General features: G+C 63.1%; 88 protein-coding genes and 1 riboswitch. Of the genes, 63 read left to right on the top strand and 25 right to left on the bottom strand.

What is annotated here, in order from left to right; translation table 11 throughout:
- Positions 1-61: 61 nt before the first annotated feature.
- Genes NKJ37_RS24300 through NKJ37_RS24290 form a run of 3 tightly spaced genes read right to left on the bottom strand, consistent with a single transcriptional unit; the run spans position 62 to position 2,339 of the window.
- Positions 62-1,162 carry a hypothetical protein gene (locus NKJ37_RS24300; protein WP_352775307.1) on the bottom strand — a complete coding sequence of 367 codons (1,101 nt, stop codon included), beginning with the start codon at positions 1,160-1,162 and terminating at the stop codon, positions 62-64.
- Between the two features lie 4 nt (positions 1,163-1,166).
- On the bottom strand, positions 1,167-1,604 hold the full coding sequence (locus NKJ37_RS24295; RefSeq protein ID WP_352674275.1) for a hypothetical protein: 438 nt from the start codon (positions 1,602-1,604) through the stop codon (positions 1,167-1,169).
- A 24-nt stretch (positions 1,605-1,628) separates the two neighbouring features.
- Positions 1,629-2,339, bottom strand: a complete 711-nt coding sequence (locus NKJ37_RS24290; protein WP_164892974.1) for an FkbM family methyltransferase — start codon at positions 2,337-2,339, stop codon at positions 1,629-1,631.
- Positions 2,340-2,574: 235 nt separating this feature from the next.
- Between NKJ37_RS24290 and NKJ37_RS24285 the strand changes: the two genes are divergently transcribed.
- The 6 genes from NKJ37_RS24285 to NKJ37_RS24260 all read left to right on the top strand — a co-directional run bounded on the left by NKJ37_RS24285 (position 2,575) and on the right by NKJ37_RS24260 (position 4,839).
- On the top strand, positions 2,575-3,285 hold the full coding sequence (locus NKJ37_RS24285; RefSeq protein ID WP_352674276.1) for a glycoside hydrolase family 108 protein: 711 nt from the start codon (positions 2,575-2,577) through the stop codon (positions 3,283-3,285).
- Positions 3,282-3,500, top strand: a complete 219-nt coding sequence (locus NKJ37_RS24280; protein WP_023814076.1) for a hypothetical protein — start codon at positions 3,282-3,284, stop codon at positions 3,498-3,500. Before NKJ37_RS24285 ends, NKJ37_RS24280 begins: the two co-directional genes overlap by 4 nt.
- A 1-nt stretch (position 3,501) precedes the next feature.
- Positions 3,502-3,735 (top strand): hypothetical protein, encoded by a 234-nt coding sequence (locus tag NKJ37_RS24275; RefSeq protein ID WP_023814075.1) that lies wholly within the window; start codon positions 3,502-3,504, stop codon positions 3,733-3,735.
- Complete coding sequence (locus NKJ37_RS24270) at positions 3,720-3,905, top strand: hypothetical protein (RefSeq protein WP_032909564.1); 186 nt, start codon at positions 3,720-3,722, stop codon at positions 3,903-3,905. The genes NKJ37_RS24275 and NKJ37_RS24270 overlap by 16 nt, the downstream gene beginning before the upstream one ends.
- Entirely contained in the window at positions 3,905-4,228 is a 324-nt protein-coding gene (locus NKJ37_RS24265) for a hypothetical protein (RefSeq protein ID WP_013530789.1), read from the top strand. Before NKJ37_RS24270 ends, NKJ37_RS24265 begins: the two co-directional genes overlap by 1 nt.
- A gap of 359 nt (positions 4,229-4,587) precedes the next feature.
- Complete coding sequence (locus NKJ37_RS24260; RefSeq protein WP_352752324.1) at positions 4,588-4,839, top strand: hypothetical protein; 252 nt, start codon at positions 4,588-4,590, stop codon at positions 4,837-4,839.
- Positions 4,840-4,925: 86 nt separating this feature from the next.
- On the opposite strand, the gene NKJ37_RS24255 is transcribed toward NKJ37_RS24260, so the two are convergent.
- Positions 4,926-5,633, bottom strand: coding sequence for a hypothetical protein (locus NKJ37_RS24255; RefSeq protein WP_023814072.1), 708 nt, complete (start codon positions 5,631-5,633; stop codon positions 4,926-4,928).
- A 299-nt stretch (positions 5,634-5,932) separates the two neighbouring features.
- On the opposite strand from NKJ37_RS24255, the gene NKJ37_RS24250 reads away from it, so the two are divergent.
- The 4 genes from NKJ37_RS24250 (at position 5,933) to NKJ37_RS24235 (ending at position 9,549) form a co-directional block, all read left to right on the top strand.
- Entirely contained in the window at positions 5,933-7,477 is a 1,545-nt protein-coding gene (locus NKJ37_RS24250) for an ArnT family glycosyltransferase (protein ID WP_031213867.1), read from the top strand.
- Positions 7,478-7,609: 132 nt separating this feature from the next.
- Positions 7,610-8,128, top strand: a complete 519-nt coding sequence (msrA, locus tag NKJ37_RS24245) for a peptide-methionine (S)-S-oxide reductase MsrA (protein WP_023814070.1) — start codon at positions 7,610-7,612, stop codon at positions 8,126-8,128.
- A 25-nt stretch (positions 8,129-8,153) separates the two neighbouring features.
- Positions 8,154-8,387, top strand: coding sequence for a hypothetical protein (locus NKJ37_RS24240; RefSeq protein WP_155930624.1), 234 nt, complete (start codon positions 8,154-8,156; stop codon positions 8,385-8,387).
- 130 nt (positions 8,388-8,517) lie between these two features.
- Positions 8,518-9,549, top strand: a complete 1,032-nt coding sequence (locus NKJ37_RS24235; protein WP_023814069.1) for a formyltransferase family protein — start codon at positions 8,518-8,520, stop codon at positions 9,547-9,549.
- A 44-nt stretch (positions 9,550-9,593) separates the two neighbouring features.
- Here the strand turns inward: NKJ37_RS24235 and NKJ37_RS24230 are convergent, their stop codons facing one another.
- Complete coding sequence (locus tag NKJ37_RS24230; RefSeq protein ID WP_023814068.1) at positions 9,594-9,914, bottom strand: RodZ family helix-turn-helix domain-containing protein; 321 nt, start codon at positions 9,912-9,914, stop codon at positions 9,594-9,596.
- 195 nt (positions 9,915-10,109) lie between these two features.
- Positions 10,110-10,223: riboswitch (TPP riboswitch) on the top strand.
- Here NKJ37_RS24230 and NKJ37_RS24225 point away from each other — a divergent pair.
- The 7 genes from NKJ37_RS24225 (at position 10,214) to NKJ37_RS24195 (ending at position 15,716) form a co-directional block, all read left to right on the top strand.
- Positions 10,214-10,822 carry a YkoF family thiamine/hydroxymethylpyrimidine-binding protein gene (locus tag NKJ37_RS24225; RefSeq protein ID WP_031213866.1) on the top strand — a complete coding sequence of 203 codons (609 nt, stop codon included), beginning with the start codon at positions 10,214-10,216 and terminating at the stop codon, positions 10,820-10,822. (Overlaps the previous riboswitch by 10 nt.)
- A 95-nt stretch (positions 10,823-10,917) precedes the next feature.
- Positions 10,918-11,679, top strand: a complete 762-nt coding sequence (locus NKJ37_RS24220; RefSeq protein WP_023814066.1) for an ABC transporter permease — start codon at positions 10,918-10,920, stop codon at positions 11,677-11,679.
- Complete coding sequence (locus NKJ37_RS24215) at positions 11,676-12,443, top strand: ABC transporter ATP-binding protein (RefSeq protein ID WP_023814065.1); 768 nt, start codon at positions 11,676-11,678, stop codon at positions 12,441-12,443. The genes NKJ37_RS24220 and NKJ37_RS24215 overlap by 4 nt, the downstream gene beginning before the upstream one ends.
- Positions 12,436-13,455 (top strand): ABC transporter substrate-binding protein, encoded by a 1,020-nt coding sequence (locus NKJ37_RS24210; RefSeq protein ID WP_352441204.1) that lies wholly within the window; start codon positions 12,436-12,438, stop codon positions 13,453-13,455. The genes NKJ37_RS24215 and NKJ37_RS24210 overlap by 8 nt, the downstream gene beginning before the upstream one ends.
- A gap of 176 nt (positions 13,456-13,631) precedes the next feature.
- Entirely contained in the window at positions 13,632-14,327 is a 696-nt protein-coding gene (locus tag NKJ37_RS24205; protein ID WP_352441203.1) for a methyltransferase family protein, read from the top strand.
- 376 nt (positions 14,328-14,703) lie between these two features.
- Positions 14,704-15,309, top strand: a complete 606-nt coding sequence (locus tag NKJ37_RS24200; protein WP_031213861.1) for a hypothetical protein — start codon at positions 14,704-14,706, stop codon at positions 15,307-15,309.
- A gap of 251 nt (positions 15,310-15,560) precedes the next feature.
- Complete coding sequence (locus NKJ37_RS24195; protein ID WP_023814061.1) at positions 15,561-15,716, top strand: DUF3309 family protein; 156 nt, start codon at positions 15,561-15,563, stop codon at positions 15,714-15,716.
- Between the two features lie 282 nt (positions 15,717-15,998).
- Here the strand turns inward: NKJ37_RS24195 and NKJ37_RS24190 are convergent, their stop codons facing one another.
- Entirely contained in the window at positions 15,999-16,256 is a 258-nt protein-coding gene (locus tag NKJ37_RS24190) for a hypothetical protein (protein WP_023814060.1), read from the bottom strand.
- Positions 16,257-16,340: 84 nt separating this feature from the next.
- Here NKJ37_RS24190 and NKJ37_RS24185 point away from each other — a divergent pair, with 84 nt between their 5' ends.
- The 10 genes from NKJ37_RS24185 (at position 16,341) to NKJ37_RS24140 (ending at position 25,409) form a co-directional block, all read left to right on the top strand.
- Positions 16,341-16,610: a DUF982 domain-containing protein gene (locus tag NKJ37_RS24185; protein ID WP_352775299.1), complete on the top strand. Its 270-nt coding sequence runs from the start codon at positions 16,341-16,343 to the stop codon at positions 16,608-16,610.
- A gap of 217 nt (positions 16,611-16,827) precedes the next feature.
- A complete protein-coding gene (locus NKJ37_RS24180; RefSeq protein ID WP_023814058.1) occupies positions 16,828-17,553 on the top strand; it encodes a GntR family transcriptional regulator in 726 nt (241 codons plus the stop codon).
- Positions 17,554-17,556: 3 nt separating this feature from the next.
- Positions 17,557-18,597, top strand: a complete 1,041-nt coding sequence (locus tag NKJ37_RS24175; RefSeq protein WP_023814057.1) for an ADP-ribosylglycohydrolase family protein — start codon at positions 17,557-17,559, stop codon at positions 18,595-18,597.
- Positions 18,594-19,565 (top strand): PfkB family carbohydrate kinase, encoded by a 972-nt coding sequence (locus tag NKJ37_RS24170; RefSeq protein ID WP_128304630.1) that lies wholly within the window; start codon positions 18,594-18,596, stop codon positions 19,563-19,565. The genes NKJ37_RS24175 and NKJ37_RS24170 overlap by 4 nt, the downstream gene beginning before the upstream one ends.
- Positions 19,566-19,622: 57 nt before the next feature.
- Complete coding sequence (locus tag NKJ37_RS24165; RefSeq protein WP_128304631.1) at positions 19,623-20,684, top strand: ABC transporter substrate-binding protein; 1,062 nt, start codon at positions 19,623-19,625, stop codon at positions 20,682-20,684.
- 65 nt (positions 20,685-20,749) lie between these two features.
- Complete coding sequence (locus NKJ37_RS24160; protein WP_127317861.1) at positions 20,750-21,613, top strand: ABC transporter permease; 864 nt, start codon at positions 20,750-20,752, stop codon at positions 21,611-21,613.
- On the top strand, positions 21,613-22,401 hold the full coding sequence (locus NKJ37_RS24155; RefSeq protein ID WP_352775313.1) for an ABC transporter permease: 789 nt from the start codon (positions 21,613-21,615) through the stop codon (positions 22,399-22,401). The genes NKJ37_RS24160 and NKJ37_RS24155 overlap by 1 nt, the downstream gene beginning before the upstream one ends.
- Complete coding sequence (locus NKJ37_RS24150; protein ID WP_352630452.1) at positions 22,401-23,465, top strand: ABC transporter ATP-binding protein; 1,065 nt, start codon at positions 22,401-22,403, stop codon at positions 23,463-23,465. The genes NKJ37_RS24155 and NKJ37_RS24150 overlap by 1 nt, the downstream gene beginning before the upstream one ends.
- 238 nt (positions 23,466-23,703) lie before the next feature.
- The gene (locus tag NKJ37_RS24145) at positions 23,704-24,954 is read left to right on the top strand and encodes an aconitase X (RefSeq protein ID WP_352630454.1); all 1,251 of its coding nucleotides are present in this window, start codon (positions 23,704-23,706) and stop codon (positions 24,952-24,954) included.
- Positions 24,951-25,409, top strand: a complete 459-nt coding sequence (locus tag NKJ37_RS24140) for an aconitase X swivel domain-containing protein (protein WP_352441197.1) — start codon at positions 24,951-24,953, stop codon at positions 25,407-25,409. The genes NKJ37_RS24145 and NKJ37_RS24140 overlap by 4 nt, the downstream gene beginning before the upstream one ends.
- Here the strand turns inward: NKJ37_RS24140 and NKJ37_RS24135 are convergent.
- Together NKJ37_RS24135 and NKJ37_RS24130 are read right to left on the bottom strand one after the other, a co-directional pair.
- Positions 25,370-26,455, bottom strand: coding sequence for a siderophore-interacting protein (locus tag NKJ37_RS24135; RefSeq protein ID WP_128303399.1), 1,086 nt, complete (start codon positions 26,453-26,455; stop codon positions 25,370-25,372). The genes NKJ37_RS24140 and NKJ37_RS24135 overlap by 40 nt on opposite strands.
- Before the next feature lie 2 nt (positions 26,456-26,457).
- Positions 26,458-28,584: a TonB-dependent hemoglobin/transferrin/lactoferrin family receptor gene (locus tag NKJ37_RS24130; RefSeq protein WP_352721965.1), complete on the bottom strand. Its 2,127-nt coding sequence runs from the start codon at positions 28,582-28,584 to the stop codon at positions 26,458-26,460.
- A 186-nt stretch (positions 28,585-28,770) separates the two neighbouring features.
- On the opposite strand from NKJ37_RS24130, the gene NKJ37_RS24125 reads away from it, so the two are divergent.
- The 7 genes from NKJ37_RS24125 to NKJ37_RS24095 all read left to right on the top strand — a co-directional run bounded on the left by NKJ37_RS24125 (position 28,771) and on the right by NKJ37_RS24095 (position 35,402).
- Positions 28,771-29,715: a heme/hemin ABC transporter substrate-binding protein gene (locus NKJ37_RS24125; protein WP_352554747.1), complete on the top strand. Its 945-nt coding sequence runs from the start codon at positions 28,771-28,773 to the stop codon at positions 29,713-29,715.
- A gap of 278 nt (positions 29,716-29,993) precedes the next feature.
- On the top strand, positions 29,994-30,590 hold the full coding sequence (locus tag NKJ37_RS24120; protein WP_023814046.1) for a thioredoxin family protein: 597 nt from the start codon (positions 29,994-29,996) through the stop codon (positions 30,588-30,590).
- 30 nt (positions 30,591-30,620) lie between these two features.
- On the top strand, positions 30,621-32,246 hold the full coding sequence (locus tag NKJ37_RS24115; protein ID WP_352775295.1) for an FAD-binding protein: 1,626 nt from the start codon (positions 30,621-30,623) through the stop codon (positions 32,244-32,246).
- Positions 32,243-32,569 (top strand): 4Fe-4S dicluster domain-containing protein, encoded by a 327-nt coding sequence (locus tag NKJ37_RS24110; protein WP_023814043.1) that lies wholly within the window; start codon positions 32,243-32,245, stop codon positions 32,567-32,569. Before NKJ37_RS24115 ends, NKJ37_RS24110 begins: the two co-directional genes overlap by 4 nt.
- Positions 32,570-32,601: 32 nt before the next feature.
- Entirely contained in the window at positions 32,602-33,438 is an 837-nt protein-coding gene (locus tag NKJ37_RS24105; RefSeq protein WP_352775310.1) for an ABC transporter ATP-binding protein, read from the top strand.
- Between the two features lie 12 nt (positions 33,439-33,450).
- Positions 33,451-34,347, top strand: a complete 897-nt coding sequence (locus tag NKJ37_RS24100) for an ABC transporter permease (protein ID WP_352554749.1) — start codon at positions 33,451-33,453, stop codon at positions 34,345-34,347.
- Between the two features lie 35 nt (positions 34,348-34,382).
- On the top strand, positions 34,383-35,402 hold the full coding sequence (locus NKJ37_RS24095) for an aliphatic sulfonate ABC transporter substrate-binding protein (RefSeq protein WP_352554750.1): 1,020 nt from the start codon (positions 34,383-34,385) through the stop codon (positions 35,400-35,402).
- A gap of 49 nt (positions 35,403-35,451) precedes the next feature.
- On the opposite strand, the gene NKJ37_RS24090 is transcribed toward NKJ37_RS24095, so the two are convergent.
- Complete coding sequence (locus NKJ37_RS24090) at positions 35,452-36,480, bottom strand: LacI family DNA-binding transcriptional regulator (protein ID WP_352554751.1); 1,029 nt, start codon at positions 36,478-36,480, stop codon at positions 35,452-35,454.
- Positions 36,481-36,816: 336 nt separating this feature from the next.
- Here NKJ37_RS24090 and NKJ37_RS24085 point away from each other — a divergent pair, with 336 nt between their 5' ends.
- From NKJ37_RS24085 to purU, 15 genes are all read left to right on the top strand, one after another.
- The gene (locus NKJ37_RS24085) at positions 36,817-38,430 is read left to right on the top strand and encodes an extracellular solute-binding protein (protein ID WP_023814038.1); all 1,614 of its coding nucleotides are present in this window, start codon (positions 36,817-36,819) and stop codon (positions 38,428-38,430) included.
- Between the two features lie 81 nt (positions 38,431-38,511).
- Positions 38,512-39,372, top strand: a complete 861-nt coding sequence (locus NKJ37_RS24080) for a carbohydrate ABC transporter permease (protein ID WP_013530821.1) — start codon at positions 38,512-38,514, stop codon at positions 39,370-39,372.
- A complete protein-coding gene (locus NKJ37_RS24075; protein WP_352441189.1) occupies positions 39,369-40,328 on the top strand; it encodes a carbohydrate ABC transporter permease in 960 nt (319 codons plus the stop codon). Before NKJ37_RS24080 ends, NKJ37_RS24075 begins: the two co-directional genes overlap by 4 nt.
- Positions 40,325-41,416, top strand: a complete 1,092-nt coding sequence (locus NKJ37_RS24070; protein ID WP_352441188.1) for an ABC transporter ATP-binding protein — start codon at positions 40,325-40,327, stop codon at positions 41,414-41,416. The genes NKJ37_RS24075 and NKJ37_RS24070 overlap by 4 nt, the downstream gene beginning before the upstream one ends.
- 1 nt (position 41,417) lies before the next feature.
- Positions 41,418-42,479 (top strand): ABC transporter ATP-binding protein, encoded by a 1,062-nt coding sequence (locus tag NKJ37_RS24065; RefSeq protein WP_352775290.1) that lies wholly within the window; start codon positions 41,418-41,420, stop codon positions 42,477-42,479.
- A 35-nt stretch (positions 42,480-42,514) separates the two neighbouring features.
- Positions 42,515-43,600: a Gfo/Idh/MocA family protein gene (locus NKJ37_RS24060; RefSeq protein ID WP_352775288.1), complete on the top strand. Its 1,086-nt coding sequence runs from the start codon at positions 42,515-42,517 to the stop codon at positions 43,598-43,600.
- A gap of 55 nt (positions 43,601-43,655) precedes the next feature.
- Complete coding sequence (locus tag NKJ37_RS24055) at positions 43,656-44,570, top strand: sugar phosphate isomerase/epimerase family protein (RefSeq protein WP_352775285.1); 915 nt, start codon at positions 43,656-43,658, stop codon at positions 44,568-44,570.
- 57 nt (positions 44,571-44,627) lie between these two features.
- Positions 44,628-45,572 carry a sugar ABC transporter substrate-binding protein gene (locus NKJ37_RS24050; RefSeq protein ID WP_352775282.1) on the top strand — a complete coding sequence of 315 codons (945 nt, stop codon included), beginning with the start codon at positions 44,628-44,630 and terminating at the stop codon, positions 45,570-45,572.
- A gap of 82 nt (positions 45,573-45,654) precedes the next feature.
- A complete protein-coding gene (locus NKJ37_RS24045; protein WP_352674316.1) occupies positions 45,655-46,635 on the top strand; it encodes an ABC transporter permease in 981 nt (326 codons plus the stop codon).
- Complete coding sequence (locus NKJ37_RS24040; protein ID WP_164892899.1) at positions 46,632-47,414, top strand: ATP-binding cassette domain-containing protein; 783 nt, start codon at positions 46,632-46,634, stop codon at positions 47,412-47,414. Before NKJ37_RS24045 ends, NKJ37_RS24040 begins: the two co-directional genes overlap by 4 nt.
- 16 nt (positions 47,415-47,430) lie before the next feature.
- Entirely contained in the window at positions 47,431-48,612 is a 1,182-nt protein-coding gene (locus NKJ37_RS24035; protein WP_128303414.1) for an aldose 1-epimerase family protein, read from the top strand.
- Between the two features lie 49 nt (positions 48,613-48,661).
- Positions 48,662-49,744: a fatty acid desaturase family protein gene (locus tag NKJ37_RS24030; protein ID WP_164892896.1), complete on the top strand. Its 1,083-nt coding sequence runs from the start codon at positions 48,662-48,664 to the stop codon at positions 49,742-49,744.
- An 11-nt stretch (positions 49,745-49,755) separates the two neighbouring features.
- Entirely contained in the window at positions 49,756-50,070 is a 315-nt protein-coding gene (locus NKJ37_RS24025) for a MocE family 2Fe-2S type ferredoxin (protein WP_013530832.1), read from the top strand.
- Positions 50,071-50,104: 34 nt separating this feature from the next.
- Positions 50,105-50,905: a 3-methyl-2-oxobutanoate hydroxymethyltransferase gene (locus NKJ37_RS24020; protein WP_031213845.1), complete on the top strand. Its 801-nt coding sequence runs from the start codon at positions 50,105-50,107 to the stop codon at positions 50,903-50,905.
- The gene (purU, locus tag NKJ37_RS24015) at positions 50,902-51,783 is read left to right on the top strand and encodes a formyltetrahydrofolate deformylase (RefSeq protein ID WP_128303416.1); all 882 of its coding nucleotides are present in this window, start codon (positions 50,902-50,904) and stop codon (positions 51,781-51,783) included. The genes NKJ37_RS24020 and purU overlap by 4 nt, the downstream gene beginning before the upstream one ends.
- An 11-nt stretch (positions 51,784-51,794) precedes the next feature.
- Here purU and NKJ37_RS24010 read toward each other — a convergent pair whose 3' ends face one another.
- Together NKJ37_RS24010 and NKJ37_RS24005 are read right to left on the bottom strand one after the other, a co-directional pair.
- Positions 51,795-53,276 carry an HAL/PAL/TAL family ammonia-lyase gene (locus NKJ37_RS24010; RefSeq protein ID WP_352775278.1) on the bottom strand — a complete coding sequence of 494 codons (1,482 nt, stop codon included), beginning with the start codon at positions 53,274-53,276 and terminating at the stop codon, positions 51,795-51,797.
- Entirely contained in the window at positions 53,273-54,274 is a 1,002-nt protein-coding gene (locus NKJ37_RS24005; protein WP_352775276.1) for an ornithine cyclodeaminase family protein, read from the bottom strand. Before NKJ37_RS24005 ends, NKJ37_RS24010 begins: the two co-directional genes overlap by 4 nt.
- Positions 54,275-54,395: 121 nt before the next feature.
- Between NKJ37_RS24005 and NKJ37_RS24000 the strand changes: the two genes are divergently transcribed.
- The 7 genes from NKJ37_RS24000 (at position 54,396) to NKJ37_RS23970 (ending at position 63,680) form a co-directional block, all read left to right on the top strand.
- Positions 54,396-55,829 (top strand): DHA2 family efflux MFS transporter permease subunit, encoded by a 1,434-nt coding sequence (locus tag NKJ37_RS24000; RefSeq protein WP_352775273.1) that lies wholly within the window; start codon positions 54,396-54,398, stop codon positions 55,827-55,829.
- A 270-nt stretch (positions 55,830-56,099) separates the two neighbouring features.
- The gene (locus NKJ37_RS23995; protein ID WP_352775270.1) at positions 56,100-57,086 is read left to right on the top strand and encodes an ABC transporter permease; all 987 of its coding nucleotides are present in this window, start codon (positions 56,100-56,102) and stop codon (positions 57,084-57,086) included.
- A gap of 65 nt (positions 57,087-57,151) precedes the next feature.
- Positions 57,152-58,177: a sugar ABC transporter substrate-binding protein gene (locus NKJ37_RS23990; protein ID WP_352775268.1), complete on the top strand. Its 1,026-nt coding sequence runs from the start codon at positions 57,152-57,154 to the stop codon at positions 58,175-58,177.
- A 77-nt stretch (positions 58,178-58,254) separates the two neighbouring features.
- A complete protein-coding gene (locus NKJ37_RS23985) occupies positions 58,255-60,378 on the top strand; it encodes an ABC transporter permease (protein WP_352775266.1) in 2,124 nt (707 codons plus the stop codon).
- The gene (locus tag NKJ37_RS23980; protein ID WP_352775264.1) at positions 60,375-61,421 is read left to right on the top strand and encodes an SMP-30/gluconolactonase/LRE family protein; all 1,047 of its coding nucleotides are present in this window, start codon (positions 60,375-60,377) and stop codon (positions 61,419-61,421) included. Before NKJ37_RS23985 ends, NKJ37_RS23980 begins: the two co-directional genes overlap by 4 nt.
- Entirely contained in the window at positions 61,421-62,917 is a 1,497-nt protein-coding gene (locus NKJ37_RS23975) for a sugar ABC transporter ATP-binding protein (protein WP_352775261.1), read from the top strand. The genes NKJ37_RS23980 and NKJ37_RS23975 overlap by 1 nt, the downstream gene beginning before the upstream one ends.
- Before the next feature lie 355 nt (positions 62,918-63,272).
- Positions 63,273-63,680, top strand: a complete 408-nt coding sequence (locus NKJ37_RS23970) for a carboxymuconolactone decarboxylase family protein (protein ID WP_352775258.1) — start codon at positions 63,273-63,275, stop codon at positions 63,678-63,680.
- Between the two features lie 4 nt (positions 63,681-63,684).
- On the opposite strand, the gene NKJ37_RS23965 is transcribed toward NKJ37_RS23970, so the two are convergent.
- The 12 genes from NKJ37_RS23965 to NKJ37_RS23910 all read right to left on the bottom strand — a co-directional run bounded on the left by NKJ37_RS23965 (position 63,685) and on the right by NKJ37_RS23910 (position 74,748).
- A complete protein-coding gene (locus NKJ37_RS23965) occupies positions 63,685-64,572 on the bottom strand; it encodes an amidohydrolase family protein (RefSeq protein ID WP_352775257.1) in 888 nt (295 codons plus the stop codon).
- Positions 64,572-65,708, bottom strand: coding sequence for a vWA domain-containing protein (locus NKJ37_RS23960; protein WP_352775255.1), 1,137 nt, complete (start codon positions 65,706-65,708; stop codon positions 64,572-64,574). The genes NKJ37_RS23965 and NKJ37_RS23960 overlap by 1 nt, the downstream gene beginning before the upstream one ends.
- 220 nt (positions 65,709-65,928) lie before the next feature.
- The gene (locus tag NKJ37_RS23955) at positions 65,929-66,810 is read right to left on the bottom strand and encodes an AAA family ATPase (protein ID WP_127295448.1); all 882 of its coding nucleotides are present in this window, start codon (positions 66,808-66,810) and stop codon (positions 65,929-65,931) included.
- Between the two features lie 8 nt (positions 66,811-66,818).
- On the bottom strand, positions 66,819-67,823 hold the full coding sequence (locus tag NKJ37_RS23950; RefSeq protein ID WP_023813252.1) for a xanthine dehydrogenase family protein molybdopterin-binding subunit: 1,005 nt from the start codon (positions 67,821-67,823) through the stop codon (positions 66,819-66,821).
- 1 nt (position 67,824) lies between these two features.
- On the bottom strand, positions 67,825-69,192 hold the full coding sequence (locus NKJ37_RS23945; RefSeq protein ID WP_127295452.1) for a xanthine dehydrogenase family protein molybdopterin-binding subunit: 1,368 nt from the start codon (positions 69,190-69,192) through the stop codon (positions 67,825-67,827).
- Positions 69,193-69,205: 13 nt separating this feature from the next.
- On the bottom strand, positions 69,206-69,688 hold the full coding sequence (locus tag NKJ37_RS23940; protein WP_127295454.1) for a (2Fe-2S)-binding protein: 483 nt from the start codon (positions 69,686-69,688) through the stop codon (positions 69,206-69,208).
- Between the two features lie 60 nt (positions 69,689-69,748).
- Complete coding sequence (locus NKJ37_RS23935) at positions 69,749-70,543, bottom strand: FAD binding domain-containing protein (protein WP_127295456.1); 795 nt, start codon at positions 70,541-70,543, stop codon at positions 69,749-69,751.
- Positions 70,544-70,556: 13 nt separating this feature from the next.
- A complete protein-coding gene (locus tag NKJ37_RS23930) occupies positions 70,557-71,000 on the bottom strand; it encodes an SRPBCC family protein (RefSeq protein ID WP_127295458.1) in 444 nt (147 codons plus the stop codon).
- 130 nt (positions 71,001-71,130) lie between these two features.
- Entirely contained in the window at positions 71,131-71,958 is an 828-nt protein-coding gene (locus NKJ37_RS23925; protein WP_127266791.1) for an AraC family transcriptional regulator, read from the bottom strand.
- Between the two features lie 175 nt (positions 71,959-72,133).
- Positions 72,134-72,901 carry an SDR family oxidoreductase gene (locus NKJ37_RS23920; protein WP_023813246.1) on the bottom strand — a complete coding sequence of 256 codons (768 nt, stop codon included), beginning with the start codon at positions 72,899-72,901 and terminating at the stop codon, positions 72,134-72,136.
- Positions 72,902-72,967: 66 nt separating this feature from the next.
- Positions 72,968-73,966, bottom strand: a complete 999-nt coding sequence (locus NKJ37_RS23915) for an ABC transporter permease (protein WP_023813245.1) — start codon at positions 73,964-73,966, stop codon at positions 72,968-72,970.
- A 41-nt stretch (positions 73,967-74,007) separates the two neighbouring features.
- The gene (locus NKJ37_RS23910; RefSeq protein WP_013530854.1) at positions 74,008-74,748 is read right to left on the bottom strand and encodes an ATP-binding cassette domain-containing protein; all 741 of its coding nucleotides are present in this window, start codon (positions 74,746-74,748) and stop codon (positions 74,008-74,010) included.
- Positions 74,749-75,213: 465 nt separating this feature from the next.
- Here NKJ37_RS23910 and NKJ37_RS23905 point away from each other — a divergent pair, with 465 nt between their 5' ends.
- Positions 75,214-76,203, top strand: coding sequence for a sugar-binding protein (locus NKJ37_RS23905; protein ID WP_023813244.1), 990 nt, complete (start codon positions 75,214-75,216; stop codon positions 76,201-76,203).
- 198 nt (positions 76,204-76,401) lie between these two features.
- Positions 76,402-77,184 (top strand): FadR/GntR family transcriptional regulator, encoded by a 783-nt coding sequence (locus NKJ37_RS23900; RefSeq protein ID WP_023813243.1) that lies wholly within the window; start codon positions 76,402-76,404, stop codon positions 77,182-77,184.
- A 24-nt stretch (positions 77,185-77,208) separates the two neighbouring features.
- Here NKJ37_RS23900 and NKJ37_RS23895 read toward each other — a convergent pair whose 3' ends face one another.
- Positions 77,209-78,147 (bottom strand): NAD(P)-dependent oxidoreductase, encoded by a 939-nt coding sequence (locus NKJ37_RS23895; RefSeq protein ID WP_023813242.1) that lies wholly within the window; start codon positions 78,145-78,147, stop codon positions 77,209-77,211.
- A 119-nt stretch (positions 78,148-78,266) separates the two neighbouring features.
- On the opposite strand from NKJ37_RS23895, the gene NKJ37_RS23890 reads away from it, so the two are divergent.
- The gene (locus NKJ37_RS23890; protein WP_023813241.1) at positions 78,267-79,163 is read left to right on the top strand and encodes an NAD-dependent epimerase/dehydratase family protein; all 897 of its coding nucleotides are present in this window, start codon (positions 78,267-78,269) and stop codon (positions 79,161-79,163) included.
- A gap of 101 nt (positions 79,164-79,264) precedes the next feature.
- A complete protein-coding gene (locus tag NKJ37_RS23885; RefSeq protein WP_023813240.1) occupies positions 79,265-80,041 on the top strand; it encodes a FadR/GntR family transcriptional regulator in 777 nt (258 codons plus the stop codon).
- Positions 80,042-80,053: 12 nt separating this feature from the next.
- On the opposite strand, the gene NKJ37_RS23880 is transcribed toward NKJ37_RS23885, so the two are convergent.
- Complete coding sequence (locus NKJ37_RS23880; protein WP_031213606.1) at positions 80,054-80,344, bottom strand: DUF3175 domain-containing protein; 291 nt, start codon at positions 80,342-80,344, stop codon at positions 80,054-80,056.
- 170 nt (positions 80,345-80,514) lie between these two features.
- Here NKJ37_RS23880 and NKJ37_RS23875 point away from each other — a divergent pair, with 170 nt between their 5' ends.
- The 3 genes from NKJ37_RS23875 to NKJ37_RS23865 all read left to right on the top strand — a co-directional run bounded on the left by NKJ37_RS23875 (position 80,515) and on the right by NKJ37_RS23865 (position 84,379).
- Positions 80,515-81,744: an MFS transporter gene (locus NKJ37_RS23875; RefSeq protein ID WP_352551682.1), complete on the top strand. Its 1,230-nt coding sequence runs from the start codon at positions 80,515-80,517 to the stop codon at positions 81,742-81,744.
- A gap of 177 nt (positions 81,745-81,921) precedes the next feature.
- Positions 81,922-82,950 carry an HTH-type transcriptional regulator GntR gene (gene gntR / locus NKJ37_RS23870; RefSeq protein WP_023813237.1) on the top strand — a complete coding sequence of 343 codons (1,029 nt, stop codon included), beginning with the start codon at positions 81,922-81,924 and terminating at the stop codon, positions 82,948-82,950.
- Between the two features lie 301 nt (positions 82,951-83,251).
- Positions 83,252-84,379 carry a sugar ABC transporter substrate-binding protein gene (locus NKJ37_RS23865; protein ID WP_352775249.1) on the top strand — a complete coding sequence of 376 codons (1,128 nt, stop codon included), beginning with the start codon at positions 83,252-83,254 and terminating at the stop codon, positions 84,377-84,379.
- The last annotated feature ends 121 nt before the right edge of the window (positions 84,380-84,500 follow it).

The following is an 84,500-nucleotide window of genomic DNA, read 5'->3' as shown; positions in this document are numbered from 1 at the left end:
GACCGCTGTGCGCACACCTTCATGTCTGCCATCTGCATCGCAGCCACCGTCATCTTCTGGCTCAATCAATGAGTCCTGAGCCTAGAGGATACGTCAGCTTCAATTTTGTGGCCAACAACACAACCGACAGGCCAATGCCCAAGAGCGGCAAGCTCGACAAATACATGGCAACCCCTACAACTGCCCATAAGCCGTATCGGAGCAGAAAGTCGAGGCCAACGCCGAGATAGCCAAATGTGAAGAACATCGGTATCTGACTTTCGCTTAGGCCAAACAGCGTTATCCGCTGGTAGGAAAATGCCCACTCCATCATCTGATCGTGCTGCGTGCCCTCGATATAGAGTTGCGATCTTGTTTCAAGATTCAGCAACGCCCAATATATGATGATTGAAAGCAGCGCTATACCGACGGCGGCCACAAGAAGTCTCCATCTTCGAACAGCAAAAAATTGGTGGAGCCCAACAACTCCGCAGAACATTGCGACGAACATCATGCCGCCAAGCGACATCGTCGCGATCGCTGAAATAATGCCTAAAATTGATACCTTGGAGAGCTTGCGCGAAAGGGCGTACTCGCCAGCAAGCAGGCTTGCGATCATAGTCGAATGGGTGCCTGGTTCATTCGACAAGCCTGCAAAGCGCGGCACTCTGCCGACAGCAAGCTCAAGTCCTTTCTTACTCATGACCGTCTGGTCACCAAGGCCAAGACTTGCAAGCGGGTCAAAATAAGTTCGGAACGCCGCGAAATAGAAAATCTGGAACAGGACCATAAGCGCGTGCGCAGCGATCGCCCATCGCAAACCAACCAACAAAGGGCGACTGTCTTTGGCAAAGCAAGCTGGAACGAGGATGAGAGCCAAGCTGCTGCCAATAGTGCCTAGGACTGCTTTGGTGCCGCCCCCTTCGGTGAAAGTTCCGCACATCCCGACTAGTAGGAAAGCAACGATCCAAAAAGCACTCGCCTTGACCGGCGCACTTAATAGAGGGATCAGCATGAGAAGCCCGAGGTAGCAAAAGGCGGCCACCCCGAATTGAGACAGGTAGACACTTTGCAGACTCATTGCGATGACGGCAGCGGCGGCGTAAATTGTCTTAAGTTTGTCAGCAAAAGTTGACTGCCTATCGATTGGAATACTTTTTGTTTTTGTGTAATAGTGTGACATCGTTCTAGCAGGACTTGTAGACAGGGATCGTCCCGCAAAGAAATCCGGATTCTGTCAACGCCGTTGCTAAGTCAAGCGCCCCGTCAATCTTGCATTGCGCTACGATAAATCTACCCAACGTTGCCACCGTCTTCCCATCGCATGGGGTGCCGCCGCCAACAGGCTTACATTTCACATAGGCATTTTCATAAGAAAGGCTAACGCTATGGGCTACTTTTTCCGCAGACGTCGTACCTGATGGCCTAACTCCACAGAGAACAATGGAAGTGCCATCCACCTCGAACGAATTAGCGGTGAGCACGGTCAGTCGACCTTTGATGTCCTTTATTTCTGCCAGCTTCGGCACGGCTTTGGGAACCTTGGGAGTGGCGAATGCTAGGACGCCGATAGTCATGACCGCTCCAAGTCCGACGGCAATGGCAATGAAAGCAATTGGTCTCATGGCTGTCTCACCTCGAATCGGCTATCACTGCGCCTTTATAAACGCGATTGTTCCCCCAGTTCGGCCAAACTCTGTAAATCCACGCCTGGTTATGTTCCGCTCCAACTCCAGCGCTTCGGCAGGGCCGGTCAATTTGGGGTGGAACTCGATGATGAGTTTTTCAAATAACTCAAAATGGTTTGGCGGAATGCTCGTTTCAGCGCCTTCGATATCCATGATCAAGACGGTTGGCCTAAACGGCAGGTCTGAAACGATTGTCGGGATTGAGAGCATAGGTATTGTGAGTCGTTCGGCTTCGTTGTCTCGACGCAACGCGCTGGATGACCAGAAATTTCGGCTGATACCGAAGCTGATAGAACCGTCGGCCGGACCTACAGCGACGGTCCTAAGAACGGGCAAGCTTATCCCATTGAGGCGAAAGTTCTCGCGGATGGATGCCTCTAGGCGAGGGTTTGCTTCGACCATGCAGTAATCATCGATGCCGATGTCGATCATGCAGTTCAACGCCATGAAGCCGATCGCGCTGCCGGCCTCCAGAACCTTGTCGTGGTGGCTCAAAAAGCGCGAAGCCAGAGCCGCATCTTGATCCTCGTAACCTCTGGCCATCACGTACCGCATGCGGCGGGAGACGCCATCCAAAGACAGGGCGATGTTCCGGACTGTTACCGTTCTTCTGCCGGCGGTAAGAATTTCAAAGCCAATATCGCGCACGTTCCGTATAGCTTCCAAGATCATCTCGGTTCCTTACGAGCTGGAATCAGCAGCCGAAAGTAAACGCGCCGGCCCAACTTCTGGCAAGGTGCATGACTCATATCCACGGCTTGCCCGGTTCATGGTTTTCTCCGACTGCGGACTTCCTGATCATCGCATCACTCTGCAGCGCCCTGCGTTTTTCCCGCCTCGCATTTCCTCGACCGTGAAGTTCCTCCACGGTCTCCCCGACCATAGTTCAATCATCAAAGGAACCACCATGGACCGCAACTTCGCGCGGGCGCTTGCGCTTGTTCTCAAATCGGAAGGCGGGTGGTCGGACAATCCGGCTGACCCCGGCGGCGCCACCATGAAGGGCGTGACGCTTGCCAGCTTCCGCCGCTATGTGAAGGCCGACGCGACGAAGGCGGATCTGCGTGCGATCAGCGACGCGCAGGTCGCCACCGTTTATCGCCGCTTCTACTGGGACGCTGTGCTCGGCGCCGAATTGCCCGATGGCGTCGACCATGCGGTGTTCGATTTCGCCGTCAACAGCGGGCCTGGCCGGGCGGCCAAATATTTGCAGGCGGCCGTCGGCGTTGCGCAGGACGGGCGGATCGGACCGGTCACCGTCGCGGCGGCCAAGGCAAAGCCGGCCGGCGTCACCATCGATGCGCTTTGCGATGCGCGGCTGGCGTTCCTCAAGCGGTTGCCGACATGGGCAACATTCGGGCGCGGCTGGTCCGATCGTGTCAGGTCGGTGCGGGTTCAGGCCCTGCTGATGTCGGCGCAGCGCCCCGCGGCACCGGTGGCCGCGCCGGCGTCGCCCAGGGTCGAGACATCGGCTGATGTGATGCCGGCGACCCAGCCCGTGCAGCCGGCGCCCGGCGGCAAGACGGCTGCCGCGGCCGGCATCCTCGTTCTCATGGCCGGAGCGCTCGCGGCCTTCCGGCATCGGGTCGCCGATTTTTTCGGGAGCCTGTTTCAATGACATGGTTCAACACCAATGCGCTGCACAATCTCCTCAACACGCTGATCGCCATCATCTGCGGCGGCGCGCTCGCCGGCTTCGACTGGACGCTGCTCGGGGTGGGCGACCGCACCGCGCTTCAGATCAGCGGCGCCATTGCCCTTGCCAAGATCATCATCAACGCGGTGCGTGACGGGCCGCGCGGCATGGTCGCGCCGCCGGCCAAGGAGACATGAGATGGGAACACTCGCCCTCGCGCTGCTTGGCCAGGCCTGGCCGTATCTTCTGGCAATGGGCGCCGCGCTTGCCGGTGTCTGGACGGCCTATGCCAAGGGCAAGGCCAGCCAGAAGGCCAGGCAGGATGCGGCCGACGCAGCGGCGCGCACCGAAGCCCAGAAGATCGACGATGCCGTCGCCGGCCGGGCGCCGGACGACAACAGGGGGAGACTGGCCAGATGGTCAAAATCATAGCGCTCTCGCTCCTGCTGGCCGGCTGCACCAAATCAGGCGGGTCGTTCTGCGCGGCCGGGCATCCCCTCCGCCCGACAAGGGCAGAGGCGGCGACCCTTTCCGATGCGTCGGTGGCGGCGATCCTGGCTCACAACGAAAAGGGCCAGAAACTTTGCGGCTGGAGGCCATGATGAACGATCTTTTCGACCTGCTCGGCATCAAGGGACCGGTCGTGGCGGCCGGTCTCGCCGGCGGCGTTCTGCGCGCGCTGTCGCGGCATCGCTACAAGCTGCGCGAAATGGTGGCCTCGCCGATCTGCGGCGCACTTGCGGCGGCCTACCTGACGCTGCCGGCGGTTTCCTACGCCAGGATCGCCGGCCTGCCGATGCCCGATCCCGCCGACGACACCACCACGCTGGCGGCTGCCTTCCTGATCGGCGTCTGCGCCATGTGGATTTCGGACGTGCTGTTCGAGTTTGTGGTGCGGAGATTCAAGCCGGGGGTGGAGGAGTAGCTATTTGCACCGCGTCGTCTGTTGGCTACTGCCTCGGAATTACCGAGGCAGGCAACCTGGCGCGGCGCTGCTCTCATTTCCAGAAACGACCGCTGCCCGCTTCGGCTCACGCCGGGGCGGCTTTTTTGTATTTCCGATCGGCTATTGCTGAGCGGCATTCGATCTGACCGGTCTCGTCATCGCCCGTTGTCACAAGCAAGTTAATCATGTCGGTTATGCATAATGATTATTGTTAATTTTTGATTGATGCACCGAAACCAGATAAAGACTTGAGCGGATGAAGTGTTCATATATTGTTAAACAAGAGGTAGACCACAGAAGACGGAAGCCATCTCCATCATCAAACGGGAGTAGCTTTCATGAACAAGTTCACTGTTATTTTAGCCGCTGTTGCAGTTGCATCGTCCGTTGGAGCCGCCGAGGCAGGTTGTGGGTGCGGAGGTTCGGGCGGCTGGGGAGGCAATTCGGGCAGCCTGATCAATGTTTCGCCATCCATCGACCTTGGCAAGATCACCGCGCTGAACGACGTGCTCAGCGGCAACAACATCCTGAGCGGGCTCGGCGTCAACCTGCTGGGCGGCAACAGCTACAGGCTGGGCAAGCGCCACTAGTTCGGCGCTGCATTCCAATCATCGAAGACAACCCAAAATAGCCCGTTCCGGTTCGCCGGGCGGGCTATTTTCGCGTGTCGGGCCGATCAAGCGAGGATGTTGACCGCGCGTGCCGCGACCAGCGCGATGGTCAGCAGCGAGATCATGGCCTCGGCCATCATCAGCAGCTTGGCGCGCTGGGAGAGTGGCAAGGTATCGGTGGGCGAAAATGCGGTCGCATTGGTGAAGGCGAGGAAGAAATAATCGACGAAGCCGGGCAGCCAATCTCGAAGCTCACGGTCGTTCAACGTCATCTGCGCGAACAGGAAATCGGCCTGTGCGAGCTTGACGAGGCCGCAGGTCGGCGGACCGCCGCGGTCGGTGCTCCAGAACCACAAGGCAAACACGATGACGTTGGTAACCCAGATGTTGAGTGCGTCGATCAGCAGCGTCGTACCGCTGTTGCCGGCATGGCCCTCCAGCAAGGCACGCACCAGCAGGACCAGCGAACCGCAATTCATGATGCTGATGATGGCGGTCATGGTCAGGGCTGTTCTGCGGATCATGACCCGAAACTGGCCGATCGCATGCCACTCGTGGTCCTCGACCGCCTTTCGGGTGGCGGCCTGTGTCCAGGCGGTGGCCACCGACAAGGGCAGCAGCAGGGCCGCCTCCAGCGCGGGCGCCACCCAGCGCGGCCCGAATGAGAGATTGTTGATGACCAGAAGCTGCAGGCAGATGATGACGAGAACGGCCGCACGGGCCATCCAGAAATCGAGCGCACGGTAATGAATGACGGCATGGTGGTGGCGCATTTTTCAAATCCTGGATGCTTTTTTGGGGACGGGAGCCGGTCAGGCGTAGGCGACACCTGCCGCGATCACGCCCAAGGCGCCATGCCCGGCATGTTCAGGGTGCTGCGGGATGGCGTGTTCCATTGTTGTCTTGCTGGCATGTGATGACGGGAGAGGCGGCATGGTGGCGCGAAACTCTGCCTCAATCTTGGTTTTGCAATGGTCGGCCAAGTATACATTTTCGTAAGCTTCAAGTTCTGGGCTGTTCGTAAAACCGTCCGGTGTGATTTATCCACCGCATGACGCGAATCGACGAACCCATGAACGGTTGGCTGCCGGTCGGCAGTTCTGTTCCAGGCGACTGGCGGCAGTCGTCGATCTGGCCGGGTCTGATGCGCTATCCAGAAGCCGGCCTGGCGCTTTTATGCCTGACGCAGATCCTGTGCTGGACCGTGGTTCCGGCGCTTGTCGATGCCGCCCCGCCCGGCGATGTCGTCGAGAGCTTCATGTGGGGCCGCGAATGGGTGCTTTTGACCTACAAGCATCCGCAGCTCCCCGGCTGGCTGCTCGAGATCAGCCATCTTCTGACCGGATCGTTCCGCTGGCCGCAATATCTGCTCGCCCAGCTTGTCGTCTCGGCGACCTTCGTCTTCGTCTACCTGCTGGCCCGCGACATGCTCGGGAGAACCCGCGCGCTGGCCGCCGTGCTTTTGATGCCGTCATTGTATTTCTTCGGCTGGCCGACACCGCAGTTCAATCATGATTACGCGCAGATGCCCTTCTGGGCCGCAATCTGCTGGCTGCTGTGGCGTGCGGGCCGTGGCGGTGGGCCGGGCTGGTGGCTGCCGCTCGGACTGGTGTCGGGCGTCGGGCTCTATGCCAAGTTTTCCACCGGGTTGCTGTTGCTCTTCGGGGCGATCTGGCTGTTGTCGGACACACGGGCACGCAACCGGCTCGCCACGCCCTGGCCCTGGCTTGGGCTCGCGGTTTTCCTCGCCGTCGCCGCGCCGCTGGCCGTCCAGCTCTACCGCATCGATTTCCTGCCGCTGACCTATGTCGCCGGCCGCGATGAATGGGTGTTGGTCCACCGCGCCCGCCTTTACTATATCGGTGTCCAAATGGCGGGGCTCTGCGGCTTATTGCTGGTGCTGGCGATATCGGGGCTGTTGCGGCGTTCGCCCGCGCCGGAACAGCCCATCGAGCGCGGCGCGCTGGTCTATCTCGTGTGGATGGGGCTTGGTCCGGCGGTGCTTGTCATGGTGGCTTCGCTGTTCACCGGCGCCGGCGAGGCGTGGGGCGCGCCGATGTACAATCTGGTCGGCGTTGTGGCGCTCGCCTTGCTGGGTCATCGGCTCGGCGCCGTCGAACTGCGACGGCTGGCGATCTGCGCGTTCGCCTGCATCCTCGGCATGTCCGGTGCCTATGCGGGCATCCGCTGGACGAGTTGCAATTTGCGCGGGCGCATGGATGCCGTCTGCTGGCCAGCGCGGCAGATTTCGGACGAAGCCGAGGCGGTCTGGCACGCGGCGGTGCCCGGTCGGCTCGACATCGTCGGCGGCGATACCCGCATCGCGTTGCTGGCGGGCCTCAACGCCTATGACAAGCCGTCGATCTTCACCGACCTCGACATGCGGCTCGCCCCCTGGATCACCAGCCAGCGGCTGCGCGATCACGGCATGCTCCTGGTCTGGCCCGGGAGCGGCGTGCCACCTCGGCTGCTGGCGTGGCTGGGCAACATCCCCGTCAAGACCGTTCTTTTCGACTGGTCGCTCAGGGCACCACCGGTGGCGATCAGCTTTGCCGCCATTCCGCCTGGCATGAAGCTACCGGGTTTGATCGACAGGCTCGCCCAAACGAGCAACTGAAGTAGATCCACCGCGTCCGCTGGACGAAGCAGGTGACAATGCCCATTTATGGCGAGACCACTTGCTTTTACGCAATTCCAGACGGAAAACCGCTACACACTTTTCCTGGAATTGCTTTTGAGGAGACGTGACATGGCGACTTCGACCGAACGTGCAGTCCTTGCCGGCGGCTGTTTCTGGGGCATGCAGGATTTGATACGGCGCTATCCCGGCGTCATCTCCACCCGTGTCGGCTACAGCGGCGGCGACGTGCTCAACGCCACCTACCGCAACCACGGCACCCACGCAGAAGCCATCGAGATCAATTTCGATCCGGCCATCATAAGCTTTCGCACGCTGCTGGAACGCTTTTTCCAGATCCACGATCCGACGACCCGCAACCGCCAGGGCAACGATGTCGGGACGAGTTATCGCTCGGCGATCTATTACACCAGCGACGAACAGAAGCGCGTTGCCGAGGACACCATCGCCGATGTCGATGCCTCGGGCCTGTGGCCGGGCAAGGTCGTCACCGAAGTCGCACCCGTTGGTCCATTCTGGGAAGCCGAGCCCGAGCATCAGGACTATCTGGAGAAATATCCCGACGGATACACCTGCCACTTCGTCAGGCCAGGCTGGAAGCTGCCGGTTCGCGAGACGGCGGTTTCGTAGATTTGCAACTGCGATTTGCCCTGCATTGCTGCTCGACGGTGTCGTCGAGCAGATCATCGCATCCAAACCCCTTTCGGTCAGCGCGGCTTGTCGCGTCGGTGAAGCCATCGAGCTTTCACCAATGTGCGAAAGCGCCCTTCGAACACCTTCGTCAACGGCGAATGCGGATGCGGTAGGCAAACACGGTCAGGCGGTTGACAGCCTGCCGTATCGCGGTCCAACTGCGCAGGAAGAGTTGATTTCGGGAGACGGGCCGTGAAAAAAGTTTACGAAAAGCCAGTGTTTGTAAAACGCGAGCGTCTTTCGGTTGTCACTGCCTTGGCATCGCCTTCCACTCAGCCGACCTGACAAGCTCGCCCTGACCTGTCGGCCCGTTTGAGCCGCCGAAGATGAGGCCGATCGAATCGACCGATCACTCGGAGCCGATCACAGCCGTTTTTGTCCTCGATATCTCTAACTATACGGGGCCTCTGCTCGCCGGCTGGCTAGAGGCTGGAAATGCAATTGGCGCGATCATCGTACCCGGGTTCCGGCGTCGTCCCACCGGTTTCAGCATTGGCAATTTCCGGCGAAGGCTTCAACGCAAGCTGCTGCTCAGGCGGTTTATCGGTAACACGCCTGTCAAGTTGATCGAATTTGGCCGTCCTTACGATTGGAATGCGCTTGGTCGGCAATTGTCTGACGTCCGCGCCGATGTGCTGGTCTGCTACACTTTGCCTGTCTTGATCCCTCAAGAGGTTCTTGGCCATTTTTCCAAAGGCGGGGTCAACCTCCACCCGGCGCTGCTCCCCGACTATCGAGGGCCCCACCCGATCCAGCGCTTGGCCGTGGACGGCCGGCATGCGGCTCATGGCGGCGTCACGCTCCACAAGATGTCCGCCGGTTTTGACGAGGGTGACATTCTCGGGCAGGTGCCGTTTTCCGAAGCTGACTGGACATCGAGAGAAGCCCTGGTCGACAGCACGGCAACCGCTATGCGGATTCTGGTGAGCGAGGCGGTGCCGACCTACTGCCGGGGGCTGTTGTCAGGAATGCCGCAGCCGAAAGGCGATTTCGTCTGGGCGCGGCTTCAGCCCAGCCACCTGATAATCTCGCCGGCCATGTCGGTCGAGCATGTTGTACGGCTATGGCATGTGCTTGGCCTTCTGCCAGGCATCTATCTTGAAATCGGAACGCGCAAAGTCAGGCTGGGATTCCAGATCAGAAGGCTGGGGCCCTGCACAGGAAAGGCTCCGGTCAGGCGGTGGGGAACAGTGGAATTTGATCTCGCCAACGGTCGGGTCCTGTATTTTACCTACGGTAGAGTGCTCAAACGGCTGCTCAATTCGAAACACCTATTTTCGCGCCCGCCCGCCGGGAGACCCGCTCCAGAAATCCGGCTGTTCGGCAAAGCGAGTGCTGCGGACCAGAAAAACGGATGAAGTCGCTGGGCGATGCCCAGCGGCTTCATCCGTTTGCGACGTGGTTACTTGCCACAATGATTATCGTTTACCGTTGGCGCCGTCGCGTTACCATCGGCGTCCGGCTGCGCGCCTTGCGGGTTGGTCGGGCAATTCTGATCCGCGTTCGAATTCATGTCCCCTACCGTGCCAGTCGTGCTGTTGGTCGTGCCCGGGTCGACAGTGTCCGGCTCGATCGTATTCGGGGAAGCCGGCGTGTTCGGCTCAACCGTCACCGACTTGCCGCTGCCGCTTCCATTTGCGTTGTTGCTGCCGGCGCTTTGCGCCATGGCTGACGTGGCCAGACCAATGGTGAGAACCGAAGCTGCGAGGATTTTCATGAACATGGTTTGTCTCCATTTCTGTGAAGTCGTCGCTTATTTTCTACGAAAGTGATCGCGTTGCGACTGTGGGGACAACCGGTCGCGGCGGCGAAGGTTCCCGACAAAATTCCGCTCAGGCGCACCGTGACTGGCGCAATGCTTTTGGCGCAGTGCTCTGAAAAAACGGCTTTCCCTTGAACTCGAATGATGCTTTAAGGCGCACATCCACAGGGGTGCTCCGTACGGTCGGGGCTGAGACGGGGGCGGCAAGCCCACAGACCCTAGAAGCTGATCTGGGTAATACCAGCGGAGCGAGGCGGGCGATGTTTTCAGGCGCACAGATTTCCCTATACCCCATGACCGACGAATTCGTCGGTGTCATTCTTGGCGCGCTCGGTGCGCTCGATCCCTGGCGCGACAAGCTCAGGATCGAGACCGACGACATCTCGACCTTGCTGGTCGGGTCGCCCGAAGTGCTGTTTCCCGCCATGCGCGACCTCTTCGTGGCGGCGGCACGTAGCGGCAAACATTGCGTGTTGTCGGCCACCATCTCGCGCGGGTGCCCTGGCGAGCCGGATGATCCGATCTGCCGCTCCGATGCACTTGGCGGGCCTGTCGGGCCACTCGGCCCGCGCAAGGATGCGGCCATCGCGGCGGTGCGCAATGCTGCTGCCACCGGCCAGCCGGCGGCGGCGCAGTTCTCGCTCTATGTGATGGGCACCGACGACCACATGGACGAGATCTACGGCTGCATCGATTTTCTCAAGCAGTCCGGCGTCTATGAGCGTTCCAAGCATTTCTGCACGAAACTGCGCGGTGATGCCGGTGCGATCTTTTCGGCGCTGGACGAGGCCTTCTGCCGCTTCGGACCAGGCGCCGGCCACGTAACCCTCGACGTCACGGTCTCGGCCAACAGCCCGTCGGCTGTCTGAAGCTGCCGCCGCCTCCGCGCGGCCGTCAAAGGTTATCTCCCGTGGTCTCATCATCATTCGCTTCGCGCCCGATCGCGGGCCTTCTTGTCAAGGCAATGCCGGCCATGATCTCGGTCGGTTTGCTCCTAGTGGCGTGGGAGCTTTATGCCACCTATTCCGGCATCAGGCCGACGATACTGCCGGCGCCGTCGCGCGTTTTCGAGCAAGCGCTGCTCAATCGCCAGGCGCTGGCCGACAACGCCATTCCGACCATCGGCGCCACGCTGCTCGGCTTTGCCTGTTCGCTCAGCGCCGCCTTCGTGCTGTCGATGCTGGTCGACTTCTTCCAGCCGCTGCGGCGTGCGCTGTTTCCCGTCTTAATCGTCAGCCAGACCTTGCCGCTGGTGGCCATCGCGCCGCTGGTGGTGCTGTGGTTCGGCTTCGGGCTGGCGCCCAAGATCATGCTGGTGGCGCTGGTTACCTTCTTTCCGATGCTGGTTGCATTGGTCGAGGGTTATGAGTCGACCGAGGCCGAGATCGGGCAAATGCTGCGCGCCATGGGGGCAGGGCGCTGGCGCATCTTCGTGCTGGCACGGCTGCCTTCGGCGCTGCCCTATTTCTTCGCTGGCTTGAGGATCTCCATCACCTACGCCGTGGTCGGCGCGATCTTCGCCGAATATGCGGGGGCCGCGAAGGGGCTGGGCATCTACATGCTCAACGTCAAGAACAATTTCCGTCCTGACCTGGTTCTTGCCGCCGTCGGAGTGAGCGCTGCCCTGACCCTTGTCCTGTTCGGGTTGACTGTACTGCTGCAGCGCCTTGCGATGCCCTGGGAGCGGGCCGGCAAGGAAACCGCCGGGAAGGGAGCCTGGCGATGAGCCGGCTGGAACTGCGGTATGTGCGCAAGGCGTTCGGTGGGCTCGACGTGCTGGCCGATATTTCGCTTAGCGTCGGCGCTGGTGAATTCGTCTCGATCCTTGGACCCTCGGGCGCCGGCAAATCGACGCTCTTCCAGCTTCTGACCGGCGCCGAGCATGGCGAGGGCGAGATGTTGTTCGACGGCGCGCCGCTCGACGACCACGGCAGGCATTTCGCCTTCATGCCGCAGCGTGACGCGCTGATGCCGTGGCGGCGCATCCTCGACAACGCGACGCTCGGGCTCGAAGTCCAAGGCATGAGGAGACAGGCGGCGCGGGTGCGCGTTGCGCCGTTGTTTGCCGAATTCGGGCTTGCCGGCTTCGAGCGGCATTTTCCAGCGCAACTGTCCGGCGGTATGCGCCAGCGCGCGGCCTTGCTGCGCACGGTGGTGCAGCAACGCGACATGCTTTTGCTCGACGAGCCGTTCGGCGCGCTCGACGCGCTGACCCGCACGGCCATGCAGCGCTGGCTGGAACAGATGTGGCGGCATCATCGCTGGACGGCGCTCCTGATCACCCATGACGTGCGCGAAGCCGTGTTCCTGTCCGACCGCATCTATGTGCTGTCGGCGCGCCCGGCCCGCATCGTGCGTGAAATCAAGGTGCCGCTGCCGCGCCCGCGCAGCCTTGGCGGCGATGCCGCGCGCCAGGCAAGTGCGCTCGAGGCCGAGATTCTCGACATCATCCTCAACGCCACCCCATCCAAAGGACACGATCATGATTGACTTGACGCGCCGGCAGGCCTTGTTGCTGACCCTTGCCACAGGCCTTCCGCTCATTGCCGGATCGGGGCGAGCCCAAGCACAATCGGCACAAAAGGTCACCGTTGCCCTCGACTGGACGGTCAACACCAACCACATCGGACTGTTCGTCGCCCGCGACAAGGGCTTCTATCGCGAGGCCGGGCTCGAGGTCGACATCCTGCCTTACAGCGATACCGGTGCGGGCACGCTGGTTGCAAATCGCGTCGCCGATTTCGGCATCAACGGCACCATCAGCCTGTTCACCCAGAGAACCGCCGGAGCGGACCTGAAGGGCGTCTATGCGGTGGTGCAATCGGAAACCGGCCGCGTGGTCTTCAATGCGGCCCGCAGCGAGATAGTAAGCCCGAGAAACCTCGACGGCCTGACCTATGGCGGCTTCGGCAGCGCCTGGGAAAACGCCCTGATATCGACCATCATCCGCCATGATGGCGGCAAGGGCAATTTCGAGACGGTGACGCTCGGCACCTCAGCCTATGAGGCGCTGGCCAATGGTTCGGTCGATTTCACGCTCGAAGTCTCGACCTGGGAGGGTGTCGACGCCGAGCTCAAGGGCGTCAAACAACGCAGCTTCGTCTATGCCGATTACGGCGTGCCTGACGAGCACACGACACTGATCTCTTCGAGCGAAGCCTATCTCCAGGCAAACTCCAAGCCTGCGGCCGCCTTTGTCCAGGCGACGCGGCGCGGCTACCAGTTCGCGGTCGATCACCCCGAAGATGCGGCAGCCCTGCTGATCGCGGCCAACAAGGATGCGTTGACCAATCCGGCGCTGATCCACGCCTCGCTGAAGGCGCTGATCGACGGCCATTATCTGCGCAGCCAAAGCGGCGCCATCGGGACGATGGATCCAGCCAAGATGGAAGCGATCGGCGGCTATCTCTTCGCGTCCGGCATTTTGCGTGATGCCGACGGCAAGCTGGTTGCTCAACGCCCGGATTTCGGGAGCTATTTCCGCAACGACTATCTGAGCTAGTCTGGCAAAACCAAATGAAATGGGTCGCCAGTCTATTTCTGGACGACCGCGTGGAGCAGGGTCGTCTGGATGTGGCACCCTGGCTCCCCGACAGCCAGTTTAAACACCGATCTGATCTTGTTGATTAACTGCCCGGCAATGGTTGCGTGCAAAGGTCGCCTCGAGGGATCATCGGGGTGTTTGCATTGCTCATATCAAAAAGCGAGGCGCTTTCGCACGTCAGTGACGGCAGGATTTTGTCCGCAGCCCGAAAGCGCGAAATCCTGGTGGATTTGCGCGAAGGTTTCTTTCGGATCTGCGCGCTGGCCTTCGCGGGCATGTTCGTCTACCGCGGCGTATATCACCTGATGCTCGACCCGACCCGCATCAATGTGGCGCTGGTGGCAATTTCCGAGATCCTGACCTTTACCTGGCTGCTTCTGTCGCGGCGACCGCAGGTACGCGACTGGAACCCGCTGACGGTGGTTGTTTCGGTGGTCGCCAGCTTCGGTGTCGGCTTCATCGACCTGCAACCGGGCGTGGCCATCATCCCGGTCTATGCCGCTGCGCCGCTGCAAGTCCTGGCGTTGGGGTTCGTGATCTGGGGGAAGATATCGCTAGGGCGTTCTTTCGCCATTCTGCCAGGCAATCGCGGCGTGATGACCGACGGTGCCTACCGCCTGGTGCGGCACCCGATCTATGCCGGATACCTTGCCGGTCATGTCCTGTTCCTGCTGTCGGCCTTTTCCTTCTACAATCTTGCTGTCTACGCCGCGATCACCTTCTTCCAGGTTCATCGCATCCTGCGCGAAGAGGCGCTGTTAGCCGCCACGCCGGAATACCGGGACTATATGAAGCGCGCCCACTACAGGCTGTTCTACGGGATCGTCTGACAAGCGGGCCGGCGCAGAATCGTTCGGCCTGCAATCACGCTTGCACTCTCTCACTCCCGCATCCGGCCGCCGATAGACTCTGGCCACTTGCAATCATCGCGGCGGTCTTGCTGATCTTGCGAGAGGCCTATCCATGTCCAGCGCGGTGTGCGGCATGGAGCAGAGTAACGTCCGATCGCCAATGCCTTACGAATTGTTCGTGTAAAGAACAATTATTCAAACTTTAATATCATTTTGTTTCAGAAATTTTGTTGATGTACACCACGCCTCAGGTCCAGTATTCTCTCTCTGAAACTGAAATTCACCACCTCGCGTAGTTGATCTTGCAATCGGCCTCTCGCCAATTGCTTTAGCGCAACGACAACAGGAGAGTGTTATGGCTCACACCATCAAGACAGTCGCCAATATGTTGGCGGGTAGTGCGGTAATTTTAGCTCTTTCCCTGCCCGCCAATGCTGCGGGAATCGGCCTTGGCGTTGGTGCCTCGGTGGGTGGTAGCGGCGGCGTCAATGCCGGTGTCGGGGCTTCCGTTGGCGGCAGTGGCGGCATCAGTGCCGGAGTGGGCGCCTCGGTCGGCGGCAGCGGTGGTGTAAATGCCGGTGCCGGTGCCAATGTTGGCGGCTCGAGCGGTGTCAATGCTGGTCTCGGCGCTTCGGTCGGCGGCAGCAACGGCATCAATGCCGGCGCGGGCGCCAACATCGGAGGGTCTGGCGGCATTACGGCCGGCCTTGGCGCCAATGTAGGCGGGACGAGCGGCGTCGGCGTGGGTATTGGTGGCGGCATCAATCCAGGCAATCCGTCGAACCCGAGCAATCCGTCCAATCCGTCAAACCCCAGCAGGCCGAGCCTGCCGGGTGTCGTGGCCCAGATGTCGGATAGCAACGTGGCGCGAATGAAGAAGCGCTGCGTCGACGTGCTCAGCAGCGAAGGCGCCTACGACCGCGATCTACGGCAACTCTGCCTCCTGATCGCTCGTCGCTGATACTGGAGGGGCCGGGGATTGGAAGTGCCGAATCAGCCGTGAGGCTCGACCGCACTCTCCTGGCCTCCGGCCGGTAGGAAAGCCCGCCACGCTGGCGGGCTTTCTGCGTCCACAGGCGTGCCGGAATCAAATTCTGGTTGCCATCATCTGGATGGCCGCTTCTGTTGCCGGCAGACCTCTTCCGCACGCGATGCCCGCCACAATCGCGCGGAACGGTAGAGCCTTTGGAGCGCTCGTCTTTGAACATCGCTATGAGTCTTGGAACCATACCGATCATCATTGCGCTGCTTGGCGGCCTCAGCGGCCTCGGTGGCGGTCCGTTCTACGGCACCGGCTACTATGGCGGCGGCGGCCTTGGGCTCGTGCTGCTCATCGCCATCGTGCTTGTCGTGCTCGGGCGTATCTAGCCGGGTTATCGCAACTGATCGCAATCTCGTGAGCGCCCCCAATATCGGCGTGCACCGGATTGTGATGCAGGCAAGCCGGCTTGTGATCCTGCACTCTGCAAAACTTTCGTATGGTCATTGCGGTCCACACCCCCCCGTGGAAACAAGAGGAGAGGGTCCCACCCCTTGTCCTCCTCCAAGGCCCGCTCCGGTTCACCGTAGCGGGCTTTTGCTTGCTGGCGAGGGGAAACCGGCTCGCATCAAACCCTATGGGCAAGGCATCCAGAAGCTGACGCCAGTCGACTATTCCATGTCAGGTACGTCGCCGCTGACGAAGAGCGTGTTCGGCGGGCCGTATTCGCCCAGCGTCGGATCGGCCTCGCGGCTCCAGGCGATGACGCCGGCATGCTTTGCCGCTAGAGCCCTGGCGGTGCGTATGGCGCGGTCTTCGCTCTGCTGGTCGGCGGGTCCAAAGGCTGGGAACAACTCGCCATCCTCACCGCGATCGAACGCGACCACGACGATCAGCCTGGGATTTTTCTGGCCACTGGAATCGGACATCTTGCACCTTTGTCGCGGAACCTATCACATTGCGCGGGGTTGAAGGCCGCGAATCGATGAATGCCGACTTTGGGGAGTGGCATCGTGCAAGATCAGCGTTTCGATGAGCCGGTCAGGATTGCGCTCGGCCGATCGCGAAACTCGATCTTCAACGTGGAGCGGGTCGCTCAGGCTGCCGACATCCTGCTGAACCGCTGGCCGGTTGCAACCGGGCAAAAGCATATGGTTGCCCGTAAGGTCTGTCTGGCCGTGCTAGAGGGAAAGAAAGAAGTCTCGGCGGCAAGGGCGGCGTTCATCAACGCCGCTATCGAGGCGGACATTCTCGTTGACCCGCGTGAGGTGTCGATCCCGTAGCCTGCCCGGTGAAATTGAATCAAGGATCGGCTCTATCCTCTTGGTTGATCTCGGTCTTTCACCGGCTTTTCCGGGCCATGGCAACCGGCCAGTTCGGCGCGCTCTGCGGACAATCCGAAATTCGGGGTTCATTGGGCCTGTTTCCGGCATCTGTTGACACGGCATTTCTATCCAGATATTGAACAGGACTATACAGGTTCACTGAACAGGTACCTATATGAAGCGGCGCGCGGTTCAACTGTCTCCCGGTACGGGCAAACCCGAGCAGATCGCCACCGTTCTCGAACATGAAATCCGCTCCGGTGTTCTCGGCTTCGGCGACCGCCTGCAAAGCGAGAATGAACTTGTCCAGCGCTTCTCCGTCAGTCGCAATACGGTCCGCAAGGGCCTCGAAGAACTGTCCAGCCGCGGGCTGATCACGACCAGGGTTGGTATTGGCTCGTTCGTCACCTTCGACGGCAAGCCGGTCGATGACTCCATCGGTTGGTCGCGCGCGCTGGCCGATGCCGGCGCCAATGCCGAGACGCGGACGCTGCGGCTGGAGGTCATCGAAGACCCCGATCTGGCTGCGCTGCTTGGTATCGAAAGCCCGTTCTTCATTGCCGTTGACCGGGTGCGCACCAACGCCAGCGACGGCCATGCGATCTCCATCGAGCGCAGCCGGCTGCCATTGTCCTCCGAGCTTGAGGACGTACCGTTGCGCGGACTGCGCGAGGGCTCGCTGCACCAGACGCTGCGCGCCGCCGGCCTCATTCCCGACCATGGCGAGGAATGGGTCGAGATCGAGATGCTCAATGCCGAGGATGCGGCCATCCTCGGTTGCCCACAAGGCACGCCCTTCCTGCGCGGCCGCCGGCTGACGCGTGCGGCTGACGATCGGCCGATCGAGTATGTCACCAGCCTGCTCAACCCGGCACATTTTGCGCTGCATATGAGGTTCTGAGCGATGTCGGATGCAACCAGCAAGGCCATCGATCGCGCCATGGGCGCGCTTGTCGGCGGAGCGCTGGGAGATGCGCTCGGCATGCCGACGCAGCTTTTGTCGCCGGTTCGCATTGCCGAACTCCACGGCCATGTCGAGGATTTCATCGAGCCTTTCGCCGATCATCCGGTGTCGAAGGGACTGGCTGCCGGCACCATCACCGACGACACCGAACAGGCGCTGCTGCTCGGCCGCATCCTGGTCGAATCCGGCGACCGTTTCGACCACGCGCGCTGGGTCAATGCGCTGCTCGACTGGGAGCGCGAGGTCAAGGCGCGCGGCAGCTATGATCTCTTGGGGCCGTCGACCAAACGGGCCATCGACGCCATCAACAATGGCGTACCGGCCGAGGAAGCGGGACGCAGCGGCGACACCAATGGCGCGGCCATGCGCATCGGGCCTGTCGGCATCATGATGCCGCTCGAACCATTGGAGGCGTTCGTCGCCAAGGTGGCGGAGACCTGCCGGGCGACGCACAACACCTCGATCGCAATCGCTTCCGCTGCTGCCGTTGCCGCTGCCGTCAGCCGCGGCATCGCCGGCGGTGGCTGGCGCGATGCTTCCGCCAGCGCCGTCGCGGCGGCGAGGCGAGGGGCGACGCTTGGTCATTGGGTCACCGGCGGCGACATCGCCGCGCGTATCGTCTGGGCGCAGGACATCGTGCGCGGCAAGGCGATCAGGGATGCCATTCGGCTGATCACCGATCTGGTGGGTACCGGCGTCGCCAGCCAGGAATCCGTCCCGGCGGCCTTCGCCGTGCTGGAAGTCGCCCGTGGCGACCCATGGCAAGCAGCTATCATCAGCGCCAATATCGGCGGCGACACCGATACGATCGGCGCCATCGCCGCCGGCATGGCCGGCGCCTGCAGCGGTTTTTCCCGATTGCCGCAACAGCATATCGCCCGGCTTGTCGGCCTCGACATGTCAGAGGTTCGCGCGCTTGCCGCCGACCTCGTGGCAGCAAGGGTGGCGAAAATCGGTTCCGGCAAGGACGCGGCGGAATGAGCGGCCGTCTCGTCCATGTCGGCAGTGCCGTGGTCGACTATGTCTACCGCATCGACGCCCTGCCGGCGCCCGGCATGGAAAAGACGGCGTCGAGCTTCGCCCAGGTCGCCGGCGGCGGCTTCAACATGATGGTCGCGGCCAGCCGCACCGGCATGCAGGTGGTGTTCGGCGGCCAACTCGGCAGCGGACCCAATGGCGATTTCCTGCGTGCCGCTTTCGCCGCCGAGGGCATCGCGACGCTGACGCCGCCATCGCCATTGACGGACAGCGGCAACTGCGTCGCCATGATTTCGAGCGACGCCGAACGCACCTTCGTGTCGTGGCCAGGGGCGGAGAGCGTGCTCAGCCGCGACCTGATGGCGCCGGTCGCGGTGGCGCCGGGAGACTGGGTGTTCACCTCCGGCTACACGCTAAGCTATCCCAAGAGCCGCGATGCGCTCACCGATTGGATCGAGGCACTTCCGGCAGATATTCCCTTCGTCTTCGATCCGACGCCGGTCATCTCGGACATTCCGCGTCCCATCCTGTCGCGGGTGCTTGCCCGCACCACATGGCTGAGCTGTAACACGACGGAAGCCGCCGAGATTGCCGGCCCAGGCGATGTCGAGGGACTCGCGGCACGACTTCTCGCCGACCACTGCCCCAAGGCTGCTGGCGTGATCATTCGCGCTGGCGCGAAGGGTTGCCATATCAGGCTGGCCGACGGCACAGCGCAGACCATTGCCGGCTTCAACGTCAGCGCCATCGACACCAATGGCGCCGGCGACACCCATATCGGCGGTTTCGTCAGCGCGCTGGCGCACGGCATCCCGCCCTTCGAGGCAGCGCGCTATGCCAATGCTGCAGCGGCCATTTCGGTCACCCGCCATGGCGGCTCGTCGGCGCCGACGAACCGCGAAATCCAGACATTCCTGAGCCATGCCGCCGACCCATCGGGAGCAGGCCGGACACAGAAGGCCAATGCATAACAGCTGGAAAGCCTGACAAGCCCGGGAAGCGGGCAAACCCACAGAGAGGAACCAACCATGCGCATGCCTGACTTGACTGCTCTGCTGACGGCGACCGCCGTCTTTACCTCCGCACTCACGTTCGCCGCCAAGGCCGACGAAGTGCATGTGCTCAACTGGAAGGGCTACGGCGCCGACGAGCCGTGGGCCGTCGAGGCTTTCGAAAAGGCGACCGGCAACAAGGTCGTCAACGATTTCTTCAATTCCGAACAGGAAATGCTGACCAAGATCCGGACCAATCCCGGCCTCTACGACGTCGTCATGATCAACGCCGCCTTCAACGACCAGGCGATGGACGGCAAGCTGATCCAGCCGATCGACGTTTCCAAGCTGCCGAACTACGCCGACATCAGCAAGGACAAGGCGGGATCGCCGATGCTCGTCCACGACGGCAAGGTCTATGGCGTGCCGTGGGTATGGGGCCTGACGGCGCTCGCCATCAACGAAAAATCCTTCGACAAGCCGCCGACGAGCATCGCCGAGATGTGGGATGCCGCGCACAAGGGCCGTGTCGTCATTCGCGACGACGCCGTTGAAGCGGTGCAGTTCGGCGCCATCGCCACTGGCCAGAACATCAACGACATCAAGGATATGGATGCGGTCAAGACGAAGCTGACCTCGCTGATGCCGCAGATCAAGACCTTCTGGAGCTCGGAGAACGACTGGAACCAGATGGTCGCCTCCAACCAGATCGACATCGGCACCTACTGGAGCGGCTCGGCCGATCGCGCCAAGACGCATTTCAAGCTGCCGGTCTCGCTGGTCGTGCCGCAGGAAGGCGCCGTCGCCTGGCTCGACGCGTTTTCCATTCCGGTCGGCGCCAAGAACGTCGCCGGCGCCGAGGCCTTCATCAACTACATGATCGACCCGAAATTCTACGTCGAATGGGTCACCAAGGTCGGTGCTCCCGTCTCCGCCAACACCAAGGCGGTGGAAGCGCTGCCCGAGGATGCCTTCAACCGCAAGGTCATGGGTGATCCCGAAGTGGCCAAGCGCATCCAGTTCCAGGCGCCGATCACCGACGCCCAGCGCGAAGCCTATCTGGCGCTCTGGCAGCAGCTTAAGGTCGACGTGAAGTAAGATCACAGCCAGGCCAGCCGGCGGTTCGCGTCGGCTGGTTCTTCCAATACTGGGAGGAGGGTACCATGGCAGCTGCGACAGCGTCGCGAAGCGGGCTGAGATCGGCATTGCCGCTGCTGGCGCCAGCCTATCTCTGGCTGACGGTGGCGATCTTCCTGCCGCTATCCGCTATGGTCTTCTTCTCGTTCATGACCGAGCTGCCGCTGTCGGGAAAGCCGTGGGCGTTCACGCTTGGCAACTATGCCGCCTTCTTCTCGCAAAGCCTCTATCTGACGCTGCTGCTGGCCTCGCTGCGGCTTGGCCTCGAAGTGACGCTGTGGTGCGTCGTCATCGGCTATCCCGCGGCTTACGTGCTCGCCAAGGTGCTGAAGGGGCGCAGCCGCGAGGCGATCTTCCTGCTCGTCATCCTGCCGTTCTGGTCGAACGGGCTGGTGCGCATCTTTTCCTGGGCGATGGTTTTGCGCGAGGGCGGCATTCTCGACACCGCGCTCAACGCGGTGCTGCCGTTCAAGATCAACATCGACCTGATGTATTCCTATCCAGCCGTCATCATCGGGCTGGTGCACTCCTATGTGCCCTACATGGTGCTGACCTGTTATCTGACGCTGCAGGCGATCGACGACTCGCTGATCGAGGCCGGGCGCTCGCTTGGCGCATCGCGGTTGCAGGTGCTGAAGCGGGTGATCATCCCGCTGTCGATGCCCGGATTGGTCGCGGGTGCGGCGCTGATCTTCGTGCCGGTCGTCGGCTCGTTCATGGAACCGCGCATCCTCGGCGGCCGCACCGGCACCTTCTACGGCACGGTCATCGAGGACCAGTTCGTCGCCGTGTTCAACTGGCCGCTCGGTGCAGCGCTCTCCTTCATCCTGCTGGCGGTGGTGCTGGTCATCCTGGCGGTGGCGTCGCCGGTGCTGCGGAGGGCCGCGTGATGGTGACGACCCGCATCCTCGAATGGCTCGGCCGTCTCTACATCTTTATGCTGCTCGCCTTTCTTTATCTGCCGATCATCATCATGGCGCTGATGTCGTTCAATGTCTCGCCCTTCTACCAACTGCCGTTCGAATGGACGACCGAATGGTACGCCTCGCTGTGGCAGAACGACCAGCTGATCGCGGCCACCTGGAACAGCGTCGAGATCGCGGTCATCACCACGATCATCTGCGTGGTGCTCGGCTCGGCTGCATCATTGGCGCTCTATGGCTACGAATTTCGCGGCAAGAAGTTCCTGCAGGCGATGCTGTTTCCGCCGATCGCCATACCGTGGCTGATCACCGGCACGGCGATGCTGATTTTCTTCTTCGGTGTCGGCATCGGCCGCGGCCTGCATGCGATCCTGCTCGGCCATGTCGCGCTGGCGCTGCCCTATGTCATCGTCGTCGTCTCGGCCCGGCTGCAGACCTTCGCGCCGGAGCTGGAAGAGGCGGCGCGCTCGCTCGGCGCCAACCAGTGGCAGGTGACGAGGCGCGTTACGCTGCCCTGGATCATGCCCGGCGTCATCGCCGGCGGGCTGTTTGCGTTTGCCGTTTCGTTCGATCAGTTCGTCGTGTCCTATTTCCTGGCGACGCCGGGCCAGACGACGCTGCCGGTCGAAATCTACGCCGCGATCCGCAAGGGTTTTACGCCCGAGATCAACGCGGTCTCGACCATCATCATTGTCGTGTCGATGGCGCTGATGCTGCTGACAGCGCGGTTCTTCAAATTCGGCGGAGAGAAATAATGGCCGGCGTGCAGGTATCTGATGTCTCGCGCAGTTTCGGCGCGCACAAGGCACTGGACGATGTCTCTATCGATTTCGCCGATGGCGGCTTCTATGCGCTGCTCGGGCCATCGGGCAGCGGCAAGACCACGCTGCTCAGGCAGATCGCGGGGTTCGATTTTCCCGATTCCGGCCGCATCACCATCGGCGGCGAAAGCGTTGAGCGGGTGCCGGTCGAAAAGCGGCGCATCGGCATGGTGTTTCAGAACTATGCGCTGTTTCCCAATATGAGCGTCGCCGACAATGTCGCCTTCGGCCTGTCGGTGCGCGGCGAGGCCAGGGCGATCATCGCTACCGAGGTGCAGCGCGCGCTCGATCTGGTGCAACTCGGCAAGCTCGGTGGGCGGCGGCCGCATCAGCTGTCGGGCGGCCAGCGCCAGCGCGTGGCGCTCGCCCGCGCCATCGTCACCAAGCCGCGCGTGCTGCTGCTCGACGAGCCGCTCGGCGCGCTCGACAAGGCGCTGCGCGTCGATATGCAGATCGAGCTCAAGCGCATCCAGCGCGAGATCGGCATCACCACCATTTTCGTTACCCATGACCAGGAAGAAGCGCTGACGATGAGCGACCGCATCGGCATATTGCGCGACGGCAGGCTGGTGCAGGAAGGACCACCGGAGGAGATCTACGACCGGCCGAAGAGCGAATTCGCCGCCACCTTCCTCGGCGACGCCAACATTTTTCGCGGCGATACGACGGGCGATGGCATCCGGCTGCCGGACGGCACGGCGATTGCCGCCGGCGCGGGTGCTCGCCTTGCTGCTGGTGCCAAGGCGAGTTGTGCGGTGCGGCCCGAACGCATCCGTATTGCTATTGATGGCGGGGCTTCGGATGGCAACGCCAACATGCTCAAGGGGCAGGTCTCCAAGCGCATTTTCGCCGGCAACAACAGCACATACTTTGTCGAGCACGCTGGTCAGACGTTGAAGGTCATCGTGCAGAACACCGGTGCCGAAAGACTGGCCGAGGGTCAGGAGGTAATGCTCAGTTGGTCGCCGAAAAGCACCGTGCTGATTGCGGCAAACTAGTCGACGCGGTTCGATAGCAGGGACTGTTGGCGTTCCTTCGCACCCCCCTCTGTCCTGCCGGACATCTCCCCCGCAAGGGGGGAGATTGGCGGTTTGAGCGTCACTGCCCTTTTTGCAACGTCGAAAATTTGCGAAAGCAGGTATGACGGCTAATCTCCCCCCTTGCGGGGGAGATGCCCGGCAGGGCAGAGGGGGGTGCTGTCCCTCCATCGGGCTAGATAGGGCCGGGAGCACATCTATGACGCTGGAATTGACGGCTAAGGACCGATCCATGCTCGACGGCGAGCAGGGCCCGTCCGCCGCCGCTGCCATGAAAATCCTCGTCGCATTTTCCAATGCGGTTGGGGCGCGCGGTCTGCTCGACATCACTGGCGCCCATATCGATGGCTGTCTCTACCACGGCAAGGCAGGGCTCGATTTCGTCGAGCGGCTGGTCGAAGGCGGTGGCCGGGTCCAGGTGCCGACGACATTGAATGTCGGCTCATTCGACCTCATCCATCCCGGCATGGTGAAGATGCCGGCAGCGGAAGAGGTGCCGGCGCGGCGGCTGATGAAGGCGCATCTGGAGCTCGGCTGCCAGGCGACCTTCACTTGCGCACCTTACCAGACGCGGTTCAGGCCGGAGTTCGGCGAGCAGATCGCCTGGGGCGAATCCAACGCCATCGTCTTTGCCAATTCGGTGATCGGCGCGCGCACCAACCGCTATGGCGATTTCATCGATCTGTGCTGCGCCATGACCGGCCGCGCGCCGGCCTGGGGTCTGCATCTGAGCGAGAACCGGCGCGGCCGGATCCTATTTGAGCTGGATGTTCCGGACGGCGAGCCGAGCGACAGCCTTTTCGTCGGCGTCGGGCTATTCATCGGGCAAGCGAGCGGCGACCGCGTTCCGGTGATTGCCGGTCTGCCGCAGCCGCGCGATGAGGACCAGCTAAAGGCGCTGGGCGCGGCGGCTGCAACGACGGGTGCTGTGGCGCTGTTCCATGCGGTCGGCATCACGCCGGAAGCGATGACGCTCGATGAGGCGTTCCAGGGTCATGCGCCTGACGAAACGATCCGCATCACCCGCGCCGATATCGACCATGCGCTGGCCAGGCTATCGAGCGTACGGGATGGCGCGCCGGTGGCGGCCGTGTCGCTCGGCACGCCGCATTTTTCGTATGAGGAGTGGATGCGACTGTTGCCGTTGCTGCGCGAGGCAGCACCCGGAAGGCGCATCCCGATCTACGTCAACACGGGCCGTGCGACCTTGGCGCGACTGCAGGAGGAGGGCGCGCTGGCGGGGATGGAGGCGTTTGGTCTGGTCCCGGTCGCCGACACCTGCACCTATGTCACATCGATCCTGGAACGCCTCGACGGCGTCGTGATGACCAATTCCGGCAAATGGGCGCATTATGCACCGGGCAATATCGGCGTGTCCGTCGCCTTTGCCGAGATGGAGGATTGCATCCGCTCCGCTGCCGTCGGGCATGTCGTGCGGAGCGCCTCATGACGCGACCGGTGGCACGAACCGGCACCTTCCAGTTGGCCGGCGAAGCCAAGGGCCAGGCGCTGGTGTTCTCGCAACCCCTCAGCTTCTGGGGCGGTATCGATGCCGAGACCGGCGACATAACAGACCATTCGCATCCCGGCCTCGGCCAAAATGTCGCCGGCAGGATTTTGGTCATGCCGAGCGGGCGCGGCTCATCGTCTTCATCCTCGGTGCTGGCCGAGGCGATCCGCAGAGGCACGGCGCCGGCCGGTCTTCTTCTGGAGCGGCCGGACCCGATCCTGGCGGTGGGCGCCATCGTTGCCGAGTTTCTTTATGACATCCGCATGCCGCTGGTGGTGTGCGATATTTCGAACCTTGTCTCCGGTGATCAAATTGATATCGGCATCGGCAAAGACGGCGGGCCGATCATCAGAGTTCACCCCGCCATCAATCCGGCAGAGCCACGCCGCCAATAGGCAGCCGCCAGCGTCTGATCGCGACCAAGTCCCAGCGTGTCGCGCCAATATTCGCGCACGATCTTGGCGGCAGCGGCTTCCGCCGCGAACCAGCCGAAGGCCGAACCGTCCTGCGGCCACGCCACCGAGCGGACAGCCTCGGCCAGCCGTCTGTCCTCGCCCGCCGCCACGCCATCCCGTGTCAGCCAATGCACTTCGATGCGGGTGGGGTTGGCGATCTTCTGCCGTTCACCGTCATTGGCGATCTCGACGAAGGCAACGCCTTTTGTCTCGGCCGGCAGCGTCTCCAGCAGCCGCGCCAGCGCCGGCAGGCCGGTTTCATCGGCACCCAAGACATACCATTCTGCCTGCCGCACCGGACGGCCGACCGGTCCCATGATGCCGACCTTCATGCCGGGCGCTGCCTGCATGGCCCAGGTGGAGCCGACGCTCTCGCCGGTATGAATCAGGAAGTCGACATCGATGATGCCCTTTTCCACGTCGAGCGCGCGGATGGTGTAGACGCGCGCCACCGGGCGCCGGTCATCGGCGGGCCAGACCGGCAAGCCATTGCCGCCGAGCACCGGCCACAGCGGATCGGGCACCTCCCTGGTCGGAAACAGCATGCGGATATGCATGCCGCCGAATTTGGCGAAACGGCTGAGATCCTCGCCGGCCAGCCGGATGCGGCGCATATGCGGGGTGAGGTCGCGAATATCCGTCACCACCATCTCGCGGAACTGAGCGAGGCTGGTTTCGCCTGAGAGATCGCCGGTCCAGACGATCTCGGGATTTTCCTCCTTGGCGTAGACCTGTACGGCCGTGGCCAGCAGGTCCTTGATACGGGCCAGCCCGTCGCGGTCGGCGGCATTGGCCCGCATCACCAGCCGTTCCATGTCGAAAGAGGCGCCACCGAAGGCAAAGCGGAAATCGATGCGCTGTCCCTGATGCGAAGCATCGGCCTCGAAGCTCTGCAGTCTGTCGCTGATGCTGTCCATGTAATCGGGCAGATGTCGCAGGTTGAGCTGTGCCTCACAGGCCAGTTCACGCACCGATGCTTGGCTCATTGTCAGCCTCCGATCCTGCCGGTGAGCGCCACCTTGAAGGTGCGGCCCTTGCCCTGTTCGGTTGCCGCCGAGGTCGACCATGCGCTTTGCGGGTCGGTGTAGGCGGTGTTGAAGATGTTATCGACGCCGAAGTCGAGCTTGAGGTTGTCATTGACGCGCCAGTTGGCGAAGACGTTGACCAGATCGAAACCGTCATCGACGACCGGCACGGCGTTGGGATTGGTGCGGCTGGTGCGGGTGATCTTGCCGACGCTGAGATATTGCGCGCCGACGGTGAGCTGGTCCTCCAGCATGCGGAAGCCGATGGTGGCCGAGAAGCGGTCGAGCGGCGTGTTGTTCAGCGCCTGGCCGGAATAGACGCCGCTGACGACCTTGGCGTCGATCAACGCGCCGGCAAGGTTCACAAAACCCCAGTTGTAGTCATAAACCATCTCGGCCTCGATGCCCTTCAGCCGGGCGTCGCCGATGTTGATCGCGGTGCGCGGCAGGACGGTCAGGTCGACGTCGATGTAATCCTCGACGGCAGTGTGGAAGACGTTGAGCTTGGCGCGCAACCGGTCGCCCGCCGTCAGAACATCGTCATACTTGACGTTGATGCCGGCCTCCCAGTTCTTCGCCGTCTCGGGCTGCAGCAGAAGATTGGGCCGGTATGTATCGCCGCCGCCATGCGCGCCGCCGCCGCGGAAGACATCCTGCAGGCCCGGCGCCCGATAGCCTTCGGAATAGGTGCCATAGAGCTGGAAGCCATCGAATGGCGTGACGCCGACGGTGAGGCGCGGCGACCAACGATCGCCGGAGATCGAGGCTTCCTGCGGCGACGGGATGCGCGTTTCGCCATCGAGCTGGTAGCCGTCATACCGCATCGCAGTGATGACCTGCAGCCAGTCCTCGTAATCGCCCTGCCACTGCAGGAAGCCGCCATAGCCCTGCTGTTCGCCAGCGCCGAAATGCGCCGCTTCCGAGGAGGCCTCGAGATAGTAGTAATCGAGTCCGTAGGTCAGCGTATGTGCTAGTCCCCAGGCGTCGAAACGTGAGGAGTTCTTCACGTTGAAGCCGGATGTGGCGACATCGTAAAAACGGAAATTGCCGATCCCTGAGGCAGGCGCGACCTGCGTCTGCTCGGTGCGGGTGCGGTTGTGGTAGGCATTGGCGCTGAAGTCGATCAGCTCGTTGTCGTCTGGCTTCCAGGTGTAGGCGGCGGTGTAGGTCTGGTTGGTGGTGTTGGTGTCGTAGCGGCTCAGCGTCGGCGAGGTCGAGCCGCTGGATCCGGTGATCTGGTCGTTGTAGCGCTGCAGGATGGCGCCGAGCTTCAGCTCATGGTCATCGGCCGGCCGCAGCGTCGTCTTCAGATAGCCGCTGGTCACCCGCTCGCCGGTCCATGGCACGGTCTCGCCATTGCCGTCGGTGTAGCTGTCGCGGTCGCGGTAGATGAGGTTGCCGATGATGTCGGCATCGTCGCTGAAGCGGTAGGCACCGGTGGTGCTGGTGGTGAAGCCGTCGCCATTGTCCTCGTAGCCGAGCTTCTCGCTCAGCGCCCAGCGCTCGTCCTTCTTGAGGAAATCGCCGGCGTCCTTGGTCTCGAAGGAGACGACGCCGCCGATGCCGCCTGACCCATAGGCATTCGACACCGGGCCACGAATGACGGTGGCTTCCTTGATCAGGTCCGGTTCGACATAGAACGAGCCAGAGCCATGACCGACGCGCCAATAGTCCTGACGGGCGCCGTCGAGCGTCACGACGACGCGGCCATATTGCTCCAGGCCGCGAATGTTGATGGCGGTTGCGGGATCGTCGCCATTCATCGAGGCAGCGACGCCGGGCGTGGTGCGGAAGATGTCGGCCGCTGTGTCGGGCTGAATGCGGTCGAGTTCGTCCTGATCGACGGCGCTGATGGCGGCCATCGATTCGATCACCGCCGTTTTGATCATCGTCGCCGAGATGGTGATCACGTCGAGCATCGTCGCCGGCTGATTCTGCGCGGCACTGGCCGGCGCCAGGCGGCCGGCCTTGGCGGCGGCCTTTTTCTCCTGGTCCTGTTCCTGCGCGCTGGCAAGAGGCACGGCGCAGAGGCCGAGCACGAAGGCGAGCGCGGTGCTCGCCATCAAGGTCGTGTTTGTTGTCGTTGTCATCGTCATGCAGCCCCCAAGCAAAAGCAAAACTGCTGGCGGTGGCTGAAGGGCCTTGGCTGGCATGATCGAGAATCCCTCGACCAGGCGGGCCGGGGCAGGGGTCACATATTAAAACATGATGACACAAGTCAACTTTAAATTTATAGCCGACCATCATCGAGAAGCATCTGGCACGGGAACAGCGGCATGGTCGGCAGTTTAGGCGAAGGCAAGACGACCCACTGGTCGCAACCTGGCAGGATCGCGGCGGTGCTGCTTCTGGCGCTGTCGGTGCTGGCGCCTTCCTGTGGTTTCCAGGCGCTGGCCGCCGAGGGCGTTGTCGACGCGCTGGGGCGAACCGTCGTGCCGGGCGCGGCGACCCGAATCGTGACGCTCGGCTCCGACGTCACCGAGATCGTCCACGCGCTGGGCGCCGGCGAGCGGATCATCTCCGTCGATCGCGGCAGCAAATATCCGCCTGAAGTCGCGCAAAAACCCAATGTCGGCTACCGCCGCCAGCTTTCGGTCGAGGGGCTGGCCAGCCTGCGTCCCGACCTGATCCTGGCGGCCGAGGACAGCGGACCGCCGGAGGCGGTCGAGGTGCTAAAATCACTGGCGATCCCGATCGTCTTCGTCCCGCAGGACAACAGCCCGCAAGGCATCGAGCGGAAGATCACCCTGATCGCCGCCAGCCTTAGGCTCGAGGACAAGGGCAAGGTGGTTTCCGCCGAGGTGCTCACCGCCTTTCAGACGGCAGCCGATCTGGCAGCAAAAATCCCGCCGGAGCGGCGCAAGAAGGTGGTGTTCTTCCATGGCCTCGTGAAGCTGAGCGCTGCCGGCGCCGGCACCTCTGCCGACGCCATCATTCGCTATGCCGGCGGCCTCAACCCGATGGATGTCGTGCATGGCTACAGGGCGGCATCGGAGGAAAAGCTGATCGAGATGGCGCCTGACGTCATCCTGATGATGAGCGACGGCAAGAGCGGGCCGACGCCCGAGCAGGTGTTCGGCAACCGCGCGCTGGCGGCAACGCCGGCGGCGGCCAACAAGGCGCTGGTCGTGCTTGACGGCGCCTACATGATCGGCTTCGGGCCGCGCACATCAGATGCGATCCGCGATCTGGCGAAGGCGCTTTATCCGGAAGGGGAATGACGCCGTAAAATCGCAAGGCGGTTCGGCTGGGCAGTACCAATTCGTCGGCGAACCAGTTGAGCTTGATAAATCCTGTCCGTCCGGATTTCTCCGGATCGGCTTCCGCCCGAACAAACTTGGCGGCTCGGCCTGAAACATTGGCACGATATTCTAAGCCGCGCGGTTGACCGCGAATGCGCTATCCAGCCTATAATTATACTAAATTCATAGACTAACTGCGGACGTTCAGGGCGCTCGCACCTTGGCCTGTGAAAATGGTTGCACAAGGGAGCGCATCGATGCCGAAGACAGAGTCCAATCCGATCGACCTCGGCACCAGGGCGGCCGATTTCCTGTTGCCCGACGCGCAAGGCGTGCTGCACCGCCTCGCCGATTTCGACGCCAAGCCGGCCCTGCTCGTCGCCTTCATTTCCAACCGTTGCCCGTTCGTCGTGCTGATCCGCGAGCAGCTTGCCGCTTTCGCCAGGGATTATGCGGGCAAGGGGCTGCAAGTGGTGGCGATCAACGCCAACGACCACGAAGCGCATCCGGAAGAAACGCTTGCCCGTATCGGCGAAGAGGCCGAAAAATTTGGCTATTCCTTCCCCTATCTCAAGGATGCGTCGCAGCAGACGGCGAAAGCCTATGGCGCGGCCTGCACGCCCGACTTCTTCCTGTTTGATACCGACCGGCGGCTCGCCTATCACGGCCAGTTCGACGAGGCGCGGCCGGGCAACGGCAAGCCGGTGACGGGTGCCGATCTGCGAGCGGCGGTCGACACGGTGTTGGAGGGCGGCAGGCCCATTGCCAGCCAAGTGCCGTCGATCGGCTGCAACATCAAATGGAGTGCCGGCAACGAGCCGGTCTGGTCTTCCAGCGCGGCGCGCGCGGCCTAGCGCCGGCCTCGACGCATTCGCCAGGTGTCCATGCACAAGCCGCAAAAATCCGCTTCCGACAGCTTGCTGCTCCAGGCAGACGTGCTGGTGCTGGGCGGCGGCCCGTCGGCCGCCTGGGCGGCAGTCGCGGCGGCCGAGGGCGGCGCCAAGGTGATGCTGGCCGACAAGGGCTATCTCGGCACCAGCGGCGCCACCGCGCCGTCCAACACCGGCACCTGGTGCGTGCCGCCGGGTGACAACAGGCACGCCGTGGTCGAACGACGCTGGCAGCGCACCGGCGAACTCGCCGACCCGCGCTGGATGCTGCGCTGCGTCGACACCGCCTACCGCAACCTGCTCAGGCTGTCCGAATGGGGCTATCCCTTTCCGAGCGAGGATGACGGACGGCTCTACATCGCCAATCTGCGCGGCCCGGACTACATGCGCTTCATGCGCCGCCGGGTGCTTTTGGCCGGCGTCACCGTGCTCGACCATCATCCGGCGCTCGAACTTCTGTCCGACGGCGATGCCATTGTCGGCGCCGCCGGTGTTGCGAGACAGATCGGCCAGGACTGGCGCGTCGACGCCAACGCCGTGGTGCTGGCGACCGGCGGCTGCGCCTTTCGCGAACGCATCCTCGGCGCCACCGGGCTGACTGGCGACGGCTATCTGATGGCGGCCGAAGCCGGCGCCAGCCTGTCGGGCATGGAGTTCACCGGCAAATACACGCTGGCGCCCTATGGCTCATCGCTGAACAAGGGCCTGCCGTTCCGCTGGGCCTCGTTCCATCGCGAAGATGGCTCGCCGATCGTCGGACCGACCGGCGAGCCGTTGCGTAACGGCATCGGCGACCGCGAGGAGGAAGTGGCGCGCGCGCTGATCGACGGCCCGGTCTATGCGCGGCTCGATCAGGCCGAACCGGCGCTGCAAGGCTGGCTGCGCCAGGGCCAGCCGAATTGCTTCGTGCCCTATGACCGCGTCGGCATCGACCCGTTCAGCGAGTTGTTCCGCATCACCTTGCGCGCCGAAGGCACGGTGCGCGGCACCGGCGGCATCGACATCGTCTCCGACGATTGCGCCACCGGCGTGCCCGGCCTCTACGTCGCCGGTGATGCCGCCAGCCGCGAGATGATGACCGGGGCCGTGTCGGGCGGCGGCGCCGTCAATTCATCCTGGGCGCTGGCCAGCGGCTGGTGGGCCGGCAAGGGCGCCTCGACCCATGCCAAGCGCCGCACCGGCAAGGCGTTCCGCAGTGCGGTGCAGTCGCTCGGCCAAGCCGGGTTGCGTCCGGCATCGTCGGCGAGTGCCGACATCTCGGCGAGCGAAGTTATCGAGGTGGTGCGTAGCGAAGTGACGCCGCTCGGCAAGAATTTCTTCCGCACCGGCGAGGGCCTGGAGAAAAGCGGCGAGCGGCTGGAGAGTGTCTGGCGCGACGTGCGCGACCATCTGCAAGGCGAGGGGCTGGATCGGGTCCGCACGCGCGAGGCGGCATCGATCGCCGCTGCCGGGCGCTGGTCCGTGGCCGCAGCGCTGCACCGCACCGAGAGCCGCGGCATGCATCGCCGCACCGACCTACCGGGCAAGAGCCCGGCCTTCGCGCACCGGCTGGTCATCACCGGTGTGGATGAGTTCCGCATCGCAGGTGCGCCTGAGCGGCTGGCGGAGCTGGCGTCATGATCGAGATCGTCTCGGCCACGCGCTGCGTCGAATGCGACATCTGCGTCAAGGTGTGCCCGGCCAACGTCTTCGACGCGACCGACAATGGCGTGCCGGTGATCGCTCGCCAGGAGGACTGCCAGACCTGCTTTCTCTGCGAGATCTACTGCCCGACCGACGCGCTTTATGTGGCCGAGTTCGCCGAAGGGCCGACCGGCATCACGGAAGCTCAGGCCGACGCCCGACGGCTGTTCGGCTCCTATGCCCGCGCGCTTGGCTGGAAGCGCGGCAAGGCGGGCGGCTCGGAATTCGACCCGACGCACCGCATCCGCGTGGCGCAGTGAACCGATCGGAGACAGATATGGATCGCCCGAACATGGACCGGATCGTCGTCAGCGACATCAGCAAGACGTTCCAGCTCAAGCCGGGGCAGTTCGTCACCGTCGATGGCGAGGCGACCGACCGCGTCACCGTGCTCGACGGCGTTGATCTCTCGATCCGCAAAGGCGAGTTCATCACGCTGGTCGGCCCGAGCGGCTCGGGCAAGTCGGTGCTGCTCGATATCATTGGCGGGCTGACGCAGGCGACCGGCGGCAATGTCCAGCTCGACGGCAGGCGCATCACCAGGCCCGATCCAAAGACCGGCTATGTCTTCCAGCAATATGCGTTGTTTCCCTGGCGCACGGCGCTCGCCAACATCGAATATGCGCTGGAAGTGCGCTGCGTGGCCAAGGCCGAGCGTACCGCCACAGCCCGCCATCTGTTGGCGCTGTTCGGCCTTGCTGGTTTCGAGGACCGTTTTCCCAACCAGCTGTCCGGCGGCATGCAGCAGCGTGTGGCAATCGCGCGTGCGCTGGCCAGCAACCCGGAAGTGCTGCTGATGGATGAGCCGTTCGCGGCGCTCGACCAGCAGACGCGTGAACTGCTGCAAGGCGAGCTGCTGCGGATCTGGGGCAAGATCAACACGACTGTCATTTTCGTCACCCACTCGATCGACGAGGCGATCTTCCTCGCCGATCGCGTGGTGGTGATGACGGCGCGGCCGGGCGCGGTGAAGGAGATCATCGATATCGACCTGCCACGGCCGCGCGACGGCGACATCCGCGCCAGCGCCGAATTCAACGCCTATCGCGCCCGCGTCTGGGACGTGCTGCGCGACGAGGTCAACAAGGCGCAGAAGGACTGGACCCTGTCACCAGCCTTCAGTCACTGAGGAGCTGGACCAATGGCCTATCTGACCGAGAAGTTTGGCTCCGCTGGAGCGCTCCACCTGTTTGCCGGCGCTGGCGAAACGGTCGCCGTCGCTAGGGTCCCGGCCATCAAGGCCAGCGCCAAGAACCGGAGCAAGAAAGCGAGCCACGGCACGTTCCTCTATGGCTTGCCGCTGCTCGGCCTGTTCTTCCTGCTGTGGGAGATCGCGCCCCGGCTCGGCTGGCTGAACCGGATCTTCTTTCCGCCGCTGAGCGAGGTGCTGGTCGCCTGGTGGGCGCTGCTCGCCTCGGGCGTGCTGATCGAGCATATCGGCATAAGCCTGCAGCGCGCTGCGATCGGCTTCGCACTCGGCGTGGTGGTGGCCATCCCGCTCGGTCTGTTGATGGGGCGCTATTGGCTGTTCGAGAAGGTTTCCGACCTTCTGGTGCAGACGCTGCGCAACACATCGCAATTCGCACTGCTGCCGGTGTTCATCCTTTTGCTCGGCATTGGTGAGGAATCGAAGGTGGCGATCACCTTCTACTCCTCGGTTTTCTTTCTCCTCGTCAACACGATCAGCGGCGTCAAGTCGGTGGATCCGCTGCTGATCAAGGCGGCGCGCTCGATGGGCACGTCCGACTTCGATCTGTTCCGGAAAGTCATCCTGCCGGCCAGCATTCCCTCGATCGTCGCCGGCGCGCGGCTGGCGGTGAAATCCTCGCTGTTCGCGGTCATTGGCGCCGAGATGCTGGCGGCCAAATCCGGCCTCGGTTTCCTCATCCAGAACTCGCAGCTGATGATGGAAACGGCCGACATGTATGCCGGCATCCTGACGCTGACCGTCATCGGCCTGACCGTCAACTACCTGCTTGTCTGGTTCGAGCGCTGGGCGACAGCCTGGAAAGGCCAGTCCGAGACCTCGCTCATCTGAGCCGTCCATTCATTCCAATCAGGAAGGATTTTCCCATGCCCAGCATTCCATTCGATGCACTTCGCCGACTGCTCCTGAAGGGCGCCATTGCCGTCGTCATCGGCCTTGGCGGCATGCCTGCCTTCGCCCAGGACAAGCCGGAAATCATCCGCATCGGCAGTACCGCGCCGGGGCATCTCAAATTCATCCTCGCCCAGAAGGACGGCTGGTGGGAGAAGGAATTCGCCAAGGACGGCATCAAGGTCGAACTGGTGACTTTCAATGGCGGTTCGGAGGCGACGACAGCGTTGGCCACCGGCGCGATCGAATTCACCTATACCGGCAACAATCCAGCGCTGCGGGTTGCTGCGTCCGGCGCCGACGTCAAGCTGATCGGCCTGTCGAGCTATGTGAAGGCCGGCGGTTCCTACATCGTCGTCAAGACCGACTCGCCGCTGAGGACACTGCAGGATCTCAAGGGTAAGAAGGTCGCCTATTTGACCGGCACGGTGCGGCATTCGAATTTCAGCAAGGCGCTGAACAGCGTCGGCCTGACCACCAATGATGTCGAAGGTCTGAACCTGCCTTTCGAGGCATCCGGCCCGGCGCTGCTGCGCGGCGATATCGACGCCATTGTCGAGACCGATTCGACGGCGGCCAAGCTGGTCGACACCGGCGAGGCGCGCGTCCTGTTCGACACCAGCACCCATCCGGAATGGAACGTGCCCAACGTCATCTCGGTCAACGGCGCCTTCGCGGCGAAATATCCCGATCTGGTCAAGCGGCTGCTGAAGGTCGATATCGAGATTTCGCGCTGGGCCGACGCCCATCCGGACCAGACGATCAAGACCTTTGTCGAGGCGACCAAGTCGTCGGAAAAATCCGTCCGCAAGACCTATGCCGACGGGGTGTTCCATCAGGATCCGAAACTCACGGACGACGCGATCGCCGCCTTGCAGGGCGAGGAGAAATTCATGGCCAGCGCCGGGCTCCTGAAGGGCTCGATCGACTATGGCAAATGGGTCGACAAGAGCTTTGTCGATGGCGCCGCGGCTGAAGTCGCTGCCGTCCAATAGGCCCGGAAAGATCGAGCGGGCGGCGCTTTGCGGCGCCGCCTCGTACAGGTCAAATCTCCGGAATGTTCTCCTTGAAGACCACCTGCAGCCTTGGCTGGTGCAATTCGTAGGGCAGCCCCCGGACCGCATGGATCAGGGTGTTGAGCGCTTCGCGGGCCTCGACGCGCGGGTTCTGGTCGATCACCGCGTCGAGCGTGCCGTCGAGCAGAAGGTCCTTGGTGCCGTCCGTCACTTCGTGGCCGAGGAAGACCATGGATTGGGCGCGGCCGCGCTCCTTGAGCGCGCGGGCGATGCCGGTGTTGCCGGCGCCGACATTGTAGATCGCGGCAAGGTCGGGGTGCCGCTCCAGCAGGGCCGATGCCTCCGAATAGGCCTTCTCGCGGTCGTCGAGCATTTCGCGCATCTCGACGATCTGCAGATTGGGTGATTCCTCGGTCAATACGTGGCGGAACCCCATCTCGCGTTCCTCGTGGCCGCGATAAGACAGCGAGCCGGCGAACAGCGCCACCTTGCCCGGACGCCCCGATCCCATGAAGCGGTTGAGCAGATAGCCGGCCAGCCGCCCGGCGGCGCGGTTGTCGATGCCGATATAGGCGACCCTGGGTACATGCAGGATGTCGGAGGCGATGGTCACCACCTTGATGTCGTTGGCCGACAGGGAGCGGATTGCTTCGCGCACCGTCGGATGGTCGAGCGCGATGACGCCGACGCCTTGCGTCTGTCCGCGCAGATCCTGCAACAGGCGAGCAAGCCGGTCAGGATTGAAGCCCTCGATGGTGGCGATATGGACATCGAGGTCGGGCCGCGCCAGAGCCTGTGCCTCGATCTGGCGGTGCAGCATCTTGATGAAGGAATTGGTGCCGGCCGGCAGGGCGAAGTCGAGCCGGATGACCTCGCCGGGCGAGGGTCGTGGCGGCGCGCCGTTCGGGCCTTCGGCGATGTAGCCGAGGCGCTGCGCCATTTCGAGCACGATTTCCCGTGTGCGCGCCCGTACGCCGGGTCGGTTGTTGAGCACGCGGTCGACGGTGGCGGCCGAGACGCCGGCCTCCCGGGCTATGTCAGTCAGGGTGGAACGCACCGTCTTTCATCTCCTGCATGCGTCAGATCGGCTGGTGACGGCTTCCCCGCCATCGGCGATTCTGATGGGAAATGATGTATCCGCCCTTGGCCGATGTGCAAGCCGCCGCGCTAAATCAAATCGTCCGGCAGGGCTGCGCAGGGCCGGTAAGGGCCGGGTGCCCTCAAATTGAGGCATTCGGCGTGACGCATGGATCCCGTTTTTGTGCATTTCCTTGCCTTGTTGCAACGTTATGAGGTGTTTTGATTATTTATGATGTTGACAGCCTTGCCATGCTGCCGTCAATATCCCTCATAAGGGCCGTGGAGGAAACGTGGCCCTGAGGGAGGAGTTTCAATGTCTGACTTGATCCGCATCTCGCGGCGCCGGCTGCTGGCATCCGGAGGAAAGGCGGCTGTGATCATGGCCGCCGCTGGTATCGCACCCCAATTCATTCGTCCCGGACGTGCCTATGCGGCCGACGCGCTGGCGCCCGGCATGATCGGCGGCCCGACGGGCTTCGAAGGGGCCGAGCGCTACCAGTATGGCGCCGATACGCCGGAAGGCCGCGCCATCGAGGCGGCCAAGGCGCTGAAGGGCGCCGGCAAGGCGCCGGCCAAGATCGTGCTCGGCCTGTCCGACGGCTCGATCGGCCAGCTCACGCAGCCGTTCCCGGCCGGTGCGCCGTCGATCAAGGAGCTGTGGGAAAAGGAAACCGGCATCGCGATCGAAATCGTCGGTTTGCCGAACGGCCAGGAATTCACCAAGACGATGCAGGACATCTCCACCAAGGGTGGGGCCTACGACATCTACTCGACCGAATGGAACCGTCTTGGCGACCTCGCCGAAACCGGCGGCATCGCCAAGCTCGACGACTTTGTCGCGCAGCATAAGCCTGAATGGGACGATCCGGTCAGCGGCTATGTCAACGGCGCCAAGGGCGTGTCGCTGCTCAACAAATACCGCGGCTCGAACTATGGCGTGTCGCTGGACGGCGACTTCCAGACTTGGGTCTACCGCGCCGACCTGTTCGGCGACGAAGCCGAGAAGAAGGCCTTCAAGGACAAATACGGCTACGATCTGGCGCCGCCGAAGACCTGGAAGCAGCATGGCGACATAGCCGCCTTCTTCCAGCGACCGGACAAGGGCCTGTTCGGCTCGACCGACCTGCGTAACCAGGGCTGGGGCTACACGAACTGGTACCAGCGCTATGTCTCGATGGCTTCGCCCAACCAGTTCCTGTTTGGCGATGACGGCAAGCCGATGATCAATTCCGAGCAAGGCATTGCCGCCACCAATGAATATGTCGCTTCGCTCGCGCATCATTCGCCGGATGCGATCTCCTGGGGTTGGCCGGAGCAATACGGCAACTTCGCCAAGGGTGGTGCGGCGATGACCTGCGCCTTCTCCAACTTGCCGAAATTCCTCGACAATGCCGGCAACAAGGATTCAGCCGTCACCGGCAAGATCGGCTCGATGCTGCCGCCCGGCCGCGAGATCGGCGGCAAGCTGATCAGCCGTTCCGTGTTGTGGTTCTCGCTGACCGGCATGGTCTCGTCGCAGTCGAAAAACCAGGAGGTCGCCTATCTCCTGCTGCAATGGCTGGGCTCGGCCCGTATCTACGCATGGATGAGCGCCAACCCCGGCGGTTATCTGGACCCGTTCCGGCTTTCGGACTTCTCCGATCCGCTGGTGCGCCAGACCTATCATGCCTACCACATGGACGTCGTGCGCGAGACGGTCGCCCGCACCGTGCCGACCATCAACTATCCCGGCGCGACAGCCTTCCACAATGCGCTCGACGAGAACCTGATGGCGGCGCTGACCAAGGCCAAGACATCGGAGCAGGCGATGGCCGATACCGAGGCAGAGTGGAAAAAGATCGCACGGCGCACCGGCGAGGACAAACTGCTCGAAGCCATCAAGACCAACAAGGAGGCCTGGCCGACAGTTCTCGATCCAATCGTCTGATCCTTCTCCCTGGATCATATCGAAGGAGGGGAGGAGCTTGCTTCTCCCCTCCGCCCACAACGCCACCAGCAAAGCCGCCAGATGAAGCGTTCCGTTCCTTTCCTGATATTCCGCTATGCCGCGATCTTCGCGGCCATGGCGGTGACGCTGGTGCCGATCCTGTGGATGGTATCGATGGCCTTCAAGCCGATCGCCGAATGGTCGGCGACCGGCGCCGACCTGACCTGGTGGCCGAAGAACCCGACGCTCAGCAATTTCCGTTTCGTCTTCGGCGAGTCGACCAACAATTTGATCGTCGCGCTCGACCGTAACGCGCTGAAGCCGATCCTCGCATCGCTGCTGTCGGCGGTTTTCGGCACGGTGATCGCCATGTCGGCGGGCACTGCCGCGGCTTATGGGCTGTCGCGTTTCGGCTCCGGCCAGAACCTGCCGCTGGCGCTGATCCAGCTCCGGATCTTTCCGCCGATGGCGGTCATGATCCCGGTGATGATCATGTGGGCTTTCCTCAACTTCACCGATAGCTGGTGGGGCCTGGCGCTGATCTACGGCATCGTCACCTTGCCGTTCGCCTTCTGGCTGATGAAGACCTTCTTCGACGACATGCCGCGCGAGATCGAGGAGGCGGCGCTTGTCGAAGGCTGTTCGCGGCTGCGCGTCTTCACGCGCATCACGCTGCCGATGATGCGCGCGCCGCTCGCCAGTGCGGCGCTCTTCGTCTTCATCCTCAACTGGTCGGACTATTTGATCGCGCTGCTTCTGACGACACGCGAATGGGTGACCATCCCGGTCTACATGGCCTCTCTGTCCTCCTCGATGACCGGGCAGCTCTATGGCGCCAAGGCGGCGCTTGGCCTGATCGCGGCCGTGCCGCCGGTCATCATGGGCATCGCCATCCAACGCCATCTGGTGCGCGGGTTGACGTTCGGGGCGCTCAAGCAATGAGCGCGGTGACTGTCATGACTTCCAAGGATGAGATGAAAGCCGTCGGAACAAGGCCGGGTTCGCGTGACGAGGGCGCAAGGCTGGGTTTCCGGCTGACATTGCCCGCTCAGATCCTCGTGCTGTTCATCTCGGCCTTCCCGCTGTTGATGCAGCTCTACATCAGCGTCACCGACTGGTCGCCTCTGTCGGGCACCGGCTGGTGGAACGCCTGGTCGATGTGGAACAGCTTTGCCAACTACACCGATCTCGCCGCCGACGCGCGCTTCTGGAGCGCGCTGAAGCGTACGGCCATCGTCATGATCGTCTGCGTGCCGGCGGAATTCCTGCTTGGCCTGGCACTGGCGACGCTGTTTGCCGACGATTTCCCGGGCAAGCGCGTCTTCTACTCGATCCTGCTGATGCCGATGATGGTGGTGCCGGCGGTGGCCGGCTACATGTTCTTCATGCTGTTCCAGTCAGGCGGCCCGGTGAACGACATCTTGTCGTCGCTGACCGGTTCTCCCGTCACCATCGCCTGGCTGTCGGATCCGACGCTGGCGCTGATCGCTGTCATGATCGCCGACATCTGGCAATGGACGCCGCTGATGTTCCTCATCCTGCTCGCCGGCCTGGTCGGCGTGCCGGAGGACCAGATCAAGGCGGCGACGCTGCTCGGCGCCAATCCCTGGCAGCGCTTCGTCACCATCGTGCTGCCGAAGATGAAGACGATCATCATCATCGCGCTGGCGATCCGGGTGATAGAGAACTTCAAGATCTTCGACACGCTCTACATCATGACCGGCGGCGGTCCAGGCGTCGCCACCGAAACCATCTCGGTCTACATCTACAAGCTCACCACGCAGGACCTGATCTGGGGCTATGTGGCGGCGATCGCGCTGGCCATTTTGGTCGTGCTGTCGATCGTCGCGGTGTTCGCCATGAAGCGCATGGCGCGGGCACGCGAGGTGGCGGCATGAGCGCAATTCACCTGCAAAACCTGGTCAAGAAATTCGGCGACTTCACCGCGCTGAAAACCATGGATTTGGAAATTGCCGATGGCGAGTTCATGGCGCTGCTCGGCCCGTCGGGCTGCGGCAAGTCGACGACGATGAACATGATCGCCGGCATGGAAGAGCCGACCGGCGGCAAGATCCTGTTCGGCGAGCGCGACATGGCCGGTGTGCCGATGGGCCGGCGCGGCGTCGGCTTCGTCTTCCAGAACTACGCCATCTTCACGCATATGACGGTGCGCCAGAACCTTGCCTATGGGCCAAAAATGCGAGGGGCTGCCAAAGCCGAGATCGATCGCCGTGTCGGCGCCATCGCCGAGATGCTGCAACTGACGCCGCTGCTCGACCGCAAGGCCGACAGGCTGTCAGTCAACATATTGCAGCGGGTGGCGATCGGCCGCTCGGCGATCATGGAGCCGGCGATCTTCCTGCTCGACGAGCCGCTCTCCAATGTCGACGCCGCTTTCCGGGCCGTCATGCGCACCGAACTGAAGCAGCTGCAGCGGCAGTTCCGCCAGACCATGGTCTACGTCACCCACGACCAACTCGAGGCGATGACCATGGCCGACCGCATCGCGGTCATGGATCATGGCGTGCTGCAGCAGGTCGGCACGCCGCTCGAGGTCTACAACGATCCAGCCAATGTCTTCGTCGCCCGCTTTATCGGTGCACCGGGCATGAACCTGCTCAAGGGCAGGCTGGCGGAGAGCGATCGCGGACTGGTCGTCGATCTCGGGCCGTTGGGCGTCACGCCGCCGCTGCCGGGCGAACTCGCGGCGGCCATGCGCGGTGCCCGCGGCGAGGTGCTTTACGGATTCCGGCCGGAACAGGCGACGTTGGTGCAGAATGGGCAGGGCCTCGCAATGCCGGTGACCTTTGTCGAACGGATCGGTGCGCGCACCATCGTTCATCTCGGCCAGGGCGAGGCGGCTGTGAAAACGGTGTTCGACAATGATGTCGGACTGGCTATCGGCGACACCGCTGTCATCGCCCCCACTACGTCGTCGGTGCGCGTCTTTGACGCCGCTGCCGGCCTTGCGATGAAGGCAGGTTGAGATGGCCGATATCGTCTTCCGCAACGTGACCAAACGCTACGGCAACACACTTGCCGTCGACGACGCCTCGTTCACCGTCAACGACAATGAGTTCTTCTGCTTCTTCGGACCGCCGCTGTCGGGCAAGTCGACCATCCTGCGCCTGGTGCTTGGGCTGGAGACACCTGACTTCGGAGAAATCCTGATCGGAGGCAGGCCGGTCAACGCGATGTCACCGGCCGAGCGCAACGTGGCGATGGTGTTCCAGAACCTGGCGCTGTTTCCGCATATGAGCGCGCTCGGAAATGTCCGCTTCCCCCTGGTCGAACGCCGGGTGGCTGAGGTCGAGATCAAGCGGCGGGTCACGGACGTCGCGGCGAAGCTGCATATCGGCCATATCCTGCACAAGCCGCCGGGACAGCTTTCGGGCGGGGAGCGGCAGCGCGTGGCGATCGCGCGGGCTCTGGTGCGCGATCCCAATGCCTATCTGATGGACGATCCGATCTCGGCGCTAGACGCCAGGCTGCGCGAGGAAACGCGCGTCGAGCTGAAGCGCATCCAGCGCGAACTCGGCAAGACGCTGATCTATGTCACGCATGACCAGGAAGAGGCGATGTCGGTCGCCGATCGCATCGCTATCCTGGAAGACGGCAAGATCAGGCAGATCGGTACGCCGGCGGAGATTTACGACCGCCCGGCCAGCACCTATGTGGCAAGGCTGCTTGGCTCGCCGGTGATGAACATCCTCAGATCGGCGCGCGGCGAGGGCGGTGTCGAAGCGGCTGAAGGCACGATCCGCATCGAAGACAAGACAGCGCCCGCCGACGCCGTGGAGATCGGCCTGAGGCCGGAAGACATCAAGGTCAGACCGTGGGCGGATGGGGGCCCGGGCCGCCCGGCGCGAGTGTTCGAGGTCGAGCCGCTTGGCGGCTACACCGTGGTGACGCTCGCTGCCGGGCAGGCGCGGCTAAAGGCATTGCTGCGCGGCCAGCCCGACGTCCGGCCGGATGCCATGGTGGCGATATCCTGCGAGCCGGCCAGAGTGCATTATTTCGAACAGAGCGGCGGAGCGTTGGCACGATGACGGCCGCCGCAAGGAAAGAGTTTCGGGAGGAAGAGATGGCAAGCAAAGACTTCGAGCCGGACGTGAAGGTCCGCACGAAGGAATACAGGATCGGCTGCGTCGGCGCCGGCATGATCATGGCCGAGTGCCATCTCGCCGCCTACAAGGAAGCTGGATTCCCGGTGGTGGCGATCGCCTCGCGCACCAGGGCCAGCGCCGAGAAGGTGGCGACGCGCTGGAGCATCCCCACGGTCCACGACACGCCCGAAAAACTGATCGAGGACGAGAATGTCGAGATCATCGATCTTGCCTTCCCGCCCGACCTGCAGCCGGCGCTGATCCGTCACGCGCTGAAGCAGAAGCACATCAAGGCGATCCTGGCGCAGAAGCCGTTGGCCTTGTCGGTCGACGAAGCGGTCAAGCTGCGTGACGAGGCGGCCAAGGCCGGCAAGATCCTCTCGGTCAATCAGAACATGCGCTACGACCAGTCGATGCGCGTCTTGAAGCAGATCATCGACAGCGGCGCGCTGGGCGAGATCATCTTCGCCCAGATCGACATGCACGCCATCCCCCACTGGCAAAGCTTCCTCGAGGATTACGACCGGCTGACGCTGGCCAATATGAGCGTGCATCATCTCGACGTGCTGCGCTTCCTGTTCGGCGACCCCGACGAAATCACCACGCTGACACGCAAGGATCCGCGCACGACATTCGACCACTCGGACGGCATCACGGTGTCGACGCTGCGCTTCCCGTCCGGTGTGCTCGCCGTGTCGCTGGAGGATGTCTGGTCGGGTCCGCGCCAGGATGGCTACAAGGACGACCAGCACATCAACTGGCGCGTCGACGGCACCAAGGGCGTCGCGAAGGGCACCATCGGCTGGCCGACGGGCGCGGCCTCGACGCTGACCTATGCCTCGACCGAGACGACCGGCGGCGAATGGGTCAGCCCGAGTTGGGACACGATGTGGTTCCCGCATGCCTTTATCGGCGTGATGGAGCAGCTCCAGCATGCGGTGAAGACCGGCACGCCGCCGGCGCTGTCGGTGGCCGACAACGTCAAGACCATGGCGCTGGTCGAGGCGGGGTATCGCTCGATCGACGAGGGCCGCACTGTCAAGCTTTCCGAAATCGCTATCTGATCACCGCAACTGAAACACCAGACAACTGAATCGCTTACAGGGAGGAATTCACACCATGATGCAGGCAGGTATTTTCACGGGCTATTTCCCGTACGGCCTCGAAGAGACGGCGAAGAAGATCCGCGGGCTCGATTTCAACACGGTGCAGCTCGACCTGCATTTCAAGGACGTCGACCTGTCGGCGGGGCAGATCACCAAGGACAAGGCCAAGAAGGTGCGCGACGTCTTCCGCGATCATCACCTGCCGGTGTGCTGCATTTCCGGCTACACAAACATCATCCATCCCGACAAGGCCGAGCGCGACAAGCGTGTCGGCTATCTCAAGGAGATCATCCGCAACGCCCGCCATTTCGGCAGCCCGTATGTGATCTCGGAAACCGGCACCTACAACACCGAATCCGACTGGGTGCATCACCCCAAGAACAAGACCGAGGAAGGGTTCGAGGAGTGCCGCAAGGTGGTCGCCGAGCTCGCCCAGACGGCCTATGACCACGGCGCGGTCTTCCTGCTCGAAACCTACGTCAACAACGTCGTCGGCTCGGTCGAGGAGACGGTGAAGATGTTCGCGCAGGTCGACCATCCCGGCCTTGGTCTGCTGATGGACCCGACCAATTATTTCGAGACGCATAACATCGACAGGATGGACCAGATCCTGAACCAGGTGTTCGACACGCTGACCGACAAGATCAGAATAGCTCACGCCAAGGACGTCAAGCGTTCGGGCGGCGACAAGTCCGAGAAGCACGCCGATATCGGCGACGAGGACGCGCTGGAGAGCCACACCTTCCGTGGCGTCGGCGAGATCGAGCTGCCGGCACCGGGCCTCGGTTCGCTGAACTACGATCTCTACCTCCTGCGGCTGGCGGAAAAGCATCCGAACATTCCTGTGATCATCGAGCATCTCTCGGAAGACGACGTGCCGCGCGCCAAGAAATTCCTCGATGGGAAGTTCCGCGCCAACGGTCTGTGACGGTCACTGCGCGCTGTCGGTTCGCGGCGGCGCGGCCCAAAAGCAAGGGAGGAAAGAATGTTGAAGTTCGCATTGAAACTGGCGGCTGCCGCAACGCTGCTCGCCAGCGTCGCGCTAGGCTCGCCGGCAATGGCGCAGGATGGCCAGAAGACGTTTTACCTGCTGTCGCATGGCGGTCCCTCGGATGCGTTCTGGCTCGACTGGAATGCCGGCGCGACCAAAGCCTGCGACCAGCTCAAGGTGACCTGCAAGATCTCCTTCAGCGGCGGCGACATGGCGGCGCAGAAGGAGGCGTTCAATTCCGCGCTTGCGGCCAAGCCCGACGGCATCGCCACCACCTCGGCCCAGCCGGGCTTGTGGACCGAGGAAGTGAAGGCTGCCAAGGCGGCCGGGATCCCGATCGTGTTCTTCAACACAGACGATCCGGCGACCGGACGGCAGGCCTATGTCGGCGCCGATCTCAAGGAGGCGGGCGTCATCTGGGCCAAGTATCTCGTCGACCGCAAGATGGTGAAGCAGGGCGACAAGGTGTTCCTGCCGGTGGAAGTGCCCGGCGCCAGCTATCAGCAGCTGGAGACCGAAGGCATCGCCAGCGTCTTCGATCCGTTGGGGATCAAATATGATGTGGTCGATTGCGGCACCGACCCGGCCGGCATCATTGCCAAGATGACCGACTATATGGTGGCCAACAATCCGCCGGCGATCATCGCGCTCGGCGATTCCGTGGCGGCCAGCGTCAAACGGGCGTTCGACGGCGCAGGTGTGCCGGCCGGCAAGATCCCGGTCGTCGGCTGGGGCAATTCGAAGGAAACCGCCGAGGCCGTCAAATCCGGCTTCGTCAACGCGGCCGCCTGGCAGTTTCCGTCTGCGCAGGGCTTCATGCCGGTGGCGCTGCTCGGGCTCGCCGCGTCGGGCGAACCGATCGGCTACGACATCCATACTTTCAGCCTCTACGACGCCTCGAGCGTCGAACCGATCCTGAAACTCTACGACACGAAGTGAAAACCGGTGCCCGCGGCGCAGGCCGCGGGCACCATTTCAAAGCATGGTTCAAGCAGTCATGATGATCGCCGCAGAAGACGAAATGCCTGTCGGGAAACGCAGATCGAGCCTTATGCGCTCGCCGCAATTCTCCTCGCTCATCATCCTCATTGTCCTGCTCGCGGTGTTCGCCATCGCCGATGCCAATTTCCTGTCGCCGCTCAACATCTCCAACATGATGGCGTTCCTGCCTGAGCTCGGCATCATCGCGCTCGGCATGACGCTGCTTCTGACGGCGGGCGAATTCGACCTGTCGGTTGGTGCCGTGTTCGGGCTGGCGCCGGTCGTCGTCATGCTTCTGGTGCAGAACGGAGGCGTCGATATCGGCATCGCGCTTCTGGCCGGGCTTCTGCTGTGCGTCGCCATCGGCGCGATCAACGGGTTGATCGTCACCAAGATCGGCATCTCCTCCTTCCTGGTCACGCTGTCGATGCTGCTCGTGGTGCGCGGGGCGGCGCTCTACATCACGCAGGGCTTTCCGCTGAAATCCTGGGACCAGCCAGGCTTTTTCGTCACGCTGCTGGCCGGCAGCTTCAATGTCGGGTCGTTCCGGTTCTACACCTCGCTGTGGTGGTTCATCGGTCTCTCGCTGCTGGCGATCTACGTGCTGCGCTATGCCAAGCTCGGCAACTGGATCAGCGCCATCGGCTCCAACCGGAACGCGGCGGTGGCGCGCGGCGTGCCGGCGGACGCCGTCAAGGTGTGGCTGTTCATCCTGACTTCGGTCCTTGCGGGACTGGCCGGCATGATCAGCGCCTTCCGCATCTCGGCCGCCTCACCGGTGGCCGGCACCGGCTACGAGCTCGAAGTGATCGCCATGGTGGTGGTCGGCGGCACGGCGCTGACCGGCGGACGCGGCACGATCCTCGGCACCATCGTCGGTGCGCTGATGCTGCGCGCGATCCGCAACGGCATCGTGCTGATCGGCGTGCCGGGCCTCGCCTACAACATCTTCGTGGGCCTCATCATCCTCGCCATGCTCATCCTGCACGCTTTGCTGCAGAAGAACGCCGCAAGGGGCTGACGATGGAAGTGCTTCGGCTGCAGAATCTGCAAAAATCCTTCGGCAGCGTTCGGGCGCTGAAGAATGCGTCCTTTGCCCTCAACGAAGGCGAGGTGGTGGCCTTGCTCGGAGACAATGGCGCCGGCAAATCGACGCTGATCAAGGCGATCTCGGGCGTGTTTCCAGCCGATCGGGGCGACATCTATGTGCGCGGCGAAAAGGTCTCGATCCGCTCGACGCGCGATGCGATGGACCTCGGCATCGAGACCATCCACCAGGATACGTCTCTGGCGCCGGATCTCAGCATTGCGCGCAATCTTTTCCTTGGGCGCGAACCGGTCAAGCTGAAATGGCTGGGCGTGTTCGCGCCGCTCGATTTCGCCAAATTGCGCGACGCGGCGTCGGCGCTGTTGAGGCGCGTCGGCATCTCGAAGAAACTCGACGCCGATGCGCTGGTCTTAACGCTGTCGGGCGGCGAGCGGCAGTCGATTGCGATTTCTCGCGCTATGCAGTTCGCCGCCAAGGTCATCATCCTCGACGAACCGACCAACAATCTCGGCGTCGAGGAAACCCACGGCGTGCTGCGCTTCGTCAAGGAGGTGCGTGACGCCGGCCATTCGGTGCTCTTGATCACCCACAACATCCATCACGTGTTCCAGGTAGCCGACCGCATCATCGTCATGCGCCGCGGCGAGATCGTTGCCGAGCAGACGGTTGCCGATACCGATCTCCTGACCGTGGAAAGCATTATCACCGGCGCCGACATGTCGGCCCTGCTGAAAGAGACGAGAGCGAAGTGAAGAAGTTGGCCGTCACATGGTAGAACTCTATGGCAAGACGCTTTCGCGCCGGCAGGTGTCGGAACGTTCGGGCATGCTGTCGCAATTTGCCGGCGTGCGGCTGATGACGCTTGGCGACGGTGTGGAACGCGGCATTCGCATGCTGGAGTTCCGCACCGGCTCAGGCCTGCGCTTCACCGCGCTGGTCGACCGGGCGCTCGACATCGCCGACTGCGACTATAGGGGACAGGCGATCGGCTGGCATTCGCCAAGCGGCTTTCGTCATCCCGGCCTGCACGATTACGAGGGGGAGGGCGGGCTCGCCTGGGCGCGCTCGTTTTCAGGCCTGCTTGTCACCTGCGGCCTCGACCACATATTGGGCCGCGAAGAGGTGCCTGCCGATAGCTACAACTACCCGGGCAAGAAGACCGTGATCCATTCGCTGCATGGCCGCGTGGGCACCATTCCAGCGCGGCTGACCGGTTATGGCGAGGCCTGGGATGGCGACCGCTGCGTGCTTTGGGCCGAAGGCATCGTTCAGCAATCGGCGGTGTTCGGCGAGGATTTGCATCTGATCCGGCGTATCGAGGCCGATGTCGGCGGCAACGAGATCCGGCTGTCGGACCGCGTCGTCAACCATGGCTTCAATCGCACGCCGCATATGTATTTTTACCACGTCAATGTCAGCCACCCCTTGCTCGACGAGGGTTCGCGCTATCTGGCGCCGATCCGCGACGTCGTCTGGGCTGGCCATGCAGGCGAACGCTACGAGGCGCAGAAGGTCGGTTACCGCACCGTGCCGGCGCCGCGACTGGGCTTCAGCGAGCAGGTCTGGCAGCACGAGATGGCGGCGGACGCCAATGGCGAGGTGCCGGTGGCGGTGGTCAATGACGGCATAGGGCTTGGCCTGGAAGTGATCACGCGCAAGGACCAGCTGCCTTGCGCCTATCAATGGCAGAATTTCCAGGCGGGGCAGTATGCGTTGGGCATCGAGCCCTCGACGCACCATGTGCTCGGCAATCTCGCCGCACGTGAGCGCGGCGAAATGATCTGGCTGGAGCATGGCGAAAGCCGTTCCTACGACGCGATGTTCCGAGTGCTCGACGGTGCCGGCGAGATCGCCGCGACGGAAGAGAGGATCGCTTCGATCGCCAGGCAACCGCAACAGGATTATCCTGCGCCGTCGGGCAATTTTCCGGGATTGGCGGACAGGGCATGATGCGAAACGAATGCTCCGGCTGGCGGGCCGGAAATCGGAGGTCGATGTGATGGCGAAAAAGCGCGACTACAGCCTGGTCGGGGAAAGCACGCGCACCGCGATCGAGACCGGGCTGGCCTCGGCCGAGTGGTATCACACCGATGTGCCGCGCAAGGCGATGAAAGAGCTGATGCAACGCTCGGACGGGCCGGCGATCCGCGACACGATCATCTGGATCGTTGCCATATTGGGCTCTGCCGCCGGGATCGCCTGGTTCTGGGGCACGTGGTGGGTGGTGCCGTTCCTGCTCGTCTATGGCGTGCTCTACGGCTCGTCCAGCGACTCGCGCTGGCACGAGTGCGGCCACGGCACCGCTTTCCGCACGCGCTGGATGAACGATGCCGTCTACCAGATCGCCAGCTTTATGCTGATGCGCAACCCGGTGACCTGGCGCTGGAGCCATGCGCGCCATCACACCGACACGATCATCGTCGGCCGCGACGCCGAGATCGCGGTGATGCGTCCGCCGGACCTGCTGCGCGCCGCACTCGCCTTCACCGGCATTCTCGATTTCCGCTATTCGCTGCCGACGCTGGTGCGCAATGCGTTCGGCAGCATCTCGCCCGACGAGAAAAGCTTTATCCCCGAGATGGAGCTTCACAAGGTGGTCACCGCCGCGCGTTGGCATGTCGCCATCTATGTCGCGGCGATCGTGCTGGCGCTCTATCTGTGGTCGTTCCTGCCGCTGGTGCTGATCGGCCTGCCGCGCCTCTACGGCAGCTGGCACATGGTGCTGACCGGCCTGCTGCAGCATATCGGCCTCGCCGATAATGTCACCGACCACCGGCTGAACACGCGCACCGTCTACATGAACCCGATCAGCCGCTTCATCTACTGGAACATGAACTACCATGTCGAACATCACATGTTCCCGATGGTGCCGTATCACGCGCTGCCGAGGCTGCATGAATTGATCAAGCATGATCTGCCCGCGCCGAACCCTTCGATGTGGCATGCCTACCGCGAGGTCTGGCCGGTGCTGCTGAAGCAGCTTCAGTACGAGGACTATTTCCTCAAGCGTGAATTGCCGCCGACGGCCAGGCCGTACCGGGACGAGTTCCATGCGCTGACCGTTCCGGCGGCGGCGGAATAGGGGAGAAGCAGATGGCCGACTGGGTTGAAGCGTGTGGCGTCGACGATGTCGAGGAAGAGGATGTCATCCGCTTCGATCATGGCGGCCGTACCTTCGCCATCTATCGCAGTCCCGATGACGAGTACTTCGCAACCGACGGATACTGCACGCATGAGAAGGCGCATCTGGCCGATGGGCTGGTGATGGACGACATCATCGAATGCCCCAAGCACAATGGCCGCTTCAACTACAAGACGGGTGTGGCCCGAGGCGCACCGGTATGCGTCAATCTCGCCACCTATCCGGTGAAGGTCGAGGCTGGCAAAGTGATGATCCAGATCGGCTGACCTGCCGCCGAATGCAACTGAGGGAACCCATTTGATGAGCCGAAAAAGACCAACGGTGGCGGATTTGCGCGCCATGAAGGGCAAGCGACAGCTGACCATGCTGCGCGTGCTGACGATGGACGAGGCCGAGGCCGCCGAGCGCGCGGGGGTCGACATCGTCTCGGTGCCGCCCGAACTGGTGCTCAACCCGCAATACCGGGACGCCGCACCCAGCCTGTTCACCATGCCGGGCGACAATTTCTACGAGATCGGCACGGCGGACGATTTCGTGCGCTGGGCTTTCCTGCTCTACAAGGCCGGCGCCGACGCGGTCTATTGCAGCGCCGGCTACGCCACGATCAAGCGGATGGCCGATGACAATATCCCGGTGATCGGCCATGTCGGGCTGATCCCGTCACGGGCCACCTGGACCGGCGGCTTCAAGGCGGTCGGCAAGACCGCCGACACCGCCATGGAGGTCTTCGCGGCGGTGAAGCAGCTGGAAACTGTCGGCGCCATCGGCGCCGAGATCGAGGTCGTACCGGTCGAGGTGGCCAAGGCGATCTCTGAACGGACATCGTTGATCATGCTGTCGATGGGAGCGGGCACCGGTTGCGATGCGCAATATCTGTTCGCCGACGACATCCTCGGCCAGAACCGGGGCCACATGCCTCGCCATTCCAAGGTCTATCGCAATTTCGCCGCCGAATATGATCGTTTGCAGGCCGAGCGCATCGCCGCGTTCTCGGAGTACGTTGCCGACGTCAACAGTCTCGCCTATCCCGAAGACAAGCATGTGGTGCATATGGATCCGGCTGAGCTCAGCCTGTTCATGAAAAGGGTCGACAGGGCGTGAAATCTCAAGGCAATGATGCGACGGGCGAAGTCGCGCCGGTTCATATTCTTACGCTTTCTTGCGAGGACCGGCCGGGGATCGTCGCCGCCGTCACGGCGGAGCTTGCCGCGAACGGCGCCAACATCGCCGAAAGCAGCCAGTTCTGGGACCGGCAGACCAATCGCTTTTTCATGCGCATCGCCTTCATCAGCCCGCCAGGCTCGACCAAGGACAGCCTGGAACGGGCGTTGAAATCAAGCGTCGATCGCTTTGGCATGAAGACCGCGCTGGTCGATCAGGGACGCCGGCCGAAGATCATCGTCATGGTCTCCAGGTTCGACCACGCGCTTCTGCACCTGCTGTACCAGATCAGGGTCGGCTGGCTGAACGCGGAGGTTGCCGCCGTCGTCTCCAACCACGAGGATGCCCGCCGCTTCGCCGAGCTGGAGGGTGTTCCCTACCACCATTGGCCGACCACGAGGGAAAACAAGGCCGAACAGGAACAGAAGCTGCTGGACCTGGTGCAGCGGACAGGGGCCGAACTGGTCATCCTGGCGCGCTACATGCAGGTCTTCTCGAAAGGCCTGTCGGACCGGCTGTTCGGACGGGCGATCAACATCCACCATTCGTTCCTGCCGAGCTTCAAGGGCGCCAAGCCGTATCACCAGGCCTTCGACCGCGGCGTCAAGCTGATCGGTGCGACGGCGCATTACGTCACCTCCGACCTCGACGAGGGCCCGATCATCGATCAGGAGACCGAACGCGTCACCCATGCGATGAGCGCCGAGGATTTCGTTGCCGTCGGGCGCGACATCGAAAGCCGGGTGCTGGCGCGCGCGGTCAAGCTGCATCTCGAAGCCCGCGTCATGCTCAACGGCCACAAGACCGTCGTTTTCTGAGCGAAGCCGCGTCAGGCCGGCCAGCTTCCGCCGGCGAGCGCAGCGTAAAGTGCCTCGGCGTCGATACCGAGCGGCCGGTCCTCTTTCAGCATGGGGACGAGAGCGCGTATCGCCGCGTGAAGTGCGGCGGTGCGTGGCGCCAATGTGAAGCCGTCGCGCAGGTCTATGGCCTGTGCGGCGGCCATCAGTTCGAAGGCGATCAGCCGCCGCCACAGCTCGATCATCCCGGCGCATTTCGCAACCGCCAGAGGCGTCTGCGTGGCGTGATCCTCGACGCCTTCCGACACGGCCAGGAAGTCGAGCATCACCGGATTAGCCTTGTGGCGGATGGCGGCCAGGATCGAGGTCACTGTCTTCTGCAGCGGCACGAAGCCGGCCGAGGCGCCGCCGACCGGCGACAGATATTTCGGCAGGCCATTGCGGCCCGAGCCAGTGAGCTGGATAAAGCGGGCGGCACTGGCCGCGGCACATTGGGCGATCGCCAGGCCGAGCGTCTCGAAGGCGAGCGCCAGTGCGGCGGTGTGGAAATTGCCGGTCGACAGCACCAACTCATCATCGCCCAGCACCAGCGGATTGTCGGCGGCGGCGTTGAGTTCGATCTCGACAGCCTGTCTCGCCTGACCGATCGCCTCGATCAGCGCGCCATGGATCGACGGCATGCAGCGGATCGACAGCGGGTCCTGCAAGGTGGTCGGCACCAGCGCCTCGTCGCGGACGAGCAGATCGTGCAGCACCTTGGCTGCTTCCTGCTGGCCGGCCGCCGGGCGCGCCATGTGCAAGCGCGGATCGAGGATGGTGCGGTTGGCACCAAAACCTTCCATGGTCAGCGCCCCGGTCTGCTGTTGCTGGGCAAGAGCCGACAGCGCATCCGTCACCGCAAGCGCGCCGCTGCCGGCGGACACCGCCGAGGCATTGATCAGCGACAGCCCATCCTTGGGCGCCAGGCTGATGGGGGCGAGGCGCGCCATCATCAACGCCTTGGCTGCCGGCATGCGACGGCCCTGATAGTCGGCTTCGCCTTCGCCGGTGAGCATGCGGGCGAGTGCCGTCATCAGCACCAGGTCGCCGGCGCCGATGGAGCCGAGCGACGGCATGACGGGATGGACGCCGGCATTGAGCGCGTCGACCAAAGCGACGAAGACGGAGGGCGAAAGGCCGGAGCCGCCAACCGACAGCATCGCGGCGCGGGCAAGCATAGTAGCGCGCACGGCTTCAACCGGCAGCACCTCGCCGACGGCGCCGCTGCGCCCTTCAAGCAACTGGCGCTGGAAGGCGCCGGCGTCGCCTTCGACCGCAGTGCCGAGATTGGCGCCGAGTCCGGTGTTCAGGCCATAGATCTGCTGGCCGGACGCGGCGGTCTGGTCGAGCACTTTTCGTGCCTTCTCCAGCCTGCCGATGATTTCGGGTCCGATCTCCACCTTGAGCCCATCGCGGGCGACCGCAGCGACATCGCTAACGCCGACGCCGGTTCCGGAGAGGACGAGCGCGGTCATGCGAAGCGCAGCCTCTGGCCGATACCTTGCGCCTGGGCCTTGGCCAGCATCGCCTTGCCCAGCGCAATGTCGGACAGTGACAGACCACGGTGCCAGAACAGGATCGTTTCGTCGTCGCTTTCTCGCCCGACTTTCAGACCGGCGGCGATCTGGCCGAGTTCGGCATGCAGCGTCTTCTCGCTCAGCCGCCCGGTCTCGACATGGGCGCGCAGCGAGCCGAACTTGCCGCCCTGGCACTGGCCCCAATCGTCGACGACCATTTTCTGCATGATGTCGGTCAACGACAGTTCCACCGCGCTCATTGTGCCGTAGGGCACGACCAGCGCGCCGGGCTTGATCCATTCGGTCTTCAGCAATGGCTGCGGCTCCGGCAGCCGCGAGGCCTCGACGACGATGTCGGCGCCCTCGATGCAGCTCTTCCAGTCGGCCACCGCAGTCACCGTCTTGCCGAGATCGGCGGAGAGTTTGGCGGCAAAACCGTCGCGGCTTTCCGGCCGACGCGAATGGACGCGGATTTCGTCGAAGTCGAAGAGATGGTCGAGCAGGCGCACATTCCAGTAGGCGGTGCCGCGCGCGCCGATATGGGCCAGCACTTTGGAATTCTTTCGCGCCAGATGCCTGGCGCCGATGGCGGTGACGGCGCCGGTGCGCATGTCGGTGATGACGGTGGCGTCGAGGATGGCGCGCGGCGTGCCGGTGCGCGGATCGAACAGATTGAGGATGCCGAATTCGGAAGGCAGCCCGTGCAGGTAATTGTCGACATAGTCGCCGACGATTTTCACGCCCGCCGTGTCGAGCGGCGCGACGTAGCCACGCAAGACATTGAAATGACCGTGGAAGGACGGGTCCGGTTCGAGATGGACGCGCGGCTCGATCACCGTCTGGCCGTTGCCCTGCGCCACCAGGCCAGCCTCGACGGCAGCAATGATTTCGCCATCGGTCATGGCAAGGGCATCGATGTCGACGGCATTGAGGTAGTCGATATAGATGGGCTTCATGTTACGCGGACACTTTCCTCGGCCACCCCGTTCATCCCATAGCAGGCCGTGGCGGCACACGAAAGTTTGTTGCGACGTCTCTGGACGCGGCCGGTGAGATGCTGTTCAAACCGGTTCCGTCATGACTGCCATTCCCGAGACCGCAACCTTATCCGAAACGGCCACCAATGCGCGGCGCGTGGCGCTGATCGTCGCCATCGCCTTCTTCATGCAGTTGCTGGATTCGACGATCATCTCGACCTCGCTGCCGCAGATGGGCGCGTCCTTCGGCGTGTCGCCGGTGGCGATGAGCATCGGCATCACCGTATACATGCTGACCATGGCGGTGTTCGTGCCGCTGTCGGGCTGGCTCGCCGACCGGTTCGGGGCGCGAAACATCTTCCTGTTGGCGATCGTCCTGTTCACCCTGGCTTCGCTCGCCTGCGGCCTCTCGCAAACCCTGACCCAGTTTGTCGCCGCCCGTGTCGTGCAAGGGCTCGGCAGCGCGCTGATGACGCCGGTCGGGCGGATTCTCGTCCTGCGTAATGCGTCGAAATCCGAATTGCTCAACGCCACGGCGCTGATCACCTGGCCAGCACTGTTTGCGCCGGTGGTCGGGCCGGTACTCGGCGGCTTCATCACCACCTATCTGTCCTGGCACTGGAATTTCTTCATCAACATCCCGCTCGGCGTGATCGGGCTGGCGTTGGTCGCGCGCTTCATTCCGGGCGACCGTGTGGCTGACCCCAAGCCGCTCGACTGGCCGGGTTTTTTCCTGACATCGGCCGGACTTGCCCTGCTGCTCTATGGCCTTGAACGCATTGCTCATCCGGAGGACGGCGTGCTGCCGACAGCGCTGCGGATCGTTGCCGGCATCGTCATAGGCTGGCTGGCGGTACGGCATCTCCGGCGGGCGCCGCATCCGCTGCTCGATCTCTCCTCGTTCAATGTGCTGACCTTTGCCATCTCGACATTGGCCGCCGGTACCATTTTCAGGGTGGCGATCAATGCCACGCCGTTCCTGCTGCCACTGCTGTTCCAGGTCGGCTTTGGCCTCCCGCCCGTCGATGCCGGCTTGATGATCCTGGCCTATTTCCTCGGCAATCTCGGCATGAAGACGGTGACGACGCCAACGCTGCGGCGTTTCGGTTTCCGCTCGGTGATGGTCGTCAACGGCATCATCGCCTCGGTCTCGATCATGGCTTGCGGGGCGATCTCGCCGCAGACGCCACAGGCGCTGGTGGTGGCGCTGATGCTGATTGCCGGCCAGACGCGCTCGATGCAGTTCACCGCGCTCAACACACTGGCCTTCGCCGACATCGATGCGGCGCAACGAAGCTCGGCGGCGACCCTGTCCTCGATGCTGCAGCAGGTGGCGATGCTGTTCGGCGTCGCGGTGGCGGCGGCGATCCTCAATTTGTCGCAGATCGTCAGGGATCGCCCCGCTCTCGACCTTGTGGATTTTCGAATCGCCTTCCTGGCGATCGGCGCCATCGGGCTGGTGGCGGCGTTGCGTTTTCTCGTGCTGCCGCCAAGTGCGGGCGCGGAGGTTTCCGGCCACTCGCCGGGAAATTGAGATCGATTTTTCCGCCTGATGCGGAGATAAATTCCGTCTCGTCCTTTCGCCGTAGTGCAGCGCTTTCGCGAGCGGCCGCAATGGCGCAACCAATTGCCAAAAGTGCAGGCCTTTCCATGCATTGCGCCAGCTTCGGCAATCGACGCGTCCACTCGGTAAATATCGCTGCCGGCCTGGGTTCCGAGCGCGGATTCATTTGACGAACCGGCGTTGGGCCGATTAGCGTTCTTTCCCAGGGATGGCAGCGCTGCCATCGGGGCAAACGCAGACATGAACACGATCGGCTGGCCGAATTTCAGGAGCCTGAATCAGGAAGGCATTGTCTTTGCCATCGCGGTGGTGCTGTTCGTTGCAGCGGCCATCGGCCTGCCGGGCTTCATCGACCCCAACAACCTTGTCGCCATTGTCCGCTCGGTGTCGGTGCTCGGCATTCTGGCCCTTGGCATGGCTGTCGTCATCATCGGCCGCGGCATCGACCTCTCTGCCGTCGCGATCATGGCGATGTCTGTCGCCTGGTATCTGCAACTTCTGAATTCGGGGACGCCGGACGGGCTGGCCTTCGCCTATGTGCTGGCCGGTGTGCTGGCCATCGGCCTGCTCAATGGCTTTCTCGTCGCCTATGCCGACGTGCCGGCGATCTTCGTGACGCTGGCGACAGGCTCCTTCGTCTTCGGCTATGTGCGCTCGCAACTGATCACGCAGGATGCCGTGCCGGTGCCGCAGGGCCACTGGGTCGAGTTGCTCGGCGGCTTGCGCTTCCTCGATATTCCGGTCGAGGTGTTCGTCTTCGCGGGGCTGGCCTTCCTGTTCTTCCTGTTCCTGCGCTACACCAAATGGGGCCGCTACATCTATTTCGCCGGCGACAATCCGGTCGCCGCCCGCAACATCGGCATTCCGGTGCGGCCGATGCTGGTGCTGCGCTATGTGCTCTCCGCCCTGGTCGCACTGGTCGCCGGCCTGCTGACGGCGGCGAGCCTGCATTCGATCAACACCCGGGTCGTCAACTCAACGCTGCTCTACGATATCGTGCTGGTGGCGGTGATCGGCGGCATCGGCCTGTCCGGCGGGCGCGGCGGGGTGCGCAACGTGCTGGTCGGTGCGGCACTGATCGGCATCCTGCTCAACGCCATGACCATCATCGACATTCCGCTGCTCTACCAGAACCTGATCAAGGCAGCGATCCTGCTCGGCGCCATCATCGTCGACGGCATCATCAATCCACGTGACGAGCAGACCGCCCAGCAGGGTGACATTTAGTACCTGAACTGCAGCGGACGGTTGGGGCCGGCCGCTGATAACAAAACCAAACCAGAGGATGTGACATGAAACTGATCAGAACACTCATGGCAGCTGCCACGGCGCTTGCCGTCACCGCATTCGTGGCGCCAACCTTTGCCGCCGATGATCCCGGCCCGGCCGCCTATGCGCAGGCGCTCAAGGGCAAGCGCGTCATGCTGGTGCCGCTGGCGATGGGCTTCGACCTGGCGCAGGGTTGGTCGCATTACCTGAAGACAGAAGTCGAGGCCTGGGGCGGCGTATTCGAGACGCGTGACCCGAACTGGGTCGTCGATGCCGGCGCGCAAGCGATCACCGACGCCATCTCGTCGGACACCAGGCCGGACGTGCTGATCATCCATGCGCCGGACCTCAACTCCTATTCCAAGCTGATGAAGAAGGCGCAGGCCGCGGGCACCTACGTGATACTGGTCGACAATCCGGCGAACTTCCCGGCTGATGCCTTTGTCGGCAGCGACTGGGACCGGCTCGGCCAGCTCGAGGCCGAAGCGGCGATCAAGGGCTGCGGCCCGAACTCGTCAAAGAAGATCGGCCTTGTGCAGGGTGACCAGGCCAACTCCTCCAGCCTCTATCAGTATGCCGGCATCATGAAGGTGCTGGACAAGAATCCCGACTTCAAGGTGGTGGCAAAGCCCGATTCAAACTGGGATGCGACGACCTCGCGCAACGTGACGACGACGATGCTGCAGCAGAACCCGGACATCTGCTCGATCATCGATTTCTGGGATGGTGACGCCACCGGCGCTTCCGCCGCGATCCGCGACGCCAAGCTCGACGGCAAGGTGTTCCTAGTCACCACGGGCGGCGGCGAAAAGGCGGCCGATTGCGACAAGCTGCAGGACGGCACCTATGGCGCCGTGGTGATGACCAATCTTGCCCGCCAGTCGGGCGACATGAACGCCATCATCAAGTTCCTGCTGCAGAGCGGCCAGCCGGCCGGCACGTCGCACACCTACATCTACACGCTGGAGAAGGCGACGACCAAGGCCGACCTGAAGCCCGACAGCTGCTGGGACCTGAAGGCGCTGCAGGCGCAAGCGGCTGCGAAATAAGCCGATCCTTGCCAACACCGATCAACGAGGTGGCCGGATTGCCCGGCCACCTCTTTCTCATGGAATAGCAGCAGCCGATGTCCTTTCGCGAACGCCTCCAGTCCTGGCGGTACAATCTCGTGCCCGACCATGTCGTCGGCGAGATACTGACCAAACGCTGGACCGACAACGCCATTCCGTTCCTGGCGCTGGTGGCGACGCTGGCAACCTTCGGCTCGATCATTCCGGGTTTCTTCAAGCTGACAGCGCTGCAGGAATCGACCCGCCAGCTCGGCGAGTTCTCGATGGTCGTCACCGGCATGACGGTGGTGATGCTGGGTGGCGGCATCGACCTGTCGGTCGGCTCGATCTTCGCGCTGTCCTGCTTTTCCGCCGTCTATGTCTTCTTCATCCTCGAACAGTCGATCTGGCTGGCGCTGGCTGCGTCGCTGGCCACCGGTCTCATCTTTGGCGCCATCAACGGCTATCTCGTCGGTTATCTCAGGTTGCGCGCCTTTCTGACCACGCTGGTCACCTTCATCTTCGGGCGGGCGCTGTTTGATATCCTGGTCACCACCTATGCCGCCGACGTGCAGCTTTCGACCGCGACATCGGATGTGCTCGATTTCATCGGCGACAGCACGTTCTGGGGGCTGTCCGTCTCGGTGTGGCTGGCGATCATCCTGGCCATCGTCACCCATATCGCGCTGACCCGTTCACGGCCGGGCTGGCATGTGCTGGCGGTCGGCGGTTCCAGGCGCTCGGCGCACAATGCCGGCATCCGCGTGCGCCGCACGGTGTTCATGACCTACGTTTTTTCAGGCTTCTGCGCCTCGATCGGCGGTTTTTTGATCGCCTGCCGGTTGAGCGGGGCAGGGCCGGGCACCGGCCTCAACCTCGAGATCATGGCGCTGACGGCGGCGGTGGTCGGCGGCGTCAGCCTCGGCGGCGGGCGCGGCTCGGTGATCAAGGGCCTGATGGGCGCCATCATCGTGCTGACCATGACCAACGGCCTGATCCGGCTGGGCTACGGCACCGGCACCAACCAGATGGTGCTGGGCATCATGCTGGCGGTGGCGGTGACCATTGACATTCGCTGGCTGAAGAACCGCCACAAGGTGCTGAACGAGGTCTATGTCGCGCCTGTCTATCTCAGAATGGGCGAAACGCAGTCGGCCGCACCCGGCTCGGGCACGCCCTACGAGCTTGATAACAGGCTGTCGGCAGCCGACCATATCGGGCTTGGCGAGCTGGAGGGGCCAGAAGACGTCATCCTCGACCGCGACGACAATCTCTATTGCGGCACGCGCCATGGCGAGATCGTCCGCTTCTTCGCGCCGGACTATGTCAAATCGGAAGTGTTTGCCCATATCGGCGGCTTTCCGCTCGGCCTCGCCTTCGACAAATCGGGCAATCTGATCAGCTGCGTCGGCGCCATGGGGCTTTACTCCGTCTCGCCGGATCGGGAGGTCAAACGCCTGTCGGCCGAAACGTCGCGCTCCTGGACCTCGATCGTCGACGATGCGCGGCTGCGTGACCCCAACGACTGCGACATCGCACCCGACGGCCGCATCTATTTCACCGACTCGACCAAGCGCTACGACGCCCATGACTGGGCGCTGGACTCGATCGAGAACCGCGCCACCGGCCGGCTGCTGGTCTATGAGCCGAAGGACGGTTCGACGAAGACGCTGCTCGACGGCTATCGCTACACCAATGGTGTGTGCATGGCGCACGACGGCAAGTCGCTGTTCTTCGCCGAAAGCTGGGCCTGCCGCGTGCACCGCTACTGGCTGGAGGGGCCGAAGGCCGGTACCGCCGAGTGTGTCATCCGCGACATGCCGGGCTACCCCGACAACATCAACCGCGCCTCCGACGGCAATTACTGGATGGCGTGGCTTGGCATGCGCACGCCGAGCTTCGACCTGTCGCTGCGCCACCCCGATATGCGCAAGCGCATGACGCGCCGCTTGCCGCAGGACGAATGGCTGTTCCCCAACATCAACACCGGCGGCGTGGTGAAATTCAACGAAAAGGGCGGCATCGTCGAGGCGATGGGCGATCTCACGGGTGGCGCGCACCCGATGGTCACCTCAATGCGCGAGCACAAGGGATATATGTTCGTCGGCGGCATCCTCAACAACCGCATCGGCCGCTACAAGATTTCAGGCGCAGACCCGAACTGGACCAGCCCCGCTTCCTATTGGGGAGCAAAGCCATGATCCTCGATCCTGTGCTGGACCTGTTTCGCGGCAAGGCGGTGACCATCCCGCCGCTCGATGGCGCTTTCCGACCCAACACATTGCTGGATGACGCGCTGGCTTTTACTGAGCTGACCGAGCCGGACAATCTGCTGGTTGCCGATGGCAGGCTGCTGGCCTCCAGCGGCAACGCAATCTATTCGATTGCTGCCGGAACCGAGCCCAGGGTTGTCGAAACCTTTCCGTCTCCGGTCACGGCGCTGGCGCTGTCGCGATCCGGCGAACTGACGGTCGGGCTGGAGAGCGGCAAGCTGCTGGTATCAGGCGAGGAGGTTTCGCTGCCGGCTGACCTCAGCTGCATCACCGCACTTGCCTATGCGGATGACGGCACGCTGTGGCTGGCCAACGGCTCGGCCGAGCATGCGCCGTCGCAATGGGCCGCCGATCTGATGAAGAAGGGCGCGTCCGGTTCGCTTTGGAAGCGAGACGCCGCGGGCGGTGATTTCCGCAAACTCGCCGGCGACATTGCCTTTCCCTATGGCCTGCACCCCGTCGGCAGGGATGTGCTGGTCAGCGAGAGCTGGCGCCATCAGTTGGTGCGCTTCAGCGCAGACGGCAATCGCGCCACGGCGCTGACGCATCTGCCCGGCTATCCCGCGCGGCTATCGCCGTCCGCCGATGGTGGCGCCTGGCTGACCTTGTTTGCGCCGCGCAACCGGCTGATCGAATTCGTGCTGCAGGAAACGCATTACCGTCAGGACATGCTGAGCCAGGTGCCGCCCGCCTACTGGATCGCGCCGGCGCTGGCCTCCAGCCGCAGCTTCCTCGAGCCGCTGCAATGCGGCGGCATCCGCACCATGGGCATCCACAAGCCATGGTCGCCGAGCCGCTCCTACGGGCTGGTGGTCAGGCTCGACCAGAAGATGCAGCCGCAATTCAGCCTGCACAGCCGCGCCAACGGCACGCGCCACGGCATCTGCAGTGTTGCGGAAAAAGACGGCCTTCTGTTCGTCGCCTCCAAAGGGGGCGACTGCATCCTTTCCGTCGCCACGGGAGGTTTCTGATGGAACCGATCGTCCGTCTGGAGAATGTCACCAAGAACTACCGCGGCGTGCCCGCGGTGAAGAATGTCAGCTTCGACCTGCGCAAGGGTGAGATCCATGCGCTGCTCGGCGAAAATGGCGCGGGAAAATCGACGCTGACCAAGATCATCGCCGGCGTGGTCGATGCCACCTCAGGCAAGATGTTCCACAAGGGCCGGGAGATCGCCTACGCTTCGCCGCATGCGGCCCTCGAGGCCGGCATCGCAATGGTGTTCCAGGAGACCAGCCTGGTCCCATCGATGACGGTCGCGCAGAACCTCTATCTCGGCACCGAAAAGTTCCTCAACCGGCTGCGCGGCACCTACATCTCCGCGCAGCAGTTCCTGCAATCGCTGAATTTTCCAGTCGACCCGAACGCGATGGTGGCGACGCTGGGTGCTGCCAAGCGGCAGATGGTCGAGATCGCGCGCGCGGTGCACCACAATGCCGAGATCATCATCTTCGACGAGCCGACGGCGACGCTGACGCCAGAAGAAAAGCGGCACTTCTTCGCGTTGATCCGGCGGCTGAAGGCGAGCGGCGTGTCGATCGTCTTCATCAGCCACGCGCTGGAAGAGGCGCTCGATATTGCCGACCGCATCACCATTCTGCGCGACGGCGAGCTGGTCATCACCGACGACACGTCCGCCTTCGACCGCGACAGGATCGTTTCCGCCATGGTCGGGCGCACTTTATCGGGGGAGATCTACCGCCAGCGCGACGAAGCAAAACTGCGCAAGGCCGGCAAGAAAGTGCTGTCGGTGCAGGACATTTCGATGAGCAATGTCGTGCGCAACACGTCCTTCTCGATCTTCGAGGGCCAGATCACCGGCGTGTTCGGGCTGATCGGCTCGGGCCGCACCGAGACCTTCAAGATCGTCTCCGGCATCTACAAGCGCGATTTTCTGCGCGGCGGCGCCATCGAGCTGGACGACAAGCCAGTGCGCTATCTCGTGCCGAGCGAAGCGGTGGCCGACGGCATCGTCTATGTCACCGAGGACCGCAAGAGCGAGGGTATTTTCGAGACGATGGGCATTGCCGAGAACCTGTTCGGCGGGCTTTTGGCGGCAGGCCGCGAAAAGGCCTGGGTGATCAACGCGCAAGAGATGCGCGTGCTGTCGGCGGAATGGACGAAGACGCTGAACATCAAGGCGATCAACGACAATGCGCGTGTGGTGGAACTGTCAGGCGGCAACCAGCAGAAGGTGGTGATCGGCAAGGGGCTGGTGCAGCAGCCGCGCATCGTCATCTTCGACGAGCCGACGCGCGGCGTCGATGTCGGCGCGATCGCCGAGATCCACCAGATCATCAACCGGCTGGCCGACGAGGGCCTGGCCGTCGTCGTCATCTCGTCCTACCTGCCGGAGATCATGAATTTGTCGGACCGGATTTTGGTTTGCCGGCAAGGGCGTATCGTCGAGGAGTTTTCGCCGGCGGAGGCTACGGAGGAGAAGATCATGTATGCGGCCGTGCATTAGGTTTTTGGCTGGTGCCTACGTTGATAATTGGCCGGGATCCCTTCGTCATCCACGGGCGAAGCAAGGAGCGCAGCGACGCGGCGCAGACCCGAGGATCCATGCCGGGACTCCGTAGCGCTGCTGCGGTGCAGGATTCCGCTCCGCAGCACTCTTCGGCTAAGGTCACGGAATGGATCCCAGGTTCTCCGCGACGGCGCTACGCGCCTGCTTCGCCCTAGGATGACGAAGTTTAGGTGCCTCGGCTAATCTTCAACGCTATTGCGGGCAAAAACTGAGTCAAAGAAGCTGGTTGGCCGCCTTTGCTCGAAACTTGATTCAACGAGCCAGTTCATCGATCGAAAGGAAAGGAAATACCATGGCCACCACAAGACTTCTGAGCGACGCCGAGGTCGAAAAGATCCCGGCCGTGAAGGCCGTCTTCGATGACATCCGCGCGACGCGCAAATCCGATTTCGTCAACAATTTCTGGCGCGGTCTGGCCAATGATCCTCCTTCGCTGAAGCGGATCTGGGAACAGTTGAAGGTGGTGATGGTGGCCGACAGCGCCATCGATCCGCTGACCAAGGAGATGATCTACATCGCTGTCTCGACCGCCAATGGCTGCTCTTACTGCGTCCACTCGCACACGGCGGCGGCCCGCGCCAAAGGCATGACCGATGCGCAGCATGGCGAGCTTGTGTCGATCATCGGATTGGCTGGGCAGACCAACCATCTGGTGACCGCGTTGCAGATCCCGGTCGATCCACAGTTCGAGGTGAAGTGAAGCGTCACACCGGCCGGTAGACCTTCTCCGCCGTGTTCCAGAAGATGTCAGCCTCTGCCGCCGCGCCATGGTTGGCCACCGGATTGCGGTGCGCCTTGATCAGCTCCGCGTGGCTGGTCCATAGCTTCTCGATCGGGAAGTTCGAGCCGAACATCAAATGGTCGGCACCCAGGATCTCGATCGTGTTGTCGACGATGTAGGCGATCAGCGCCGGGTCGTTGCGGTGGACGAAGGTGCCGAGGCCGGAGAGCTTGGCGTAGAGATTGGGCGCCGCCGACAGCGTGCGCAGGCCTTCTTTCCAGGCTTCGGTGGTTTCCGGTTCCATGCCGGTCAGCATGCCGGCATGGGTGAGGATGAAATTGGTCTGCGGGTTTTCGCCGACAAGCGTCAGCCCGTCCTTCATCTGGGCGGGGAAAAGCTGCAGGTCGAAGGACAGGTCATAGTCCTTCAGGCGCGCTACATTCGCTCGCACCTTGCGGTCGATGACCTGATCGGCCGAGGCGGCGAAACGGAAGGCCGGCGTTTCGTGCCAGTGCAGTTGCATGCGCACGCCGCGCAGCAGCTTGTATTTCATCAGCCGATCGATCTGGGGCCTGATATCGTCGACGGTCATGTCGGTGTAGCCGACGATGGCATGCGGCCAGCCGGTTTCGTCGGATGTCTTCTGCAGGAAGGCGACTTCCTTCTCGAAATCCTCCTTGGCCCAGTTGGTCTGGACATAGACGGCCTTCTCGACGCCCGACCCCTTCTGGTCTTCGAGAAACTCCTCGATCGGATAGTCGCGGCGGATCGGCTCGTAGGGACCAAAAATGCGCGGCACCATCGGCCCGACCAGCCAGGGCTGGTCCTTTTGGCGCCAGATGTGGAAATGCGCGTCGATGGCTTTCTGCATCACGAAACCCTCTTCCAGATTGTCGCCGCCGCTGAAGCAGGGCGGGCGAGCGACAGGATGAAATCGGTGAGGCTTTTCACCGACGAGCCGTCGATGAGGTCGTCCAGCACCGGCAGGATGGCGCGCAGTGCCGCCGTTGCCGGTCGGAAGCGCGGGTCGCCGGCTAGCGGTGTGGCCAGCGACAGCCGGAAAGCGCGGGCGCTCAGCCGTCGCATGGCTGTCTCCAACTCGCCATGATCGCCGCGCTCCAGCGCGTCGGACAGGATCACGACCGTGGCACCGCGTGCAAACGACGAGAAGCGCGGCACCGAGAGGAAGGCGAGCAGCGTCGGTCCCATGCGGGTGCCGCCGTCCCAATCGTCGACCTGGGCCGCGGCGCGCGCCAGCGCCTGGTCGCGGTTGCGGATGCGCAGTGCTGGGGTGATGCGGGTCAGCCGCGTGCCGAAGGTGAAGATCTCGGCGCGGTCGGCACCTTGCACTGCGGCATGCGCCAGCTTCAGATAGTCCGCTGTGTGCAGCTTCATCGAGCCGGACACGTCGATCAGCAGCAGCAGCTTTCGGGGGACGGTCTGGCGGCGGCGCAGCAGCGGCGAGGGCACGTCGCCATCGGCGCTGACGATTTCCCGCAGCGACCGGCGCAGATCGAGCTTGCCGCGCGAATGCGTGCGTACGGTGCGGAAGGAGCGGCGGGCGGGCAAGGCTGAAGCGAGTTTGCGGCGGAAAGCGGCAAGGCGGTCATCGTCACGCTGGAAGTCGCGGCTGCTCAACTGCTCCAGTGCCGAGGACAGCTCGCCGCCCTCTTGGGTTTGTTCGGCTTCGATCCGTTCGTCGTCGGCGCCGCCATCATCCTTGATGCGGGTTTCCTCGTCGGCGTCGCCTTCCACCACGGCGGATGTGTTGCCATAAAAGTGGCTCTGGAAATGCGCTTCGAATTCGTCGTGGCGGTCGGGCGGCGGCGCCAGCGTCGCGAGCGCCGCCTCGCGGATGTCTGCCATCGAGCGCGGCCCGAGCAATGTCACGGCCTGCATGAAGCTGGAGACCTGCTCGGGCGCTATGGCGAAGCCGTAGCGGCGCAGCAACCGGGCGAAGCTGAGCAAGGGCGCTGCCGCGCGGGGTAAGCTTGTTTCCCGCATCATTGCGTGGCGCCCCCCTCTGTCCTGCCGGACATCTCCCCCGCAAGGGGGGAGATCAGCAGCTTCGATGCTTCGCTCCGTTCTGCGACGCTGGAGATTGTCGAAAGCCGGAATGACAGCCAATCTCCCCCCTTGAGGGGGAGATGTCCGGCAGGACAGAGGGGGGTGCTGTCCCGCCAGCGTTGCGGAATGAACGGGGAGAACGTGCCGTTGAGGTCTCGGCTCACGCCAGCGCCTCCTCGACAATCCGGCCAAGCTCGGGCTCGATGTAGGAGAGATCCTCCTCGTCCTTGATCAGCACGCCGATGGCGCGGCGGAAGGCTTCCGGCCACGGGCTGCCGCCTTTTTCCAGGATGGTCGCGGCGTTGGCCCATTCGACCGCCTCGGCAATGCCGGGCGGCTTGGCGAGCGGGCGGGCGCGAATGGTCTGCACGGCCGCCGCCACCGCGCGTGCGGTGGCTTGCGCTACATCGCCGGCGCGCAGCATGATGATGGCGGCCTCGCGCTCGGCGTCGGGATAGCCGATCCAGTGGTATACGCAGCGGCGGCGCAGTGCTTCGGCCAGTTCCCGGGTGCGGTTCGAGGTCAGGATGACGATCGGCTGTGCCGTGGCGCGGATGGTGCCGCGCTCGGGAATGCTGATCTGGAAGTCGGAGAGGAATTCCAAAAGCAGCGCTTCGAATTCGTGGTCCGAGCGGTCGATCTCGTCGACCAGCAGCACGCGCTGCTCGGGCGCCTTCAGCACCTGCAGCAGCGGCCGGGCGATCAGGAAACGGTCGTCGTAGATGTCGATCTCATGCTCGCCGGCATGGCGGATGGCGAGCAGTTGGCGCTGGTAGTTCCATTCATAGAGCGCATGCGCGGCATCGATGCCTTCATAGCATTGCAGCCGCACCAGATCACGGCCGAGCAGCGCGGCGATCGCCTTCGCCGCCTCCGTCTTGCCTACGCCCGGCGCGCCTTCGAGCAGCAGCGGCTTGCCCAGCCGGATCGCCAGGAAGATGGCAGTCGAAAGGCTTTCATCGGCCAGATAGCGCGAGGCGGCCAGATGCTGCGCCACCGCCTCCGGTGAGGTCGCGACAGTCTCGGCGCTTGTCCCTGTCATTCCAGCCCTCAGTTCGCCGCTTGCGCCTTCAGCGCGCGTAAGATGCGCTCCGGCGTGATCGGCAGCGTGTCGATGCGCACGCCGACGGCGTCGAAGACCGCATTGGCGACCGCCGGGATCTGCGGATTGGCGCACATTTCGCCGGGCCCCTTGGCGCCATAGGGTCCGTCGGCGGAAGGACGCTCCAGCACGATGATCTCTGTCTCGGCAAGGTCGCCGGGACCCGGCATCAGATACTGGTTGAAGTCGGTGCCGCCATGATCGCGGTTGGGATAGTAGGGTTCGGTCGTCTCATAGAGCGCGTGGCTGATGCCCATCCACGAGCCGCCGACCAACTGCTGCTCGACCATCTTCGGGTTCAGCGCTCTGCCGATCTCGAAGACGTTCTTCACCGTCACCACGGTAACCTCGCCGGTCTCGTCGTCGACCTCGACCTCGGCCACCGTGCAGGCATGGGCATAACAAGTCGACGGCTTCATCGCGCCGGTTTCTTTCTCGGGATAGGAGCGCGGGATCAGGAACATGCCGCGACCGGAGATCGAGCGGCCGCGCTTGAAATGCGCCGACAGCGCGACATCGAAGATCGAGATCGACTTTTGCGGTGCGCCTTTGACCAGGATGTTGCCCTGTCCATCGGTCTCGAGGTCGGAGGCGTTGACCTCCAGCTCCTCGGCGGCCACTTCAAGCATCACCTGGCGCGCTTCCCTTGCTGCCTGGATGACGGCGTTGCCGGCGCGGTGCGTGCCGCGTGAGGCGAACGTGCCCATGCAGTGCGGGCCGGTGTCGGTGTCGGCGGTGTCGACGACGACACGGTCGGTCGGCACGCCGATCGTCTCGGCGCAGATCTGCGCCATGATCTGCTTCATGCCCTGACCGAGATCGACGGATGACAGCGTCACCATGAAATTGCCGGTCGGCGTCGAGTGCACCAGCGCCTGCGTCGGGTCGCCGCCGAGGTTCATGCCGGTGGGATAGTTGATCGCGGCAACGCCGCGTCCACGCCTGATCGCCATCTCAAGCTCCCTTCACGTAGGACGACATGGCCATGTATTTCTCCGCCACCGGCCAGTTGGCGGCGCGCGATGCTTCCTGCATGCACTCGATCAGCGCGGCGCCCTCGGTCGGCTGGCGATGCGCCTTCATGTCGCCGTCGCGATAGGCGTTGATGAAGCGGAATTCGAGCGGATCCATGCCGATCAGCCGTGCCAGCTTGTCCATCTGCACCTCCAGCGCGAAGTCGCCGATGGTGACGCCGAAGCCGCGCATGGCGGAGGAGGGCGTGCGGTTGGTGTAGACGCAGTAGGTGTCGATCCAGACGTTTGGGATGGTGTAGGGGCCGGGATAGTGCCCCGCGCCCTTCTGCGCGCCATAGGGCGAGTGGCGCGAATAGGCGCCGGCGTCGGTATAGCCGGTGACCTTGCGCGCGACGATGCGGCCGTCCTTCATGACGCCGTCCTTGATGACGACCTTTTCGGCCGCTCGCGGCGACGAGATCTGCATCTCCTCCTCGCGGCTGTAGATAAAACAGACTGGTCGTCCTGTTAATTTTGCGCCGAGGATGGCGATGGGCTCGACGATGACGTCGACCTTGCCGCCAAAACCGCCGCCGACGGTGCCGCCGACGAAATGCAGTTTGCTGCCCGGCATCTGCAGGATGATCGAGGTGTTGTCGAGCGTGAAGAACATCGCCTGCGTGTTGGTGTAGCAGGTGAAGCGGTCATTGCCCTCGGGTGCCACCACGCAGCCGGTGGTCTCGGTCGGCGCGTGCTCGATCGGCGAGGACTGGTAGCTCTCCTCCAGGATGTGGTCGGCGCCGGCGAAGCCCGCCTCGACATCGCCGAAGCGCACCTTGCGGCACTCGCCGCTGTCATAGAGGTAATAATTCTGGCCGTGATATTCGTTGACCAGGGGCGCGCCGGGCTTCAGCGCCTCTTCCATGTCGAAGACGGCCGGCAGCACCTCATAGTCGACCTTGACCTTGGCTGCGGCCTCCTGCGCGGCACGCTCGGTTTCGGCCAGCACGGCCACCACGGCCTCGCCCTTCCAGCGCACCTTGCCGTCGGCAAGCACCGTCTCGTCCTCCGGCCCGACCTGGATCAGGATCAGGATGGTGTAGACATTGTGCGGCACGTCCTTGGCGGTCAGAATCTTCACCACGCCCGGATGCTTTTCCGCTTCCGAGGTGTCGATCGAGCGGATGCGGGCATGGTGATGCGGGCTGCGCACCATCTTCAGGTGCAGCATGCCAGGGAAATTGCGGTCGGCGAAAAAGGCGGTCTTGCCGGTGACATGGCCTGGCGAATCCGAGCGCGGCCGGGGCTGGCCGATCTCGTTCAGATCGTCCTTGCGGATATCAGTGAAGTAGTTCTTGCGCAGTTCCATTGCTTTGGACCCCTCAGGCCGCGTTCTGCGAATTGGCGCGGGCGGCGGTCAGCACCGCCTGGATGATCGGCTCGTAACCGGTGCAGCGGCAGATGTTTCCCGACAGCGCCTCGACCACCTCGTCGCGGCTGGGGTTGGGTGTGTGGTCGAGCAGCACCTTTGCCGCCATGATCATGCCCGGCGTGCAGAAGCCGCATTGCGTGGCGAACGTGTCGAGGAAGGCGCGCTGCAGCGGGTGCAGCACGCCAGCTTCCGAAAGTCCCGATGTCGTGCTGATGACGGCGCCATCGCAGGTCTCGGCCAAGGTCAGGCAGGAGAGCCTGAGTTCGCCGTCTATGATGACCGAACAGGCGCCGCAGGTCCCTTGATGGCAGCCGCCTTTCGGTGAGGTGTCGCCGATCTTGTCGCGCAGGGCCTGAAGCAGCGTCGTGCCGCTGTCGATGAATTCGGCCTTTTCCGAGCCGTTGAGCGTGAATTGAACCGGAACCTTTGCCATGTTTTCCTCCCAGCGCGCCTGCCCGAACCGGCGGACAGACGCGCGCCCCCGAACGAAATATTATGCGAGCAGCAACCGGCCGAGATGAACCGGCAAGACTTCGGCGCGATACCAGGCGCTGGCGATCGGGTCGGTGATGGGCGAGGTGCCATCACCGGCCGCGGCCAAGGCCGGCGCGATGCCGTCAGCGGTCAGCTTTCGGCCGATCAGCGCTTTTTCCGCCGCCCTGGCGCGCATTGGCCGATCCGCCATGCAGCCGAGCGCGATCCGCGCCGAGGTCACGGTGCCATCCGACGACAGTTCCAGAGCACCGGCTATGCTGAGCACCGAGACGCCCTTGGGCTTGACCCTCGACACTTTCAGGAAGCGGAAACTGTCGGCCTTCGGAAGCGTGAAGCTCACGGAAGTGACGACGGCACGGCTGCCGTCCCGATTGGCCAGAAAAGTCTCGATAGGCGTTTCGCCGCCATCGGTGCCGACCATGGCATCGAGCGCCAGCAGGGCAACAGCGAAATCGCCATAGGGGGCCGGGGCAAAAAGATTGCCGCCGACGGTCGCCATGTTGCGGATGGCCGGGCCACCGACGGCGCGGGCGGCCTTGGCGAGCGTGCCGAGCTCCGGATGGCCGGCGATCGCCGCCATCGTCACCGAAGCGCCGACACGGGCTTTTCCACCGGCAACGGCGATGGTGGACAAAGACGGCTCGGTCGACCTGACAAGGCCGGAAACCGAGACATCGCCCTCATTGGCCGCGCGGACGACCAGCGTGCCGCCGCCGAGATAGCGTGTGCCCTGGGCTTTCAGTGCCGCGTTCGCGTCTTTCACCGTTGCAAAGGTCTGCAGTGCCAGCGCCATGGTTTGGCTCCTGTCAGCTCTGGCCGGCGAAATGGCTTTTCAGAGCGTTGAAGCCGCCCTGAAAGACATTGGCGCCCATGCCCTCGGCCAGCTTGTCTGCCTCCTCGGGCGCGGCGTCGAAGCTGGCGGTCCATTCGGCGTAGGTGCGGTCGCCATCGGTCACGCGCCGCAACTGCAGCGTCGCCTTGTGATTGGTCAGCGGCTGCGGCGTCTCCAGGATGGAGTAGCTGACGAGGAAATTCTGATCGGAAAAATCGAGCAGCTTTTCGCGCAGGCGGGGGCCGCTGGCGAGCTGGAAATTGCGCACGCAGCCGATCGTGGTGGCATCCTTGCCGTCTTCAATGTGGCTTTCCACCATGCGCGGATGCCAGCCCGGCAGCCCGTTGAAGTCGCGTATGCGCGCCCAGACCTTTTCGACCGGCGCGTCGATGACGCTGGATATGGTGACTTTGGCCATTCAAATGTTCCCTTGCAAAAGCGATCCGGTGCAAGGGTAGGGCGGCCATTTCAGCGACGCTTATCAATGCGTCTTGAGCGTGTATCAAGGAGTCTGAAAAACAGTCGACCTTGACTAAACGAGGACAGGTTCAGGCAATCGCCCGCGCGGCCTCGCGGTAGAGCGTCGGCGGCACGCCGACATGGTCGCGGAAAAAGCGCGAGAAATTGCCCTGCGTGGTGAAGCCGAGATTGCAGGCGACCGAGATCAGCGGCTCCCGCGACCATTGCAGCTGCCGCACCGCTTCCTCCATGCGCAGCGTATTCCAGTAGACATTGGGCGTCAGATTGGTCTGTTCCTTGAACAAAGCGAAGAAATGCGGTCGCGACAGGCCGACGCTGCGCGCCACGTCGTCGAAGCAGATGCGCTCGCAGACATTGGCCTTCATCAGCTGGATTGCCTTGCGGACACGGAAATCCTGCATGGTGTTGATGCGGACACGGGCCTCCTGCGGCGCCGAGGCGTCGGCGGCGTCGAGCACGCTATCGATGAAACGCTCGATCTCGTAGTTGGCGATATCGTCGACGCTCTCATTGTCGCTGAGGTGGTCGAGCAGATTGGCGGCGGCCTGATGCAGCCACGGTTCCAGCGTGATCGCGGCTTGTGAGAACAGCGGCGCAGACGAAGGCAGGTCGCGGCGGCGCCGCGCCCAGTCGGGATCGATGTAGAAGGCGAGAAACAGACCGGGCGTCCCGTTTTGCGACAGAACATGGCTGTGCGGCTGGAAGGAGTTGATGCCGGCGGCCGTTCCAGGTCCAAGCCGGACGGTCTCGCGGCCGATGGTCATTTCGCCGGCCGTACCTTCCAGCCAGATGATCAGATGGGCCTCGACATGGGCATGAGTGACGAAGTCGCTTGCGACATTCAGGATAGAAACATGTCCGAACCGGCCCCAGTAGAGCCTGATCGCTTCCGTCATGGGTATATCCTCCCGCAGACGACTGGCCTCCCTTCGCCTGCAACAGGGATTGTGCGGCGGAGTTCGGGGCCGCGTCAAGACGCGCGGGGGCGGCGAGGGCCAATGACGGCCGATGCGGCCGGATTTTCAGACTGAGCGATAGGTTTCCTCTTCTCCCACAAGGGAAGAACGCCCTTCAAACCGAAGCCGTCATGCCGCCATCGACATACAGCGTATGGCCGTTGACGAAAGACGATGCGTCGGAGGCAAGGAACACGGCGGCGCCGATCAACTCGTCGACATTGCCCCAGCGCCCGGCGGGCGTGCGCTTTTCCAGCCAGGCGGAAAATTCCGGATTGTCGACCAGCGCCTGGTTCATCTCGGTGCGGAAATAGCCGGGTGCGATCGCATTGATCTGCAGGCCGTATCTCGCCCAGTCGGCGCACATACCCCTTGTCAGGTTGCGGATCGCGCCTTTGGTCGCGGTGTATGGTGCGATGTTCGGCCTTGCCAGCTCGCTCTGCACCGAGCCGATGTTGATGATCTTGCCCTTGCCGCGCGGGATCATGTGGCGGGCGACCGCCTTGCCGACATGGAAGGCGCCCGACACATTGGTCTTGAACAGGCGCTCCCACTGCTCCTCGGGAAAGTCCTCGAGCGGAGCGCGGAACTGCACGCCGGCATTGTTGATGAGGATGTCGATGGCGCCGATCTCGGCCTCGATGCGGGCAATGTCCGCGTTGACCGCCTGAAAATCGGTGACGTCGAATACCGAGGCGTGCGCCTTGAAGCCGACATCGCGCAGCTTTTCGACGGCGCTGTCGATCCTGGCGGTGTCGCGACCGTTCAGCACTATGCTTGCACCGTGTCCGGCGAGGCCCCGAGCCAGCGCAAAGCCGATGCCTTGACCGGAGCCAGTCACCAGCGCCACCCGCCCCTCGAGGCTGAACAGGGAGTTGGCCATCAAACAGTCTTTTGTTTGACCATGATCTTGCCTGAAAACCGGTTTCCACTTTTCGGGATCATGGTTCTAGTCGCTGCGGCGGAAATTGCGGATGCGGTCGAACAGCACCGCCAGCAGGATGGCGCCGCCGATGAACACACCTTGCCAGAAGGCATTGATGCCGAGCAGACCGAGACTGTTGCGGATCACCTCGATCAGGGCCGCACCGACGATGGCGCCAAAGGCGGTGCCGACGCCGCCAGCCAGATTGGCGCCGCCAATGACGGTTGCGGCGATCACCTGCAGCTCCATGCCGGTGCCGAGATTGGTGGTGACGGCACCCAGCCAGCCGGTCTGGATGATGCCGGCAATGCCGGCCGACAGCGCCGAGATCATGTAGACGGCAACCTTGATCTGGCGCACCGGAACGCCGGTCAGCGTTGCCGCGTGCTCGTTGCCGCCAATGGCGAAGATGTGGCGGCCGAACTTCGTCCAACGCAGGATAAAGCCGGTGATCAGCGCCAGAAGGATCATGTAAAGCACCGGATTGGCGATGCCGAACACCCAGGCGCCGCCGCCCAATGACAGAAGCTTGGCGTGGTCCGGCCCGAACTGGAAGACGACCGTGTTGTTGGAGGCGACCATGGCTAGGCTGCGGGCGATCGACAGCATGCCGAGCGTCACCACAAAGGGTGGAAAGCCGAGATAGGCGATCAGCACGCCGTTGAAGGCGCCAATGGCGAGCGCGGTGGCGATCGAGGCCAGGATGCCGACCTCGATCGAGTAGCCGGCATGCATCGTGACGGCCAAAATCATCGACGACAGGCACAGCACCGAGCCGACCGAGAGGTCGATGCCGCCGGTGATGATGACGAAGGTCATGCCGAGCGCGATAATGGCGACGAAGGTGATGTTGCGGGTGATGTTGTAGAGGTTCTTCGACGTGGCAAACGCGTCGGTGGCAAACGACAGGAACACGCAGGCGAGGATAACGGCGATCACCACCCAGAAGGTCTGGCTGGCAAACACTCTTGCCGGCAGGGATTGCTGCTTGTGTTCGATCGGCTGGTCAATTGTCAGTGCCATCGTCGACCTTCATCTGCTGTGCGTGGTGAAATTCGCTGAAATCAAACCTGTTCGATGGCGCCGGTGATCAGCCCGGTGACTTCCTCGGGCGAGCTCGACGCAATCGTCTTGTCGGCGACCTTGCGGCCGCGCCGCATGACTATGACGCGGTCGGCGACGGTGAAGACGTCAGGCATTCGGTGACTGATCAGCACGACGGCAATGCCTTGATCGCGCAAATGGCGGATCAGGTTCAGCACTTCGGCGACCTGGCGCACCGAGATAGCGGCCGTCGGTTCGTCCATCAGCACGATCTTGGCCTGCGACAGCATGGTGCGGGCGATCGCCACCGCTTGGCGCTGGCCACCCGACATCTGCTTGACGAGATCGCGCGGACGGGTCTCGGACTTCAATTCGGCGAAGAGCTGGCCGGCACGCTTGTACATCGAGGCATAGTCGAGGATGCGGAACGGCCCGACGCCGCGCCGCAACTCGCGGCCGAGATAGACGTTGGCGGCGGCGGTCAGATTGTTGCAGAGCGCAAGGTCCTGGTGGACGATCTCGATGCCGTGCTGGCGGGCTTCCGCCGGCTTGTGCAGGATCAATTCCTTGCCGTCCATGTGCATGGTGCCATGGCTCGGGCGGAAATTGCCGGCGATCATCTTGACCAGCGTCGACTTGCCGGCGCCGTTGTCGCCCATGAGGCCGACCACCTGTCCGGGCTCGATCGACAGCGACACGTCGTTGACGGCCTGGATGGCGCCGAAATGCCTTGAGATGTTGGTGAGTTCGAGAACCGCCACCAGCCTTTGCCTCCCCGTGATTTGCGACCTGCTGCTGTTCCCGGCGTGGATGCCGACGCTGCTTTGGCCTCGCTCTCCCCGGCTCCTCCCGAAGACGGCGTTAGCGTTCTTTTACGCAAAAGCCGGCGCACGTCAATCAATTGTCGGACGAATTGGGCCAGGACTATTTTAAAATCCGTTTTGTAGGACAAATAGCATTGACGTTGGCGCCAAGCCGATATTAGCTAAGCGTCGGAGGAGATTATGCCGATCTCCGCTGGCGGTTCGCCGGCCGGAATCGGCGGAGGTTTGACGGCCCAAGATCAAGCGGCACCTGTGTGTGAGTTGATCTGAAGCCGAATCTGGAAATGCTTATCGATCTGTCCTGGCGACACGAGCGCTCGCGAAACGACCCTCGGTCATCACGCATCCGGTCGATCTGTATGGCGGGCACGCCGTGTCCGTTTGTTTCAAGGGAGGACTGACATGAGGAAAACACTTTTGCTCGCCGCCGTCGCCGCAATGGCGTTGGGTGCCGGGCCGGCTTTGGCCAAGAAACAGCTCGTCATTGTCGTGAAAGGTCTCGACAATCCGTTCTTCGAGGCCATCCACCAGGGCTGCGAGAAATGGAACAAGGAAAACGCCAGCTCGGAGTATGAATGCTTCTACACCGGTCCGGCGTCGACTTCGGACGAGGCCGGCGAGGCGCAGATCGTCCAGGACATGCTGAGCAAGGCCGACACGGTCGCGATGGCGATCTCGCCGTCCAACGCGCCGCTGATCGCGCAGACGATCAAGAGCGCCAATCCGACGATCCCGATCATGACGGTCGATGCCGATCTCAGCAAGGAAGACGCAGGTCTTCGCAAGACCTATCTCGGTACCGACAATTACCTGATGGGCAAGAAGATCGGCGAGTACATCAAGAAGGGCAAGCCGAATGGTGGCACGATCTGCACCATCGAAGGCAACCCGGCAGCCGACAACATCCTGCGCCGTGCGCAAGGCATGCGTGACGCACTGTCGGGCAAGGAAGGCCTTGCCGCACTTGCGGGTGAAGGTGGTTGGACCGAAGTTCCCGGCTGCCCGGTGTTCACCAATGACGATGGCGCCAAGGGCGTGCAGGCGATGACCGACATCCTCGCCGCCAACCCCAAGCTGGACGCCTTCGGCATCATGGGCGGCTGGCCGCTGTTCGGCGCGCCGCAGCCCTACCGCGATCTGTTCGGGCCGCTCAAGGACCGGATCGCCAGCAACGACTTCGTCATCGGCGCCGCCGACACGATCGGCGACGAAGTGGCGATCGCTCGTGACGGCCTTGTAACGGCTCTGGTCGGCCAGCGGCCGTTCGAAATGGGCTACAAGGCACCGTCGGTGATGATCGACCTGATCGAAGGCAAGGCGGTCGCCGATCCGGTGTTCACCGGCCTCGACGAGTGCACCAAGGATACGGTCGACACCTGCATCCAGAAGTAGGTTCTCGATTTCGGGGCGCCCGGTTGCGGGCGCCCCGTCATTCCTGAACGGAAGCGGTAATTCCCGAACGGACGCAATAGTTGGGGCAATCGGCTCCGGCTTTGCCGCGCCCGTGATCTGGATTTTTCGGCAACGAGATCGGCGCCCGTACGGTTCGGACCAGTCCGGACGACAGACGGTCGACGCATTGGAACGTGGATGCCGGACGAGAAGTCAAGCAAGCGAACCGACCTAACCAAGGCACAAGCGAGCCACGGTCCGGCTGTCATGCGGAAGGCTGGTGCCGCGCATTTTGCGGGGGCGAGCGTCCATGTCTCGTTGGCCGGCGAGATTGGCCTGCGGATCGTGCGTGGCGACTATCCGCCCGGCACCATCCTGCCCAACGAGTCCAAATGGGCCGAGATCTTCAATGTCAGCCGTTCGGCGGTGCGCGAAGCCATCAAGATGCTGATGGCGAAAAGCCTGTTGGCCTCACGCCCCAAGATCGGCAGTTGGGTCGAGCCGAAGGAGCGCTGGAACCTGCTCGACCGCGACGTTCTGGCCTGGTACGCGACGGCGCCCGACCGCGAGGCGTTCCTGCGAACCGTGCAGGAGTTTCGTCATATCATCGAGCCGGAAGCGTCGGCCTTTGCCGCCATGCGGCGCAGCGACGAGCAAATGGCGGAAATCAGCCAGGCCTGCCGCGACATGGGCGAGGCCTTGAGCCTGCAGGAGCGTATCCGCGCCGATACGCGCTTTCATCTGGCCATCCTGCGCGCTTCCGGCAACGACCTTCTGGTGCCGCTCGGCGTGCTGATCGAATCGGCGCTCGACCATCTCTTCGCATTCACGACACAGCAGGTCGCCGATCAGCGCCAGGCGCAGAAGCTGCATGAGGCGATCGAAAAGAACATCCGCCTGCAGCGCCCAGCCGCTGCGCGCAACGCCGTGCACAAGCTGCTTGCAGATACCGACGATGGGATAGGGCGGTGGCGGCGGTGATCGGCGCCGGCGTTGGGCAATCGGTTAAATGGTCTGTTTCTTGCCATCCTTCATCGGCATCAGGTCGACACCGTTCACCCCAGCGATATGCGTCGCCAGCATCGGTACGAATTGCTCGGCCGGGCCGGTTGCATGGGCACCGGCGAAGGAGTTCTTGGTGGCGTTGCCGAGCGGGTTGGCAATGCCGGCCGCACCCGCCATCGATTCCAGATAGGTCAGGTCCTTGAAGGCATTGGCGATGGTGAATTTGTGCGCGTCGCGGTCACCTTCCAGCGTCCAGCGCATGAAGGTCTGGTAGAAGCCGCAATCCATGCGGCCATTGCGAATGACGCTGTCGAAGCGCGGCGGCGAGATGCCGACCTTCTCAGCCAGTGCCAGTGCCTCGGAATATATCGCTGCGTAGCCAAGCGAGATGAAATTGTTGAGCAGCTTCATGCGATGGCCATCGCCGGTGTCGCCGATATGGACGATGCGGCCGGCCCAGGTTTCGATCACCGGTTTCACCCTGGCAAAAAGGGCGTCCGGCGCGCCGACCATGGCGTCGAGCGTGCCTTCCCAGGCTTCCTTCGGCGTGCGGCTGAGCGGCGCGTCGACAAAATCGATGCCGAGCGCCTTAAGTTCCGCTGCCAGCGCCACCGTCGAGACCGGATCGGAGGTCGAGCAGTCGACGACGACCGAGCCCTTTTTCAAGCCCTCCTTGAGGCCGCCGGGGCCGCGAATGATGGCTTCGACCTCGCGCGAACCGGTGACGCAGATGAAGACGATATCAGATGCCGCCGCCACATCGCGCGAGGTCGATGCTTCCGTGGCGCCGCGGCCAAGCAGGTCTTCCGCCGGTTTGCGGTTCTTGCGGCCGAGGAAGGTCAGACTGTAGCCCTTGTCGACGATGTTCTTGGCGATCCCGTGGCCCATCAGGCCAAGCCCGATGAAGCCGATCTTTTCGCGCGCGGCAGTCGTGTTCATGTCTTCAAGTCCTGTTGCAATGATTGATGTCAGGCGCTGCCGTTTTGCAGGCGAGGGTGGTTGCAGATGGCGATATTGTCTGACAATACACATAAATCCCTGAGGATGTGGAGAGCAAAATGACAAAACGGATCATGTTCACCGGCGGCAGCGGCAAGGCCGGACGCCATGTCGTCCAGTATCTGGTCGAGCAAGGCTGTCAGGTGCTCAACATCGACACCAGGCCGCTCGACAATCCCAAGGTGCGCACGCTGATCACCGACATCACCGACAGCGGGCAGGTGTTCAACGCGCTGTCGAGCTATATGGGCCTGCATGAATTCGACCCCTCGCTGCGCCCGCAGCCGGTCGATGCGGTGGTGCATTTCGCCGCCATCCCGCGCATCATGATCACCACCGACAACGAGGTGTTCCGCATCAATGCGCTCGGCACCTACAATGTCATCGAGGCGGCGGTGAAGCTCGGTATCCGCAAAATTATCATCGCCTCCAGCGAGACGACTTATGGGCTTGTGTTCGCCAACGAGCCGCGCGATCCCAAATATTTCCCGCTCGACGAGGAGTATGACGTCGACCCGATGGACAGCTATGCTTTGTCCAAGGTCGTCAACGAGAAGACGGCGCGGGCCTTCGCCCAGCGCAACGGCACCGACATTTATGCCCTGCGCATCGGCAACGTCATCGAGCCGCACGAATATTCACTGTTTCCGAAATGGTTCGCCGATCCGGGTTTCCGCAAGCGCATCGCCTGGAGCTATGTCGACGCGCGCGACCTTGGCCAGATCACGCTGCGCGCCATCGAGAAGGACGGCCTCGGCTATCAGGTGATCAACGCCGCCAATGACGACACCTCATCCGACCTGCCGACTGCCGAACTCCTGAAGCGGTTCTACCCCGGCGTGCCGGTGAAGGCCGAGCTCGGCGAATACGAGACGCTGCTGTCGAACCGCAAGGCGCGCGACGTGCTGGGCTTCCGCCCGGAGCATAGCTGGCGCAAATACGTCAAGCAGGACTGATCCGCGAAGCAATCGAGCTGATCTGTGCACAGCGGGCGGCTTTGCGGTGCAAGCCGCTTGCCGCGCTTGACAGCCTGCTTAATACGGACTTTCTGGAACCCATGCGGGACGCGAAGCCGAACAAGGAAAAATCGTTGGGGAAAGCGGCCTCCGGGGACCGTCCGGGCGGCGTTCGCCGGGCGGACGCCGCCCGTATTCCTGGCTCCAGCGTCCACGCCTCGCTGGCCAGCGAAATTGGCCTCAGGATCGTGCGCGGCGACTATCCGCCTGGTACCATCCTGCCCAATGAAGCGAAATGGTCGGAGACCTTCAGCGTCAGCCGCTCGGCGGTGCGCGAGGCGATCAAGATGCTGATGGCCAAGAGCCTTTTGGCCTCACGTCCCAAGATCGGCAGCTGGGTCGAGCCGAAGGAACGCTGGAACCTGCTCGATCGCGATGTGCTTGCCTGGTACGCGACGTCGCCGGATCGCGAAGTGTTCCTCAAGACGGTGCAGGAATTCCGCCACATCATCGAGCCGGAAGCGACCGCGTTTGCCGCCATGCGAAGAACCGACGAGCAGATGGCCGAGATCAGCCTGGCCTGCCGGGAGATGGGAGAGGCGACGAGCCTGCAGGAGCGGACCCGCGCCGACACGCGCTTCCATCTTGCCATCCTGCGGGCTTCGGGCAACGACCTGTTGGTGCCGCTCGGCGTACTGATCGAATCCGCCTTCGATCACCTCTTTGCCTATACGACGCGGGAGATCGACGATCTCAACCACGCGCAGAAGCTGCACGAGGCAATCGAGAAGAACATCCGCCTGCAGCGCCCCGACGCGGCGCGCAATGCAGTGCGCAAACTGCTCGCCAACACAGACGGCGTCATCCGCGCCCGGTAGGGCCGGCCGCCGCTAATCATCCTTGTCACGTCCGAAGGCGCTGCGCAGTTCATCCTTGGCGTCCTCAAGCACTTTTTTGCGCGCGGCAGGCAAGTTCTTGCCGGCGCGGTTGATGTAGAAGTTCAGCATCGACATGGCCGACTGGAACGGCTCGGCCTTGCGCCGGTGGCTGTGTTCGGCGGATCGCTTGAGCGAGGCGGCGATCTTCCTGGCGTCGTCGGATTCGAAGACGTGATCCTCAAGATCCATCGCGTCGCTGTGCTCGGTCACCTCGGCCGACCATTTTTTCCTGGTGGCGGTCATCGCAGGACTCCTCTGCAGGGTAGGCTGCCAGGAAACTCCGCACATCGGCATCGGTTCCGCCCTGGCTCTGGAGCCACGGATTTGCCAGCTGTGGCGCTGCTGCGACCCGAGAATGCGCCGATAGTGGCGCAAACGGCAGCCGATCTCCGAGACCGCCGACAGGAAACGCCTTGACCCGAACCGACAGCATCCAGCCCGGCCCCGGCATCGACAGCTCCTATGCCTGGATGCGGCTTGCCATCTCGATGCTGCTGGCGACGATCGGCGCCGTCGGAATGTGGGCAGTCGTCGTCGTGCTGCCCGCGGTGCAGGCCGAGTTCGGCGTCGACCGCGCAGCGGCGTCCATGCCTTATACTGCGACCATGGTCGGCTTTGCCGCCGGCAACGTGCTGGTCGGCCGCGCCATCGACCGGATGGGATACTGGATCCCGGCGCTGCTCTCTTCGATTGCGCTTTCCGCCGGCCTGCTTCTCGCGGCGCTGTCGACCTCGATCCTGCAATTCACGCTTGCCCAAGGAGTGCTGATCGGTATCGGCACGTCGGTGATCTTCGGGCCGCTGATCGCCGATATCTCGCACTGGTTCAACCGCCGGCGCGGTGTCGCGGTGACCGCGGCGGCCGCCGGAAACTACCTCGCCGGAGCGATCTGGCCGACCATCATGCCGACGCTGATAAAGGCGGAAGGCTGGCGCTTCACTTATGCCGCCATCGGCATCTTCTGTCTGGTGACTATGGTGCCGCTGGTGCTGATGCTGCGGCGCGGTGCCCCAGTTGCGGCTGCCGCCGATTCGCCCGGAAGCCGGCCGGTGCAGTCGATGCCGCTGTCGCCGGCGGCGTTGCAGGTGCTGCTGGTCGTCGCCGGCCTCGGCTGCTGCGTGGCGATGTCGATGCCGCAAGTGCATATCGTCGCCTATTGCATGGACCTTGGCTACGGCGTCGCACATGGCGCCGACATGCTGTCGATCATGATGGCAGGCGGCGTCGTCAGTCGGCTGGCATCGGGCTTTCTCGCCGACCGCATCGGCGCGGTGTGGACACTGATGATCGGCTCGGTGCTGCAATGCCTGTCGCTGCTGTTCTACATCCCATTCGACGGGCTTGCCTCGCTCTATGTGGTGTCGCTGGTGTTCGGCCTGTCGCAGGGCGGTATCGTGCCTTGCTACGCGATCATCGTGCGCGACTACATGCCGGCCAAAGAGGCTGGCCAGCGTATCGGCATCGTCTTGATGGCGACGATCTTCGGCATGGCGATCGGCGGCTGGATGTCGGGCTGGATCTACGATTTGACCGGCTCCTATGCGGCTGCGTTCCTCAACGGCATCGCCTGGAATTTGCTGAACATACTGGCGATCGGGCTGCTGTTGTGGAAGGCACGGCGCAGCACAGCCGTGATGGCCTGAGCTCACCCTGCCCAATGGTCCGGGAGCTGCGCGGCTTGACAACCACCCAAGGCTGCGCGACGCCGGAGGGCGGATGGGTGCGGCAACAGGCCGATTTGGCATGACGACGGTGGCAAAGACCCTGAATATGGTTCTAAAGGCGCTTGGCTGCACAAGCCCGTCGCCAGGAGTGCGCCCTTGACCAAGCCGCGCTCGCGCCGGGGCGGCGGCCGCCCTACCATCGCGGATGTCGCGCGCAAGGCCGGCGTTGGTGCGATCACCGTGTCGCGCGCCCTGCGCGAGCCGGAGCGTGTGTCCGAAGAGCTGCGCCGCCAGATCCAGGCCGCCGTCGACGAACTGGGCTATGTGCCGGACCCGAATGCCCGGGCCCTGGCCTCGGCGCGCGCGGAGGTGTTCGGCGTGCTGGTGCCGTCGCTTACCAACAACGTCTTCGCCGAGGTGGTGCGCGGCATCTATGACAGCCTGTCGGCCAGCCCCTTCCGCATCCAGCTTGGCAACACCCACTATTCCGGCCTCGAGGAAGAGCGGCTGCTGCAGGTGTTCGGTTCGCAACGGCCGGCAGCGTTGATCGTCGCCGGCATCGATCAGACACCGGCTTCGCGAAAGCTGCTGGAAAGTGCCGGCTGCCCTGTGGTGCAGGTCATGGAAACGGGTCCCGATCCGGTCGACATGATGGTCGGCTTCTCGCATCTGGATGGCGGCAGGGCGGCGAGCGAGCATCTGATCGAGGCGGGCTATCGCCGCATCGGCTTCATCGGCGCGCGCATGGATCCGCGTTCGCAGCGGCGCCTTGCCGGCTATCGCGCGGCGATGGAGGCCGCGGGCCTGTTCGACCCGCGCCTCGTCACCACTACGCCGGTGCTGTCCAGCGTGTCGCTCGGCCGCGAGATGTTCCGCGATGCGCTGGCCAAGGTGCCGACACTCGACGGTGTCTTCTGCAACAATGACGATATCGCGCTCGGCGTCTTGTTCGAATGCCATCGCGCCTCGATCGCGGTACCGAAGACGATCGGCATCGTCGGGTTCAACGATCTCGACATGATGCAGGTGGCGTTTCCTTCGGTCACCAGCATCCGCACCCATCGTTATGAGATCGGCCGGCGTGCCGTTGCCATGGCGCTTGCGGCGATCGCCGGCAACAGACCGGAGCAACGGATCGTCGACCTCGGTTTCGAGCTCAAGCGCCGCGAGAGCACGGCGCGTTGAAACGCACAGGAGCGACTGTGCAAATGCCGGTTTACACGCCAATTTGGTAGCGCTACCATTTCCCGCAGGCAGGTGCATAAACGACAGGGCGTACCTGTTTATTATACATAAGCGACAACTAATACTTGTTTATTATGGATAATATGATAGTTTTCGTACCGCTGGGGGCGACAAGGGAGGAACCGGGTCGGCCACCACGGGCGGCCAAGGACGCGCATGGCGAGGCGGGAGGTGCCGGTCCATCGCGCGAAAATTCGCGTTGCGAAACGAACAATCTGAACTGCAATCGGGAGGATTATCGATGATCAAGTCACTTGTTGGTGGCGTCGTTGCCGCCACTGCATTCGTCATGCTCAATTCGGCCGCCATGGCCGCCGGACCCGAAATCGTGTCGGGTCCCGCCGCTCAGGCGGACTGTTTCGCGCCGTGGAGCGCGGAGACCAAATTCTTCAAATATCCCAAGAAGGAAGGGCCGTTCCGCATCGCCTTTGCCAATGGCTATATCGCCAATACCTGGCGCATCCAGATGGTGCAGACGGCCAAGGCCTACGCCGCACAACCTGAAGTCAAAGCCAAGATCAAGGAATTCAAGGTCGTCTCGACGGGCGAGGACGTGCCGGCACAGATCTCGGCGATCAACAATTTCATCGATTCCGGCTATGACGCCATCGTCACCGACGCCCAGAACCCGACGGCCTTCGGTCCGGTCATCAAGCGCGCCAAGGAAGCCGGCATCGTGCTGGTCGCCTTCGACAACATCCTCGACACCAAGGACGCCATCAACGTCAATGTCGATCAGAAGGGCCTTGGCGAATTGTGGGCCAAGTGGCTGGTCGCCAAGATTCCGAACGGCGGCAAGATCCTGGAAGTGCGCGGCGTCGCCGGCACCTCGGTCGACACCGATCGTCACAACGGCATCCACGGGGTCTTCGATGCGTCCGGCAAGAAGTGGGACGTGACCGAAGTCGCCGGCAAATGGGATGACGGCGTGGCACAGAAAGTGACCGCGGATGCGATCGCCACCAACGGTCCGTTCGACGGCATCACCGGGCAGGGCGGCGACACCGGCATCGTGCAGGCGATGATCGACGCCAAGCATCCGTTCGTGCCGTTTGGCGGCGAGACCGAGAATGGCTTCCGCAAGTTCTGCGCCGCGCATTCGGCCGACGGGCTGAAGTGCTCGTCCGCAGGCTCGGGTCCGGCTCAGGTCGCCGTCGCCATCAAGACCGCGATCGCCGCACTCGAAGGCGAGGTGGTGCCACAAGAGGTGAAGCTGCCGCTGGCGATCGCCGAAGACCCGAACTTGAAGGAAGGCACGGATTATTTCCCCAAGGAATCCGATAATTTCTTCGTCGGCAATTCCTTCCCGACCTGCGGCATCAATTTCAGCGCCCAGGAAATCATGGGTCAGACCAAGGAAAACCAGTAAATCATCGCTGGCTGTCGCCTGGCGGGCCGCGGGGGTAGCGCGGCGGGGGGTAAAAAACCCAAAAAACCCCGGGGGGGGGGCCGTCCGTGGGGGGGCCCGCGTTAGTTTTTTTATGGAAAAT

The sequence above is a fragment of the Mesorhizobium sp. M0140 genome (genome assembly GCF_040322475.1).
GTDB lineage: Bacteria > Pseudomonadota > Alphaproteobacteria > Rhizobiales > Rhizobiaceae > Mesorhizobium.
This window is presented reverse-complemented; position numbering and strand designations above follow the sequence as displayed.

Excerpts from the sequence above, each read along its gene's own strand:
- NKJ37_RS24300 (WP_352775307.1), bottom strand. The coding sequence starts at position 1,162 with ATGTCACACTATTACACAAAAACAAAAAGTATTCCAATCGATAGGCAG.
- NKJ37_RS24295 (WP_352674275.1), bottom strand. The coding sequence starts at position 1,604 with ATGAGACCAATTGCTTTCATTGCCATTGCCGTCGGACTTGGAGCGGTC.
- NKJ37_RS24290 (WP_164892974.1), bottom strand. The coding sequence starts at position 2,339 with ATGATCTTGGAAGCTATACGGAACGTGCGCGATATTGGCTTTGAAATT.
- NKJ37_RS24285 (WP_352674276.1), top strand. The coding sequence starts at position 2,575 with ATGGACCGCAACTTCGCGCGGGCGCTTGCGCTTGTTCTCAAATCGGAA.
- NKJ37_RS24280 (WP_023814076.1), top strand. The coding sequence starts at position 3,282 with ATGACATGGTTCAACACCAATGCGCTGCACAATCTCCTCAACACGCTG.
- NKJ37_RS24275 (WP_023814075.1), top strand. The coding sequence starts at position 3,502 with ATGGGAACACTCGCCCTCGCGCTGCTTGGCCAGGCCTGGCCGTATCTT.
- NKJ37_RS24270 (WP_032909564.1), top strand. The coding sequence starts at position 3,720 with ATGGTCAAAATCATAGCGCTCTCGCTCCTGCTGGCCGGCTGCACCAAA.
- NKJ37_RS24265 (WP_013530789.1), top strand. The coding sequence starts at position 3,905 with ATGAACGATCTTTTCGACCTGCTCGGCATCAAGGGACCGGTCGTGGCG.
- NKJ37_RS24260 (WP_352752324.1), top strand. The coding sequence starts at position 4,588 with ATGAACAAGTTCACTGTTATTTTAGCCGCTGTTGCAGTTGCATCGTCC.
- NKJ37_RS24255 (WP_023814072.1), bottom strand. The coding sequence starts at position 5,633 with ATGCGCCACCACCATGCCGTCATTCATTACCGTGCGCTCGATTTCTGG.
- NKJ37_RS24250 (WP_031213867.1), top strand. The coding sequence starts at position 5,933 with ATGAACGGTTGGCTGCCGGTCGGCAGTTCTGTTCCAGGCGACTGGCGG.
- msrA (WP_023814070.1), top strand. The coding sequence starts at position 7,610 with ATGGCGACTTCGACCGAACGTGCAGTCCTTGCCGGCGGCTGTTTCTGG.
- NKJ37_RS24235 (WP_023814069.1), top strand. The coding sequence starts at position 8,518 with ATGAGGCCGATCGAATCGACCGATCACTCGGAGCCGATCACAGCCGTT.
- NKJ37_RS24230 (WP_023814068.1), bottom strand. The coding sequence starts at position 9,914 with ATGTTCATGAAAATCCTCGCAGCTTCGGTTCTCACCATTGGTCTGGCC.
- NKJ37_RS24225 (WP_031213866.1), top strand. The coding sequence starts at position 10,214 with ATGTTTTCAGGCGCACAGATTTCCCTATACCCCATGACCGACGAATTC.
- NKJ37_RS24220 (WP_023814066.1), top strand. The coding sequence starts at position 10,918 with ATGCCGGCCATGATCTCGGTCGGTTTGCTCCTAGTGGCGTGGGAGCTT.
- NKJ37_RS24215 (WP_023814065.1), top strand. The coding sequence starts at position 11,676 with ATGAGCCGGCTGGAACTGCGGTATGTGCGCAAGGCGTTCGGTGGGCTC.
- NKJ37_RS24210 (WP_352441204.1), top strand. The coding sequence starts at position 12,436 with ATGATTGACTTGACGCGCCGGCAGGCCTTGTTGCTGACCCTTGCCACA.
- NKJ37_RS24200 (WP_031213861.1), top strand. The coding sequence starts at position 14,704 with ATGGCTCACACCATCAAGACAGTCGCCAATATGTTGGCGGGTAGTGCG.
- NKJ37_RS24195 (WP_023814061.1), top strand. The coding sequence starts at position 15,561 with ATGAGTCTTGGAACCATACCGATCATCATTGCGCTGCTTGGCGGCCTC.
- NKJ37_RS24190 (WP_023814060.1), bottom strand. The coding sequence starts at position 16,256 with ATGTCCGATTCCAGTGGCCAGAAAAATCCCAGGCTGATCGTCGTGGTC.
- NKJ37_RS24180 (WP_023814058.1), top strand. The coding sequence starts at position 16,828 with ATGAAGCGGCGCGCGGTTCAACTGTCTCCCGGTACGGGCAAACCCGAG.
- NKJ37_RS24175 (WP_023814057.1), top strand. The coding sequence starts at position 17,557 with ATGTCGGATGCAACCAGCAAGGCCATCGATCGCGCCATGGGCGCGCTT.
- NKJ37_RS24170 (WP_128304630.1), top strand. The coding sequence starts at position 18,594 with ATGAGCGGCCGTCTCGTCCATGTCGGCAGTGCCGTGGTCGACTATGTC.
- NKJ37_RS24165 (WP_128304631.1), top strand. The coding sequence starts at position 19,623 with ATGCGCATGCCTGACTTGACTGCTCTGCTGACGGCGACCGCCGTCTTT.
- NKJ37_RS24160 (WP_127317861.1), top strand. The coding sequence starts at position 20,750 with ATGGCAGCTGCGACAGCGTCGCGAAGCGGGCTGAGATCGGCATTGCCG.
- NKJ37_RS24155 (WP_352775313.1), top strand. The coding sequence starts at position 21,613 with ATGGTGACGACCCGCATCCTCGAATGGCTCGGCCGTCTCTACATCTTT.
- NKJ37_RS24150 (WP_352630452.1), top strand. The coding sequence starts at position 22,401 with ATGGCCGGCGTGCAGGTATCTGATGTCTCGCGCAGTTTCGGCGCGCAC.
- NKJ37_RS24145 (WP_352630454.1), top strand. The coding sequence starts at position 23,704 with ATGACGCTGGAATTGACGGCTAAGGACCGATCCATGCTCGACGGCGAG.
- NKJ37_RS24140 (WP_352441197.1), top strand. The coding sequence starts at position 24,951 with ATGACGCGACCGGTGGCACGAACCGGCACCTTCCAGTTGGCCGGCGAA.
- NKJ37_RS24135 (WP_128303399.1), bottom strand. The coding sequence starts at position 26,455 with ATGAGCCAAGCATCGGTGCGTGAACTGGCCTGTGAGGCACAGCTCAAC.
- NKJ37_RS24130 (WP_352721965.1), bottom strand. The coding sequence starts at position 28,584 with ATGACAACGACAACAAACACGACCTTGATGGCGAGCACCGCGCTCGCC.
- NKJ37_RS24125 (WP_352554747.1), top strand. The coding sequence starts at position 28,771 with ATGGTCGGCAGTTTAGGCGAAGGCAAGACGACCCACTGGTCGCAACCT.
- NKJ37_RS24120 (WP_023814046.1), top strand. The coding sequence starts at position 29,994 with ATGCCGAAGACAGAGTCCAATCCGATCGACCTCGGCACCAGGGCGGCC.
- NKJ37_RS24115 (WP_352775295.1), top strand. The coding sequence starts at position 30,621 with ATGCACAAGCCGCAAAAATCCGCTTCCGACAGCTTGCTGCTCCAGGCA.
- NKJ37_RS24110 (WP_023814043.1), top strand. The coding sequence starts at position 32,243 with ATGATCGAGATCGTCTCGGCCACGCGCTGCGTCGAATGCGACATCTGC.
- NKJ37_RS24105 (WP_352775310.1), top strand. The coding sequence starts at position 32,602 with ATGGACCGGATCGTCGTCAGCGACATCAGCAAGACGTTCCAGCTCAAG.
- NKJ37_RS24100 (WP_352554749.1), top strand. The coding sequence starts at position 33,451 with ATGGCCTATCTGACCGAGAAGTTTGGCTCCGCTGGAGCGCTCCACCTG.
- NKJ37_RS24095 (WP_352554750.1), top strand. The coding sequence starts at position 34,383 with ATGCCCAGCATTCCATTCGATGCACTTCGCCGACTGCTCCTGAAGGGC.
- NKJ37_RS24085 (WP_023814038.1), top strand. The coding sequence starts at position 36,817 with ATGTCTGACTTGATCCGCATCTCGCGGCGCCGGCTGCTGGCATCCGGA.
- NKJ37_RS24080 (WP_013530821.1), top strand. The coding sequence starts at position 38,512 with ATGAAGCGTTCCGTTCCTTTCCTGATATTCCGCTATGCCGCGATCTTC.
- NKJ37_RS24075 (WP_352441189.1), top strand. The coding sequence starts at position 39,369 with ATGAGCGCGGTGACTGTCATGACTTCCAAGGATGAGATGAAAGCCGTC.
- NKJ37_RS24070 (WP_352441188.1), top strand. The coding sequence starts at position 40,325 with ATGAGCGCAATTCACCTGCAAAACCTGGTCAAGAAATTCGGCGACTTC.
- NKJ37_RS24065 (WP_352775290.1), top strand. The coding sequence starts at position 41,418 with ATGGCCGATATCGTCTTCCGCAACGTGACCAAACGCTACGGCAACACA.
- NKJ37_RS24060 (WP_352775288.1), top strand. The coding sequence starts at position 42,515 with ATGGCAAGCAAAGACTTCGAGCCGGACGTGAAGGTCCGCACGAAGGAA.
- NKJ37_RS24055 (WP_352775285.1), top strand. The coding sequence starts at position 43,656 with ATGATGCAGGCAGGTATTTTCACGGGCTATTTCCCGTACGGCCTCGAA.
- NKJ37_RS24050 (WP_352775282.1), top strand. The coding sequence starts at position 44,628 with ATGTTGAAGTTCGCATTGAAACTGGCGGCTGCCGCAACGCTGCTCGCC.
- NKJ37_RS24045 (WP_352674316.1), top strand. The coding sequence starts at position 45,655 with ATGCCTGTCGGGAAACGCAGATCGAGCCTTATGCGCTCGCCGCAATTC.
- NKJ37_RS24035 (WP_128303414.1), top strand. The coding sequence starts at position 47,431 with ATGGTAGAACTCTATGGCAAGACGCTTTCGCGCCGGCAGGTGTCGGAA.
- NKJ37_RS24030 (WP_164892896.1), top strand. The coding sequence starts at position 48,662 with ATGGCGAAAAAGCGCGACTACAGCCTGGTCGGGGAAAGCACGCGCACC.
- NKJ37_RS24025 (WP_013530832.1), top strand. The coding sequence starts at position 49,756 with ATGGCCGACTGGGTTGAAGCGTGTGGCGTCGACGATGTCGAGGAAGAG.
- NKJ37_RS24020 (WP_031213845.1), top strand. The coding sequence starts at position 50,105 with ATGAGCCGAAAAAGACCAACGGTGGCGGATTTGCGCGCCATGAAGGGC.
- NKJ37_RS24010 (WP_352775278.1), bottom strand. The coding sequence starts at position 53,276 with ATGACCGCGCTCGTCCTCTCCGGAACCGGCGTCGGCGTTAGCGATGTC.
- NKJ37_RS24005 (WP_352775276.1), bottom strand. The coding sequence starts at position 54,274 with ATGAAGCCCATCTATATCGACTACCTCAATGCCGTCGACATCGATGCC.
- NKJ37_RS24000 (WP_352775273.1), top strand. The coding sequence starts at position 54,396 with ATGACTGCCATTCCCGAGACCGCAACCTTATCCGAAACGGCCACCAAT.
- NKJ37_RS23995 (WP_352775270.1), top strand. The coding sequence starts at position 56,100 with ATGAACACGATCGGCTGGCCGAATTTCAGGAGCCTGAATCAGGAAGGC.
- NKJ37_RS23990 (WP_352775268.1), top strand. The coding sequence starts at position 57,152 with ATGAAACTGATCAGAACACTCATGGCAGCTGCCACGGCGCTTGCCGTC.
- NKJ37_RS23985 (WP_352775266.1), top strand. The coding sequence starts at position 58,255 with ATGTCCTTTCGCGAACGCCTCCAGTCCTGGCGGTACAATCTCGTGCCC.
- NKJ37_RS23980 (WP_352775264.1), top strand. The coding sequence starts at position 60,375 with ATGATCCTCGATCCTGTGCTGGACCTGTTTCGCGGCAAGGCGGTGACC.
- NKJ37_RS23975 (WP_352775261.1), top strand. The coding sequence starts at position 61,421 with ATGGAACCGATCGTCCGTCTGGAGAATGTCACCAAGAACTACCGCGGC.
- NKJ37_RS23970 (WP_352775258.1), top strand. The coding sequence starts at position 63,273 with ATGGCCACCACAAGACTTCTGAGCGACGCCGAGGTCGAAAAGATCCCG.
- NKJ37_RS23965 (WP_352775257.1), bottom strand. The coding sequence starts at position 64,572 with ATGCAGAAAGCCATCGACGCGCATTTCCACATCTGGCGCCAAAAGGAC.
- NKJ37_RS23960 (WP_352775255.1), bottom strand. The coding sequence starts at position 65,708 with ATGATGCGGGAAACAAGCTTACCCCGCGCGGCAGCGCCCTTGCTCAGC.
- NKJ37_RS23955 (WP_127295448.1), bottom strand. The coding sequence starts at position 66,810 with ATGACAGGGACAAGCGCCGAGACTGTCGCGACCTCACCGGAGGCGGTG.
- NKJ37_RS23950 (WP_023813252.1), bottom strand. The coding sequence starts at position 67,823 with ATGGCGATCAGGCGTGGACGCGGCGTTGCCGCGATCAACTATCCCACC.
- NKJ37_RS23945 (WP_127295452.1), bottom strand. The coding sequence starts at position 69,192 with ATGGAACTGCGCAAGAACTACTTCACTGATATCCGCAAGGACGATCTG.
- NKJ37_RS23940 (WP_127295454.1), bottom strand. The coding sequence starts at position 69,688 with ATGGCAAAGGTTCCGGTTCAATTCACGCTCAACGGCTCGGAAAAGGCC.
- NKJ37_RS23935 (WP_127295456.1), bottom strand. The coding sequence starts at position 70,543 with ATGGCGCTGGCACTGCAGACCTTTGCAACGGTGAAAGACGCGAACGCG.
- NKJ37_RS23930 (WP_127295458.1), bottom strand. The coding sequence starts at position 71,000 with ATGGCCAAAGTCACCATATCCAGCGTCATCGACGCGCCGGTCGAAAAG.
- NKJ37_RS23925 (WP_127266791.1), bottom strand. The coding sequence starts at position 71,958 with ATGACGGAAGCGATCAGGCTCTACTGGGGCCGGTTCGGACATGTTTCT.
- NKJ37_RS23920 (WP_023813246.1), bottom strand. The coding sequence starts at position 72,901 with ATGGCCAACTCCCTGTTCAGCCTCGAGGGGCGGGTGGCGCTGGTGACT.
- NKJ37_RS23915 (WP_023813245.1), bottom strand. The coding sequence starts at position 73,966 with ATGGCACTGACAATTGACCAGCCGATCGAACACAAGCAGCAATCCCTG.
- NKJ37_RS23905 (WP_023813244.1), top strand. The coding sequence starts at position 75,214 with ATGAGGAAAACACTTTTGCTCGCCGCCGTCGCCGCAATGGCGTTGGGT.
- NKJ37_RS23900 (WP_023813243.1), top strand. The coding sequence starts at position 76,402 with ATGCCGGACGAGAAGTCAAGCAAGCGAACCGACCTAACCAAGGCACAA.
- NKJ37_RS23895 (WP_023813242.1), bottom strand. The coding sequence starts at position 78,147 with ATGAACACGACTGCCGCGCGCGAAAAGATCGGCTTCATCGGGCTTGGC.
- NKJ37_RS23890 (WP_023813241.1), top strand. The coding sequence starts at position 78,267 with ATGACAAAACGGATCATGTTCACCGGCGGCAGCGGCAAGGCCGGACGC.
- NKJ37_RS23885 (WP_023813240.1), top strand. The coding sequence starts at position 79,265 with ATGCGGGACGCGAAGCCGAACAAGGAAAAATCGTTGGGGAAAGCGGCC.
- NKJ37_RS23880 (WP_031213606.1), bottom strand. The coding sequence starts at position 80,344 with ATGACCGCCACCAGGAAAAAATGGTCGGCCGAGGTGACCGAGCACAGC.
- NKJ37_RS23865 (WP_352775249.1), top strand. The coding sequence starts at position 83,252 with ATGATCAAGTCACTTGTTGGTGGCGTCGTTGCCGCCACTGCATTCGTC.